The following is a 112,802-nucleotide window of genomic DNA, read 5'->3' on the forward strand; positions in this document are numbered from 1 at the left end:
CGCCAAGCGTAATGCCAATAGTCGAAAGCCAGGAGACAAAGCGACCGAAGCGGTCCGCGGCGCGCCCACGCATGTAACGTAAGCCTATGAAGAGTGCGACAGGTTGATACATGAAATCCGTCTGTTTGCTGATAGCAGACCCACGAGTATATAAGCGAATCCGCTAAGCGTAAATGACTGAAACCGTAAGATTCGGTAATCATTTTTCCGAAAAATTCAGATAAATCATCATGCTACTGACTGAACTTCCGCCATACAGCCTCCACCTTTTCCGAAAATCGTCCTGATACAGACTGTTACCCGTTACATCGGGGTTTCATTTTACAACAATCGACCTTTCGTTTATGGCAACAAGGTCGTCACGCACAATGAAACAAAAAGCATTATGGATTAACCAGATAAAAGGGCTGTGCATCTGCCTGGTGGTGATTTACCACTCGGTGATCACCTTTTATCCTCACCTGGACGGGCTACAGCATCCGTTATCGGGCCTGCTCGCCAAATGCTGGGTCTACTTTAATCTTTACCTCGCCCCGTTCCGTATGCCGGTGTTTTTCTTCATCTCCGGCTATTTGATTCGTCGATATATTGACGAGGTGAACTGGCGCACCAGTCTCGACAAGCGGATCTGGAGCATTGTCTGGGTGCTGGCCCTGTGGGGCGTCCTGCAATGGCAGGCGCTGACCCATCTGAATGCCTGGCTCGCCCCCGAGCGTGAACTGGCGACAGCATCCAATGCGGCCTACGCCGATTCCGTTTCAGGGTTTGTACTGGGAATGCTCACGGCCAGCACCAGCCTGTGGTACTTGTACGCCTTAGTGGTCTACTTCACGCTCTGTAAACTGCTGAGCCGCTGGAAACTGCCGATGCTGGGGCTTCTGGCGCTGGCAAGCATCGCCATTAACTTCCTGCCTTTACCATGGTGGGGAATGAACAGCGTGGTGCGCAACATGATCTACTACAGCCTCGGCGCATGGTACGGCGCGCAGTTGATGACGTGGATGAAAGGGATGAATTTGCGCCGCAGCTGGCTGGTACTTATCGCCTCTGGCGCGGTGTCGGTAGTGCTGTGGTTCGCTAATGTTCCTCTGCCGCTCTCACTGCTGTCGATCGTGGTCATCATGAAGCTCTTTTACAGCTTCGAGCAGCGTTATGCCGTTCATCCCAATAATCTGCTGAACGTCATCGGTTCAAACACCATCGCGATTTATACCACTCACCGCATTTTAATTGAGGCGTTTAGCCTGCTCCTGATTCGCGAAATGAATGCGGCGTACTGGCCGATCTGGGCGGAGTTAACGCTGATTCTGGTCTATCCGTTCGTCAGCCTGCTCGTCTGCACGCTGGTTGGACTGGGCGCACGTAAGCTCTCGACCGCCCTCTTTGGCGACCTTTTCTTCTCCCCTCCCGCGCGTCTTACGCCACAGCTCGCCAGCCGCTAACCTACCCTGCCCCCATCCGGGGGCACTTTTCCTCTTGTGCGGTTACGATTTGCTTATGCATAACGATCGAGGATAATAAAGACATTGCGTATCAGTGATATGCCCCAATACTGTTGGTATATCCCCAAGAGACCCTGACATAGCCATGCCTGAACACTATCGTTTTTCCTTGCCTGTAAAAGCAGGTGACCAACGCCAGCTGGGCGAACTGACAGGCGCGGCCTGCGCCACGCTGGTGGCGGAAATTGCCGAGCGCCATCCGGGGCCGGTGGTGCTGGTTGCCCCGGACATGCAAAACGCCCTGCGCCTGCACGACGAAATTCGTCAGTTCACCGACAGTCTGGTATTCAGCCTGGCCGACTGGGAAACGCTTCCCTACGACAGTTTCTCTCCGCACCAGGAGATCATCTCCTCACGCCTGTCGACGCTGTATCAGCTCCCCACCATGCAGCGCGGCGTGCTGATTGTGCCGGTGAATACCCTGATGCAGCGCGTCTGTCCGCACAGCTATTTGCACGGCCATGCGCTGGTGATGAAAAAAGGCCAGCGCCTGTCGCGCGATGCCCTGCGCGTGCAGCTTGACGGAGCCGGTTACCGTCATGTCGATCAGGTGATGGAGCACGGCGAATACGCGACGCGCGGTGCGCTGCTGGATCTCTATCCGATGGGCAGCGACCAGCCGTATCGTCTGGATTTCTTCGATGATGAGATCGACAGCCTGCGCGTGTTCGATGCCGACACCCAGCGCACGCTGGAGGAAGTGGACTCCATTAATCTGCTGCCCGCCCATGAGTTCCCGACGGATAAAACCGCCATCGAACTGTTCCGCAGCCAGTGGCGCGACAGGTTCGACGTGAAACGTGATGCCGAACATATCTACCAGCAGGTCAGCAAAGGCACCCTTCCGGCCGGGATCGAGTACTGGCAGCCCCTGTTCTTTAACGAACCGCTGCCGGCGCTGTTCAGCTACTTCCCGGCCAATACGCTGATTGTTAACACCGGGGATATCGACGCCAGCGCCAGCCGCTTTGAAAGCGAAACGCGCGCCCGCTTTGAAAACCGGGGCGTTGACCCGATGCGTCCGCTGCTGCCGCCGGAAATGTTGTGGCTGCGTACCGACGAGCTCAACGCCGAGCTAAAACGCTGGCCGCGTATGCAGCTCAAAACCGATTCGCTTGCCGATAAGGCGGCGAACACCAATCTCGCGTTCCGGACGCTGCCCGATCTGGCCGTCCAGGCGCAGCAGAAATCCCCGCTCGATAACCTGCGCAAGTTTCTTGATTCCTTCACCGGGCCAGTGGTGTTCTCCGTTGAGAGTGAGGGTCGTCGTGAAGCGCTGGGCGAACTACTAGGACGGATCAAAGTTGCGCCGAAGCGCATTCATCGCCTGAGCGAAGCGACCGGAAATGGTCGTTACCTGATGATCGGCTCCGCCGAGCACGGATTTATTGATACGCTCAATAACCTGGCCTTGATTTGTGAAAGCGACCTGCTGGGCGAGCGCGTGGCGCGCCGTCGTCAGGACAGCCGTCGCACCATCAACCCGGACACCCTGATCCGCAACCTGGCCGAACTGCACCCCGGTCAGCCGATCGTTCACCTGGAACACGGTGTGGGTCGCTATCAGGGAATGACCACCCTCGAAGCAGGCGGCATCAAAGGTGAATACCTGATGCTGACCTACGCGAACGACGCCAAACTGTACGTGCCAGTGTCGTCCCTGCACCTTATCAGCCGCTACGCCGGTGGCGCGGAAGATAACGCGCCGCTGCATAAGCTGGGCGGCGACGCCTGGTCACGCGCGCGGCAGAAGGCGGCGGAAAAAGTGCGCGACGTGGCCGCCGAGCTGCTGGACATTTACGCCCAGCGTGCGGCCAAAGAGGGTTATGCGTTTAAGCATGATAAAGAGCAGTACCAGCTGTTCTGCGACAGCTTCCCGTTTGAAACTACGCCGGATCAGGCTCAGGCCATAAATGCCGTGCTGAGCGACATGTGCCAGCCGCTGGCAATGGATCGCTTAGTCTGCGGCGACGTGGGCTTCGGTAAAACCGAGGTAGCAATGCGTGCCGCTTTCCTGGCGGTGGAAAACAACAAGCAGGTGGCGGTGCTGGTGCCGACTACCCTCCTCGCCCAGCAGCACTTCGACAACTTCCGCGACCGCTTCGCCAACTGGCCGGTACGCATTGAGATGCTGTCGCGTTTCCGCAGCGCCAAAGAGCAGACACAAATCCTGGAACAGGCAAGCGAAGGCAAAATTGACATTCTGATCGGCACCCACAAGCTGCTGCAAAGCGACGTGAAGTGGAAAGATCTGGGGCTGCTGATCGTCGATGAAGAGCACCGCTTTGGGGTGCGCCACAAAGAGCGCATCAAAGCGATGCGCGCCGACGTCGACATTCTGACCCTGACCGCCACGCCGATCCCGCGCACCCTGAATATGGCGATGAGCGGCATGCGCGATCTGTCGATTATTGCCACCCCGCCGGCGCGCCGTCTGGCGGTGAAAACCTTTGTTCGCGAGTACGACAATCTGGTGGTTCGCGAGGCGATCCTGCGTGAAGTGCTGCGCGGCGGCCAGGTATATTACCTGTATAACGACGTTGAAAACATTCAGAAAGCCGCCGACAGGCTGGCAGAGCTGGTGCCGGAAGCGCGCATCGCCATTGGTCACGGCCAGATGCGCGAGCGCGAGCTGGAGCGGGTGATGAACGACTTCCACCATCAGCGTTTCAACGTGCTGGTATGTACCACCATCATTGAGACCGGGATCGACATTCCGACGGCGAACACCATCATCATCGAACGCGCGGATCACTTCGGCCTGGCCCAGCTGCATCAGCTGCGCGGGCGCGTCGGGCGTTCGCACCATCAGGCCTACGCGTGGCTGCTGACGCCGCATCCGAAGGCGATGACCACCGACGCGCAAAAGCGTCTGGAAGCTATCGCCTCGCTGGAAGATCTGGGTGCTGGTTTTGCGCTGGCGACGCACGACCTGGAGATCCGCGGCGCCGGTGAGTTGTTGGGTGAAGACCAGAGCGGCTCCATGGAAACCATCGGTTTCTCTCTGTATATGGAGCTGCTGGAAAATGCCGTCGACGCGCTTAAAGCCGGACGTGAACCGTCTCTGGAAGATCTCACCAGCCAGCAGACCGAAGTGGAACTGCGCATGCCTTCCCTGTTGCCGGATGATTTTATTCCTGACGTGAATACCCGTCTGTCGTTCTACAAACGCATTGCCAGCGCGAAAAGCGAAGGCGAGCTGGAAGAGATTAAAGTCGAACTGATTGACCGTTTTGGGATATTGCCCGATGCGGCGCGCAACCTGCTGGATATTGCCCGCCTGCGTCAGCAGGCGCAAAAGCTGGGCATTCGTAAGCTTGAAGGCAACGAGAAAGGCGGCGTAATTGAGTTTGCCGAGAAGAACCACGTCGATCCGATGTGGCTGATTGGCCTTCTGCAAAAACAGCCGCAGCATTTCCGTCTTGATGGCCCGACGCGTCTGAAATTTACTCAGGATCTGACGGAACGTAAAATCCGCATGGACTGGGTGCGTAACTTTATGCGTCAGTTGGAAGAGAACGCCATCGCATAACGGTTTCCCCCGCCAGCGCCCGGCTGGTGGGGGACAATTTACAAACTCTTTGCACTTCGCCCGATCTTCCCGACCATACATTCGCCATAATTATCATTAACGCCTTATAAAACAATAACCTTATCATTTGTATGGATTATGATAATGATGATTTCTTCGCGTTTTACCCGCTGGTTAACTCTGGTTGCGCTGGCCGCGACGGTTGCCGTCGCGCTCCCTGCTCGCGCCAATACCTGGCCTCTTCCGCCCGTCGGCAGCAACGTCGTAGGTGAAAACCGCTTTCACGTGGTTGAAAACGATGGCGGTTCGCTGGAAGCGATTGCTAAAAAATATAACGTCGGGTTCCTGGCGCTGTTGCAGGCCAACCCGGGCGTAGATCCCTATGTGCCCCGGGCGGGCAGCGTACTGACGATTCCGCTGCAAACCATCCTGCCGGACGCGCCGCGTCAGGGCATTGTAATTAACCTCGCCGAACTGCGTCTGTATTACTACCCGCCGGGCAAGAACGAAGTTACCGTTTACCCTATCGGTATTGGTCAACTGGGGGGCGATACGCTGACCCCTACCATGGTCACCACCGTCTCTGATAAGCGCGCTAATCCAACCTGGACCCCGACGGCAAACATTCGCGCCCGTTATAAAGCTCAAGGTATCGACCTGCCTGCCGTGGTGCCTGCTGGCCCGGATAACCCGATGGGGCACCATGCAATTCGCCTGGCGGCCTACGGTGGGGTTTATCTTCTGCACGGAACGAATGCGGATTTTGGTATCGGGATGCGCGTCAGCTCCGGCTGCATTCGCCTGCGCGATGACGACATCAAAACGCTCTACCGCGTGATCGCCCCTGGCACGAAAGTGAATATCATCAATACGCCGATTAAAGTGTCTGAAGAGCCGGGTGGCGTCCGTCTGGTTGAGATCCACCAGCCGCTATCGAAAAACATTAATGACGATCCGCAGACGCTGCCGATTAATCTGAATGCCTCGATGGTGAGCTTTAAAACGAATGCAAACACCGATGGCGCAGTGATGGAGCGGGCGATGGAAGCGCGCTCGGGGATGCCAACCGATGTCACGCGGCATCATGAGGTTGCTCAGCAGTCAATGTAGAACGGTAATAACGACAAACGCCCTGCATTAGCAGGGCGTTTTTTTTGCAGTGGCATAACGGAGGGTTGCGTTACGCTTATTTGTAGATAACTGCGGTACCGTGCAGGGTGTTAGGACCGGTCACAGAGGTGATGCGGAATGATTTCGCACCCATTTCGTCAGCTTTTTGTGCCAGCTGATCTTCCAGAGAGCCGAGGTTAGTCCCGGCAGTGGCAGAGATGGTACCGACTTTCTGCTGGTCTGCTGGAGTGGATTGCACTTCAACAGCAGCGAAGCTTGCGAAAGAGAGTGAACTCAGAACGGCGGCAGCGATGAGGGTTTTAACGTTTTTCATGATTTTATACCTTTGGGCAGATGATGTAGTGGTCGTTAGTTATTTAGTTAACGATCGATAGGTAAATGATAGATGTGATCCAGGTCACACGTCAACCCATTTTTATAATGGTCGTTAAATTAATTTCATTTTCCTTATATTTCATAAAGATAAAATTAAATTATTTTTAAGAAATCACCGCTGGTCGTCGCAGACGTTTATTTTTATAATGACTATTCAACAAAACAACAGAGGACCAACGGCACATGACAACCGATGTCACGCGTTGCGCAAAGAAAAGCCGTGGCCGACCAAAAGTGTTCGACAGGGATGCGGCGCTCGATAAGGCCATGACGCTCTTCTGGCAGCATGGGTATGAAGCCACGTCGCTCTCCGACCTGGTGGAAGCAACGGGCGCGAAAGCCCCTACCCTGTACGCAGAGTTCACCAACAAAGAAGGCTTATTCCGGGCCGTTCTGGACAGATACATCTCGCGCTTCGCGGCAAAACACGAAGCCCAGCTATTCTGTGAAGAAAAAACGGTTGAGCAGGCATTGCAGGATTATTTCTGCGCAGTCGCAACCTGCTTTACCAGTAAAGACACGCCCGCGGGCTGTTTTATGATCAACACCTCCGCGACCCTCGCGGCATCGTCGAAAGAGATTGCCAACACGGTCAAATCGCGCCATGCGATGCAGGAGGAGACGCTCAGCACGTTTCTGGCTCAACGCCAGCAGCGCGGTGAAATTCCGGCGCATTGCCGTCCGCAGGAGCTGGCCCAGTATCTGAGCTGTATTCTACAGGGGATGTCCATCAGCGCCCGTGAAGGCGCGACGCTGGAAAAACTGCAGGGGATTACGCAAACAACGCTGCGCCTGTGGCCTGAACTTCTTAAACTCTGACGCAAAAAAAAGCTCCTCAGCCTGAGCGCATGAGGAGCTAAGTTCAGAGAACATCTTTTTTACACTTTGTTATTCAGTATCAGCTGACCATTGCTGTCGAGAGGGATCTGCGTACCAGGATCTTTATCCATGCGGATTTTGCCCTGCTGATCGCCAATTTTGTAGGTTACGTCGTAGCCCAACATTTTTTCAGACTTGTCATACACGGTTTTACAGCGCTGCTGCGTTGTGGTGTAGGTATCATTTTCCTGCATCGCGCCCTGCACCTGGTTACCGGCATAACCGCCACCCAGCGCACCAACTACCGTCGCGACATCCTTACCACGGCCACCACCAAACTGATGACCAATCACCCCACCAGCAACCGCGCCCAGCACGGAGCCAGCGATACGGTTTTCATCCTGAACCGGACGACGATGGGTGACAGAAACATTACGGCACTCCTGACGAGGCGTCTTGACCGTCTCTTTGATCGGTGTAGCGGTAACCACCTGCGCATACTGCGGGCCACGATCAAGTACGTTCAGACTGGCAACGGCAGCCACACCTAACGCAGCTGCGACGCCAATCCCTATACCCGCCAACATTGATTTATTCACGGGACTTCCTCCTTTGTTGCAATTGGTAGCAATTTTGCAGCACAATAAACGCTTCGCCAATAAGATAAAGGATCAAAAAACCGGGGGATGAGCTGGGATAGCGTCTGTTTAAGAGAACTCTTAAGCGTCAGGAGCGAAATGCACAGCATGATGTGCTAAGAATTCCCTCCGGAGAGCCCGGAGGGAGGGAGAAATTAGTGCAGCTTCAGGCGTGGGCGGATAACGCGGTTGATGCGGCCGACCAGCATCATCAGGCCGGTTTTGAAGTAGCCGTGCAGCGCAATCTGGTGCATACGGTACAGAGAAATGTACACGAAGCGGGCGATGCGCCCTTCCACCATCATAGAGCCGCGCATCAGGTTGCCCATCAGGCTGCCCACGGTGGAAAAGTTTGAGAGCGATACCAGAGAGCCGTGGTCTTTGTAGACATAGGCTTTCATCGGTTTGCCTTTCATCTGCGCCAGGATGTTATGCAGCACGAGGCTTGCCATCTGGTGCGCGGCCTGAGCGCGAGGAGGCACAAACCCGCCTTCCGGACGCGCGCAGGAGGCACAGTCGCCGATAGCGAAGATGTCCGGATCGCGCGTGGTTTGCAGCGTCGGCTCTGTCACCAGCTGGTTAATGCGGTTTGTCTCCAGCCCACCGATATCTTTCATGAAATCAGGCGCTTTGATCCCCGCAGCCCAGACCATCAGGTCGGCCTGGATGTATTCGCCGTCTTTGGTATGCAGTCCGCCCTCATCCGCGCTGGTCACCATGGTCTGGGTCAGCACGCGCACGCCCAGTTTGGTCAGCTCGTTGTGCGCCGCTCCGGAAATACGCGGCGGCAGCGCAGGCAGAATACGTTCACCTGCTTCCACCAGCGTCACATTCAGCGCTTCATTAGTCAGCCCTTTGTAGCCATAGCTGTGCAGCTGTTTGACCGCATTGTGCAACTCCGCCGATAATTCAACGCCCGTTGCGCCACCGCCCACGATAGCAATGTTAACCTTGCCGTTAGCACCCATGTTGTTGGTGTACTTCAGGAACAGGTTAAGCATCTCCTGATGGAAACGACGCGCCTGATGCGGGTTATCCAGGAAGATGCAGTGCTCTTTTACGCCTGGGGTGTTGAAATCATTGGACGTACTGCCCAGGGCCATCACCAGCGTGTCATATGCCAGCTTGCGCTCAGGAACCAGCAGCTCGCCTTTATCATCACGCAGCTCAGCCAGCGTGATGGTTTTGTTTTCACGGTTGATGTCCACCACCGAACCCAGCTGGAACTGGAAGTGGTGGTTACGCGCATGTGCCAGATAGCTGAGCGCATCCACGCCCTCATCCAGCGACCCGGTCGCCACTTCGTGCAGTAACGGCTTCCACAGATGGCTGTGGTTACGATCCACCAGCGTGATTTTGGCTTTCTTACCGCGACCCAGTTTCTTACCCAGCTGCGTCGCCAGCTCCAGCCCGCCAGCACCACCGCCGACAATCACTATCTTTTTCAATGGCGTAGTCAACGTGACCCCCTCAAATTATTAACCAATTGTTAATTAAAAGTTATATAAATAACCCTTAATTAACAACAGGTTACTGCGCTGAAACCATTCAGATTCATTGAGAATAGCACGTCAGGCGCATTGGTCATACCAAAATTGATATGCATCAAGTTTTGATGGTTTAAAAGTAGACAACTCTGACAAAAAAGAGGCCCGGCACGCTTTCACGTACCGGGCCTTTGTCAGGTTCAGGGAGTTCAGCCCAGCGTTTTAAAGGCCTTAATACGCTGCAAGTGCGGGGAAATATTTTTGAACTTGTGGGTCTGCTCTTCGTCCCAGACAATTTCGTAGTAATGATGCAGAAGTTCGGCAGCGCGGGAGCTGTCCAGCGCTTCATCGTTGCGGGAGAGGATCGCCAGACACCGGTCGCGGTTCTTTTCGCGGAAATTGCTCACGCATTTTGTTGCGATATCGGCGTACTCTTCCGGACGGTCAATCTTGCCTTCCATGTTTTCGTTTGGAAACAGGTTAGGATTAAAAATGACCTGACGGATATCGCACAAAAAACCGATGCGCTCTGCCCAGTATCCCCCCAACCCCACGCCGCAGATCAGCGGACGATCGTCGATATTGAGCTGCAACATTTTGTCCACTTCTTTAAGCAGATGCTGCATGTCATGTTTCGGATGACGCGTGCTGTAACTGATCAGCCGGACATCCGGATCGATAAACTGCAATTGCAGCACTTTCTCATGATTACCAGGACTGTTTGAGTCAAAACCGTGTAAATAAATGATCATCGTCTCACCACGCTACGCCTTCCGGGATGAATTAAAGGGCTGCTTTATGTGCCTGCCAGCGCTCGTTCAGGGCTTCAAGCCGGGCGTTTACCGATTTCCAGCGCGCCGAGTCCATCAGCTCCTGACGACTAAATGAACCTTTATGATACAATTGTGTAACACGTTCAGCATTGATCGGCGACAGGTTATCCAGCACGCTCACCGCCCCTTTACGATTATTGCAGACGAGGATCATATCGCAACCTGCATCCAGCGAAGCCTGCCCACGTTCGGCATAGCTTCCCATGATCGCCGCCCCTTCCATGGATAAATCGTCAGAGAAAATAACGCCATTGAAGCCCAACTCCTGACGCAGCACGGTTTTAAGCCAGTGCGGAGAGCCGCTGGCCGGACGCGGATCAACGTCACTGTAGATGACGTGCGCAGGCATAATAGCGTCCAGCTTGTTATCGGTAATCAGCGAGCGGAAAACAGACATATCTTTAGCGCGAATGTCTGCTTCCGGGCGCGGATCGCGCGGGGTTTCTTTATGGGAATCCGCCGTCACCGCCCCGTGGCCAGGGAAATGTTTGCCGGTGGTTTTCATGCCCGCATCGTGCATACCGTCAATGAAGCGCGTCGCCATTGCCAGCGCGATACGTGGATCGTCATGATACGAACGCTCACCTATTGCCGCACTAATGTGTCCTACGTCCAGCACCGGGGCGAAGCTGATATCGATATCCATGGCGATCATCTCGCTGGCCATCAGCCAGCCTGCTTCCTGCGCCAGTTGACCGCCCTCTTCAGCACCCAGCAGCGCAGCAAAAGATTGTGCGGCGGGTAAACGCGTAAACCCTTCGCGGAAACGCTGCACGCGTCCACCTTCCTGGTCGACGGCCACCACCAAGCGATTGCGTGACGCCGCGCGGATCTGGCGAACCAGCTCGCGCAACTGCGCCGGATCGTGATAATTGCGGGTGAAAAGAATCAGCCCCCCTACCAGCGGGTGCGCCAGAATTTCGCGCTCTTCCGCATCCAGCTCAAACCCTTCAACATCCAACATTACTGGACCCACACCAACCTCTCTTATCCTTTCGTTTGTAACTGACGCCAGGCATCATTTGCCAGCGCAATAAATTGTTCGTCATCTGTCTGCTGAAGGCGCATTTCAAACCATCCCGCCATCAGCATCAGCACCCACGGACGCCAGCGCGCGACCTGCCGCGCAAGGGTGAGTACATTTATGTTGGCGTTTCGGGCATAGGCGGTTATCAGCTGCACGCGCGAAGCCTCATCAGGCATCCAGACCGCAGCGAGTTCAAGCGCCACGTCACCGTCCCCGGCATATTCCCAGTCGATAAGTTTCTCGCCCGCCGTGGTATGAACGATATTCCCCGCATGGACATCCATATGCAGCGGCGCCAGACGTAACGCCTTCGGCTCTCCCGCTTTACGCAGCCGCTTAAGCTGCGCCAGCCAGAAGGGCGTGCGTCGTCCAGGCGCAGCCTGCTGCCAATAGCTATCCAGTAATGGAAGTAACGTCACCTGCCAGCCCAGACGCGGCTGTCGATGCAGATGATACAGCATGGCTGCCAGCGTGGGCGTATCGGGAAGCTCGCTTTTGATCTCACCCGCAATAAACGCCACCGCCATCCAGTCCCTGATAAAGAGATGAGGTTTCGGGGCAAGGTCGGCGGGAAGGCGCTTCAGGGCGCGGAACTGGCGACGAAAATGGGCGGCAGGCGCGGCGGCATCGTGATGCTGACGTAAAACCAGCCGATGGTCGCCACGCTCAATAATGCAACTCGCGCCGCCAAGCCCGACGGGGGCTTGCGGCGCGATAACACGGTACTGGGGGAAATAACGCGTCAGGACATCATGACGCGTGCGCTTATTGTTGCGTAACGGCACCTTTACCTGACCAGATAATTTCGCCGGTTTGAACCAGCATTAACTGCATCTGCAACGACGGCGTGTTCACGTTGCCTGTCGCGTTAGAATAAAGGACATACTGCGCGCCAACGTTGCGGGCGATACCAATCGCTTTACTGCGCGAACCCAGGCTGTCCTGAGGCGACAGACCAAGCTGTTGCTTGGCGACCGCGAGCTGCTGGGCTGAGACCAGCGTAAATTTACCGTTGTTTGCCAGCGCGTTGCGCAGGGTTTCCGTCGCTTCTCCCGCATTCAGGGAACCGTTTGTACGGTTGTTCACGCTGTCCACCAGCAGCACACTGCCAGGCGTAACGCCCTGTGCCTGCAACATTTTGCCCACCATCGGCTGCATCGCGCCGTTCCAGTCATAGTGCCGCACTCGCGGCGCAGGCTGCGCGGTATCGTCCGGATGTTCGATCGGGCCAGGCTGCGCCGGAATAGTCGGTACAGACGGCACGGTTGGAACAGGTTGCGCCGGTGTTGTTGGCTGTTCCGTTCCCGGCTTCGCCTGATCCACCGGTGCAGGTTCTTCCGTTCGCGTCACACAGCCTGCCAGAAAGAGTGCGAACGCACTCAGGAGCGCATAACGGCTCATTGTTTTAATCAAGGTTCACTCCTTACAAATAAAGATAAAGTCTCACCTTATGTGCACCCAGATAGCTGGCGCTGCCGTAGAGCGTGACCGACGATCTTGCCGGGACCGTCACGCTACGCGGCGCCTCAAGCGGGTGCATCTCAAGACCTCTCACGTCATACCAGTAGAAGCGATAATGCACCGTCACTGGCTCTTGCCTTTCGTTATAGAGCGTAGAGGAGGCAGAAGACTGGATTTCGCTTATGGTCAACGAAGGATTTTCCGCCGTGATGCCCGCAGCAAGCACTGAGGACTCCATCACCAGCGTCTGTTCTTCACTGACCGGGATGGCGGGACGCGCGCTGCACCCAACCATAACCAGCGTCACGATCAGCGCTGCAATACGCCCAGTTAACATATTAAAGACCTTTATGTGCCAGCATCGGTCCCAGTGGACGTCCACCCAGAAGATGCATATGAATATGATAGACTTCCTGGCCGCCATGGCGATTACAGTTCATGATCAAACGGTATCCATCTTCAGCAATCCCTTCCTGCTCAGCAATTTTCGCGGCCACCGTAAGCATACGGCCCAGCGCAACTTCATGCTCGGTTTTAACGTCATTGACGGTCGGAATCAGAATATTGGGAATAATAAGGATGTGCGTCGGCGCCTGGGGAGAAATGTCGCGGAAAGCCGTGACCAGTTCATCCTGATAGACAATATCCGACGGAATTTCGCGGCGGATAATTTTACTGAAAATCGTTTCTTCAGCCATGACCTTTTCCTTTTAAGTTTAATCTGGCGTCGTGCGTCCGTTGTTAACACACATTGTCTGTTTTACTGTGTGACACAACACAAGAGTATGAGCGAGTTTCTCCTGTCCTTTCAACCTTCTCCCGTGATTTCTTTCCTGATTATCGCCCATCTGGCTGAAGAGGCATCGCTTTAGGACATTTCTTTTCTGAAACCTGATTTCAGTTCATCCCGAAACATCTGTTTACAGCGTTAATCACAATGCGTATATTTCGCATTTGCATTTTCATGCGCATTTTTAACATAGAAAACGACGTCAGCCCGTGCTAGCGGGACTGTCGCGCACTACCTTCACCATTCACTAAGGGTTTGATGATGTCTTTCATTAATCACACCAGGGATGGGCAACGTCAGCCTGCCGCAACACCTTCGTTGCTGGCCGCCTGCATTGCTATGGCATTGACGCCAACCACCGCTTTCGCTGCTTCAACAGCCGAAGATACCGTCGTCGTTGATGGGGGTTTTGATAACACACAGGATCTTTCTGCCAGCCAGGATCAGGATTACAGCGTAAAAACCACCACCACCGGCACCAAATTGTTGCTGGTTCCCCGCGACATCCCACAGTCCGTCAGCGTTATCAGCCAACAACGTATGGCTGACCAGAATCTGCAATCCATCGGCCAGGTGCTGACGAACACCACGGGCATCACGGCGCAGGTGCAGGACAGCGATCGTACCGTATTTTACTCACGCGGATTTTTCGTCAGCAACTACGCCTATGACGACCTTCCAACGTCCATCAGTGAAGTGTGGAACTTTGGTGATACCGCCGCCGATACCGCAATTTATGACCGCATTGAAGTGGTCCGCGGCGCCACAGGCCTGATGTCCGGGACGGGCAACCCGGCGGCGTACGTTAATATGGTGCGCAAGCATGCGGACAGCCAGGAATTTAAAGGCAACGTCTCCGCCAGCTATGGCAGCTGGGACAAGCAGCGTTACGTGCTGGATCTCCAGGCGCCGCTGGTGGAATCAGGTAAGGTACGGGGTCGTCTGATCACGGGTTATCAGGACAACGACAGCTTCGTGGATAACTACCACTACCGGAAGAAATTCCTCTACGGCGTGATGGATGCAGATGTTACCGACAGCACGACCCTCTCTGTAGGGTATGAGTATCAGGAAAGCCATACCGCTGACCCAACCTGGGGCGGGCTGCCGACCTGGTACAGCGACGGAAGTAAGACCAACTACAATCGCAGCCAGACCGTCGCGCCTGACTGGGCCTATTCAGATAAAGACAGCACCCGCATCTTCGCTAACCTGACCCAGCGTTTCGATAATGGCTGGGAAGCGCACATCAACGGCATGCATGCTGAAACCAACTTTGACTCTAAGCTGATGTATATGTCCGGTTATCCGGATAAAGAGACCGGCGCTGGCCTGGTGGGTTACGGCGGCTGGAACCGCGGGGAACGTAAACAGGATGCGGTCGATGCCTTCCTGCGCGGCGGCTTCGATCTCTTTGGCCGTCAGCACGAGATGATGTTCGGCGGCAGCTTTAGCCGTCAGCGTAACCATTACGACAACACCATGCCGGATGCAGTATACGGCATGGTTGATGTCGGCAACTTTAAGAACTGGAACGGGAACATTGCCGATCCGCAGTGGACGCCGTGGAAACTCTACAGCAAGGATGATATTCGCCAGTCTTCAGCCTATTCCTCTGCGCGTTTCTCACTCGCCGATCCGTTGCACCTGATCCTGGGGGCGCGTTACACCCAATACAACATTCGCTATAACCCCGCTGGTTCGCCGAATACACGTCTGGAAAGCACCAAAGATGATGTCACGCCGTATGCCGGCCTGGTGTATGACATCAATGAGGACTGGTCGACCTACGTCAGCTATACCTCTATCTTCCAGCCGCAGGATAAGCGCAATGCCAGTGGACGTTATCTCGACCCTACCACGGGTAAAAGCTACGAAGCCGGGGTGAAGGCAGACTGGTTTAATACCCGCCTCACCACCTCGCTGGCGATTTTCCGCATTGAGCAGGATAACGTGGCCAGCAACACGTATACCTACATGCCGAGCGGTGAGTCGATTTATGAATCGCTGGACGGGGTGGTCAGCAAAGGGGTCGAGTTTGAGCTCAACGGTGCACTGACCGATAACTGGCAGCTGACCTTTGGCGCGACGCGTTACATTGCAGAAGATAAGAATGGCAACGCTGTCAGCTCCGATCAGCCGCGCACAACCATGAAGTTGTTCACTCGTTATCAACTGCCAATGCTGCCGGAACTGACCGTGGGCGGTGGCGTAAACTGGCAGAACAAAGTGTGGACGGACGTGGAAGGCGGTCCGGCAGGACGTTCCCGCGCGGAGCAAGGCAGCTATGGGCTGGTGAACCTGTTCAGTCGCTATCAGGTCACCAAAGACTTTGCTGTTCAGGCTAACGTCAACAACCTCTTCGACAAAGAGTATTACGACTACGTCGGATCGTATGTAGTGTATGGCGCGCCACTGAACGTTTCGGTTAGCGCGAGCTACGACTTCTGAGTATTAAGCCCGGTGGCGCTGCGCTTACCGGGGCTACCCATCACGTAGGCCGGGTAAGGCGCAGCCGCCACCCGGCCCCCCAAACCGAGTAATAAAAAAGGCAGCCATTCGGCTGCCTTAGTCTCCCCAGATCACAGCTTAGTTGTTGCGGATGTACTCATCCATTTCGGTTTTCAGGTTATCGGATTTCGTTCCGAAGATTGCCTGAACACCAGAACCTGCAACAACGACGCCTGCTGCGCCCAGTTTTTTCAGACCCGGCTGGTCGACTTTCGCAACGTCGGCAACGCTCACACGCAGACGAGTGATACACGCGTCCAGGTTAGTGATGTTCTCTTTACCGCCGAAAGCAGCAACCAGAGCAGGTGCCATTTCGCTGGTCACACCGGCTTTGCTGTCTTCCGTTGCATCTTCACGACCCGGTGTTTTCAGGTCCAGTGCTTTGATCAGCACGCGGAAGACGGTGTAGTACACCACTGCGTAGCCAGCACCCACGATTGGGAACAGCCACAGCTTGCTGCTGTTACCGGACAGAACGATGAAGTCGATCAGGCCGTGAGAGAATGACGTACCGTCACGCATACCCAGCAGGATACAGATTGGGAATGCCAGACCTGCCAGTACCGCGTGGATGATGTACAGGATCGGCGCAACGAACATGAAGGAGAACTCGATCGGCTCGGTGATACCGGTCAGGAACGAGGTCAGCGCTGCGGAGATCATGATACCGCCCACTTTTGCACGGTTCTCTGGTTTAGCAGAGTGCCAGATAGCAATTGCAGCGGCCGGCAGACCGTACATTTTGAACAGGAAGCCACCAGACAGTTTACCTGCCGTTGGGTCGCCCGCCATGTAGCGTGGGATGTCGCCGTGGAACACCTGACCTGCTGCGTTGGTGTATTCACCAATCTGCATCTGGAATGGAACGTTCCAGATGTGGTGCAGACCAAATGGTACCAGGCAGCGCTCAATGAAGCCGTAGATACCGAATGCCACAACCGGGTTCTGGTAAGCTGCCCACTGAGAGAAGGTCTGGATTGCCGTACCGATTGGTGGCCAGATGAAGGACAGGACCACACCGGTGAAAATCGCGGCCAGACCAGAAATGATCGGCACAAAACGTTTACCCGCGAAGAAGCCCAGATACTCAGGCAGCTTGATGCGATAGAAGCGGTTAAACATATACGCTGCAATCGCACCGGAGATGATACCACCGAGAACACCGGTGTCCGCCAGGTGCTTAGCGGCAATCTCTTCAGCAGGTAAATGCAGTACCAGCGGCGCAACCACAGCCATGGTTTTCACCATGATGCCGTAAGCAACAACGGACGCCAGAGCGGAAACACCGTCGTTATTGGTGAAGCCCAGAGCAACACCGATAGCGAAGATCAGCGGCATGTTAGCAAAAACAGAACCGCCTGCTTCGGCCATCACGTGGGAAACTACGGCTGGCAGCCAGCTGAAGTTTGCAGAACCGACACCCAGCAGGATACCTGCGATAGGCAGTACGGATACTGGCAGCATCAGCGATTTACCGACCTTTTGCAGGTTAGCAAATGCATTCTTAAACATAATTGAGAGTGCTCCTGAGTATTTGTGCTTTTTTTTACGTTTTCACGCATTGGCCCGGGGGGAGTACCGCGCCGTGGACAGGACATCTAAGCGCCCTTTATTTATTACACAGAGTAAAATAATTCCCTCTGAGTTTGTTTGACGGCTATCACGTTTCAGTTCAAGACGGCCAAAAAACTTGCAGATATTTACATAAAGCATGTCTGGATGTGTCTAAAAACGCCATCACCGCCCTGAATGAGGCGGTGAACTTTACTCGCTTTACTTATTAATTACGAGCCTAAAAATAACAGGTGTATCAGACAGATTGCAGGCGGGCGGGGTCAATATGGAACAGGCTGGCGAAGTTTTCCGTTGTCACGCGAGCCAGTTCTTCAATACTGACACCTTTCAGAACGGCCATATACTCAGCGACATCCCGGGTCATCGCTGGCTGGTTCTCTTTGCCACGATGAGGCACCGGCGCCAGGTACGGGGAATCGGTTTCCACCAGAATACGATCCAGCGGAACATAGCGCGCCGCATCACGCAGTTGCTCAGCATTACGGAACGTGACAATCCCCGAGAACGAGATATAAAAGCCCAAATCAAGCAGCTTACCCGCCGTTTCTCTGTCTTCTGTGAAACAGTGTAGTACGCCACCGCAATCCGTCACCTTTTCTTCCCGCAGGATACCCAGCGTGTCGGCGCGCGCATCTCGGGTGTGAACGATAACCGGCTTATTCAGTTCCCGGCCAATGCGGATGTGGTTACGGAAGGATTCCTGCTGGCGAGGTTTCGTTTCCGGAGTGTAGAAATAGTCCAGGCCGGTCTCGCCCATCGCCACTACGCCCTCTTCTGCGGCAAGACGGCGTAAATCCTCAACGTCGTACGCTTCATCCTGATTCAGCGGATGCACGCCGCAGGAGAAGACGACATTATCGCGCTCGCCTACCAGTTCACGCATGGAGCGGTAACCCGGCAACGTGGTTGCCACGGCCAGGCAAAATTTCACATCGCGCGCGGCGGCTTTCGCCAGCACGTCGTCCACATTTTTATGCAGGGATTGATAATCCAGGCCATCGAGATGGCAGTGTGAGTCGACTAAAAACATAATGTCTCTCTCAGAGGTGGGAAACCGGCGGTATGACGCCCGGTTGTAGGTAGTGTTCGATACGCAGTAACTGGTCAGTCAGTAAAAGCTCGCGATTGAGACCGGTTACCGTCAAAAGTTGTTCACGACTCTGGCAGATATCATGAAGGATAGCGTGCAGCGACTGCCCTGACAGGCGATTCGCCAGCGTGGTGACCAGCGCCCACACGTCAGGGTTAGTCAGAAGCGTAGCCCCCTGCTGAATTTTGAGCGCATCCAGCAGTAGTGCGGCCAGCCAGTGCAGCCGTTCCGGAGCCTGATCGCTGTTCAGCGCTGGCAGCACGCTCAGCCAGTCATGGCTGTCGAGGGCTGATTCAACCGCACGACACAGCGTTTCACGCTGGGACCACACTTCGGGCTGTAATAAGGCCAGCGCAGCCGCAGGCGCACCGCTGCACAGGCGCAACGCTGAGAGCGCCGCGTCTTGTGACACCGTCACTTCCCGCTCAAGCCAGGCGAGTGCCCAGGATTCCTGAGGGACAGCAAGGTGGTGAAGACGGCAGCGACTGCGCAGCGTCGCCAGCAAGCGTTCCGGCTCGCGGCAGGAGAGGAAAAACCAGGTGTTTTCTGGCGGCTCTTCCAGGGTTTTTAACAGCGCGTTGGCTGCGGCTTCCGTGAGCAGCGCGGCATCTTTCAGCCACACCACTTTCGCCCCCCCCAGACGCGCATATTCGTACAGTTTCTCACTGACCTCACGCACCGCGTCGATACCGAGCGTATTTTTGCCCTTCTCAGGTTCGAGGGTGTAATAGTCAGGATGCGTGCCCGCCTGCATGAGCTGGCAACCCCGACACTTACCACAGCTTTTATGTCCTTCCGGCTTTTGGCACATCAGAAAGCGGGTTATGGCATAAATCAACGCATCATCACCCATTCCCGGCAGCGCCTGGATCAGTAACGCATGATGCCCCCGACCAACCTGATAGCTGCCGATCAGCTGTTCAAAGTGTGGGCGCAACCATGGATACCATTTCATGCCTGCTGCTCCTGTAGCCACTGCGTAACGGTCTGCTGAATATCACATGTAACGTCTTCAAGGGATTTCGTCGCATCGATGGTACGAATGGTCTTGTCCTGCCCGGCCAGTTCCAGATAACGCGCACGGGTGCGGTTAAAGAAATCAAAAGACTCCTGTTCGATGCGGTCCAGTTCGCCGCGGGCACGGGCGCGCTTAAGGCCCACCTCAGGGGTCACGTCCAGATACAGCGTCAGGTCAGGACGGAAATCGCCCAGAACCGCGTCGCGAAGCGTAGCCAGCATGGCCTGATCGATACCCCGGCCACCGCCCTGATACGCCTGGGTTGAGAGATCGTGGCGATCGCCAATCACCCATTTGCCTTCTGCCAGAGCGGGTTTGATCACCGTCTCCACCAGCTGAACGCGCGCCGCATAGAACATCAGCACTTCCGCTTTGTCGGTAATAACTTCATCGCCAACGGATTTGATATCCAGAACCAGGCTGCGCAGTTTTTCCGCCAGCTGCGTACCGCCCGGCTCGCGGGTGAAGACCATGTCGGCGACGCCAAGCGATTTCAGCGTATCCACCACCACGTTACGGGCGGTGGTTTTGCCCGCCCCTTCGAGTCCCTCAATGACAATGTATTTACTGCGCATTTTTTTCCTTAAGTGCCTTCAGATAGTCCTGAACGGAGCGATTGTGACTGGCCAGGTTGGTATTGAACGTATGCCCCCCTTTTCCGTCAGCCACAAAATAGAGATACGGCGTTTTGGCCGGGTGCGCGGCGGCCTTCAACGATGCTTCACTCGGCGTCGCAATCGGTCCAGGCGGCAGGCCGCTAATCACGTAGGTATTATACGCCGTTGGCGTTTCCAGATCTTTTCTGGAAATCCTGCCGTTGTAGTTTTCGCCCATGCCGTAGATGACGGTAGGATCGGTTTGCAAACGCATGCCGATGCGCAGACGGTTAATAAACACCGAGGCAACCTGGTCACGTTCGGCAGCAACGGCCGTCTCTTTCTCGATGATCGAGGCCATCGTCATGAACTGGTTTTGATCTTGATAAGGCAGGCCCTCTGCTCGCCCTTTCCACGCAGCGTCTACCGCCGCGACCATTTTGTTGTGCGCGCGCTTCAGAATTGCCACATCCGTCGTGCCTGCCGTATACATCCACGTATCGGGCCAGAACCAGCCTTCCACCCACTCGGGATGTTCGAATTTTAAGGCGTCTGCCACGGTCTGGTAGCGGTCATCTTTCAGCGTATGCTTGATGTACGGCGCGTCACGCAGTTGCCTGAGATAATCGCTCAGACGCATACCTTCCACAAAACGCAATGGAAACTGGGCTTCTTTACCACTCTCCAGCAGTTTCAGCATCTCGCGCACGGTCATGCCAGGGGTGAAACGATAGGTACCGGCCTTGAAATGGGACAGGTCCGGCTGAATACGCAGCAGCCACTGGAATACGCGTGGACGATTGATAATTTTGTCGTCATACAGCTGCTGACCAAGCGCCTGCCGCCCGGTCCCCGCTTTCAGGGTAAAAATCGTCTCGTCTTTAATCAGGATCTGACTTTCAGCCAGCTGACGGACTTTCCACACTCCCGCTCCGCCAGCGATTCCGAACGCAACGATAAGAAGGAGGACAAAGCGTAACATTTTCTTCATGACTACCTGGTTTGCTCACATAACGGGGCCAGAAACTGGAACAGCTCGCGGGATGACCAGCACTTGCGGTCATAAGCGCGAACGGGGACAACGGGCATCAGCGCATTGCAGATAACAACTTCTTCGGCAGCCAGCAGCGCCTCTTCCTTAGCGTTAACTTCGACAACGCGAAAGCCTGCGCGTGCCAGCTGTTGCAAACAAAACTGCCGCATAATGCCGTTGACTCCGGCCTGCTCCAGCGAAGGCGTGAATACGTCACTGCCCTTCCGCCAGAGTAAATTAGCCGCACAGCATTCCGTAATGTACCCTTCGCTGTCAAGAACCAGCGCCTCCCCGGCCTCCGTCTGCTCAAGATGAGTACGAATAAGCACCTGTTCAAGACGGTTAAGATGTTTTATGCCAGCGAGCATCGGGTTTCGCCCCAGACGTACCGGGCTAAGCGCCAGGACTACGCCCTCTTCACGCCAGTGCGCGTAATGGGAAGGATAATCTGAAACGGAAAGGATCCGCGCAGGATGCTGGCAGGCAGAACCGCTATAGCCCCGACCACCGCTGCCGCGGCTGATAATGACTTTCAGGACGCCGCTTGCTTTCTCTGACGCCAGCCGACGCATTTCACTTTCAAGAATGTCCCACTGCGAGAAGGGGATCAGTAATGCTTCGCAGGCTTTTTGTAAACGAAGGATATGGGCCCCGAGCAGGCACACGCCACCGTCGAGAATACGCGCGGTCGTGAAACAGCCATCGCCAAACTGGGTCGCCCTGTCGCTTGCCGGCAGCATTTCTTGCTCAAGGCCATTAATTAAAAACATAGTGGCTCCTTATGCATGGAGGCTCAGTCTGGCAGGATGTGGTTAGCCGGACAAGGGGATATCACCTAATAAAAAAGGCCCGGCAAGCGGACCTTTATTATCGTCAGCGACTAACCAGACTCAGACCTTTTTGAAGATCAGAGAACCGTTAGTCCCACCGAAGCCGAAGGAGTTACACAGGGTGTACTCCATACCGCTAACCTGGCGCGCTTCGTGGGGAACGAAGTCCAGATCGCAACCTTCATCTGGATTATCCAGGTTGATGGTTGGCGGTACAGCCTGATCGCGCAGCGCGAGAATAGAGTAGATTGATTCTACTGCACCCGCCGCACCCAGGAGGTGACCGGTCATGGATTTCGTGGAGCTCACCAGTACACGGCTGGCAGATTCGCCGAAGATAGACTTAACCGCCTGCGCTTCTGCTTTATCGCCCGCAGGGGTAGATGTCCCGTGCGCGTTAACGTAGCCAATCTGTGCCGGCGTAATGCCCGCATCACGGATGGCGTTTTCCATCGCCAGCGCAGCACCTGCGCCGTTCTCTGGAGGAGACGTCATGTGGTAAGCATCGCTGCTCATGCCAAAGCCAACAACTTCAGCATAAATTTTCGCGCCACGTTTTTTCGCGTGTTCGTACTCTTCCAGTACGATCATGCCTGCACCGTCACCCAGCACGAAACCATCACGGTCTTTATCCCACGGACGGCTCGCCGCCTGAGGATTATCGTTTCGGGTAGAGAGCGCACGCGCTGCACCGAAGCCACCGACGCCCAGCGGGGTACTGGCTTTTTCAGCACCGCCCGCAACCATAGCATCTGCATCGCCGTACGCGATGATACGCGCGGCCTGGCCGATGTTATGCACGCCAGACGTACAGGCTGTCGCGATTGAGATGCTTGGGCCACGCAGGCCGAACATAATGGTCAGGTGACCTGCCACCATGTTTACAATCGTAGACGGAACGAAGAACGGGCTGATTTTACGCGGGCCGCCATTCACCAGAGATGTATGGTTTTCCTCGATCAGGCCAAGACCGCCAATCCCGGAGCCGATAGCAGCGCCGATACGGGTAGCGTTCTCTTCCGTAATCTCAAGGCCAGAATCCTGCATGGCCTGAACGCCAGCGACAATTCCATATTGAATGAAGGCATCCATCTTGCGCTGTTCTTTGCGCGAGATGATCTCTTCACAGTTAAAATCCTTTACTAAGCCAGCAAATTTCGTTGCATAGGCGCTAGTATCGAAATGGTCGATTAGGCTGATGCCGCTCTGACCGGCAAGGAGAGCTTTCCAGGTGGACTCTACGGTATTGCCGACAGGAGACAACATGCCAAGTCCGGTCACAACTACACGACGCTTAGACACGTTTGTCCTCCAGGGAGGGATAAAAAAAGAGATTCGTGGGACTACAAAAGATAAAACTCAGGCGGTCGAATGACCGCCTGGAGATGTTCACTTACGCCTGGTGACCGTTGATGTAATCAATGGCAGCCTGAACGGTGGTGATTTTCTCAGCTTCTTCGTCCGGAATCTCAGTATCAAACTCTTCTTCCAGAGCCATTACCAGCTCAACGGTGTCAAGAGAATCTGCGCCCAGGTCTTCAACAAAGGAAGCGGAGTTCACAACTTCTTCCTGCTTAACGCCCAGCTGTTCGCCGATAATTTTCTTAACGCGTTCTTCGATAGTGCTCATACTCTTAAATTTCCTATCAAAACTCGCTTTCGCGATGGTTTTCGTAGTGTATAAAATGTTGAAAAATTTGCAACTAAATCCCGGCAGGTCTTACCACGATTTTACGTTATTTTGAGGCCATTTGCCCAAATAACGCAAATATTTTCGATCGTGATTAAACCATGTACATCCCGCCGTTGACGTGGAGGGTTTCACCAGTGATGTAACCCGCTTCGTCAGAGGCTAAAAATGCAACCGCGCTGGCGATTTCTTTAGGGTCGCCAAGACGACCCGCTGGAACTGCCGCCAGCGTACCCGCACGCTGATCATCAGTCAGCGCACGCGTCATGTCCGTTTCAATAAAGCCCGGAGCAACAACGTTTACAGTAATTCCGCGGGACGCGACTTCGCGCGCCAGCGACTTACTGAAACCGATCAGACCTGCTTTCGCCGCAGCGTAGTTAGCCTGACCAGCATTTCCCATGGTACCAACCACAGAACCTACAGTGATAATACGTCCATGACGCTTTTTCATCATAGCGCGCATTACCGCTTTTGACAGACGGAATACCGATGACAGGTTGGTTTCGATAATATCGTTCCACTCATCATCTTTCATTCGCATCAACAGGTTGTCGCGAGTGATCCCGGCATTATTGACCAGAATATCCACTTCGCCAAACTCTGCGCGAATATTTTCCAGAACAGATTCGATAGATGCTGGTTCAGTCACATTCAGTACCAGACCTTTGCCGTTCGCACCCAGATACTCGCTGATGGCCTGTGCGCCATTCTCGCTGGTCGCAGTCCCGATCACCGTCGCGCCGCGCGCAACCAGTGTTTCAGCAATAGCACGCCCGATACCGCGGCTTGCGCCGGTCACCAGGGCAATTTTTCCTTCAAAACTCATGGTATTCCTCTTTTATTGCGAGAGTGCCGCTTTCATTGCTTCCGGCTCGTTAATCGCCGAGGCAGTCAGGGTGTCTACAATACGTTTTGTCAGACCGGTAAGTACCTTACCTGGACCGACTTCATACAGATGTTCAACGCCCTGAGACGCCATAAATTCAACGGTTTTGGTCCACTGAACTGGGCTGTAGAGCTGGCGAACCAGCGCGTTACGGATAGCCTCCGGCGCGGTTTCGCACTTCACATCGACGTTATTCACAACGGAAATCGTCGGTGCGTTAAAGGTCATTTTTTCCAGCTCAACCGCCAGTTTATCGGCAGCGGGCTTCATCAGCGCACAGTGAGACGGCACGCTCACCGGCAGCGGCAGTGCACGTTTTGCACCCGCAGCTTTACAGGCAGCGCCTGCACGCTCAACCGCTTCTTTATGACCCGCGATAACTACCTGGCCTGGCGAGTTAAAGTTTACCGGAGAAACGACCTGACCTTCAGCAGATTCTTCACAGGCTTTAGCAATAGAAGCATCATCCAGACCGATGATGGCAGACATGCCGCCCGTGCCTTCTGGCACCGCTTCCTGCATAAACTTACCACGCAATTCAACCAGACGGACCGCGTCAGCGAAGGCAATCACCCCTGCGCAGACCAGCGCAGAGTATTCACCCAGGCTATGACCCGCCATCAGCGCCGGCGTTTTGCCGCCCTGCTGCTGCCATACGCGCCACAATGCGACGGAGGCTGCCAGCAGTGCCGGTTGAGTCTGCCAGGTTTTGTTCAGCTCTTCAGCTGGGCCCTGCTGGGTCAGCGCCCACAGATCATAACCCAGCGCGTCAGAAGCTTCACGGAAAGTCTCTTCAATAACCGGATAGTTTGCTGCCATTTCAGACAACATCCCAACAGTTTGTGAGCCCTGTCCCGGGAACACAAAAGCAAATTGCGTCATTTTTTAATCCTTATCCTAGAAACGAACCAGCGCGGAACCCCAGGTGAACCCGCCACCAAAGGCTTCAAGCAAGACCAGTTGGCCCCGTTTAATTCGTCCATCGCGTACCGCTTCGTCAAATGCGCACGGTACCGATGCCGCAGAGGTGTTGCCGTGGCGATCAAGCGTCACCACAACGTTATCCATAGACATGCCCAACTTCTTCGCCGTCGCGCTGATAATACGCAGGTTAGCCTGATGCGGTACCAGCCAGTCGAGTGCGGCGCGATCCAGATTGTTCGCTTCCAGCGTCTCATCAACAATGTGAGCGAGTTCGGTCACGGCCACCTTGAACACTTCATTACCCGCCATTGTCAGGTAAATCGAACTGTCCGGATTAACGCGATCGGCGTTAGGCAGCGTTAACAGCTCGCCGTAGCGACCGTCAGCGTGCAGGTGCGTGGAGATGATGCCTGGTTCTTCGGACTGCCCCAGCAGCACCGCGCCCGCGCCATCGCCAAAAATAATGATTGTGCCGCGATCGGTTGGATCGCAGGTACGCGCCAGCACATCAGCACCGATCACCAACGCATATTTTACGGCACCCGATTTAACATACTGATCGGCGATGCTCAGCGCATAGGTGAAACCCGCGCACGCCGCTGCAACATCAAATGCCGGGCAGCCTTTGATGCCGAGCATGTTCTGCACCTGGCACGCTGCGCTTGGGAAGGCATGCGTGGCAGATGTTGTCGCCACCACAATAAGCCCGATCTGTTCTTTATCAATGCCAGCCATCTCAAGCGCTCGCTGAGCGGCTTCGTAGCCCATGGTGGACACAGTTTCGTCTGGCGCGGCGATACGACGTTCACGGATACCTGTGCGCGTGACAATCCACTCGTCAGACGTATCTACCATTTTTTCAAGATCGGCGTTGGTACGCACTTGTTTTGGCAGGTAGCTGCCGGTACCTAAAATCTTCGTATACATGTACGCTCAGTCACTTTTAGCTAATACAGATCCCAGGCGAGCGGCAATCCTCTGAGGGACTTGTCGCTGCACCGCCTGCACTGCCTGTTCAATCGCGACGGTAAATGCTCGCTGATTGGCGGCGCCATGACTCTTAATCACGATGCCGCGCAATCCTAACAGACAGGCGCCATTATACTGGTCGGGGTTGAGGTGACTGAATCGCCGCGTCAGGCTTTTTTGTAACCAACGCTTTAATAAAATCAGCCACCAGGACCTTTTTTTACCTTCTCCCTGCGATTTCAGCAGAGAAAGGAACATTCGTACGACCCCTTCCATGGTCTTCAACGTCACGTTTCCGGTGAAGCCATCACACACTAATACATCCGTTTTGCCCGTCAGCAACTCATTGGCTTCGAGATAACCAATATAGTTGATGGAGGGAACCTGTTTGAGTATTTCCGCAGCGTCGCGGATACTGTCCAGGCCTTTGGTCTCTTCTTCACCAATATTCAATAACGCAACGCGGGGATTGGTAATCCCGACCACGTCTTCTGCCAGCACCGACCCCATCACGGCAAACTGAGCCAGCATTGTACTATCACAATCTACGTTAGCGCCCAGATCGAGCACCACCGTTTTGCCCTTCTGCTGATGCGGTAACACCGTCACCAGCGCCGGACGCTCAATGCCCTCAATCGGCTTGAGCAATAATTTCGACAGCCCCATCAGCGCGCCAGTATTTCCCGCGCTGACGCAAGCCTGCGCTCGCCCTTCTTTCACCAGCTCCAGCGCCATGCGCATAGAGCTGCCGCGGCTATTACGAATAGCCTGCGATGGCCGGGCATCACTGGCAATAACTGACTGCGCAGGAATAATCTGCAGACGCGAACGTTGTTCAAAGTCAGCTTTTGCAAGTAATGGCGTGATTGTGTCGGGATTACCGACTAAAAGAAGTGTGAGTTGCGAATTAGAATTCAGTGCCTGCAATGCTGCAGGCACTGTCACGGTAGGGCCAAAATCTCCCCCCATGACATCTAACGCCAGGGTTAGACGTGTCAAGGTATCGTCGCAGCCTGGTTCGGTAAACTCCCCGTTTTCACGGGGAAGTTCCTCACTAAGCCTAATCACGCTGACGCGTGATTACTTAGTGATAACCTTGCGGCCGCGGTAGAAACCGTCAGCGGTGATGTGGTGACGCAGGTGTTTCTCACCAGAAGTCTTGTCTACAGACAGGCTGGTAACTGCGGTCAGCGCGTCATGGGAACGACGCATGCCACGTTTGGAACGGGTTGGTTTATTCTGTTGTACGGCCATGGACCTTACTCCTCAATTACTTACGCTTTAAGCTGGCTAATACGGCAAATGGATTTGGTTTTTGCGCTTCATCAGGCAGTTCCCCAAAGACCATGTCCGCCTCGGACACTTCACAGTGTTCAGAATCATGCACCGGAACGACTGGCAGGGAGAGGATGACTTCATCTTCAACCAGCGCCAGAAGATCGATTTCACCGAATTCGTTAACCTCAATCGGTTCATACGCTTCCGGGAGTGCTTCAGCCTGTTCGTCAGAACGAACCGGACTGAAACAATACGTTGTGTGAACATGCTGTACAAACGGTTTCCCGCAGCGCTGACATTCGAGCGTTAACGTCACCTTTGCATCACCGGTTAAAACGGCGAGGCGCTGGTTGTCGATAGCGAACGACATGGAGCACTCTACATCACTGTCCACACTGACTACAGATTCGGCAATACGCTCAGCCTGATCGGAAGAATAGATTCCTTCGTAATCGAGGCGTTTTTGAGCCGTACGAACCGGATCAAGAGTCAGGGGTAATTTTACCTTTTGCATAGGGCGCGCATATTAACTTTGTAACGTCATAGAGTCAAAGAAAAAGGCAACCAGAGCTGCCTTTTGCCAATTATTCGCACACATTGCGGCCTGTAGTTTAAAATGGCTGGCATCGATACGCTATATCTGGTGATAAAAATATGCCAAATCTCGTCCTTGCTTCCACTTCACCTTATCGCCGAATGCTGCTGGAAAAGCTCGGGATCCCGTTTGAATGCGCCGCGCCGGAGGTGGATGAAACGCCACAGCCGGGCGAGTCACCGCGTCATCTGGTGACCCGTCTCGCGAAAGAGAAAGCACAGTCGCTGGCCGTACGTTACCCCGCTCATCTGATTATAGGCTCCGATCAGGTTTGTGTGCTGGGCGGCGAAATCACCGGTAAACCGCATACGGAAGAAAACGCCTGCCAGCAGCTTTTGCGTGCGCGAGGCAGTATCGTGACCTTTTATACCGGCCTGGCGCTTTATAATTCCGCCTCCGGTCATCTGCAAACCGAGTGCGAGCCATTTGATGTGCACTTCCGTCATCTCAGTGAGGAGGAGATTATGGATTACGTGCGTCGGGAACGTCCTCTGAACTGCGCAGGGAGTTTCAAAAGTGAAGGACTGGGAATTGCACTGTTCGACAAGCTGGACGGGCGGGATCCCAACACGCTGGTGGGGTTGCCGCTGATTGCGCTGTGCCAGATGTTAAGGCGAGAAGAGTGTAATCCGCTGACGATGTGATTTTTGCCCAGCGGCGCTTCGCTTGCATGGGCCTACGGATTTCGTAGGCCGGGTAAGCGCAGCGCCACCCGGCACATAATCAGCCGCGCAGAACTTTCAGGCAGCGTTTCAACTGCTCATCCAGCGGCGCTTCAATACGGATAACTTCACCGGTATTAGGATGGGTAAACTTCAGCGCTGCCGCATGCAGGAACAGACGCGACAGCCCCGTACCCGCCAACTGCTTATCAAACTCGCGATCGCCATAGCGATCGTCGAACGCAATCGGATGGCCTGCAAACTGGGTATGGACGCGAATCTGGTGAGTACGCCCCGTCACCGGACTACAGCGCACCAGCGTGGCGAATTCGTAGCGCTCTTCTACTTTAAATCGCGTCTCAGACGGTTTCCCTTCCTGATTTACACGAACAATGCGCTCACCGCTTTGCAGAATATTTTTCAGCAGCGGCGCCTGCACCACTTTCACGTGGGACTGCCACTGGCCGCGCACCAGCGCCAGATAATCTTTCTGCATCCCTTTTTCGCGCAGCTGTTCATGCAGGGAACGCAGTGCAGAACGTTTTTTCGCCACCAGCAGCACGCCTGAGGTATCACGGTCAAGACGGTGAACCAGTTCGAGGAAACGCGCTTCCGGGCGCAGCGCACGTAAACCTTCGATCACGCCGAAGCTCAGACCGCTCCCCCCGTGTACCGCCGTTCCGGACGGTTTATTCAGCACCAGAATGTGGTCGTCCTCATAAAGGATAACGTCACTCAGGGCCGCGACTTTTTGCAGCTTCGGAGAAACGACCTCTTCTTCACGCTCTGCAACACGTACCGGTGGAATGCGGACTTCATCGCCCGCCTCGAGCTTGTACTCGGGCTTCACACGTTTTTTGTTCACCCGCACCTCACCCTTACGCAAGATGCGATAAATCATACTTTTTGGCACACCCTTCAATTGGGTGCGCAAAAAATTATCGATACGTTGCCCCGCCTCGTCGTCGGCGATGGCAACCATTTTTACGGCTGGAGTCTCTGTTTTCATGGTTGGCGATTCTAAATAGCGTCTGACATTAGCGCCACTCATTTTTCTATGCTTATATTTACTTTTATCCGGACCACTCCCCTTTCGCGCAATCGATTTGGTGGTTATTAAACCAATCACCCCGTTGAAGTGAAGAAACTGTGAGTAACCGGGTGATAATTGGTAAAAGTCATCTTGCTATAACCCGGCGAGCAGTGGAATAATGAATCCGTTTTCCGCGTTAAATCCGGGTTTTGTAAGGATGTCGACGGAATGACCAATTTTGTCTGACCGATCATCCACGCAGCAATGGCGTAAGACGTATTGATCTTTCAGGCAGTTAGCGGGCTGCGGGTTGCAGTACTTCCCGGTATAAGGATTGTTCTCTGGAGAGTTTTCCCAGGCAATTCCCCTGATAATTGCGCTGTGTTTCCCTATGAAATACAGGCAACCGACACTCTGCGCCTCTTAAGCGAGCGACAACCGTGAGGTTGGCGACGTGAATAGACACGAGGCCATCGGTTCATACCCCGGAAAGCGTCACCTTGCCCGCAGCTTTGTCGTCAATGTAAGAATAACGAGTAAGTTACGATGAAAAGAATGTTAATCAACGCAACTCAGCAAGAAGAGTTGCGTGTCGCCCTTGTGGATGGGCAGCGCCTGTACGATCTGGATATCGAAAGTCCTGGACACGAACAGAAAAAAGCGAACATTTACAAAGGCAAAATCACCCGCATTGAACCAAGCCTTGAAGCTGCATTTGTCGATTACGGTGCTGAGCGTCACGGTTTCCTTCCTCTCAAAGAAATCGCCCGCGAATATTTTCCTGCAAACTACAACTCCCATGGCCGTCCGAACATCAAAGATGTTCTGCGTGAAGGTCAGGAAGTTATCGTCCAGATCGATAAAGAAGAGCGTGGCAACAAAGGCGCCGCGCTGACCACCTTTATCAGTCTGGCAGGAAGCTATCTGGTATTGATGCCAAACAACCCGCGTGCGGGTGGCATCTCTCGCCGTATCGAAGGCGATGACCGTACCGAGCTGAAAGAAGCACTGGCAAGTCTTGAACTGCCAGACGGCATGGGCCTTATCGTGCGCACCGCAGGCGTTGGCAAATCTGCCGAAGCGTTGCAGTGGGACCTGAGCTTCCGCCTGAAACACTGGGAAGCCATCAAGAAAGCGGCAGAAAGCCGTGCTGCGCCGTTCCTGATCCACCAGGAAAGCAACGTCATCGTGCGTGCCTTCCGTGATTATCTGCGTCAGGACATCGGTGAAATTCTGATTGATAACCCGAAAGTGCTTGAGCTGGCTCGCCAGCACATCGCCGCACTGGGTCGCCCGGATTTCACCAGCAAAATTAAACTGTACACCGGTGAAATCCCGCTGTTCAGCCATTATCAGATTGAATCCCAGATCGAGTCTGCCTTCCAGCGTGAAGTGCGTCTGCCGTCCGGCGGTTCTATCGTTATCGATACCACCGAAGCGTTGACCGCCATCGACATCAACTCCGCGCGAGCAACCCGCGGCGGCGACATCGAAGAGACCGCCTTCAATACCAACCTTGAAGCCGCTGATGAAATCGCCCGCCAGCTCCGCCTGCGCGACCTGGGTGGTCTGATCGTTATCGACTTCATCGACATGACCCCGGTTCGCCATCAGCGTGCGGTTGAAAACCGTCTGCGTGAAGCGGTGCGCCAGGATCGCGCGCGTATCCAGATCAGCCATATTTCTCGCTTTGGCCTGCTGGAGATGTCCCGTCAGCGCCTCAGCCCGTCTCTGGGTGAGTCCAGCCATCACGTCTGCCCGCGCTGTTCCGGTACAGGTACCGTTCGTGACAATGAATCTCTCTCCCTCTCTATTCTGCGTCTGATTGAAGAAGAAGCGCTGAAAGAGAACACCAAAGAGGTTCACGCTATTGTTCCGGTGCCGATTGCCTCCTACCTGCTGAACGAAAAACGTGCAGCGGTGAGCGCAATCGAAGCGCGTCAGGGCGGCGTTCGCTGCATCATCGTGCCAAACGACGAGATGCAAACCCCGCACTATCACGTGCTGCGCGTGCGCAAAGGCGAAGAGACAAGCACCCTCAGCTACCTGCTGCCGAAGCTGCATGAAGAAGAAATGGCGCTGCCGTCTGATGAAGAGCCTGCCGAGCGTAAACTGCCTGAGCAGCCAGCTTTAGCGACCTTTATCATGCCGGAAGCACCGCCAGAAGCGACGCTGGAAAAACCAGCGGAAAAACCTGCTGTGCAGAAAGTGGCTCCTGCCGCGCCAAAAGCGCAGCCTGAGCAGCCTGGTCTCCTGAGCCGCATCATCGGTGCGCTGAAAAAAATGTTTGCCGCCGAAGAAGTTCAGCCTGAGGAGCCGAAAGAAGCGCCAAAAGAAGCGAAACCAGAGCGTCAGCAGGACCGTCGTAAGCGTCAGAACAACCGTCGCGACCGCAACGACCGTGGCGATCGTAATGAGCGCCGTGATAATCGTTCCGATAACAACGAAGGTCGTGAACAGCGCGAGGACAACCGTCGCAACCGTCGCGAGAAGCAACAGCAGAACGTTGAAGATCGTGAGATTCGCCAGCAGGCGGGCGATGAGTCCGAGAAGAGCAAACAGCGTGACGAGCAGCAGCCTCGCCGCGAGCGTAACCGTCGTCGTAACGATGACAAACGCCAGGCTCAGCAGGAAGTCAAAAACCTGAATCGCGAAGCGCCTGTAGAACAGCAGGACACTGAGCAGGAAGAGCGTACTCAGGTTATGCCGCGTCGTAAGCAGCGCCAGCTGACCCAGAAAGTACGTGTGGGTGTTGTTCAGGCCGAAGAAAACGACGTTATCGCGGTTGAAGCGGCTGAAAGCACAACGGGCACTCAGGTTGCGAAAGTTGACCTGCCAGCCGTAGTGGAAAATCAGGTTGAGCAGGACGAAAGCAGCGAAAACCGTGATAACGCAGGTATGCCGCGTCGCTCCCGCCGTTCTCCACGCCATCTGCGCGTGAGCGGTCAGCGTCGCCGTCGTTATCGTGACGAGCGTTACCCGACCCAGTCTCCAATGCCAATGACCGTGGCGTGCGCGTCACCTGAGATGGCCTCCGGTAAAGTCTGGATCCGTTATCCGGTTGCACGTCCGGAGCAGGCTGTTGAAGAACAGGCTGTTACCGAAGAGGTGATTGCACCGGTCGTCGCGGTGGAAGACGTCGTGACTGAAGCGGCAACCGTGGTCGAACCGCAGGTTGTTGAAACAGCGCCGCCGCAGGCTGTGGAAGTGGAAACGACCCATCCTGAAGTGATTGCTGCGCCGGTTGATGCCGCACCGCAGATCATTGCCGAAGAAGATACCGTGGTGGCTGAAGAAGTCGCGGAAGACGCTAAGCCTGTATCCGCAGCAGAAGAGCCCGCAGACGTTGCCGTCGAAACGGTGACGGAAGAGGTTGTTCAGGACGTCGAGATTCAGGTTGAACCTGTTGTCGAAGAGGTCAAAGCGCCTGAAGTGAAATCTGAGCCGGTTGAGATCGTTGAAGCTGTAGCGCCTGCTCACATTGCTACCGCGCCAATGACTCGTGCCCCGGCACCTGAGTACGTGCCTGAAGCACCACGCCATAGTGACTGGGTTCGTCCGGAATTCAACTTCGAAGGTAAAGGTGCTGCCGGTGGTCACAGTGCGACGCACATGGCTACTGCCCCAGCTACTCGTCCTCAGCCTGTTGAATAACGCACGCTAAGACTGAAAGCCGACCTTCGGGTCGGCTTTTTTATGGCTGTTGCAGGGGCTTTCTCATACCGGTGACCTCCGGCATTATCTGCCGCATCAGCTCCAGAAAACGCCGCAAGCGCGCCGGATAATAGCGTGACCAGGGATAAACCAGATGTACCGGTAGCGCTGCTGGCTGCCACTCTGGCAGTAAATGCACCAGTCGCCCTTCCCGAATATCATCCTGTACCGTCCAGCTGGATACCACCGCCACGCCTAGCCCGGTGAGTGCCGTATTGCGCGCTACATACAGGCTGTCGGTACTCAGGCGTGGCGTAATGGTAACTCTCGCCGGGGTGGGTGTTGCCTCGTGGAAGAGTTCCACATGGCGTTGATAAAAAGAGCTGATTGCAATCCAGGGGAGATGTTGCAGATCGTCCGGCGTGTTAACCGCGGGAAAACGGGCCAGGAGTGCCGGTGACGCTACCACCGAGCGCGGCACTTCAGCCAGTAGCACAGACACGGTTGCCGGATCGACTTCCACGCCCACCCGAATAGCACAGTCAAGGTTGTCGCCGAGGAAATCAACCGAGCGATCGTTAAGCATCCACTCAACAGAAAGCTGGGGATAGCGCTGCAAAAATTGGGTTAACGGTTTTAGTAGCTGATCCTGGCCAAACGCGTGAGGCGCGCGCACCCTCAGCACCCCGACCGGTTCATCTTCCGTCTGCCCCACCTCGTCTTCCAGCGCCAGCCAGCTGTCAATTACCCGTCGGGCATGCTGATAGCAACGTTCACCGTCATCGGTAAGCCGTGTGGTATGGGTTGTGCGCAGTATCAGGCGCACGCCCAGCATGGTTTCAAGTGACTGCAACCGTCGGCTCACCGTGGCCTGGGTTGTTGCCAGCTGACGTGCCGCCGCAGAAAGGGACCCCGCCTCCACAATGCGAACAAAGGTTCGCATCAGTTCTACACGATCTATACGCTCAGTCCGTTTCATATCATTTGCACCTATACGCTACACGTATAAGCGTTTTACCACCGCGCCCGCTACCGTCGCAAGGCGTACTGATAAAAAATAGCCGCACACGACGAATGAGGAACATCTTATGAACACAACCACCACCCGGGCCGTAAGCCGCTGGGTAATCTTAATGCTGGCGCTCGGTGCGGGCTTCAGCGTGGCATCCATCTATTATGCCCAGCCTCTGCTGCCGCTGATGGGCTCAGACCTGCACCTGAGCATCGAAGGCATGGGCATGGTCCCGACGCTCACCCAGGCGGGTTATGCCTTAGGTATCCTGTTTCTGCTCCCGCTCGGCGATCGTTATGACCGCAGAACGTTGATCCTGATAAAAAGTGCAGCTCTGGCGCTTTTCCTGCTGAGTTGTAGCCTGACCGGACAACTGCACTCCCTACTGCTCACCAGCCTGCTGATTGGCATGGCCGCCACCATGGCGCAGGATATTGTCCCGGCCGCAGCGATCCTCGCGCCGGAAGGCAAACAGGGAAAAACAGTCGGCACGGTGATGACCGGCCTGCTGCTGGGGATTTTGCTCTCCAGAACCGTGAGCGGCGTGGTGGGTGAAGCCTTTGGCTGGCGAGTGATGTATCAGCTGGCCGCCGCAAGCATTGCCTTTATCGGCGTGGTGATGTGGGCCGTACTTCCCCGCTTCGCCGTTCATTCCACGCTGAGCTACCCGGCACTGATGCGCTCCATGGAACACCTCTGGCGTCGCTACCCGGCGCTGCGTCGGGCTGCGCTGGCTCAGGGTTTTCTGTCGATTGCTTTTAGTGCGTTCTGGTCGACGCTGGCGGTCATGCTGCTGGAACGGTATCACCTTGGCAGCGCCGTGGCGGGTGGTTTTGGTATTGCCGGAGCCGCAGGCGCGCTGGCCGCACCGCTGGCAGGCGGTCTGGCCGATAAGCTGGGCGCCGGTAAAGTGACCCAACTGGGTGCCGCGCTGGTGACCCTCTCGTTTGCTCTGATGTTCCTGATACCAGCCCTGGGTGTACACGGCCAGTTGCTCCTGATTGCCCTCTCCGCGGTCGGTTTCGATCTCGGTTTGCAGTCCAGCCTCGTGGCGCACCAGAACCTGGTCTACAGCCTTGAGCCGCAGGCCCGTGGGCGCCTTAACGCCCTGCTGTTTACCGTCATTTTCATCGGAATGGCGCTGGGTTCGGCATTAGGCAGCAATATCTATACGCTGGCAGGCTGGACGGGCGTGGTAGCACTGGCAACCCTGTGTGGTGCCATTGCGCTGGCTATCAGAGTGATTGAAAGCGCCCGGGTGGTGTCCGCTCAGGCAGAAAGTGTGTAAAAAAAATGCCCAACCCGGACGGGTTGGGCAGTCAAAACATGCCCAGTTTCAAGACATGTCAAACAGGTCAGAGTCTTATCTGTTCATCTGGAACAAAGACATACCCTGCATATCGCTAAAGGCTTTATACGAGGCCTGCAACGCCGCCTGCTGCATGGTGTAGGACGAAATCACCGAGTTCCAGTCTACGTCAACCAGGTTACTCATCTGCTGGGTCTGACCCAGCGCGCGGTCTTCACCCAGAGCGTCCAGCTTGCCCAGCTCATCCAGCTTGATGCCGAGGTCCGCGCGAACGGTTAACACGTTGTTGAGGGAGTTGCTCAGGCCACGGTTGGCTTTATCAATAGCCGCCGTAAATGCTTCAGCCTTCGTTTCGTCATCGCCAATCGGCTTATTCAGCGCTTCAATTGCGGAGTCGAGGATCTTGAACAAATTCGTTTCCGGCGCACTACCATCTGGCTCTGGCTTCGCATTGCTGGTGAAGCTATCGAAAACTTCAGTGCCCGTATGGCTGATTTGCATCGTGCGCGCAGAGTCAACCTGCTGGCTGATTGGCGTTCCGCCACCCTTATAATCACCCGTAGCCTGGTCGAAAGCCGCCGCTTCGGTTTTGTAACCGGAAAAAATATAGCGACCGTTACCGTCCGTGCTGTTAGCCAGGTTCATGAGCTGATCGCGAATACCTTGCAGGTTCGTTGCCAGCGAAGCGCGGTCATCGTCACTTAACGTACCGTTGCCTGCATTGACAATCTTTTCCTGAGCAGCCTGGATAGCGGTTGTCACTTGCGATAACACGTTTTCTTCCAGCGAGACTTTCGTCGTAGCGAAGGAGCGCGCCAGCGCATACTGGCTATTTTGCGTTTGGGCCTGAGAGAGCACAACGGCCTGCGAAGCGGCAATCGGATCGTCAGACGGACGGTTGATACGCTTCCCCGTAGACATCTGCTCGCCGTAGCTGAGCCAGAGACTTTGGGAGTTCGTCACGCCGCGCATGCTTTGCTCATACATCATTTGAGTACTAATACGCATTTTTTATGCCTCAGCCTTAGCGGATATTGATCAATGCATCAAACAGCGTGCTCGCCGTTTGCAGCACCTGCGCATTCGCCAGATAGTACTGCTGATAGCGTTGCAGGTTGCCATACTCTTCATCCAGGTTAACCCCGGAGATTGACTGCTGTTGTTTGGTCAGCTGCGTAACAACGTTAACTTTGGTTTCGCTGCTGGTTTTCAGCGACGCCGTGGTGCTGCCCACCGTACTGACCAGCGCGGCATAAGCATCGTTAAAGGTTTTGTTCCCCCCCACCAGCTTGGCGCTCTGCAAATCCAGCAGCTTTTGGCCATTGGTATTGTCGCTTTCGCCGCTTCCTTTCGCGGAAGCCATCGCCAGTTTGGATTCGTCGCTGATCGCAACGTCCATATTCACGATAACGTCATTCACCGGCTTCACGATAAAGCTGTCTTTATTATTGGCCGAGCCGCTAATGTTGACGTTGAGGCCATCAAACGAAAGATTACCGCTGGTATCCGGCATAGCCGTGAAGCTGGTGTTGTCTGACAGACGCGTGATTGTCCAGTCAGTACCGTTATACTCAACTTTGTAGTTTGTCGCCTGGACCTTGGTACTGTCCGTCATCGTTGCCGTCACGGACGCGCTTCCGGTGTTCTTACCGTTACTCAGCACTGCCGGGGAGCCAAAATCAAACAGCTTGCCGCCTGCGTCCCCGTTGGCATCAAAGCCCGCCTGGTGCTGGGTATTCATGGCATCCGCAAACGCCAGCGCCATCTGGTTAAGCGTATTTCGCGCCTGATCCAGATCCTGAGAACGGAACGTTAACAGCCCCCCAAGCGACCCCGTGGTGATCTGTTTTTCCGAGATCTCCACGTTGCCCGCTGCGGCATCCACATACGCAATCGTTGTACGTGCAGGGTCCGCGCTGGATTTCACCGCAGCCAGCTGGCTGGCGTTGCTGCCCTGTACCAGGGTGTAGCCGTTGGCGATAGAGATGTTGTAGGTGCCGCTGTCCTGTACGGTCACGTCCACACCGACAATTTTGTTCAGCTCACTCACCAGCTGATCGCGCTGATCGAGCAGTTCGTTCGGGGATGCGCCCGCCCCTACGCCAGTCAGCCGGGAAATCTGATCGTTAAGGTTGGCAATCTGCTTCGCATAGTTATTGATCTGATCGACGCTGGTAGAAATCGCCGTATTGACCTGCGCATCCTGATCGCGGAGATATTGATCGTTAGTTTTGAACTGGTTTACCAGACCATCTGCCTTCCCGAGTACCGTCTGGCGTGCAGCCGGATCTTCTGCGTTACTCACCAGCGTTTGCAGGCTTTTAAAGAAATCCTGGAGGTTGGCAGAAAGCGAGTTCGTGGTATCCGACAGCACGTCGTCAATTTTCGACATCTGCTGGTAGCGCGTGGTCAGGCCGCTGCTCTGGTTCTGCGCCGCGCGCAGCTGGTTGGTAATAAACGCATCATATTCACGCTGAACGCCGGAGACATAGACCCCGTTACCCACCCAGCCGCCGCCGGTCAGGGTGCTGTTTGATGCGCCCAGAATGGTAGTCTGGCGGGTATAACCTGCCACGTTGTAGCTTGAAATATTATTACTGACGGTATTGAGTGCCGACTGCGCAGCACTGAGGCCACTCATGGCGCTGTTAATCAAACTGGACATGGGGGTTCCTTTTATACGTTCAGACACGAGTCCTGATGAAGGTTATCGGCAACCTCCACCGGGACTTGAGAACTTTCAGAACAGATTTTCGAGATCTGTGCTATACGCTTTGCTGACCTTCTCAGACATGGATTTCAGCTGCTGGATCATGCTGGTCAGCTTGCGTGCATAGTTTGGATCGGTCGCGTAGCCGGCATTCTGCAATGCCTGAGCGCCCTGCTCTGGCGTGGTGGCCTGGGTCACGGCGGTGTAGCGCGGATTCCGGCTCAACAGCCCGACATAATCCGACAACGCTTCCAGATACGAGCTGTAGACGCGGAATTTGGCTTTCACCTTCACTGCCGCACCGTTCTCATATTCGGTGGTGGTAATTTCCGTGGTCGGCCCCTTCCAGCTGGAGGTGGCCTTCACGCCAAAGATGTTGAAGCTCGGCTCGCCGTTCTCCCTGCGGATCTGGCGTTGCCCCCAGCCCGACTCCAGCGCCGCCTGCGCCAGAATCAGATGGTGTGGCACGCCGCTTTCTTCACTGGCAAGACGCGCCGGCAGGGAGAGCTGCGCCAGGAAGTCTTGGCTGTCGCCGGAGAGCGGCTCGTCACGCGTTTCTGTCGGCTTCGGCATCGCCTTACGCACCATCTGCGTCAGCGCCTGATTTTGATAACTGGTCACCTTTTCCAGATCAAACTTCAGCGGCACCTGCGGCGGAGCCTCTTCAGGTGGCAGCCCCTGAGCGGCTGCGGTCTGTTTCACAATCATGTCCGCCAGGCCGAGCCCCTTTCCGGCGGTCATTTGCTGGGCAATCTGCTGATCGTACATGCTGGTGTAAAGCCGTGTGGAATCGCTGCTGAACATGCCATCTTTCGGCAGGGTTTCACGCATGCTTTTCAACATCATCTGCACGAACATGCCTTCCACCTGACGGGCAACCGGGCGGATATTCGCCGCCGGATCCTTGCCCGCTTTGGTTTTCAGCTCGTTGAGCGACTGGGCATCCCAGGCGGCACTGGTCAACAGTTTGCTATCGGTCAGCATTTAGATGATTTCCAGTTTAGCGCGCAGGCAGCCTGCACTTTGCATGGATTGCAGAATGGACATCAGATCCATTGGCGTTGCACCCAGCGCGTTCAGGGCACGCACCACGCTGTTCAGGTTGGCGCTGGAGCGCACGCTCTGCAACGATCCGCCGCTCTGTCGTAAATCAATCTGCGTTTGCGGGGTCACTACCGTCTGACCGCCACCAAACGGGGTATCCGGCTGGCTGACGTTGGCCGAGCGGTTAACCGTGACGGAGAGATTGCCCTGCGCCACGGCGCAGCTGTCCAGCGTCACTTCGCGGTTCATCACCACCGATCCGGTACGGGAGTTGATAATGACTTTTGCATCCTGCACCGACACGTTCACTTCCATATTCTGGATATCGGCCAGCATCCGCACCTGGTTGCTGCTACCGGTTGACGTGCGGATCTGCACGGTACGGGCATCCAGCGCGGTGGCGCTGCCGTAACCCCGGCTGCGGTTGATGGTGTCAGCAATCTGCTGCGCCATCGTGAAGTCTTCGTTATTCAGTTGCAGGTTAATGGTGTTGCCGGTGCCGAACTGGGTCGGCAGCTCACGTTCGATGATCGCGCCGTTAGTAATACGTCCCCCGTTCAGCTGGTTCACCTGCACGCTGCTGCCGCCCGCCGACGCACCTGCCCCGCCAACCAGAATGTTGCCCTGCGCCAGAGCATACACCTGGCTGTCGACGCCTTTCAGCGGCGTCATCAACAACGTACCGCCGCGCAGGCTTTTGGCGTTACCCATCGACGAGACAACCACGTCGATGGTTTGCCCCTGACGCGCAAAGGCCGGATAAGACGCGGTCACCATCACCGCCGCCACGTTTTTCAGCTGCATGTTGGTCCCCGCCGGTACGGTAATACCGAGCTGAGAGAGCATGTTGTTCAGGCTCTGGGTGGTGAACGGCGTCTGGGTCGTCTGGTCACCCGTCCCATCCAGCCCCACCACCAGGCCGTAGCCAATCAGGGAGTTTTCGCGCACGCCCTGCACGCTGGTGAGATCGCGAATGCGATCGGCCTGCGCAACGGTAGCGACCAGCGACAGCGCCACGGCGAAGAGAAATTTATACATAGGTCACCTCGCTTACATCGGCGATAAGTTAAGGAAGAAGCGTTGCAGCCAGCCCATATTTTGCGCTTCGTTGATGTAGCCGTTGCCGACGTACTCAATGCGCGCATCCGCCACCTGTGTGGACGGTACGGTGTTGGTGCCGCTGATGGTGCGAGGGTTAACCACACCGGAGAAGCGAATGAATTCCGTACCCTGGTTAATGGCGATCTGTTTTTCGCCCACCACGTGCAGGTTGCCGTTCACCAGAACCTGGTCAACCGTTACCGTCAGCGTTCCGCTGAAGGTATTGCTGGCGTTCGCGCCACCTTTACCGTTAAAGGTGTTGCCGCCGGAGGCTTCCACATCCGCACGGGCGTTGCCGAACAGCCCTTGCAGATAGCGCGGTACGGTGTCGAAGCCAAAATTGGTTTTGCCGTCGCGGCTGGCGTTCGCCGACGAGCTCTTGCTCGCGCTGACGTTTTCCTGCAACACAATGGTCAGCGTATCGCCGACGTTACGCGGACGACGGTCTTCAAACAGCGGCTGATAACCGTAGTTAATCGGCTGCGCGGTCTGGAAAATAGAGCCGTTCACCACCGGCGAGGGGCCGGGAACGGGTTGGGCGGTTGTCGCACCCTGTACCAATGGTTTAGACGGGATCCAGGCACACCCGCTGAGGGTGACAGCCAGAACAGTCAGGATCGGATAACGAAACGCCGCGTTTTTTTGCATTGCCTTCATCTTCGAAAACAGGGAGCCGGTGCGACGTTTACCGCACCGGGCTACACCTTAGAGTTGCGTCAGTTTTTGCAGCATCTGGTCGGTCGTCGACACTGCTTTACTGTTAATTTCATAGGCGCGCTGGACCTGGATCATATTCACCAGTTCTTCCGCCACGTTAACGTTCGAGGTTTCCACATACCCCTGGTACAGCAGCCCCGCACCGTTCAGGCCGGGGGTACTTTCATTTGGCGTGCCGGAAGACTGCGTTTCGGTGTAGAGGTTCTCACCGATGCTTTCCAGTCCGGTATCGTTCATGAAGGTCGTCAGGTTGAGCTGACCAACCTGAACCGGCGCGGCCTGACCTTGCTGAGTGACGCTGACGATACCGTCACGGCCAATGGTGATGCTCAGCGCGTTCGCCGGGATGGTGATCGCAGGCTGAACCTGGAAGCCGCCCGCCGTCACCAGCTGACCATTCTGATCCACCTGGAACGAACCATCGCGGGTATAGGCGGAGGTCCCGTCAGGCAGTTGCACCTGGAAGAAACCCTGACCTTTGATGGCAACGTCTTTGCTGTTGTTGGTCTGGGACAAGTTGCCCTGGCTGTGCAGACGCTCGGTGGCGACCGGGCGTACGCCGGTACCAATTTGCAGACCGGACGGCAGCGTGGTTTGCTCAGAAGACTGCGCCCCTGGCTGACGAATCGTTTGATAAAGCAAATCTTCGAAAACCGCACGCTGGCGCTTGAAACCATTGGTGCTGACGTTTGCCAGGTTGTTGGCAATTACATCCATATTGGTTTGCTGTGCGTCCAGACCGGTTTTCGCGATCCATAAAGAACTGATCATAGGGAGTCCTGTTAACTCATAGCCAGAAGTTGGTTAGCCTTGCCTGCGTTTTCATCGACGCTGCTGATGATTTTCATCTGCATTTCGAAGCGGCGGGCGCTGGCGATCATGTCGGTCATGGCTTCGACCGGTTTGACGTTACTGCCTTCCAGCACGCCGGACATCACGCGGATGGTCGGGTCGGCCTGTAACGTGGCGCCACGCGTGGCCTGCGCAGCCTGGGTCAGACGGAACATTCCGTCATCACCACGCTGCACTTCATTGCCTTCCGCTTTCACCAGCTTCAGACGACCGACAGGCGCAACGGTGTTCGCCGGGTCGCCCGGATTCAACGCCGAGATCGTCCCGTCTGCCGCAATGGTCAGCTCTGACCCTTCCGGCACCGTCAGCGGACCGGCTTCGCCCATCACCGGATGCCCCTGAATCGTCAACTGTCCGGTGGCGCTCACCTGAATGTTACCGTTGCGGGTATACCCTTCTGCGCCGTCAGCCGTTTGCACCGCCAGCCAGCCGTCCTGCTGAAGGGCAACGTCCAGCGGACGCGCGGTGTAATCCATCTGGCCTGGCGTCATGTCGGCGCCCGGCGTGGAGGCGGTGACCAGCGTACGCGTGGGCAATGACAGCCCTTCTACCGGCACCGCACGCAGTGCGTTGAGCTGTGCACGAAAACCAGGCGTGGAGGCGTTCGCCAGGTTGCTGGCGGTAACAGCCTGCTGATTGAGCGTCTGGCTTGCAGCCCCCATCGCTGTATATATTGCGTGATCCATTGCGCTTTCCCGTCAGCCGCTTAACGCAGGTTAACCAGCGTGTTGAGGATCTGATCCTGGGTTTTGATGGTCTGCGCGTTGGACTGGTAGTTACGTTGCGCGACAATCATGTTCACCAGCTCTTTACTCAGATCGACGTTGGAGGCTTCCAGCGCGCCGTTGGTCAGCGTGCCGAAGTTACCGGAACCCGCGGTACCCAGCAGGGCAACACCGGAAGACTGCGTGGCAGACCAGACGTTATCCCCTTCGGACTTCAGGCCTTCGTTGTTGGCAAAGTTTGCCAGCACGATCTGGCCCAGCACCTGGGTCTGTTCGTTGGAGTAGTTACCGACAACGGTACCGTCATCGTTGATCTGGTAGCTCACCAGATCGCCCGGCTTATAGCCGTTCTGGCTCGTCGCCACGATGTTGTTCGCACCGGTGTTTTGCTGCATGGAGTTGGCGAAACTCATGTCAAACGTGGCTGGCGTCGCGCCCGGAACGGTGCCCGTTGTGATCTTGATATCATCGCCACCCGTCAGCACACCACTCTCGTTAAAGGTCAGCGTGGTTGCCAGTTTCGCTGCATCTCCCGCTACGCTGCCGTCCTGCGAATACACTTTCCAGGAGTTAGCTGGCGTCTCGTTTTTGACATAAAACAGGTTCATGTTGTGCGCATTACCCTGGCTGTCAAACACCGTCACGGTGCCTTTCTTGTTGTAAGAGTCAGGGTTGGCCGGGTCGAATGCGACGGTTGGCGCGGTATCGGTGGAGTTCAGGTTGATCTGCTGAGAGGCCGTGGTGGTGGACTTCGCCGCCATCAGCGTCGTTGGGATGGTGATCGCCTGCGGATTCGCACCGGTTTGCACCGTCGGCGGCGTGCCGGCAACCGGATAACCGGTTAACTGTAGCCCCTGCATGTTCACCAGGTTACGGTTTTCATCCAGCTTAAACTGGCCGTTGCGGCTGTAGAACACGGAACCGTTGGCATCCACCATACGGAAGAAACCGTTCTGGCTGATGGCGACATCCAGACCACGACCGGTGTTGGTGGTCGTCCCGTCGGTGAAGTCCTGGGTGATACCCGCAACCTTCACGCCCAGGCCCACTTTAGAGCCTGCAAACATATCTGCAAAAGACGCAGAACCGGATTTAAAACCATAGGTCGCGGAGTTGGCGATGTTGTTGCCAATGACGTCCAGGTTGGTGGCCGCAGCATTCAGGCCGCTGACCGCTTGAGAAAAGGCCATGACTTACTCCTGATAAGTATGAAGGCTTAGATAATCTGCCGAACTTCGTCGAGTGTGGTGGTACCGGAGGTACCCAAATCCAGTTTGTTGCCATCGCTACCTTTGATGACGCCCTGAACCAGGGCAAACTGTAGCGGCTGAGCCACCAGCTGCGTGGTGCCGTTGCTGGCGCTAATCGCAACCTGATACGAGCCGTTAGGCGCTTTAGTGCCGTCGGTCAGGCTGCCATCCCAGGTAAAGGTATGAACGCCCGCTTTAAGCTCGCCAATCTCAATCGTGCGCACCACGTTGCCGCTGGCGTCTTTGATGGTGGCGGTGACTTTGTCGGCCGGTTGCTGCAACTCAACGCCAAACGGCGTCGTGGTGGTGGTGGACGTGCCATCGGTGGTGCTGGTGCCCGCCAGAATCGTGGTCCCCGGGATCATCACCCCGTGACCGATCAGGTTGGCGGCCTGCAAGGACTGGCTGTTATCGATTTGACCGGAGACCGAGCCGAGCGTGGTATTCAGTTTCTCAATGCCGCTGACGGTACTGATCTGCGCAAGCTGCGTGGTCAGTTCGTTATTCTGCATCGGATTGGTCGGGTCCTGATTTTTCAGCTGTGCCACCAGCAGGGTCAGAAAGCTGCTCTGTAAATCGGAGGCATTGCTCCCGGTGAGGGAGCTGGAACCGATTGCACTACTGGTGCTGTTGACGCCGGTATTTGTCGGGTCATTCACGTTTACGGCGATGGACATGCGTGTCTCCTTTACTGGCCGAGAGTGAGTGTTTTGAGCATCATGCTCTTCACGGTATTAAGCACTTCGACGTTTGCCTGGTAGCTGCGTGACGCGGACATGGAGTTCACCATCTCCCCGACCACATCCACGTTCGGCATTTTCACGTAGCCGCTGGCATCCGCGAGCGGGTTGCCTGGCTCGTAAACCAGCTTGTCGGGCGCCTGGCTCTCAACCACGTCCGCCACTTTCACGCCGCCCGTTGCCGCACCCGGTGCAGCATCAACCTGGAAGACGACCTGTTTAGCGCGATACGGTTGTCCGTCAGGTCCGGTCACGCTGTCGGCGTTGGCCAGGTTACTGGCTGCCACGTTCAGTCGTTTGGACTGCGCCGTTAATGCCGAACCGGCGATATCAAAAATATTCAGCAAGGCCATTTACTAATTGCCCCCCTGCAGGACGGTCATCATGCCTTTGATTTGCCCGCCGAGTAGCGTCAGGCCTGTCTGGTATTGCAGGCTGTTATCGGCAAACTGTGTGCGCTCCCGGTCCATGTCGACGGTATTGCCGTCAAGCGAGGGCTGATCGGGGACACGATAAAGTAAGTCAGTTGTTGGCGCGGTCATCGCCTGAGCGGGAATATGCCGTGAGGATGTCAGGGCAAGTGAGACACCCGTCCCTTCGGCACGTCCACGCTCCATCACTTTTTTGAGTTCACTGGAAAAATCAATATCGCGCGCCTGATACCCGGGGGTGTCCGCGTTGGCGATATTGGCGGCTAAAATTTCCTGCCGCTGGGCGCGTAAGTTGAGCGCTTCCTGCTGAAAACGTAACGCGGCGTCGAGTTTATCGAGCATGTCTCCTCCGCTGATGAGAAAATTTCAGTTCACAGCTTAAATCTCACCCCGTCTCCCCTATCGACGGAATAAGCGCAAAATGCGTCGCTATTTGTTGCGTTGATGGAAAACCACTGCGGGTAGAATTTGCTTAATTCTGGACATGGTGGAACGTGCGATGCGGACTTTTAAACGTGGCCTTGCGGCGACCCTGCTGCTTTTGAGCCCTCTTGTGCAGGCTGAGGGGTTAGAGAACCAGCTCAATGCATTCTTTGCGCAGAAGCTGGCCGGTTTCAGCGATGACGTACGCGTGACCGTACGCACCCCGCCTAACCTTTACCCTTCCTGCGAAGCCCCGTCATTTAGCGTGACCGGCAGCACCCGCTTATGGGGCAACGTGAATGTGCTGGCGCGTTGCGCCAACGAAAAACGTTATTTACAGGTTGCGGTTCAGGCGACAGGCAATTATGTTGTCGCCGCCGTTCCCATTCCCCGGGGCAGCCTGCTGCAACCAGACAGCGTAACGCTGAAGCGAGGCCGTCTGGATCAGCTTCCACCGCGGACGATGCTGGATATCAACCAGGCTCAGGAGGCGGTCAGCCTGCGCGATGTCGCTCCTGGACAGGCGATACAGCTATCCATGCTGCGCCAGGCGTGGCGGGTGAAGGCGGGACAACAGGTGATGGTGGTCGCCAATGGCGAAGGCTTTAGTATCAACAGTGAAGGAAAAGCGCTGAATAATGCCGCAGTGGCGCAAAATGCCCGGGTCAGAATGTCCTCAGGCCAGGTGGTCAGCGGCACGGTCGGTCCTGATGGGAATATTCTGATTAACCTGTAATCTTTTTAAAGATTTCGCGGCCACTGCCGATAAATATTCAACAAATGATGATGTCAGGCGCAAACGCCGCGAACCCTCGATGAGGACAACACTATGAGCATTGATCGTACATCAGCCCTGAAGCCGGTTAGCACTGTACAACCTCGCGAAACGAATGAGGCTGCCCCGCAAAAAACGCGTCTGGAAAAAACCTCGACGGCTAACAGCACCAGCGTCACGCTGAGCGATGCGCAGTCGAAGCTGATGCAGCCAGGCAGCAGCGATATCAACATGGAACGAGTTGAAGCGCTGAAAACGGCTATCCGTAACGGCGAACTGAAAATGGATACCAGCAAAATCGCTGATGCGCTGATTCAGGACGCACAGAGTTTCCTCCAGAGTAACTAACCGTATGAGTCGACTGTCAGAAATACTGGATCAGATGACGGTGGTCCTGAACGACCTGAAAACGGTGATGGACGCAGAACAGCACCACCTCTCTTCTGGTCAAATCAACGGCAGCGCGTTGCAACGCATTACTGAAGATAAAAGCTCGCTGCTGGCGACCCTGGATTATCTGGAAAAACAGCGACGCGCTGAGCAAGACACGAAACGCAGCGCCAATGATGAGATCAACGAACGCTGGCAGACCATTACAGAAAAAACCCAGCATCTTCGCGATCTCAACCAGCATAACGGCTGGCTGCTGGAAGGTCAGATTATCCGTAATCAGCAGGCGCTTGAGGTGTTAAAGCCCTATAAAGAGCCGGGGCTGTACGGTGCGGATGGTCAAACGGCCACGGCACGTATCACGGGCGGGAAAAAGATTTCGATTTGACGCACTAGCGGCATGTCATGAAGCGGGGAGCACCTTCTGGTGACTCCCCTTTTGGCGTTTATACCGTGCGGCGGGTAAACTCTTTTACCTTGAAGCCAAGCACCGCCAGCGTGGCAAAGTACGCCACCACCCCGACCACCACCACGGCCATCAGACGCATCAGGCGGTAAGGCATGGTGCCCTGCGCCCACTCAGGCATGACATACAACATGCCAACCAGCGCGGCCGCCATCACTACTACCGCGATCGCCAGACGCAGCAAGAAGCTTGCCCAGCCCGGCTGCGGGGTGAAGATATCCTGCTTACGCAGCTGCCAGTACAGCAGCCCGGCGTTGAGACAGGCCGCCAGACCAATCGACAGTGACAGACCCGCGTGTTTCAGCGGACCAATAAACGCCAGGTTCATCAGCTGCGTCATGATCAGCGTCACAATGGCAATCTTAACCGGCGTTTTGATGTCCTGACGTGAATAGAAGCCGGGCGCAAGCACCTTCACGACAATCAGCCCCATCAGCCCCACTGAGTAGGCTACCAGTGCACGCTGGGTCATGGCGGCATCAAAGGCGGTGAATTTTCCATACTGGAACAACGACACCGTCAGCGGTTTCGCCAGGATCCCCAGCGCCACCGCGCTTGGCAGCGCCAGCAGAAAACAGAGACGCAGACCCCAGTCCATCAGGCGGCAGTATTCATCGTGGTTGCCGCTGGCGAAACTTTTCGACAGCGACGGCAGCAGAATAGTCCCCAGCGCCACGCCCAGCACCCCGGATGGAAACTCCATCAGCCGGTCGGCGTAGTACATCCAGGACACCGAGCCCGACACCAGGAAAGAGGCGAAGATGGTATTGATGATGAGCGAGATCTGGCTGACGGACACGCCGAGTATTGCCGGTCCCATCTGTTTGATAACGCGCATTGCGCCCGCATCTTTGAAATTAATGCGCGGCAGAACCAGCATGCCGATCTTTTTCAGGTGCGGAAGCTGGTAAGCAAGCTGTAACACCCCGCCGACGGTCACGGCCCAGGCCAACGCCAGCACCGGTGGGTTAAAATGCGGCGCGGCGAACAGCGCAAAGCCAATCATGCTGACGTTAAGGAACGTGGGGGCAAAGGCCGGCACGGAGAAGCGGTTCCAGGTATTCAGGATGGCACCCACCAGCGACGCCAGCGAAATCAGCAGAATATAGGGGAAGGTTATCCGCAGCAGTTGCGTCGTCAGGGCAAATTTATCCGCCGTGTCGGCAAAGCCCGGCGCCGTTACCATGATTACCCAGGGCGCTGCCAGCATCCCCAGTACGGTCACGATCGCCAGCGCCAGCGTCAGTAAACCGGAAACGTAAGCCACAAAGACGCGGGTGGCATCTTCGCCCTGCTTGCTTTTATATTCCGCGAGGATCGGGACAAATGCCTGTGAGAAAGCCCCTTCGGCAAAAATACGGCGCAGCAGGTTCGGCAGCTTGAACGCAACGAAAAAGGCGTCAGTCGCCATCCCTGCGCCAAAAACCCTTGCCACAATGGCATCGCGAGCAAAGCCAAGCACGCGGGAAAACATGGTCATCGAGCTGACGGCCGCCAGCGATTTTAATAAGTTCATTAACGTGAAGTTCCACAACCCTACGGATTTCCAGGACGGATAAGCGAAAGCGCCACCCGGCAAAGCCAACAAGCGGCGCTTAGTCTAACCGGATTTCAACGAATTACTATCGGCAGATGTTACAGCGAGTTATTCCGACATCGCTTCGCGCCAGAGTCGTTCCACGATGCGCTGCGCCAGAATGGCCTGCTCCCCGGACGTTTCAGGAACCGTCTGATTCTGCACGCAGGTAATGAAGTGACGCGCGCAGCCCACAAAGCCACGCTGCTCCAGGGTGCTCTGCCAGCCGGGAACGGGTAACGCGAGCACGCCATTGCCCTTCTCTTCCCGCCACTCTCGCATATCGGTGACGTCATACAGCGCGCCATCCGTAACGGCCTGCACGGACTCGCGTTGGCTGCCCGCACGACGATGCATGCTGGTCGTCACCTGTAAATGCTCAACGGCAAAATGATGTTCGGCGTAAACCATTTCACCCTGCTCGTTGGTCAGCAGCGTGCCGCTTTGCAGCTGGGCTTTTCCGTTACTCAGCCACAGGGCCGTATCCACGACGTGGAGATAATCATCCAGCAGCGTGAACCGCAGATCGTTCGGCCCTACGCTGTCGGTACGGTGCTTATCCATACGCAGAGAGGCAAACGAGCCGGACTGCGCTTTAAGCTTCTGATAGAGCGGCGCAAAACGGCGGTTGAAGCCGACCATCAGCGTCAGCTTTTTACGCGCGGCCAGCTCAATCAGTCGTTCAGCATCCTGCACATTTTCCGCCAGCGGCTTATCAACGCAGACGTGAACGCCTGCGTTCAGCAACTCGCTCACCACCTGGAAGTGCGTCGCGGTTGAGGTATGCACAAATACCGCATCACATTCACGGGCTAAATCCTGGAGTGAGCCAGCATAAGGGATGCGCCAGGTTTTGCAGATGCGCTCTGCTTTCTCGCGGGTGGGCGACCACGCCCCTTGCAGCGTCCAGTCTGACGCGGCGCCTAAAACGGGCAGCCATGCTTTTTGCGCAATCCCGCCCAGCCCCACCACTCCAATGCGTAATGTAGTCACGGTTAATCTCCCAGGTGTGCGAGTAAAGCATCCAGACGCTGCTTCAGCCCGGCAACCTCGTCTTCCAGGGCTGCCACGCGCGCGATCAGGCTGTCGTTTGATGCTGGCGTGTCGGAATCGACGGCCAGCGTAGAGGACTCCACGTCGCCGCTAAACAGGTGCATGTAGCGGCTTTCACGCTTGCCCGGCTCGCGGGCCAGACGCACCACGTAAGGACCGTCCTCGCTTGAGGCTAATCCCTCCAGCGTCTGTTCAACGTCCTGCATATCCTGAAACTCATGCATGCGGGAGGCGCGTGTTCGCAGTTCACCCGGCGTCTGCGCCCCGCGCAGCAGCAGCGTGGTGATAACCGCCACTTCTGCGGCGCTGAGTTTTAAATCGCCAAATTCGGAATTACAAAAGCGCTGTTCATATTTAGTGACGCGATTACCGAAGCCGCTGACGGTGCGCAGGTAGTGGCGCTTCACCAGCTCATCAAGGATATCCTGCACCTCGTACTCGCCAAGGTTCATCACCGGCTCACGGTTCGTCTTTTGGTTGCAGGCCATCGTGACCGCATTCACGGAAAGAGGATACTGTTCCGGCGTCGTAACCTGCTTTTCCAGCAGGCAGCCAATCACGCGCGCTTCGGCGCCATTTAACTGATATTTCATCTTTTCTCCTTAACGACCCGCGGTCCACTCCTGCGTGGTGAGCGCGGTGAGGACATGGTCCCGCCACTCGCCGTCAATCAGCAGATAATCTTTGGCATAGCCCTCTTTCTCAAACCCCAGGCGGGCCAGCAGATCGCCGCTGCGCTTATTGTGCGGCATGTAGTTCGCCATAATGCGATGGATATGTTGCGTGCGCTGCATGTAGCGAATCGCCGCCGTCAGCGCCTCAAACATGAGCCCCTGCCCCTGCCATTTCTGGCCGATGGAATACCCGAGATAGCAGGCGTGAAACGACCCGCGTACTACGTTTGAAAAATTGGCAATGCCAACGATCTCTTTCTCTTCCGGATCGAGAAGCGCGAAATAAAACGCACTTCCCTGTTTGTGAAATTCCGCAATCATACTGAGGCGCGCCTGCCAGCCAGAGGGGTAGCAATGGCTCTCGTCCCGAACGGGTTCCCAGGGTTTTAAAAACTGGCGATTCTCGGCGTAATAATCCGCCAGACGCCAGGCATCACGCTCATGCACCAGACGAACGACCAGCCTGTCCGTCGTCAGACGCACTTTTGGCACATTACTGCGATAGCCAAACATCGATACCACTCCTTCCCGTCGCTTCTGCTCTGCCTGTTAGCTTTACTATACCTGCGCCTGTGCCTTCTGTGAAAACAGTGACATACCATTTTTATCGCTTTTCACATTTTTCGATGAGAACTCTCTATCAAAGCACCTTTTTGATAAAAAAATATTGTCGCCAGCAGGTATGTGAAAAAGCGCGGCGACACCGCAGAATATTAGCGTGCTCACCTTTTATTTTCCCTGGAGGGAAAATGTCCCGCGTATCACAGGCCAGGAGCCTGGGTAAATATTTCCTGCTCGTCGATAACATGCTGGTCGTGCTCGGCTTTTTTGTCGTTTTTCCACTTATATCGATTCGTTTTGTCGATCAAATGGGCTGGGCGGCGCTAATGGTCGGGTTCGCGCTGGGCTTACGCCAGTTTGTACAACAGGGTCTTGGCGTGTTTGGCGGGGCAATAGCCGACCGCTTTGGTGCGAAACCGATGATCGTCACCGGCATGCTGTTACGTGCGGCGGGATTCGCCACCATGGCAATCGCTCATGACCCCTGGCTGCTGTGGTTCTCCTGTTTCCTTTCCGGGATTGGCGGCACCCTTTTCGACCCACCGCGTACCGCGCTGGTAGTCAAGCTGATCCGTCCGCAACACCGGGGGCGCTTCTTCTCGATTTTAATGATGCAGGACAGCGCTGGCGCGGTGGTGGGCGCCCTGCTGGGAAGCTGGCTGCTGCAATACGATTTCCGCCTGGTCTGCGCCACCGGCGCGGTGCTGTTTATTCTCTGCGCGCTGTTTAACGGTCTGTTTCTGCCCGCATGGAAGCTGTCGACGGTAAAAGCGCCGGTGCGGGAAGGGCTTGACCGCGTGCTGAGCGATAAACGCTTCGTCACCTATGTTTTAACGTTGACCGGCTACTACATGCTCGCCGTGCAGGTCATGCTGATGCTGCCGATTATGGTTAACGATATTGCCGGCACGCCGGCGGCGGTAAAATGGATGTATGCCATTGAGGCCTGCCTTTCTCTGACTCTGCTCTATCCGATTGCCCGGTGGAGCGAGCGCCGTTTCCGGCTTGAGCACCGTCTGATGGCCGGGCTGTTGCTGATGACGCTGAGCATGATGCCCATCGGCCTGGTGAGTTCACTCCAGCAGCTGTTTATGCTGATTTGCACCTTCTATATTGGCTCAATCATTGCCGAGCCGGCCCGTGAAACCCTGAGCGCGTCACTTGCCGACGCCCGGGCCCGTGGCAGCTACATGGGCTTCAGCCGTCTCGGACTGGCGCTTGGCGGCGCGCTGGGTTACACCGGTGGCGGCTGGCTGTTTGATGCCGGAAAAGCGCTCCATCAGCCGGAGCTGCCGTGGGTCATGCTCGGTATGGTCGGCTTTATGACGCTGATTGCCCTCTGGTGGCAGTTCAGTGATAAACGCAGCACCCGCGGGATGCTGGAGCCTGGCGCCTGACCTTCTGGGGGAGGATATTTACCTCCCTTCACTATCAGTTTTTTCTGCTGGTTTCTCCAGGATCACCCTGACATACTGGCGTATCAGGACAGATGCGCCGATTTTATGTTGAGGAACACCATGAAAAAGATCGTTATTGCCGCTGCGTTAATTGTCAGTGGGCTGCTGGTGGGATGTAACCAGCTTACGCAGTACACCGTCAGTGAGCAGGAAATTAATCAGGCGCTGGAAAAACATAATAACTTTTCAAAAGATATCGGCGTGCCCGGCCTTGCGGATGCACATATCGTCCTGACGAATCTCGCCAGCCAGATTGGGCGCGAGGAGCCTAACAAAGTCACCCTGTCCGGCGATGCCAGCCTGGACATGACCTCGCTCTTCGGCAATCAGAAAGCGGATATCAAACTGAAGCTCAAGGCGCTGCCGGTCTTTAATAAAGAGAAAGGGGCAATTTTCCTGCAAGAGATGGAAATCGTCGATGCGGTCGTCACGCCGGATAAAATGAAACCGGTGCTGCAAACGCTGATGCCTTATCTCAACCAGTCGTTACAGAACTATTTCAACCAGCAGCCCGCCTACGTTCTGAGCGAAGACAAGAGTAAGGGCGAATCTCTGGCGAAAAAATATGCCAAAGGGATAGAGGTGAAACCGGGTGAAATCATCATTCCTTTCACCGACTAAATACTCCGGGCGCTCAGGCGCCCGTTTTTTTTAACGGAATAGTGTGCAAACGAAAACGTTTCCGCTTATGATTTGTGTCCGGCAAAAACAGCCATCTTATGACTGATCCCTTTCAAGCCGGAGCTTCCATGACTGTACAATCCCAGGTTCTCAAAATCCGCCGCCCAGACGACTGGCATATCCATCTTCGTGATGGCGACATGCTGAAAACCGTCGTGCCGTATACCAGCGAAATTTATGGCCGTGCGATTGTTATGCCTAACCTGGTTCCGCCAGTCACCACCGTCGAGGCCGCGATCGCCTATCGCCAGCGTATCCTTGACGCCGTTCCGGCCGGGCACGATTTTACTCCGTTGATGACCTGCTACCTGACGGACTCGCTGGATCCCAATGAGGTTGAGCGCGGATTTAACGAAGGTGTGTTCACCGCCGCGAAGCTCTACCCGGCAAACGCCACCACCAACTCCAGCCATGGGGTGACGAGCATCGACGCCATCATGCCCGTTCTGGAGCGAATGCAAAAACTGGGAATGCCACTGCTGGTGCACGGGGAAGTGACCCACGCTGACATTGATATTTTCGATCGCGAAGCGCGTTTTATCGAAACGGTCATGGAGCCGCTGCGCCAGCGTCTTCCTGGGCTGAAGGTAGTGTTTGAACACATTACGACCAAAGATGCCGCAGAGTATGTCCGGGATGGAAACGAATTGATTGCCGCCACCATCACCCCGCAGCACCTGATGTTTAACCGTAACCACATGCTGGTGGGTGGCGTTCGCCCACATCTGTATTGTCTGCCGATCCTCAAGCGCAATATCCACCAGCAGGCGCTACGTGAGCTGGTCGCCAGCGGCTTCCCGCGCGCGTTCCTCGGCACGGATTCCGCCCCGCATGCCCGTCATCGAAAAGAGGCGAGCTGCGGTTGTGCAGGCTGCTTTAACGCCCCGACCGCCCTGGCAAGTTACGCAACCGTCTTTGACGAGATGAACGCGTTAGGCCATTTCGAAGCCTTCTGCTCCCTTAACGGCCCGCGTTTCTACGGTCTGCCGGTTAATGACACGTTCATTGAGCTGGAGCGCAAAGAAAGCCAGGTTGAAGCGTCGATTGCGCTCACCGACGATACGCTGATCCCCTTCCTGGCAGGTGAAACCGTAAGCTGGACGGTAAAAAGCTAAAAAATTGTCATCCCCCTGTTGTCAAACCGCCAACATAACTGTATAAATAAACAGTATATTACACAGGGGGCATTTATGCGTATTGAAGTCACCATTGCCAAAACCACCGTCCTGCCTGCTGGCGCACTCGACGCTCTGGCGGGTGAGCTATCCCGACGTATTAACAGCACTTTTCCTGAAAACGATGGCGCCATAACGGTACGTTATGCGACAGCAAACCATCTTTCCGTCATTGGCGGCGCGAAAGAAGACAAAGACCGCATCAGCGAAATTTTGCAGGAAACATGGGAAAGCGCCGACGACTGGTTTATCACTGATTAAAATTTGCTCCCTCATTGTGTTTTTTTGCCGGGTCGCCCCGGCTTTTTTTCGTTTCGTCTCCTGAAAGTTCAAAATATTTCAGTATCTTCTTAGAAAATCGTGAACAAGATGACGTTTTATTGTTCGAACAATCCTAAAAAGCAGAAAAATGTGTTGCTACCCGTTTATTTTTTCCTGCGGAACCCTTATTAATTGATATACTGAAAAAGCTTTCAGAAAAACATGCATTGAACCTCAAAGTCGTTGTCTTCTAACACGCATTAAGGGGGTTATAATGGAAAAGAATAATGAAGTCATCCAGACCCATCCACTCGTTGGCTGGGATATCAGCACCGTAGACAGCTACGATGCGCTGATGCTGCGTTTGCACTACCAGACCCCGAATCAGCTAAACCGTGACGAAGCGGAAGTTGGACAGACGCTGTGGCTTACAACAGACGTCGCCCGTCAGTTTATTTCTATTTTGGAAGCAGGCATCGCAAAAATAGAATCTGGCGACTACCAGGAAAATGAGTATAAACGGCATTGACCTTATGCCCCTTTTCCCTCAACAGGCACCCTCGCGGTGCCTTATTTATTTCGCTCTTGTATAAGCCCACATAGTTAATTACTCTGCTAACAAAGCGTTAGTAAAGAGAAGCCTATGAAATACGATTTGATCATTATCGGAAGCGGCTCCGTTGGATCTGCAGCCGGTTATTACGCTACGCAGGCGGGTCTGAATGTGCTGATGATTGACGCCCACCTACCCCCTCATTCTGAAGGAAGCCATCACGGCGATACCCGTCTCATCCGTCACGCTTACGGCGAAGGTGAGCGCTATGTACCGCTGGTGCTTCGGGCTCAGACGCTGTGGGATGAGCTGGCCGCACTCACCGAAGAACGCATTTTTGAGCGCACCGGGGTTATTAATCTGGGGCCCGCCAACTCCACGTTTCTGGCGAATGTCGAGGAGAGCGCGAAAGCCTACCGTCTGGACGTTGAGCGTCTGGATGCGAACGACATAATGGCGCGCTGGCCGGAAATTTCTGTCCCTGAAGACTACATTGGATTGTTTGAAGCCAATTCCGGGGTACTGCACAGCGAAACGGCCATTAAGACCTGGATTGATCTCGCCGCCAAAGCGGGCTGCGCACAGTTGTTTAACTGTCCGGTCACGGGTATCACCCACCATGCCGGGGGTTCAACCGTCACCACGTCTGAAGGTGAATATACCGCCACGCGCTTGCTGGTGAGTGCGGGAACGTGGGTGACGAAACTGCTGCCGGATCTGCCCATCCAGCCGGTACGCAAAGTCTTCTCCTGGTTCCAGTCTGACGGGCGTTACAGCAGCCAGAACAAATTCCCGGCGTTCACGGGCGAGTTACCTAATGGCGACCAGTACTACGGTTTCCCCTCGGAAAAAGACGCGCTCAAGATTGGCAAACATAACGGCGGACAGGTAATTTCCTCTGCGGAAGAACGCAAGCCGTACGGAGCCTATCCGCAGGATGGTTCCGAAGCCTTCACGTTCCTGCGTAATATTCTGCCGGGCGTAGGCGGGTTGCTTTATGGCGCAGCGTGCACCTACGACAATACGCCAGATGAAGACTTCATCATCGACACCTTGCCTGGGCACGACAACACCCTGATCGTAACCGGGCTCAGCGGTCACGGGTTTAAATTTGCCTCTGTGTTAGGTGAAATCGCCGCCCAGTTTGCTCAGGGGATTGCGCCTTCGTTTGATCTCAAACCCTTCGCGCTCTCGCGCTTTAGCCGATAATACCGCTACAGGCTCCGAATAACCGGAGCCTGATTTGCGAGAGGATCATGATGCGCAGACTGGTGAATTACCTTATCAATAACATCCGCGAGCATTTCATGCTCTACATTGTCCTTTGGTCGCTGCTGGCGATTGTTGACGTCATCTTTATTGTATTCTTCTGAAAACCATCACTGACGTTTATTGACACTCCTTTAAACTTATTTAACTTATAGTTTTTATAAAAAGTCATCTCAAATTTATTGAACGAAGCGATTGAAATACATTGCGGAAACATATTCAAATTCGCTGAAATAAAATAACTAAATAACATTATTCCTTTTTTTTCAGTTGCATTATTTAATTAATCCGGCCATTTTTATTGCTCAGTCATTTGAGAACGGAAATTCATATGCAATGGCGTAACTCCTCCAGCCGCTACGGAATAATATCCATGTGTTTACACTGGCTATTTGCACTTGCTGTCTATGCCATGTTTGGTCTCGGCCTCTGGATGGTGACATTAAGCTATTATGACGGTTGGTATCATCAGGCCCCCGAATTGCACAAAAGCATTGGGGTTCTGCTGATGATGGGTCTGGTTTTTCGCGTGATCTGGCGACATCTCTCTCCGCCCCCTCCAGCCCCCAAAAGCCATGGACGTCTTACCCGCATAAGCGCTGTTGGCGCACATATCGCACTCTATGCCCTGCTGTTCGCCATTCTGATCAGCGGTTATCTCATTTCGACCGCAGACGGCAAACCGATCAGCGTGTTTGGGCTCTTTGACGTCCCTGCCACGCTGGCTGACGCCGGTTCACAGGCTGACACCGCAGGTGTGGTTCATCTGTGGCTGGCATGGAGCGTGGTGATCCTGTCTGTTCTGCATGGCCTTGCGGCCCTGAAACACCACTTTATCGATAAAGACGATACGCTGAAGCGCATGCTTGGCCGTTCGTCAGTTGACTCTGGAGCATAAAATGAAAAAACGCCTGTTGGGTATCGCATTAGGTTCGCTGTTATTTACCACCGGTTCGGCCATTGCCGCCGACTATAAAATTGATAAAGAAGGCCAGCATGCCTTCGTCAATTTCCGTATTCAGCATCTGGGTTACAGCTGGTTATATGGTACGTTCAATGATTTCGATGGCACATTTAGTTTCGACGAGAAAAACCCTGCTGCCGATAAAGTAAACGTCACCATTAATACTAACAGCGTCGACACTAATCACGCCGAGCGTGATAAACATCTGCGCAGCGCTGAATTCCTGAACGTAGGCAAATTCCCGCAAGCTACTTTCGCGTCGACAGAAGTGAAGAAAGACGGTGATAAGCTCGCTATTACCGGTAATCTTACGCTGAACGGCGTAACAAAACCGGTAACACTGGATGCGAAATTAATCGGCCAAGGCGACGATCCGTGGGGCGGAAAACGTGCTGGCTTTGAAGCCGCCGGCAAAATTCATCTGAAAGATTTTAATATCACCACAGATTTAGGACCGGCATCGCAGGATGTAGAGCTGATTATTTCGGTGGAAGGCGTTCAGCAGAAGTCATAAAACAGGCCCGGCAGGCTTTTACGCCGCCGGGCAATGTTTTACTCCGGGTCTGGAATACCCAGTTTGGTATTCAGTCGGCCCCGGGATTTATTAAAGATCTTATTCCCGTTCTCGCGCCCGGCACGGCGACGACGTTGCTCTTCTTCAGGCAGGATACTCTCTTCACTGCACAGCTCGCTACAGCAGCCATTAAACTTCTCGGCACATGCAGGACACTGAATAAACAGAAGATGACAACCGTCGTTTTTGCAGTTGGTATGCGTGTCGCACGGCGTACCGCACTGGTGGCAGTGAGCGATTACGTCCTCTGAAATTCGCTCGCCCATACGCTCATCAAACACAAAGTTTTTACCGATAAAACGCACCGGTAACCCCTGCTCGCGGGCGCGGCGGGCATATTCAATGATCCCACCCTCAATATGCCAGACTTTATTAAAACCGTTGTGTTTCATCCAGGCACTGGCTTTTTCGCAGCGGATCCCACCGGTGCAATACATAACGATCTTTTTGTCTTTATGCTCCTGCATCATCTCAACCGCTTTCGGCAGCTGTTCGCGGAAAGTGTCGGCAGGAATTTCCATCGCATTCTCGAAGTGGCCCACTTCATATTCGTAGTGGTTACGCATATCGATGAACACTGCATCCGGATCGTCGAGCATCGCGTTCACTTCAGCGGCCTTTAGGTACTCCCCCACATTAGCGGCATTAAAGTTCGGATCGTCGATGCCATCCGCCACAATACGCTCACGCACCTTCATGCGCAGCACCCAGAACGATTTGCCGTCATCATCCAGCGCAATGTTCAGGCGTAAGCCGTTAAGCGCCGGATCAAAACCATAAAGGAGATCGCGGAAGGCGCTGACTTTGCTTTCCGGCACGCTGATCTGCGCGTTAATACCCTCACGCGCCAGATAGACGCGACCAAACACGTTCAGGGCGGTGAAAGCCTGGTAAAGCGCATCGCGGGTCGCCTGTGGATCGTTGATGGTAAAATATTTATAGAAAGAGATCGTTGTGCGCGGTTCGGTTTCGGCCAACATACGCGCTTTCAACATCTCATTCGAAACGCGGTTGTGTAACACTGGCATGGTGTACAAGTCCTGCAATCGTTGAGAAATAAAAATCGGTCGGCATGATATAGCAAACAAAGACAATTTACATCCACACAATTTACGCTACATTTCAGTCAACCTGATTAATCAGACTTAACACTTGCATATTCTTTCATGTTTCGATGACAGACATTTTGGCTATGCCTCAAAAAATGAGACAATAGCCCTTCAGGACGTTAGAACACAGGACAGACATGACCCAGTTACCGAAATTTACTGCCGCGCTTTTACACCCACGCTATTGGTTAACATGGTCAGGCATTGGCTTGTTGTGGCTAATTGTACAGCTGCCTTATCCCGTAATTTTCCGCATGGGTAAAGGACTGGGCCGCATTGCTCAACAATTTATGAAGCGTCGCGCCAGGATCGCGTATCGAAATCTTGAGCTTTGCTTTCCTCAGATGAGCGAATCTGAGCGTCACGACATGGTGGTTAAAAACTTCGAATCTGTCGGCATGGGACTGATGGAGACCGGTATGGCCTGGTTCTGGTCGGATAAGCGCATGGCGCGCTGGACGGAAGTGGCCGGAACCGGCATGGATCCGGTGCATAATCTCCAGGCCAACCAGACTGGCGTCCTTCTGATTGGCGTTCATTTCCTGACGCTCGAAATTGGCGCACGCATGTTCGGCATGCAGGCGCCGGGTATTGGCGTTTATCGTCCCAACGATAATCCGGTGATCGATTTGATCCAGACCAACGGACGCATGCGCTCGAATAAAAGCATGATCGACCGCAAAGACCTTAAAGGGATGATCCGCGCCCTCAAATCAGGTGAAGTGGTCTGGTATGCCCCGGATCATGACTACGGCCCGCAATCCAGCGTGTTTGTCCCGTTCTTTGCGGTGGAAGAGGCCGCGACGACCACCGGGACCTGGATGCTGGCGCGGATGTCCAAAGCCGCTATCGTGCCGTTTGTGCCGCGCCGTAAGCCGGACGGTTCAGGCTATCAGCTCATCATGCTGGAGCCTGAACTCGCTCCGCCGCTCGACGACGCGGAAACTACCGCGCGCTGGATGAACGGCATTGTGGAGAAATGCATTATGCTCGCTCCCGAGCAGTACATGTGGCTGCATCGCCGCTTCAAAACCCGGCCTCAGGGCGTCCCTTCTCGTTATTAATCTGCATGCGGTCTTCCGGGCCGCAAGCTGTTTTAGCTTTAAAAGCTCCCCGTCATTGCGGCAATCATACCCCAGGCGCATAATTAGCAGGCTTATTACCTCACTGGTCACGGTGCCCTGCACCTCATTATGCGGATAGTTATGTCCTCCACAGATGCTCCCATAAACTGGAAACGCAACCTGACGGTTGCATGGCTGGGTTGTTTTCTTACTGGCGCCGCCTTTAGCCTGGTAATGCCCTTCCTGCCCCTCTACGTTGAACAGCTCGGCGTCACCGGCCATAGCGCACTGAATATGTGGTCCGGCCTGGTGTTCAGCATTACGTTCCTGTTCTCCGCCATTGCGTCGCCTTTCTGGGGTGGGCTTGCGGATCGCAAAGGCCGCAAAATTATGCTGCTGCGCTCCGCGCTCGGCATGGCGATCATAATGCTGTTGATGGGGGTGGCGCAGAATGTCTGGCAGTTTCTGATATTACGCGCGCTTCTGGGTCTGCTCGGGGGATTTATCCCCAATGCCAACGCCCTGATCGCAACCCAAATCCCACGCCATAAAAGCGGCTGGGCATTAGGTACGCTCTCCACTGGCGGCGTAAGCGGCGCACTGCTGGGTCCGCTGGCGGGCGGGCTGCTGGCCGACCACTACGGACTACGGCCGGTATTCTTCATTACCGCCAGCGTGCTGTTCCTCTGCTTCCTCGTGACGCTTATCTGCATCCGCGAGAATTTCACGCCGGTAGCCAAAAAAGAGATGCTGCACGCCCGGGATGTGCTGGCCTCGCTGAAAAACCCAAAGCTGGTGCTGAGCCTGTTTGTGACCACCATGATTATTCAGGTGGCCACCGGTTCAATCGCGCCTATTCTGACGCTCTATGTCCGCGATCTGGCGGGCAACGTCAGCAACATTGCTTTTATTAGCGGCCTGATCGCCTCTGTTCCCGGCGTGGCCGCGTTGCTGAGCGCGCCACGGCTCGGCAAGCTGGGCGATCGCATCGGCCCGGAGAAAATTCTGATCTGCGCCCTGATCCTCTCCGTCCTGCTGCTGATCCCCATGTCGATGGTGCAGTCTCCCTGGCAGCTCGGCGTGTTGCGCTTTCTGCTGGGCGCAGCGGACGGCGCGTTGCTTCCGGCGGTGCAGACGCTGCTGGTCTATAACTCCACCAACCAGATTGCCGGGCGTATTTTCAGCTACAACCAGTCGTTTCGCGATCTGGGTAACGTCACCGGGCCGCTGGTCGGCGCGGGGGTTTCGGCCAGTTTCGGTTTCCGGGCGGTCTTTATCGTGACGGCAGGCGTCGTGCTGTTCAACGCTGTTTATTCGTGGCTCAGCTTATCCCGGGCGCTACGCCCGGCGCGCATAACACAACATCGTGACGGCTAATTTACGCATTCATACTTGCAAAATCATATAATCAGCTATTCTTTCCCTGAATACCTTCACGAAAAACAGGGAGACACCAATGACCATGTACGCCACGCTGGAAGAAGCTATCGATGCCGCTCGCGAAGAATTCCTCGCCGATAATCCCGGCATTGAGGAAGAAGATGCTGACGTGCAACAACTCAATATCCAAAAATACGTCCTTCAGGACGGCGATATTATGTGGCAGGCCGAATTCTTTGCTGATGAAGGTGAGGACGGAGAATGTCTGCCGATACTGAGTGGTGAAGGTGCGCAGGCGGTATTCGACGGCGACTATGACGAAATTGAGTTACGTCAGGAGTGGCTGGAAGAAAATACGCTGCATGAATGGGATGAAGGTGAGTTTCAGCTCGAACCGCCGCTGGATACCGAAGAAGGTCAGGCCGCAGCGGACGAATGGGACGAGCGATAAGCTCTCGTTACTCGTAAGGGCCGTGGCTGGCATCGATGGGCAGCAGTAGCGTGTCGAAAATCAGCGAAAACGGCAGATCGAGCACGGTGAGATAGCGCCATGCGGAATCGCGGACATCCCACTGTACGCCGGGGTAGTACTGATTCCCGTGGCCCTGTCCGGGAATGGTGCGGCTGATGATGCTGCCGCAGCCGCTGAGCAGGCATGCCATCATGACGACGATGATTACTTTCATTTCTGACCTCTAAAAAAATACCGGCCTCACAGCCGGTATTTTATTTGGCAGGTGGCGCTTCGCTTACCCGCCCTACTTAACAACTTACTTCGTCTTCAGTGCCAGCGGATTCAGCTTCACGTCCTTGTAGTAGTTCACCCACGAAGAGTATCTCTCCGGAGAAGTCCACACGCGGTAGTGAAGCCGTGCCATCGTCACCGGATCGCTCAACAGCACCAGACGACGGTCGCGGTTAAGCTTTTCTGGCGTCTCGTTCAGCGCCTGCTCAACGTGGCGATCGCGGGCGATCTCCAGCACCTGGCTGGCGCGGTGACGCGCAGTCGCCATCGCGGTTGCGAGCGCGTTGAATGACGGGTTAAACACGGCGTGCATAAAGCCATCATCCAGCGTGCGTTTGCGGTTCTGCTCCAGATAGGTATCGGTATCCACCAGCACCTGCGGCGGAGAATACTCTTCCGGGATCAGGAATAGCTTCCAGCGTTTGGTACGCAGGCCCACCGTAGAACGGCTGGAGATCACCGACACAAATGGCGACAGGATCAGCGAGAAGACGATTGGCGCCAGCCAGAACAGGAAACGCAGATCCAGCCAGGCCATACCAACGGCCCACACCAGGCCCAGCAGCAGCTGAGAGCCGTGGCGCATAAAGGCTTCACTCCATGGCGTAGAGTCATCGTCACGCTGCGGTGAATTCCACACCACTTCCCATCCCAGGAACGCGCTCACCACGAATACCGTGTGGAACAGCATACGCACCGGTGCCAGCAGGACCGAGAACAGCACTTCCAGCAGCAGTGAAAGGGTTACGCGGCAGAAACCACCGTACTCCTTCGAACCTTTACACCAGATCAGAATGATACTGAGCAGCTTAGGCAGGAACAGCAGCACCATGGTCGACGCGAACAGCGCAATCGCCAGCTCCGGACGCCACTGCGGCCACACCGGGAACAGCTGGCGCGGTTGCAGGAAGTACTGCGGCTCCGTCAGGGCATGCACAACCTGCAACGCGGTCGAGAGTGCCAGGAACATAAACCACAGCGGCGCAGACAGATAGGACATGACGCCCGTCAGGAACACCGCACGGTGAACAGGGTGCATCCCCTTCACCAGGAACAGGCGGAAGTTCATCAGGTTACCGTGACACCAGCGGCGGTCACGCTTGAGCTCATCCAGCAGGTTCGGCGGCAGCTCTTCATACGAGCCCGGCAGATCGTAGGCAATCCAGACGCCCCACCCTGCGCGACGCATCAGCGCGGCTTCCACAAAGTCATGCGACAGAATGGACCCGGCAAACGATCCTTCACCCGGCAGCGGCGCCAGGGCGCAGTGCTCGATGAATGGCTTCACGCGGATAATAGCGTTGTGGCCCCAGTAGTGAGATTCACCCAGCTGCCAGAAGTGCAGACCGGCAGTAAACAGCGGCCCGTAGACGCGGGTCGCAAACTGCTGGCAGCGCGCATATAGCGTGTCCATACCGGACGCTTTTGGCGAGGACTGAATAATACCCGCGTTCGGATTGGCTTCCATCAGACGGACCAGCCCGCTCAGGCAGTCGCCGCTCATCACGGAGTCCGCATCCAGTACCACCATGTAGCTGTACTGGTTACCCCAGCGACGACAGAAGTCATCGATGTTCCCGCTCTTACGCTTAACACGACGACGACGACGACGGTAGAAGATCTGCCCTTCGCCCTGCACTTCAGCAATCAGCTCCATCCAGGCTTTTTGCTCTGCCACGCAGATATCCGGGTTGTAGCTGTCGCTCAGGATGTAGACGTCGAAATGCGCCGCGTTACCGGTCGCCTTTACGGACTCCCAGGTGGCACGCAGCCCGGCGAATACGCGGTCAACATCTTCGTTACAGATAGGCATGATCAGCGCGGTACGGTGCTCAGGATTGAGGGGTTCATCCCCGACCGTCGACGCGGAAATGCTGTATTTGTCACGCCCCATCAGCAGTTGCAGGAAGCCCATCAGCGCCGTCCAGAACCCGGCGGAGACCCAACAGAACAGCACGGCAAACAGCAGAAGGATGCCGCTCTGTAAAATATACGGCAGCAGCTGCATGAAGGAGACCCAGATATCCTGGCCAATCATGTCAGCAGGGTTAATCAATGCCCAGCCTTGGTACGGCAGAATAGTTTTCATGTACCAGGTGGCGACAACCGTCTGTGCCAGCGTCAGCAGCAGCAGAATGTAACGACGAATCGTTCCCACGGTACGCCATTTCTGCTCGGACGCCTGTTGTTCTTTGGTCAGACGTGACAGATAGCGCGGCGTCACGTCACGCCCACGCAGGCGATCCCAGAAGCGACCCACCGGGTTGGTGCGCCACGGATCGGGGAACATAGAGGAACGCGTGGCCTTCGGCATCGCCTGTAGCTGGTCACGCCCTTCGTCATCCTTGATTAACTGCCCTTCTGCCAGCGAGTCTGGCCATGCCTGCTCCAGACGTGCCTTCACTGACCCCAGCGGCGTATCATCATCACGGGAAAAGTGACGATGTTCACCATCCAGCGCGGTGTGAACCGCGCGGATGTCGCTCGCAGGGAGTGCCGCTTTTTCAATGTCCGTTAGCGGCATGGCATCAATATATTCAGATGTATTATTCATTGGCAGGTAGCTGATAGCTCCAGGTTTCACTCAGCGGCTTATCGTTACTGACCAGCGCGGCGCGCATTTCAGTGGTCTGTTTCGGATCTTTCACCTTCACGCGCAGGGTCAAACGCCACCCTTTGGTGACCGGATTGTAACGCACAGCGTTCTCAACGATTTCACCGTTATCGCCAATGCTGGCCTGTGCCGTCACGGCAGTATCCGGCGCCAGTTTTTTCATATCCTGCCCGGTGAAGTCCACGATAAATGCCAGCGTGCCATCCGGCTGACGAATCAGGTTGGACTGCTTCACGTCCCCCGTAGAACGACGCGTCTGCATCACATACGCATTATCCGGTGCGTGCAGTTTGTCTTCGTCACGGCTGAAGGTGATCGCATACTTGAAGTTCATCTCTTTACCGGCTTCAGGCAGCTGATCCGGTGTCCAGTACGCCACGATGTTATCGTTGGTTTCATCATTGGTTGGAATTTCAACCAGCTCAACCTTGCCTTTACCCCAGTCGCCTTTCGGTGTAACCCAGGCGCTTGGGCGCAGATCGTAGCGGTCGTCCAGATCTTCAAAGCGGGAGAACTGACGGCCACGTTGCAGCAGACCAAAGCCCTGCGGGTTTTCCATCGCAAAGCTGCTGACGGCGAGGTGTTTCGGGTTGTTCAGCGGACGCCAGATCCACTCGCCGTTACCAGTATGAATGGAAAGGCCATTAGAATCATGCAGTTGAGGGCGGAAGTTAGTCGCCGGAGACGGCTGATTCGGCCCGAACAGGAACATGCTGGTCAGCGGCGCGACGCCCAGTTTGCCCACTTTATCGCGCAGGTAAACTTTAGACTGCACGTCAACCACCGTGTCACGCCCTGGCATGATCACGAAGCGATAAGCGCCTGTCGCACGAGGGGAGTCCAGCAGCGCATAAATTGTCAGACGTTTGTCGGTTGGTTTTGGACGTTCGATCCAGAACTCGCGAAAACGTGGAAATTCTTCACCTGATGGCAGCGCGGTATCAATTGCCAGACCGCGCGCAGAAAGCCCGTATACCTGCCCCGCGCCAATCACGCGGAAGTAGCTGGCGCCAAGCATGCTGACGATTTCGTCGTTTTTATCTTTGCTGTTAATCGGGTAAAGCACCTTGAAGCCTGCGAAGCCGAGGTCTTTCACCGTGTCTTTATCGTGTTGCACATCGCCAAAATTGAAATAATCCGGGCTGTACTTGATTTTACGTACCGCGGTCGCCGTCACTTCATTGATGGCAACCGGCGTGTCGAAGTACATACCCTGGTGGTAAAATTCAAGCTTGAACGGGGTTTTAATATTGTTCCAGTACGCTTTATCGTGATTGAACTGGATCTGCTGATAGTCCGCGTATTTCATGTCGCGGAAAACGGAGGGCAGGTTACTTTTTGGCGCTTCGTAGCTCTTGCCCGCCATCGATTTAGCCTGTTTTGCGACATCATCGATGTTAAAGGCCAGTGCAGATGAGGTATACAGTGACAACAGCACTGCTACACCCAACCAACGCATTTTCATCATTTGTGGTTTATGTTTCATAATAAGTAAGCACTTCCCCCTTTGTGTGCTTATATCGATCCGATCCATTTTAATGGAAACTCAGGCAATCCGACAACATTATCACTGCTTTGTTCAGCTCGCTGGCTCATGGATTAAGCAAATGAAAGAACCCGCTTTTCACTTTGCGTGCTTATCCTGGAGACAGGGTGTCGGTCTTGGTGTAGGGTTGGCTCCGAATGTAACCATTATGAGCCTTAGGGATAAGGCGAAAAGTCTGAGAATGCGCAAAGTTATATGAGCACAACCCCTGTACAACGTGAATATTTCCTCGACTCGATCCGCGCATGGCTCATGCTATTGGGGATCCCTTTTCATATTTCACTGATCTATTCCAGCCACACCTGGCATGTGAACAGCCAGATGCCCTCCTGGTGGCTGACGCTGTTCAATGATTTTATCCATGCCTTCCGCATGCAGGTGTTTTTCGTCATTTCAGGCTATTTCTCTTACATGCTCTTCTTGCGCTATCCCCTCAAGCGGTGGTGGAAAGTGCGCGTGGAGCGCGTGGGCATACCAATGTTGACGGCCATTCCGCTGCTGACGCTGCCGCAGTTCATCATGTTGCAGCATGTTAAAGGCAAGGCGGAAAACTGGCCTAATCTCTCGTTCTATGAGAAATACAACACCCTGGTCTGGGAGCTGATTTCCCACCTCTGGTTCCTGCTGGTACTGGTGGTGCTAACCACGGTGAGTTTGCTGCTCTTCAGTCAACTGCGCCAGCGCGCGAGCGCCGCAACCTCGACCTTCTTCGCCAACATCACCCTGGGCAAGCTGTCGCTGCTGTTTCTTGCGCTGGGGGTCGCGTATGCCGCCGTCAGGCGTACGCTACTCATTGTCTACCCTCCCATTCTGAGCGATGGGCTGTTTAATTTCGTGGTGATGCAGACCCTGTTCTACATTCCCTTCTTCCTGATTGGGGCGCTGGCATTTATTCATCCCCGGCTTAAAGCGCTGTTTACCACCCCCTCCCCCTGGTGTGCGGTGGGTGCTGCGCTGGCCTTTGCCGCCTATCTTCTCAATCAGCGCTTTGGCAGCGGGGACGCGTGGATGTATGAGACAGAGAGCGTGATAACGATGCTGATGGGCCTGTGGATGGTTAACGTGGTGTTCGCCCTTGGCCATCGTCTGCTGAATTTTAAATCAAGTCGCGTCACCTATTTCGTTAATGCTTCACTGTTTATCTACCTGGTCCACCATCCGCTGACGCTGTTTTTCGGGGCGTACATTACGCCGCATATCAAATCGAATGCGCTGGGCTTCTTCACCGGTCTGGTCTTTGTGGTTGGCATTGCCATCGTGTTGTATGAAATCCACCTGCGGATCCCGCTTTTGCGTTTCCTGTTCTCAGGCAAACCTCAGGTTAAAGCGGGATAAAAAAACGGCGCCTCCAGAGCGCCGTTTTTGCTTTTCAGACATCAAAATGCCTGGCTGCGCGCGGTCAAAAGCCGCTGATACAGGTCGGCGGTGTGCTCATCGAAACAGACAAAAATGACTTTTTCCGGCATGGGTTTGAGGGAAAGGTAGTGATAAACGGTATTCACGGCGATCGTAGCTGCCGCTTCCTTTGGATAACCGTAAACCCCGGTGCTAATGGCGGGGAATGCCATGGTCTTATAGCCGTTATCTGCCGCAAGCCGCAGGCAGTTACGATAAGCCTGCTCCAGAATCTCAGCCTCATGGCTGTCGCCACCGTGCCAGACGGGTCCAACGGTATGGATCACCGCTTTGGCCGGGAGATCGCCCGCAAGCGTAATAACAGCATGCCCCGGCGGGCACTCTCCCTGCTGCTGGCGCACGGTTTTGCATGCTTCAAGGAGCTGAGGGCCCGCGGCCCGGTGAATGGCACCATCCACCCCGCCCCCACCCAAGAGGGAGGAATTGGCTGCGTTGACGATCACGTCAACGTGCACCGTCGTGATATCGCCATGAATAACGTCGATTTGCGGTCTCATAAACACCCTCTGCAACCCGCCTTTTTCATCAGTGTATCGCAGAGGGAGAAGGAGAAAAACTGTCGCGAAAAAAACGGCGGTTAACGGTAATCCACCTGAACGACCGCAAGCGTTTTCTTTTCATTCAGGTATTTCATGGTGACAGCGGCCAGCGCTGAGTGAGGATGATGGCCCCGGAGCGCCTCGTCATAACTGATGGTATGCGTTTTCATACGGTTATTTTCCGGGCAGGAAATCGCAAACTGCCGATGCCGGGGCGTGACTTCGCACGGGTCAGCGACCACCGCGCCACGAAAATGAATCACCCCACCATTCTCTATAGTTGCTGAATAAGCCGGAGAAAAAAAAGAGGACAGGATCAGTCCCAGACCAGAAATAATACACGCTGCGGATTTGAACATTATTTGTACTCCTCAATGAAATTCGTCCTTGAGGGGTAAAAACGCTCCGTTATGACGTATCAATTTAAGCAACCCGTTTGCTGGGTTCTTGATATCAGCATAGCTTACCTGTGCAGCGCCGCCACTTTATTAAATCATTGATTTTATGAATGATTAAAGCGTACTTGCCGGTGCGTTCCACTGCTGTGATAAATGAAGCGATTTTCCATCGGAAACGGTGACGATTATTTTTACCGCATCCCCTGAGCGAATATTTAAACTGATTCGCGTTAAATCAATCGGCTGATTAGCGGGTATAAAAAGAGTATTTTTCTGCCGCGATGTACTTTGTCCCCCCTGCCCCTGTCGGACAGATAGCACCTCAACCTGACATTCGCAGGCGTCTGCCAGCGTGACCTGAGGAATAAGGGTTGTCACATTTGCCTGCTGTGAGGTGCTGAACGTTATCTGGCTGGCAAGCGCGGCAAGGAGAATGAAGGTGCTCATGAGATCCTCCCGAAAAAAACAGGGCGCATGCCCTGTTTTTTGGTACAAAAATGAATCAGTACTGGTGTGCGGTCGCGTTGTTGCCGAAGCCAACCTGGTGCACAGTCACCGTTGAGCCGGACGCTGTCTGGTCTACCGCCGCGCCGTTGCCGCCGCCGAACTGTTTCACGTTGATAACAGAATCTTTGCTATTCCACTGGTCGATGGTGGCGCTGTTACCAAAGCCTTTTTGCAGCAGATCGATAGAACTGTCATCAGAGCCCTGGCCAACGTCTGCGCCGTTACCGCCACCATGCTGGGTAATGGTCAATTCAGAATCTCGGGCGTCCGTCTGCAAAGCAAGCGCGGAGTTACCGCCGCCGTACTGGTAAATGCTCAGGGTTGAGTCAGGGCCGTTATTGCCGCCACCCCAGCCACCACCGTGACCGCCGCCAAATTGTGGTACCGCACCTGCGAAAGCACTGCCAGAAACTACGATTGCTGCAATAACTGCCACTTTGAAAAGTTTCATGGTAAACCCCCATCGGATTGATTAAGGCGTCACACATCGCTAGCGTTGAATAACGCGAATAGCCATTTGCGACTGTCTCTGTACTACAACTGCTGTTTTCTGCGTACCATACTGCGTTATATTCGCCCTGTTACCCGAGCCTTTCTGGATAATCATGGCGGTGTTGCCAAAAGCGCCCTGCTTAATACTCGCATCGTTGCCGTTGCCGGTCTGATCGATATAAGCAAGGTTATACGTCCCTGACTGATCAACATTCGCGCGGTTATTCCCGCCCTCCTGGGAAATAACGGACAGCAATTTAGAACCGCCCTGGCGTACATCAGCATTATTTCCTGAACCCTGTTGACCAATAATGGCTGCCTGATTGTATGAAGCTTTACTTAATTCATTTATCGCAAAATTATATTCAGAACTGGCTAAATCTGAATCACCTGCGATTACAAACCCAGGCGCACCCAGTAATGTAAACATCATAAACAACGTTTTGTTTTTCATGCTGTCACCCTGGACCTGGCTATAAAAAAGGTATTCCTTACTCCGTTAACGCGATTCGTTTTGTTAACGCCGCGTTACGGAAAAGAGTATGTCTGCCGAAACATGTTTAATATCTCACCCGTGCGCCTTATTTTTATATTCCCCTTCACCTCAAAGTCGTAAATCTCGCCTGAAACGACGGGATACTCGCCTAAAGCAGAAACCAAAAATGTCTTCCTGCGCTTGTACAACAGCGAGACAGGCTGTCCAACCTGTACCGGCTTCTTCAGACAAAAACGACAATGCCCTTTGTCACGCGCGTGACACGAAGCAAGTTTTCTTAAGAAAAAATTCCGGCTAAGGGAAGTCTTATGTTTTTAGCAGAGTTCATACTTTTTACCGGCTGGCTTACAATAATAAAAAACCAGATAATACAACTCATTATAATATACCGTATGGTTTTTAAAATCTGTGCACGTTTATACACCTGTACAACTTTCCCCTTATCTTAAAATCTATTAGCCCTGCAAAATACACAAATAAATATTGAATTTTACATTTTGTTACAGGATTAACACTTGCTTTAAAGTTTGCAATAGCTAGATTGAAAACAGCAGTACGTTATTTGTTTTTAATTTTACCGCCTCCTTTGGAGGAAGGTTTTTTAACTACACACAGCAGTGCCACACCTGCAGTACTTCTGGTGCCCTTTTCAATAATACGAGGGCAACTGCCGGGTGTCATAAATAACGTGGGGTTTCATCATGTTTAATGAAGTCCATAGCTTACCCGGTCATACATTATTGTTGATCACAAAACCTTCCTTACAAGCGACAGCGTTATTGCAGCATTTAAAACAATGCCTGTCACTTAACGGGAAACTTCATAACATTCAACGTTCTTTTGATGATATCGCTCCTGGCAGCATCATTCTTCTCGATATGATGGAAGCGGATAAAAAACTGATCCATTACTGGCAGGATAATTTAAGCAGGAAAAACAATAATATCCGCGTGTTGTTATTGAATACGCCTGATGAGTATCCTTTCCGCGAAATTGAGAGCTGGCCGCATATTAACGGCGTGTTTTACGTTACAGAAGAAGAAAACCGTGTCGTGGAGGGTTTGCAGGGCATATTGCGGGGGGAGTGTTATTTCTCGCAAAAACTGGCCAGCTACCTCATTACCCACTCCGGAAATTATCGCTATAACAGTTCGGAATCGGCCCTTCTGACGCACCGTGAGAAAGAGATCCTGAACAAACTGCGTATTGGTGCTTCAAATATTGAAATCGCCCGTTCGTTATTTATCAGCGAAAATACGGTTAAGACGCATCTTTATAATCTTTTCAAAAAGATAGCTGTTAAAAATCGCACGCAGGCGGTGTCGTGGGCAAACGATAACCTCAGGCGTTAATAGCATGAAACGCACCCTAAGTTGGATTGCCGCCGCAGGCATTATGCTTGCTGCCGGAAACCTTCAGGCTGTTGAGGTGGAAGTTCCTGGACTGTTGACCGACCACACTGTCACCTCTGTCGGACACGATTTTTATCGTGCCTTCAGCGATAAGTGGGAAAGCGATTATCCGGGTAATTTAACCATCAACGAACGGCCCAGTGCGCGGTGGGGAAGCTGGATCACAATAACCGCTAATCAGGACGTTATTTACCAGACTTTTTTATTCCCAACGAAAAGAGACTTCGATCAGAACGTCGCTTTCGCACTGGCACAAACCGAAGAAGCTATTAACCGCCTACAGTTAGATAAAGCCCTTTTGAGCACAGGCGATTTAGCAAAAGATGAGTTCTAGCAACGACACCTATTTCGGAGGCTGTAATGCGTCTCGCACACACAGTGATTTCGTTAATGCTCATTGCGCCGTTGAGTTGGGCCGGAAATATGACATTCCAGTTCCGCAACCCTAATTTTGGCGGCAACCCGAATAACGGAGCCTTTATGCTTAACCAGGCGCAGGCTCAAAACTCCTATAAAGACCCCAGCTATGACGATGATTTCGGTATCGAGACCCCGTCAGCTCTGGATAATTTTACTCAGGCCATCCAGTCGCAAATATTAGGTGGCTTATTAACCAACATTAATACCGGAAAACCCGGCCGGATGGTCACTAATGACTTTATCGTCGATATTGCCAATAAAGACGGGCAGCTTCAGTTAAATGTGACGGACCGAAAAACCGGTAAGACGTCGACAATCCAGGTTTCCGGTTTGCAGACCAGTTCAACTGATTTCTAAACACCCCCGAAATAAGGACAATTATTATGCAGCGCTTTTTTATTTTAGTTGCAGTGTGCTTATTAAGCGGTTGTTTAACTGCCCCGCCAAAAGAAGCCGCTAAACCCACCCTAATGCCCCGTGCCCAGAGCTATCGGGACCTGACGCATCTGCCGGGCCCTACCGGGAAGATATTCGTCTCGGTCTATAACATTCAGGATGAGACGGGCCAGTTCAAACCGTATCCGGCCAGTAACTTCTCCACGGCCGTACCGCAGAGCGCCACCGCGATGCTGGTTACCGCCCTGAAAGATTCGCGCTGGTTTATCCCGCTGGAACGCCAGGGGCTGCAAAACCTGCTTAACGAACGAAAGATCATTCGTGCTGCACAGGAGAATGGTACCGTTGGCGTCAATAACCGCATGCCGCTACAGTCTCTCACCGCAGCCAATATCATGGTGGAAGGCTCGATTATCGGCTACGAAAGTAACGTGAAATCGGGCGGCGCGGGTGCCCGTTACTTTGGTATCGGGGCCGACACGCAGTATCAGCTGGATCAGATTGCCGTCAACCTGCGCGTGGTTAACGTAAGCACGGGTGAAATTTTATCCTCCGTGACCACCAGTAAAACGATTCTCTCATATGAAGTGCAGGCGGGGGTATTCCGCTTTATCGACTACCAGCGTTTGCTGGAGGCTGAAATTGGCTATACCTCTAACGAGCCGGTCATGCTGTGTCTGATGTCGGCCATCGAAACCGGGGTGATTTTCCTGATTAATGACGGCATCGATCGCGGCTTGTGGGATCTTCAGAATAAAAGTGACGTGAGTAATGCGGTGCTGGTGAAATACCGTGAGATGACGGTTCCGCCGGAGTCATGATTGGCGGCGTATAAAAAGGCGAGATTTTCGTCTCGCCTTTTTTTTATTTACCTACCACAGGAACGTTCTGGCTCTTCTCGCGTCGGGCTGCAAGCCAGAGACCGCTGTTCTTCATAGCGTAGCCAAACAGTAATCCCAGCATGAGCGAAGGGACCACCAGCTTCCAGTCCCCCTGGCCTGCAAAGGTCGCGCAGGCACCCATGAACGTGCCGGGCACAAAGGACAACAGCAGATGTTTTGCCTGAACGCACATCAGGAAAGCCACAATACCAGTCATGACGTACCCCAGGATTTCCACATGCGGCGCCAGCGCGCTGCCCTTCATAATGATCAGCGCCCAGACCACGCCACTCAGTAACGTGCTGCCTGAAATAAAGAGCCCTTTAAAACCACCCTGCGGACAGGCGAAATAGGCCGTGCAGCCAAGAAAACCGGCCCAGCTCAACAAACCGAGAGATACCGCCACCCAACCCCAGAGGCCGGAGAGGATGCCAGTCGTGATTGCAATACAAAGTAATATGTTCATGGTGCGCATCTTAGCAGATGCGCACCCTAGAAATGAGATCAGAAGCACGTTACGTGCAAGTTGAAATGTATCGTTGCAGGATTTTTGTGATTTAAATCACTCTTCACTCTCTTCTTCCAGCTCATCCCACATGGCAGCGATAGCGTCACGCGTCAGCGGAGCCAGCGTTCTCCAGAACGGAGAGGTGGCGTGGGCTTCAACTTTGCCCAGGAAGGTTCCGACCCACGGCAGCAGATACGTTTCGAACAGGGTTTCAATAGCCTCATTCTCATCATCACCTGCTTTATCTTCAATCCATGAGGCCGCCAGCAACAGGGTACCGATATGATCGGCAGGCATATCCGTCAACGGCATGCCGCGTTCTGAAAGAAACGCCCGAACTTCCGCTTCGGTCGCACCTTCCTGCCAGGCAGAACGATACGGCGACACGCGACACTCTTCCCCCACGAACAGCGCGTTGTAATCCGTTGAAATCTGCTGCATATCGCAATTTTTTTGCAAGCGTTCCAGCAACACATCCTGTTCCAGCGGCCAGCTCTGCGCCAGTTTACCTTCACGAATCAGGGTAAACAGCGGAACCAGCAGCGGATCCTGCGGCTGGCGGTAATATAAGGTGCCCAGCACGCGGCAAAGGATGGAAAACTCATTCATGTTTTTATTCCGTTATTAATTAAAGTTCGGCAAATTCATCAATCGGCGCCATGCCGCGCGACTCAAGGAAGTCGAGCATACGACGCGGCGTGACGTTCAGGATCTGTTCTTCCGGGAAATTCACGTCCCGCAATATTTTCAGGCACTCGCTAAAATCACCCAGCGTGAAGGCCGTGTGTGAATCAGAGCCCAGCGCCACCATTCCGCCTGCGTCACGCACGGCCGCCGCAACGTCGCGGCAGTTGGCCTCACTGCCCTTACGCGAATGCACGAACGAGGAGTTGTTGATCTCCAGCGCCACGCGGTGCTTCGCTGCGGCCTGTGCCACGGCCTGAATATCGATCGGGTATTTCGGATTTCCCGGGTGGCTGATAATGTGCACATTGCCGCTGGCAATGGTGGCAATCATCGCCGCGGTGTTGGTCTCTTTATCCTGGGGCGCAAAGACCGGCTCGTGGAAGCCGGCGAGGATCAGATCTAACGAGGTCAGCATCGGGCCGGTGCAGTCAATTTCACCGTCGGTATTTTTGATGTTCGCTTCGATGCCTCGCAGTATCCCGATACCGTCAACCAGACGTGGCCAGATACGCATATTCACAAAATGCCAGTAGTGCGGCGCATCCGCCATATCCGGACCGTGATCGGTTATCGCAAACAGCTTGATGCCTTTCAGCTTCGCCTGAGCGATATAATCATGGAGGTTACTGTAAGCGTGAGTACTGGCGACGGTGTGCATATGCAGGTCAACGGGATACATCTTTCTCTCCTCTGCGGTTTTTCCAAAGGATAGCAGTTATCAGCGGCGAATATTAGCAAAAACCCGGCGAACGCCGGGTTTCTCTCAGTAGCCTCGCTGTCTGTCGACCTGTCCGGTCACCGCGTTGCCCTTCTCTATTTCGCTGATGGTATGCGAGATATACGCCACGGCCTCCGCCGGGCGCGTCACGGCCGCAATATGGGGCGTCATCGCCACGCGCGGATGTGCCCAAAGCGGGCTGTCTGTCGGCAGCGGTTCGCGGCTATACACATCCAGCATTGCGCCTTTCAGTTTACCGCTATCCAGCGCTTTCAGCAGATCGTCTTCCACAACGTGTACCCCGCGCGCCAGGTTCATTAAGTAGCTATCTTCTGCCAACTGGTTGAGGAGCGTGCCATTGATAATGCCGACCGTTTCCGCCGTATTCGGCAGCAGGTTAATGAGAACGCGTGTCCCTTTCAGGAACGCCGGGAGTTCGTCCGTTCCGGCAAAGCTCTCGACGCCCGGATAATCCTTACGGCTCCGGCTCCAGCAGCGCAGTGGGAAGCCCCACGGGGCGAGCGCTTCGGCGACTTTCGAACCCAGCACACCCGCCCCGAGGATGCCGATGATGAAATCTTCACGCTGATAATCCGGGAGAGGTTCCCAGTGGGATTGCTGTTTAAACGCCTGATAATCGTCGAAGCGGCGGAACCAGTGCAGCACCTGGCTTACGGCGTATTCCTGCATCTGCTCCCCCATACCGGTATCTTCCAGACGAAACAGGGGAATATCTTCCGGCAGCATTTCAGGGTGAGCCTTCAGCTTACTGAGAATGGAATCCACCCCCGCACCAAGAGCAAACACCGCCTTCAAACGGCGTCCCTGAAGCATTTCGACCGGGGGATGCCAGACCAGCGCGTAGTCGGCATGTTCATTATCGCCCTGTTTCCATCCGCGAACGCGTGCGCCAGGCAGTGCCGCCGTGAGCGCCTTAATCCAGTAAGCCGTATCAAAAGTGGGGTGATAGAAGATAATATCCATAGTCATTGCCTTTTAGTGCGCTGTTTTATTTTCATTTTCAACTGGCTTGTCAGCATAACAAATTTCTCGCTAAACCGCGTTGCTGATAAAAGAGGCGCTTTTCGCACATTTCGAAATCAGGTTGCCTGAAGTTTGTCTAAACACGCTAAATTACTGAAAAAGTGGGTTGACGGCAGTACGGCTTTTCCTTACATTAGCGCCCGTCCCGACAACAACGGGATGACAATATGGTGAGGTGTCCGAGTGGCTGAAGGAGCACGCCTGGAAAGTGTGTATACGGCAACGTATCGGGGGTTCGAATCCCCCCCTCACCGCCATATTCAAGACGAGAGCTCGTACGAAAGTACGGGCTTTTTTCTTATATATTCTCCGCAAGGGGGGGATGAGAACCCCCGACCGGGGTTCGACAACTGGCGCAGCCATTTGGACAGACTGTGAGCGTAGCGAACAGGCTGCCCGCAGGGCGAGCGAAGCGAGTCAATCCCCCCCTCACCCTAACCCTCTCCCCGGAGGGGAGAGGGGATAGTTAGGTGCTCGCATTCAGTTGTCCCCTGGAAACGTTACTCCTCCACCATCCGTGCATACTCTTCGGTGAGAAAATCCACCAGCGTCCTGACCGACGGCAGTAAACCGCGCCGGGAAGGATACACCGCATGGATCACTTCCCGTCTGGGTTCCCAGGCATTCAGCACCCGAACAAGCTCACCTGAAGCCAGCTGATCCTTCACCATCAAAATGGGCAACTGTACCACGCCCACGCCCGCCATCGCTGCCTCCCGCAGCGCCAGCATATCGGTAGTCACCAGGCGCGGCGTGAAGTGAATGTCTGCTTTCGCCCCCTCCGGCCCGCTCAGCTCCCATTTATGCAGGTGTTTACCAGCGCCCATACTTAAACCCGGCCATTCGCTGAGTTCAGAGGGCATCGCCGGGTTGCCCATCCGTTCAATCAGTGTCGGCCCGGCAACCAGACAGTGTCCCCTGTCCGCCAGCACCCTTAATACCAAATCGCTGTCATCAAACGGGCGCGGACGAACGCGGATCGCCACATCCACCCCCTCCCCCACCAGATCGACCCGGCGGTTGGTGGCTTCAAGCTGGAGGTTAATTCCCGGATAGCGCGCCATAAACCTCGCCAGCATGGGCCCCACGTGAACGTGCAGTAGGGTTACGGGGCAAGTGATCCTGACCATACCGCGCGGCTCAGCCTGTAAAGCAGCCACCGCCTCCTCCGCAGCTTCAGCCTCCACCAGCATGGCTTTACAGTGCTGAAAGAACGTCTGCCCCACTTCAGTCACCGCAAACTGCCGCGTAGTACGTTGTATCAACCGAACACCCAGGCGTTCTTCCAGCTGCGCAATCCGACGGCTCAGTTTCGACTTTGGCTGATCGAGCGCCCGCCCCGCCGCCGCAAAGCCGCCATGCTCCACCACCTTCACAAACCATACGAAATCATTGAGATCCTGCATACGCCCCCATTGTTCCATTTACGGAACAGTGAATGTCATTTTTGCTATCTACCGGGATATTAACCCTGAATATAAGCTAATTACATCAACAGGACATCAGGAGTTAATCATGAAAAACGTAACAGGCGTGTATACCGCACCTCGTCCGCACTGGGTCGGTGATGGTTTTCCGGTTCGTTCGATGTTTTCTTACCAGACGCACGGCGAACCGCTGAGCCCGTTCCTGCTGCTTGACTACGCCGGACCACATACCTTCCCGGCGGATGGCGCAAAACGCGGCGTGGGCGAGCATCCTCATCGCGGTTTTGAAACGGTGACCATCGTCTACTCAGGCGAAGTTGAGCACCGTGATTCCACCGGCAGAGGCGGCGTTATTGGTCCAGGCGATGTGCAGTGGATGACGGCAGGCGCAGGCATTTTGCACGAGGAGTTCCACTCCAGCGCGTTCTCGCAGAAAGGCGGTGAACTGAAAATGATGCAGCTGTGGGTCAACCTGCCCGCCAAAGACAAAATGGCGACGCCTGGCTACCAGAGCATCACTCAGGCGGATATCCCGGTGGTCACCCTGCCGGATAACAGCGGAACAATGCGCGTGATTGCTGGCCGCTTTGGAGAGGTAACCGGCCCGGCGCATACCTTCTCACCGCTTAACGTATGGGATCTCGCGCTGCACCAGGGCAGCCACCTGACGCTCAATCAGCCCGAAGGCTGGAGCACGGCGCTGGTTGTTGTTGAGGGCAGCGTGACAGTGAACGGCACCACGCCTGCGGGTGAGGCGCAGCTGGTCGTGCTGAGTCAGAGCGGCGACAAGCTGCATCTCGAAGCCAGCAGCGATGCCAAAGTGTTGCTGATGGCCGGGGAGCCACTGAATGAACCCATCGTGGGCTATGGCCCGTTTGTGATGAACAGTAAAACCGAAATCGCCGAAGCTATTCGCGATTTCAACTCCGGCCGCTTTGGCCAAATCTAAACGTAATAAAGGAGCGCATTATGTCTACCCCTGCAAACTTCAACGGTGCACGTCCCGTTATTGACGTCAATGATGCCGTTATGCTGCTTATCGATCACCAGAGCGGATTGTTCCAGACTGTTGGAGACATGCCAATGCCTGAGCTGCGCGCTCGTGCAGCAGCGCTGGCAAAGATCGCCTCGCTGGCGAAGATCCCGGTGATCACCACGGCGTCGGTTCCACAGGGACCGAACGGCCCGCTTATCCCGGAGATCCACGCCAATGCGCCGCACGCACAGTATGTGGCACGCAAGGGTGAGATCAACGCCTGGGATAATCCTGAGTTCGTGGCGGCGGTGAAAGCCACCGGACGCAAAACGCTGATTATCGCGGGGACGATTACCAGCGTTTGCATGGCCTTCCCGTCCATCAGCGCGGTGGCGGACGGATATAAAGTGTTTGCGGTGATTGATGCCTCCGGCACCTACAGCAAAATGGCGCAAGAGATCACCCTGGCGCGCGTGGTGCAGGCAGGCGTGGTACCGATGGACACAGCGGCAGTGGCCTCAGAGATCCAGCGCACGTGGAACCGTGAAGATGCGGGAGAATGGGCAGAGGTGTACACACACATCTTCCCTGCCTACCAGCTGCTGATCGAAAGTTACAGCAAAGCGCAGGACGTTGTGAAAAACAGCGAAGTGCTCGATTCGCAGCGTTGATCCTGCGCGGTGCGCCATAAGCTGATTAAGGCTTAACCGAACAGGCACGAATGCAGAAAATCTGCTTGACCGCTTTCGCGCAACTCCCTATAGTAGCGCCCCGTTGCCCCCCAAGCGGTCAGGCAGCAAAACAATATGGTGAGGTGTCCGAGTGGCTGAAGGAGCACGCCTGGAAAGTGTGTATACGGCAACGTATCGGGGGTTCGAATCCCCCCCTCACCGCCATATTTAAGATGAGAGCTCGTACGAAAGTACGGGCTTTTTTCTTTTATATTCTCCGAAAAGGGGGGGATGAGAACCCCCGACTGGGGTTCGACAACTGGCGGCAGCCAGTTGGACAGACTGAGAGCATAGCGAACAGGCTGCCCGCAGGGCGAGCGAAGCGAGTCAATCCCCCCCTCACCGCCATATTTTAAGAAGAGCTCGCATGAAAATGCGGGCTTTTTTTTCGCATGTTGCACGTCTGCGGGGGGATGAGAACCCCCGACCGGGGTTCGACAACTGGCGCAGCCAGTTGGACAGACTGATAGCGAAGCGAGTCAATCCCCGCCGGTGCGGGTGATACCGCCTCACCCATAAAAAAAGCCCGCGCATAAGCACGGGCCCGTTTTAAACTATTCCTCAGTTATTCAACTTCCCCGCCGGCTGCTTTCCTTCAGGAGAAGAAACCTGCCCCGGCAATCCCCCCTCTTCATCTCTGCGCTCCCCCAGCCAGTAATCCGCATTTTTAATCCCAAGCCGAACCGGATCAAACTGTGGATCAATTCCCTGCGCATTCTGGGTTTCATAATCCTTCAGGCTGGCAAAGGCTTTTTTATGCAAGAGGACAATGGCAATAATGTTGAGCCAGGCCATCAGCCCTACCCCGATATCCCCTAATCCCCATGCCAGATCCGCGGTGCGGATTGTGCCATATACCGTGGAAGCCATCAGACATAATTTAAGCAGGAATGTCAGCCACGGACGGTGAATTTTACGGTTGATGTAGGCGATATTGGTTTCAGCGATATAGTAATAGGCAATGATGGTGGTGAAGGCAAAGAAGAATAGCGCGATGGCGACAAAGTAATTACCAAAGCCCGGCATCATACTTTCCATCGCTGTCTGCACATAGCCAGGACCCGCCGCCACGCCTGCAATACCGGTATAAAGGGCTGCGCCGTCGACGCCCTGAACATTATAAAGCCCGGTGATCAACAGCATAAACCCGGTCGCGGAGCAGACAAACAGCGTGTCGATATATACGGAGAACGCCTGAACCAGCCCTTGTTTCACCGGATGACTTACGGCTGCTGCCGAGGAGGCATGTGGCCCGGTGCCCTGCGCCGCCTCGTTGGAATAGACACCGCGTTTAACGCCCCACATGATAGCCTGGCCCAGAATAGCGCCAAATCCCGCTTCAAGGCCAAAAGCACTTTTCCAGATCAGCAGGATAACAGCAGGCAGTTTTTCAATATTGATCGCGATAATAACGCAGGCAACAATAATATAGCCGAGCGCCATAAACGGAACGACCATACTGCTAAAGCTGGCGATCCTTTTTACACCACCGAAAATAATGAAGCTTAACAGTACAGCCAGTATTGCCGCCGTAACGTTTGGGTTAAGACCGAAGGCAATATCCAGGCTGGCGGCAATTGAGTTTGCCTGTACGCCCGGAAGTAATAAACCGCAGGAGAAAATGGTCACAATAGCAAATAACCATGCGTACCACTTCACCCCCAACCCTTTTTCAATATAAAAGGCAGGTCCCCCACGATATTCGCCGTTAATTTTTTCTTTATAAACCTGACCTAACGTGGATTCAACAAAAGCAGAGCTGGCGCCTAAAAATGCCACTACCCACATCCAGAAAAGCGCACCGGGGCCACCAAAGGTAATGGCGGTCGCCACACCGGCGATATTCCCTGTCCCTACGCGGCCCGCCAGCGTCATCGTCAACGCCTGAAACGATGATACGCCGGCATCGGTAGCCCCGCCCTGAAACATCAGGGTAATCATATGTTTTATATGACGTAATTGCAGAAAACGACTACGCAGTGAGAAATAGAGACCGACACCCAGACATAAAAATATTAACGCAGGGCTCCAGATAACACCATTAATTGCACTAACCAGTTCGTTCATGTATGACCCTCAGCGTGATGTTCCAGAGGAAACGATCCCCTGGTGTGTTTCTTCTTAGAATTTAATTTGAACAAGTACGAAACATAGATAATTACCCAAAAGACACCAACTTAATTTTTACTGCTTAGTCATGTTCTGTGACAACATTCACGTTTAATTTTCACCTAACAATTAGCGCGATCATTATATTCACAGGTATTTTGTGGGTATTGTAAATACATATCACATTTTTTCTAACTGTATAAAAAGCGTTCACAGCAAATTAACAGTAATATTATTATTACCGCAAAACGGTGCGTAAATCCCGTTGAATGCTATAGGAAATAAATATGATTTAAAAAAAGCCATGCGAACAGAGGGAATAAAAGAAGCTTCCCGGCATGACGCCGGGAAGAAATGACTTAAAATGCGAAATGATCTTAGTCGGAGTATACTTCCAGCGTTCGTTGACACAGCGCTGAGCGGACGCAGTCCTCTTTTGTGAAGCGGACCACCCCTATCATCTCATCTTCTTCAAAACGTGACATGGCATCGCTCAGGCCGGACTTCACGCCCGACGGCAGGTCACACTGGGTAATATCGCCGTTGACGATAACCGTCACGTTCTCCCCGAGGCGCGTTAAAAACATCTTCATTTGCGCAGCGGTCACGTTCTGAGCCTCGTCAAGAATAACGACCGCATTTTCAAATGTACGTCCGCGCATATAGGCGAACGGCGCGATTTCCACCTTGCCAATCTCTGGTCGCAGGCAGTACTGCATAAAGGAAGCGCCCAACCGCTTCACCAGCACGTCATAGACGGGCCTGAAGTACGGGGCAAACTTCTCAGAAATATCGCCAGGCAGGAAGCCCAGATCTTCATCCGCTTGCAGTACCGGACGGGTAACGATGATCCTTTCCACGTCCTTATGAATCAGCGCCTCCGCCGCTTTGGCGGCACTGATCCAGGTTTTCCCGCATCCGGCTTCCCCGGTTGCAAAGATGAGCTGTTTACTCTCGATAGCATTCAGGTAGTGCGCCTGAGCTTCATTCCGCGCCACTATTGGCGATGCATCGCGGCTGTCCCGCGCCATGCCAATGGATTCTACGCCGCTCATCTGCACAAGCGAGGTGACCGATTCTTCTTCACGCTGTTTATGGCTACGTGAATCCCGTCTCAGCACACGTTTTGCTTCGCGACGAGCTTTGATCACTGCTTTCTGTCTTCCCATGGATAGCACCTTGAGTTGTTGGTATTCATCACACGCGCCAGCATCGGCACGATTATGCGCACGAACATCAGAGGGTTGGCTTCCTTGTAAGCCATTGCTTGCATTACCGGATGACGATACAGAACGGCTACGCGCACCGTTATGCACGTCGGTAGAAATCGTATTTAGAGGTGGAGGGGAGAATTTTGTGGTGAGGAAATCGCTGCCGGAGTCTGAGCCTCCGCGCCGGGTGCTGCGGTTGATGTGTTTACCTTGTCCAGTACAGGACGCAACCATTCGCGATCTCCATAGTGAGTCAATATCACTGCCGGGAACTACCGCTGTCTTATCTTAAGTACATCAGGAATTATCATAAATGCAACATTTATTTTACCTAGATGCAACCTTTAAGACTGCTCCTGCAGCGGAATCAGTCTCATATATGAATATTACAGAAATATAACAACAAGATAGTCATATGGAAATATAATGTCCCCGCGAACTGTCGCAGGGACGATTATCAGGCTTCTATCAGACCCTGAGCGAGCCAGGTCTTCGCGTCACGCGCGCCGGGCAGGGCAAAGAAATAGCCGCCGCCGATGGGCTTGATGTACTCCTCCAGCGCTTCGCCGTTGAGCCGCTTCTGCACGGTGAGGAACCCTTTCTCCAGATCGTGCTGATAGCAGACAAACAGCAGTCCCATATCAAGCTGACCGGAATTGGTCACCCCCAACGAGTAGCTGTAGCCCCTGCGCATCATCAGGCTGGACTGGGTCTCTTTGGTGCGAGGATTGGCGAGACGAATATGGCTGTCCAGCGCGATAACATCTCCGTTCGGATCGCGGGCGTAGTCGGGTTCATCGTGCTCGTGCTTCATGCCGAGCGGTGCGCCGGTTTGCTTATCGCGGCCGAAGATCGTCTGCTGCTCTTTCAGCGGCGTGCGGTCCCAGAACTCCACGTGGAACTGAATGATACGCACCGCCTGATAGCTGCCACCCACCGCCCAGGCCGGTTCGCCCTGATCCGCCGTCACCCAGACCACGTTTTTCATCAACACGGTATTGCTGCTGTCCGGGTTGGCGGTACCGTCTTTGAAGCCCAGCAGGTTGACTGGCGTCTCTTTCCCTTTACTGCGCGCGGCGTGGTCAGAGATAAAACCTTCCCGCTTCCAGCGCACGCTGAGCAGATCCGGGGTGTGCTTGATGATATCGCGCAGGGCGTGGATCACCGTATCCTGGGTATTGGCGCAGATCTGCAACAGCAGATCGCCGTGGCACAGCGCCGCGTCGAGAGAGTCATTCGGGAATCGCGTCATTTTTTGCAGCGCTTTCGGCTTCTGCTTCGCCAGACCGTAGCGATCATCAAACAGCGATTCCCCCACCGACACGGTGATGGTCAGATTATCGGGAGCGATAAACGCCCCGAGGATCCCGGAATCCATCGGCGGCAGGCGCGGATTCGGTGTTTCCGGTGCCGGACCGCCCGCCGTAAGGAAGGCAATGCGCGTGGTCAACAGCCTGAACAGACGCTCAAGGTCAGCCTTATCACTCGCCAGCGAATCGAAAGCCACCAGCATCATCGAGGCCTGCTGCGGCGTCAGGATTCCTGCCTGGTGCTCACCATAAAATGGCTGCGTTTCCATACGCGCATCCGGGGAGAGCGTGCCGGGGGCGCTTTGTGGTTTTGCCGCATGCGCCACCGGACAGCCGCCCGCCAGGGCAAACGCGCCGCCCAGCGCCCCTACCCCTTTTAACAACCGACGTCGGGAAGGTTCCGCCACGTCGTACTCATCATGCTTATTCATCGCTTAGTCCAGACCCAGAACGCCACGCAGCAGGGAGAGATCTTCCGCCAGCGTCGTAATCGGGCCTTTCAGCGCGTTACGGTCAGCATCGGTCAGCTTGTCGTAGGTTTCGAACCCGTCTTTGGTACGGTATTTCGCCAGGATGGCGTCAACTTTCTTAAAGTTGGCATCCACTTTCGCCAGCAGTTCGCCGTTCTCTTTTTGCAGCTGAGGCCGCAGCAGATCGACAATTTTCTGTGCGCCGTCGACGTTTGCCTGGAAGTCCCACAGGTCGGTGTGGCTGTAGCGATCTTCTTCGCCGCTGATTTTGCTCGCGGCCACTTCTTCAATCAGACCCGCAGCACCACCCACCACTTTCGACGGCGGGAAGGCCAGCTCGCTGATGCGTTTTTGCAGCTCCAGCACGTCGCTGTTGAGCTGATCGGCGTATTTCTCCATCCCTTTGGTGGAGCTATCGCCAAACAGGGCTTTTTCCAGGCGGTGGAAGCCGGTGAATTTCGGATCGGCGGCCTTCTGCTCGTAGTCATCTTCGCGGGCGTCAATGCTGCCATCGAGGTCAGAGAACAGCTCGGCAATCGGCTCGATGCGCTCGTAGTGCTGACGTGTAGGCGCATACAGAGATTTCGCTTTTTCGATATCGCCCGCTTTCACCGCGTCGGTAAAGGCTTTGGTGCCTGCCACCAGGTCAGCCGTCTCTTTGGTGACGTAGGCTTTATAGGCGGTAATGGCGTCGCCGAGGCTCAGCAGCGCGGTGCCTTTGGCCGCGTCCGCCGTCGCTGCGCCTTTGACGATCAGCTTACCTTTCGGGTTAGTCAGCAGGCCGCAGGTCATGTCATATTCCCCCGGCTGAAGATTAGCGGTCATTTTCTGGCTGAAGCCAGGCGCGATATTTTCACGCTCTTCTACCACCATCACACCTTTCAGGATCTCCCACTCCAGCGCCTTCTGGCTGTGGTTCTGAATAATAAACTGGGTTTTACCGCTGTTAACCGTGATGGTCATCGGCTCGCACTGTTTATCGTTGACGGTGACTTTTACCTGCGGAATATCTGCTGCCTGAGCGGCGAAGGCAGACGCGAACAGCGCTGCCACACCAACCTGTAACGCGCTACGACGGAATTGAATAGCCATGTCTCTTCCCTTTAAAGTATGTTGTAACTAAACAAAGCGCTTCACGGCGCAGTACGCGACGGCTGAGCGCTGGGGCGCGATGGCATGAAGAACAGCACCAGCGCCGGAATAAGATAGATAAAGTACATCGCCACCTCGCTGACGCTCGGCGTTTCCTGATAACCGAAGATACCTTCAAGGAGCGTGCCGGTCAGTGAGTGGGTGGAGAGAACGTTACTAAGATCAAACGCCACGTCCTGGAAGTGGTTCCACAGGCCCGCTTCATGGAAGGCGCGGATCGCCCCTGCCGCCAGCCCCGCGGCCACCAGCAAAATAAACAGGCTGGTCCACTTGAAGAACGCGCCCAGGTTAAGACGAATGCCGCCCCAGTAGAGCAGGAAGCCAAGCACAACCGCCGTGGCCAGCCCAAGCATCGCGCCCAGCGGCGGCCAGATGCCCACGTCCTGCTGAAAAGCCGCGAGCAGGAAGAACACTGACTCCAGGCCTTCACGCGCCACGGCGAAAAAAACCATCATGATCAGCGCCCAGCCGTGTTGGTTGCCTTTTTGCAGGGCGTTATCCACCGCCTGCTCCAGCTGTACCTTCACGTTACGGGAGACCTTGCGCATCCAGAATACCATCCAGGTGAGGATCACCACCGCTATTACGGCAACAATGCCTTCAAAAAGCTCTTGCTCTTTCTGAGGAAATTCACCGGTGGTTTCGTTGATAAGAATACCCAGCCCCAGGCAAAGCGCCGCGGCCAGGAAGACGCCAACCCACATCACGCCGATCCAGCGTCCACGCTGGGTGCGCTTCAGATAACTGGCGATAAGGCTAACAATCAGGGCCGCTTCAAGGCCTTCACGTAACATAATGAGAAAAGGAACAAACATGCAGACACCTTAAATGTTTATCGCGGTCAACTGATGCAAAGAAAGGTAAATTCTTGTGATAGTGATTATCATTACGGCTACAAGAAAAACAAGCGAAATATGTGGAGTTTTGATGACCAGATGTAAACGCATTGCGGAATAATAATTGCCTGAGTAACCGTTGCGTTTATAAGGTATAACGAAAATGCCCATTTACGGTTAACCGGGGCTGTGGCTAAATGTCCGCCTCGAAAACCAACTGAAAATAAACCATGTTTAAAATTGTCCATTTCCTGCTGGCGCTGGTGATTATTCTTGCGCTTGCCTGGCTGGTGAGTTTCGACCGCCGAAAAATTCGCATTCGTTTCGTTTTACAGCTGATCGTGATTGAAATCGCGCTGGCATTCTTTTTTCTGCATGCAGAAAGCGGCCTGTTCATTATTAAACATGTCTCCGGTTTCTTTGAATCACTGCTTAAATTCGCTGCCGAAGGGACGAATTTTGTCTTTGGCGGGATGGGTGAAAAAGGGCTGGCGTTCATTTTCCTTGGCGTGCTCTGCCCCATTATTTTTATCTCGGCGCTGATTGGTATTCTGCAGCACTGGCGTATTCTGCCGCTCTTTATTCGGGTTATCGGGACGCTGCTGTCAAAACTGAACGGCATGGGCAAGCTGGAATCCTTTAACGCGGTGAGCTCACTGATACTCGGTCAGTCTGAAAACTTCATTGCCTACAAGGGCGTGTTGGGCGATCTCTCCTCACGCCGCCTGTTTACGATGGCTGCAACGGCGATGTCGACGGTTTCGCTGTCGATTGTCGGTGCCTATATGACCATGCTCGACGCCAGATTTGTCGTCGCGGCACTGATCCTGAACATGTTCAGCACCTTTATTATCCTTTCGGTCATTAACCCGGCCCGCCCGGAAGCCGAACCCGATATCAAACTGGAAAAGCTGCATGAATCCCAGAGCTTCTTTGAAATGCTGGGCGAATATATTCTGGCCGGGTTTAAGGTGGCGATGATTATTCTGGCGATGCTGATTGGCTTTATCGCCCTTATTAGCGCCGTTAATGCCCTCTTCTCCAGCGTATTTGGCCTGAGCTTCCAGCAGATTCTGGGTTACGTGTTTTATCCGCTGGCGTGGCTTATTGGTATTCCGCTGAGCGATGCCTTAAGCGCGGGCAGTATTATGGCAACCAAACTGGTGGCGAATGAATTTGTGGCGATGATCGAGCTGCAAAAAATAGCCCATCAAATGTCCCCGCGCGGTCTGGGTATTTTGTCCGTGTTCCTGGTGTCGTTCGCTAACTTCGCCTCGATTGGCATTGTAGCGGGGGCAATAAAAGGCCTGAACGAGCAACAGGGTAACGTGGTGTCGCGGTTTGGTCTGCGCCTGGTATACGGTGCGACGCTGGTGAGCCTGCTGTCGGCGAGCTTTGCGGGGTTGGTGCTCTGATGCAATGCCGGGTGGCGCTTCGCTTACCCGGCCTACAAAACAACAGCGGCGGGAATTCCCGCCGTTCTCATTAAAACTGCACGCACACCGGCTGGTCGACCCGCATTACCGATTCCTGCGCGAAACGAGACTTATAGATCCCGCGCAACGCTTCGATGTTCTTCTCGCTCTGCGCGTCTTTACCATGGATGAGCATTAACGCTTTGCTGGGTTCACGCGCCACTTTTCCGTCGTTGCCCAGCCACTGACCGCGGGCATCAAACACCGTTAAGCCATCGCGAAAGCGCGGCGTCACGTCCTGGTCGACAAACTGCTGCCATTCGTTGCCTGTAATTTGCGCCCCGGCAGGACGGTTTAAGCCGAAATAGAGCGTGGTTTGCTGCATCTGATTTTCTGCTTTGCAGGTTTCCACCGCCGCATGCTGCGCGGGTGCGTTACAGCCCGCCAGCATCACGAATGCTGCCACCATTAGCCCTGTTTTAATTCTCATTGATGAAGACTCACGTAGGTGAAAGGACTATCCCCTCTCCCCACCGGGGAGAGGGTTAGGGTGAGAAGGAAATTACTCAGCCTGGAGCTTAGACGGCGGCGCTGAGTGGTAATGCGCATCCGCTTCCGCAAAGCGCTTCTGCATAGATGCAGACGGCGCTTTACCCAGCAGGCTAAACACCACAATACCGAGGCTGCCGAAGATGAAACCCGGGATAATTTCGTACAGGCCCAGCCACGCGAACTGTTTCCAGACGATAACGGTAACCGCACCGATGATCATCCCCGCCAGCGCGCCGTTGCGGGTCATGCGTGACCACAGAACGGAGAATAGCACCACCGGACCAAATGCGGCGCCAAAGCCCGCCCACGCGTAGCTCACCAGCCCCAGCACGCGGTTTTCCGGGTTAGCCGCCAGCGCAATCGCCACCAGCGCCACCAGCAGCACCATAAAACGCCCTACCCACACTAACTCTTTCTGGCTCGCGCCCTTACGCAGGAACGCTTTGTAGAGGTCTTCGGTGATGGCACTGGAGCACACCAGCAGCTGACAGCTCAGGGTGGACATGACTGCCGCCAGGATCGCGGAGAGCAGGATACCGGCAATCCACGGGTTGAACAGGATCTGCGCCAGCTCGATGAACACGCGCTCGGCGTTCTGGTTCACCGCGCCCGCCTGCGCCGGATTGTTGTTGAAGTAGGCGATACCGAAGAAACCGACCGCGCACGCCCCCGCCAGACACAGGATCATCCACGTCATGCTGATGCGACGCGCGTGAACGATGGTGTGGTGAGAATCCGCCGCCATAAAGCGCGCCAGAATGTGCGGCTGACCGAAGTAGCCCAGGCCCCAGCCCATCAGGGAGACGATGGCCACGAAGTTCAGCCCTTTCAGCATATCGACGTTTTCGATGCTCTTCTGCTTGATCACTTCCAGCGATTCACCAAAGCCGCCGACGGTAAAAATCACAATTATCGGGGTCAGGATCAGGGCGAAAATCATCAGACTCGCCTGCACGGTATCGGTCCAGCTTACCGCCAGGAATCCGCCCACGAAGGTATAGAGGATGGTCGCGGCCGCACCGGCCCACAGCGCCGTTTCATAGCTCATGCCGAAGGTGCTTTCGAACAGACGCGCGCCCGCCACAATGCCGGAGGCACAGTAGATGGTGAAGAACAGCAGGATCACCACCGCAGAGATAATACGCAATATGCGGCTGTTATCTTCAAAGCGTCCGGTGAAGTAATCCGGCAGCGTCAGGGCGTTGTTGTTGGCTTCGGTATGCACACGCAGACGGCCTGCTACCAGCTTCCAGTTAATCCACGCGCCAACGGTCAGGCCGATGGCGATCCAGCTTTCGGAGATACCGGAGATGAAAATCGCGCCCGGCAGCCCCATCAGCAGCCAGCCGCTCATGTCGGATGCGCCCGCTGAGAGTGCGGTGACCATCGGGCCCAAGCTGCGCCCGCCGAGGATGTAGTCGTCAAAGTTTTTAGTGGAACGCCATGCCAAAAACCCTATCAGGATCATGCCAAAAATATAAACGAGAAATGTCACCAGCATCGGTGTGCTAATAGCCATTCAAATTCTCCAAAATGTCGAGCGACAGCCGTCCGGGCTGCCTTGTTATGTCATCACCGGAACGTAGTGATGTGTGTATGTGTTTCCGTTGGGCGCGCTATCCTGCCGTATACGCATCCCACTGACAAACGATTTAACACTGCATTTACATGAATTTCATCCCTGGTTTTATACGTCTTTCCTATAGGTTGCACTCGCTCACGCTTTTATGGGTTGCACCTTTAAAAAGTGTTAAGCACCGCATAAAAACTGGGCTCAGAAACCGCCGCGCGTTCTTTTTCACAGCTAACTAATCGTTAACAATCCATTCATTTTCCAGCTTGCAGACCAGGTCACATTTAACACGGTTGCACAAAGTTGCAACATGGTGGATATTTCACGCTATCAACAGAACGCTATTACAGAACAACAGGAGTTTTGGCATGGGGATGACCACCATGGGGGTTAAGCTGGATGACGCTACCCGCGAACGGATTAAAACCGCTGCGACCCGTATCGACCGCACGCCGCACTGGTTAATCAAGCAGGCGATTTTTAACTATCTGGAAAGACTGGAGAGTGAAGAAGGTCTGCCGGAGCTGCCTGCACTGCTGGCGGGCGCTGCGAACGAAGGCGAAGAGGCCGCGACGGCCGCTGATGAGAACCACCAGCCGTTCCTGGAATTTGCCGAGCAGATCCTGCCGCAGTCCGTCAGCCGCGCCGCCATTACCGGCGCCTATCGCCGTGCCGAAACCGACGCCGTGCCGATGCTGCTAGAGCAGGCGCGCCTGCCGGAAGCCGTTGCCGCTCAGGCGCACAGCCTGGCGTATCAGCTCGCCGACAAGCTGCGTAATCAGAAAACCGCCAGCGGACGCGCCGGTATGGTGCAGGGTCTGTTGCAGGAGTTCTCCCTCTCCTCGCAGGAAGGCGTGGCGCTGATGTGTCTGGCGGAAGCGCTGCTGCGTATCCCAGATAAAGCCACCCGCGATGCCCTGATCCGCGACAAAATCAGCAACGGCAACTGGCACTCCCACATTGGCCGCAGCCCGTCCCTGTTTGTGAACGCCGCCACCTGGGGCCTGCTGTTTACTGGCAAGCTGGTCTCCACCCATAACGAAGCCAACCTGTCGCGCTCCCTGAACCGTATTATCGGCAAGAGCGGCGAGCCGCTGATCCGCAAGGGCGTGGACATGGCGATGCGCCTGATGGGCGAGCAGTTCGTCACCGGGGAAACCATTGCCGAAGCGCTGGCGAACGCCCGCAAGCTGGAAGACAAAGGCTTCCGCTACTCCTACGACATGCTGGGCGAAGCGGCGCTGACCGCCGCCGACGCGCAGGCCTACATGGTCTCTTACCAGCAGGCGATCCACGCCATCGGTAAAGCGTCCAACGGTCGCGGTATTTATGAAGGGCCAGGCATCTCTATCAAGCTTTCCGCCCTGCACCCGCGCTACAGCCGCGCGCAGTACGACCGGGTGATGGAAGAACTCTACCCGCGCCTGAAGTCCCTGACCCTGCTGGCGCGCCAGTATGACATCGGCATCAACATCGACGCCGAAGAGGCGGATCGTCTGGAGATCTCCCTCGATCTGCTGGAAAAACTGTGCTTCGAGCCGGAGCTGGCGGGCTGGAACGGGATTGGTTTCGTTATCCAGGCCTACCAGAAACGCTGCCCGTTCGTCATTGACTACCTGATTGACCTGGCCAGCCGCAGCCGTCGCCGCCTGATGATCCGTCTGGTGAAGGGTGCCTACTGGGACAGCGAAATCAAACGCGCCCAGATGGAAGGACTGGAAGGCTATCCGGTCTATACCCGCAAGGTCTACACCGACGTCTCTTACCTCGCCTGCGCGAAAAAACTGCTCGGCGTGCCGAACCTGATTTATCCGCAGTTCGCCACCCACAACGCCCACACCCTGGCGGCGATCTACAGCCTGGCGGGTCAGAACTACTATCCGGGCCAGTACGAGTTCCAGTGTCTGCACGGCATGGGTGAACCGCTGTACGAGCAGGTGACCGGTAAAGTGGCCGACGGCAAGCTGAACCGTCCGTGCCGTATTTATGCCCCGGTAGGTACTCACGAAACCCTGCTGGCCTACCTGGTGCGTCGTCTGCTGGAGAACGGGGCGAACACCTCCTTCGTTAACCGCATCGCCGACACCACCCTGCCGCTGGACGAACTGGTGGCCGATCCGGTACAGGCCGTAGAGAAGATGGCGGCGCAGGAAGGCCAGATTGGTCTTCCACATCCGAAGATTGCCCTGCCGCGCGAGCTGTATGGTGCAGGCCGCGTCAACTCGGCGGGTCTGGATCTCGCCAACGAACACCGTCTGGCGTCGCTCTCTTCTGCCCTGCTTAACAGCGCATTGCAGAAGTGGCAGGCCAAACCGATCCTTGAGCAGTCCGTTGAAGACGGTGAAATGCAGCCGGTGATCAACCCGGCAGAGCCGAAGGATATCGTCGGCTACGTGCGCGAAGCCACAGAAGCGGAAGTGGATCAGGCTTTGGAGAGCGCGGTGAACAACGCGCCAATCTGGTTTGCCACCCCGCCGCAGGAGCGTGCCGCCATTCTGGAACGCGCGGCGGTGCTGATGGAAGATCAGATGCAGCAGCTTATCGGCATTCTGGTGCGTGAAGCGGGTAAAACCTTCAGCAACGCCATCGCCGAAGTGCGTGAGGCGGTCGACTTCCTGCACTACTACGCCGGTCAGGTGCGTGATGATTTCGACAACGAAACGCACCGTCCGCTCGGCCCGGTGGTCTGTATCAGCCCGTGGAACTTCCCGCTGGCAATCTTCACCGGCCAGATTGCCGCGGCCCTTGCCGCAGGCAACAGCGTGCTGGCAAAACCGGCAGAGCAGACTCCGCTGATTGCCGCTCAGGGCATCAACATTCTGCTGGAAGCGGGCGTACCGGCGGGCGTGGTGCAGCTGTTGCCGGGGCGCGGTGAAACGGTGGGTGCCAAACTGACCTCCGATAACCGCGTGCGCGGCGTGATGTTTACCGGTTCGACCGAAGTAGCCTCCCTGCTGCAACGCAACATCGCCACCCGTCTGGATGCGCAGGGCCGTCCAACGCCGCTGATCGCTGAAACCGGCGGCATGAACGCCATGATCGTGGACTCCTCCGCGCTCACTGAGCAGGTCGTCGTTGACGTGCTGGCCTCTGCCTTCGACAGCGCGGGTCAACGCTGTTCCGCCCTGCGCGTGCTGTGCTTACAGGATGACGTGGCTGACCACACGCTGAAGATGTTGCGCGGTGCGATGGCGGAATGCCGCATGGGCAACCCGGGCCGCCTCACCACCGATATCGGGCCGGTGATCGACGCGGAAGCCAAAGCCAACATCGAAAACCACATTCAGACCATGCGTACCAAAGGCCGTCCGGTGTTCCAGGCGGTGCGTGAGAACAGTGAAGATGCCCGCGAGTGGCAGACCGGCACCTTCGTGCCGCCAACGCTGATTGAGCTGGCAAGCTTCGACGAGCTGAAAAAAGAGGTCTTCGGCCCGGTACTGCACGTTGTGCGCTACAACCGTAACAACCTCAACGAGCTGATCGATCAGATCAACGCCTCGGGTTACGGCCTGACGCTCGGCGTGCATACCCGTATCGACGAAACCATTGCCCAGGTGACCGGCAATGCTAAAGTCGGCAACCTGTACGTCAACCGTAATATGGTCGGCGCAGTCGTGGGCGTGCAGCCGTTCGGCGGCGAAGGCCTCTCCGGCACCGGCCCGAAAGCGGGCGGTCCGCTCTATCTGTACCGCCTGCTGGCAAACCGTCCGGAAAATGCGCTGGGCGTGACGCTGGCGCGTCAGGACGCGGACTATCCGGTGGATGCGCAGGTGAAAGCCGTGCTGACCCAGCCGCTGGAGGCGCTGATTAAGTGGGCAGAAAACCGCCCTGAACTGCGTGCAATTGCGCAGCAGTACGGCGAGCTGGCGCAGGCCGGTACCCAGCGCCTGCTGCCGGGTCCAACCGGTGAGCGCAACACCTGGACGCTGATGCCGCGCGAGCGTGTGCTGTGCATGGCGGATGACGAGCAGGATGCGCTGGTGCAGCTGGCAGCCGCTACAGCAACGGGCTGTGAGGTGCTGTGGCCGGAAGATGCGCTGCATCGCGACCTCGCCAAACAGTTGCCAAAAGCGGTCTCGGCTCGCATTCGCTTTGCGAAGGCCGATGCCCTGCTGACCCAGCCGTTTGACGCGGTGATCTACCACGGTGATTCCGACCAGCTGCGCGAACTGTGTGAGCAGGTTGCGGCCCGCAGCGGTGCCATCGTTTCCGTGCAGGGCTTTGCGCGCGGGGAAACCAACCTGCTGCTGGAGCGTCTGTACGTGGAGCGCTCGCTCAGCGTCAACACCGCGGCGGCAGGCGGTAACGCCAGCCTGATGACAATCGGTTAATCGTGTAAACTTTCCCCGGTGACGCTACGCTTACCGGGGCTACAAAATCACCGTAGGCCGGATAAGCGCAGCGCATCCGGCTTTTTTACACGGAGGGAATGATGAAAAGAGTATTTCTCGCAGGCGCAGCACTGCTGCTCAGCGCCAGTGCGCTTGCCGACGAGTGCGACAAAGCGACCACCCAGCTTGAACTGAACACCTGTAGCGCGCAGCAGTACCAGGCCGCCGATAAAAAGCTCAACGAGACCTATCAGGCCGCCATCAAACGTGCGGCTGCGCCTCAGCGCGATCTGCTGAAAAAGGCGCAGCAGGCGTGGATCAGCCTGCGCGACGCGGACTGTGCGTTTATCGGTTCGGGTACGGAAGGCGGGAGCGTTCAGCCAATGATTGTGAACCAGTGTCTGGCGGAAAAAACCGTGGAGCGCGAAGCGTTTCTGGCCACGCTGATGCAGTGTGAAGAGGGCGACTTAAGCTGTCCCCTCCCGCCGGGCTGACGCGGCACTGAACTATTCCCTCTCCCACAGGGCTGAGGGTTCCCCACAAATTAATGCGAGCACTGAGCAATCCCCTCGCCCCTCCGGGGAGAGGGTTAGGGTGAGGGGAACATACGGCGGTGGTGGTCATTCCGTTCACTTTATGTTCCTTGCTACTCTGTAACGACGTGACCGGTGAACGTGCCAGGGTGGCTCAGTCGCCACCACCCTGGCGACCCGGGCTCCCGGCGGTAAATCGCCGCTTCGCGGTGCCCTCGGCTTATTCCTTCCGGCTTATCGGGTACGGGCGGAGGCAACGTCCCTGTAAAGCCGCCCTCTCGGCGCATCCCTGCGCCTCGCCCCGGCCGGAAGGCAAACGCCTCAGCGATTTACAGCCGGACCAGGGCATCGCTGACAGCCCTCAGTCATTTAGAAAGCAACTTTATTGCTTCTGCATAAAAAAATTACTGGGGATCCCTCAGCCCACAGGGAGAGGGTTAGGGTGAGGGAAATTAGCGCACACGGATCCCTTCGATAATCATCCGCTGCACGTTTTCCAGGGTGCTCTGGAAAAACGCCTCGTCCTGGAGCGTTTTACCGGTTACCGCCTCGACCTGGGCCGCGAAGTCAGCGTAGTGCTGGGTTGAGGCCCAAATCATGAAAATCAGATGCTGCGGATCGACGGGCGCCAGTTTTCCGCTGGCGACCCATCCGGCAATAATGGCCGATTTTTCGTCCACCAGCTGCTTTAGATCTCCCGTCAGCTCCGCCTGCAACAGCGGCGCGCCCTGTAACATCTCCAGACAAAACAGCCTCGATGCCTGGGGATAATCACGCGATACCTCCAGCTTCAGGCGTATGTACTCCTCTATCGCAACCAGCGGGGCCAGCTCTTCGCGAAATGCTTTAAGCGGTGCGAGCCAGATATCCAGGATCTGCTGCATCACCGCCACATATAGCGCCTCTTTCGACGGGTAGTAGTAGAGCAGATTGGTCTTGGACACCCCGGCCTGCTCCGCCACCTGCTCAAGGCGTGTACCGTGAATACCAAACTGCGAAAATGTCTCCAGCGCGGCGCTGAGGATCGCCTGTTTCTTGGCGCTCACCGCCTGCGAACGTTTACCGGGTGTTTTCACTGCGCCTTGTGTCATTTTCGCTCTCCATTTTCTGTCCTGCGCTCAGCATAGCAAAACCCCCGTCTCGCCACGACCTTCTGCACCCTCAGCGCGCATGAGTGCCTGTTTTCTGTGCAATGATTTTGACCACTTAGTCCACATTTTCGCTGTTAAATTTAACAACCACCGGTTAACATCCTAATAACAAAGTATTTTTCAAAACTGGCACTCCCTTTGCAAAAACGTCGTGACACCTGCGACGTAATGAAGAGAGGTTCGTGATGAAAATTGGCGTATTTGTACCGATCGGCAACAACGGCTGGCTTATCTCGACCACGGCCCCGCAATACATGCCGACCTTTGAGCTGAATAAAGCCATCGTGCAGAAAGCGGAGCATTACCACTTCGACTTTGCGCTCTCGATGATCAAGCTGCGCGGTTTCGGCGGTAAGACCGAATTCTGGGACCACAACCTGGAGTCCTTTACCCTGATGGCGGGCCTGGCGGCGGTAACCTCGCGCATCCAGATTTACGCCACCGCCGCCACCCTTACCCTTCCCCCGGCAATCGTGGCGCGGATGGCCTCCACCATCGACTCCATCTCCGGCGGGCGCTTTGGCGTCAACCTGGTCACCGGCTGGCAAAAGCCGGAGTACGAGCAGATGGGGATCTGGCCGGGGGACGATTACTTCTCCCGTCGCTACGACTACCTGACTGAATACGTGCAGGTGCTGCGCGATCTGTGGGGCACCGGCAAAAGCGATTTCAAAGGCGACTTCTTCACCATGAACGACTGCCGCGTCAGCCCCCAGCCGTCGGTGCCGATGAAGGTGATTTGCGCCGGGCAGAGCGACGCGGGGATGGAATTCTCCGCCAAATACGCCGACTTCAACTTCTGCTTCGGCAAAGGCGTTAACACCCCTGCCGCCTTCGCGCCCACCGCGGCACGCATGAAAGCGGCCGCCGACAAAATCGGGCGCGACGTGGGCTCCTACGTGCTGTTTATGGTGATTGCCGACGAAACCGACGACGCCGCGCGCGCCAAATGGGAACGATACAAGGACGGCGCCGACGAGGAAGCCCTGAGCTGGCTGACCGAGCAGAGCCAGAAGGATACCCGCTCCGGCGCGGACACCAACGTTCGCCAGATGGCCGACCCGACGTCTGCCGTCAATATCAACATGGGCACCCTGGTTGGCTCGTATGCCAGCGTCGCCAGAATGCTCGACGAAGTGGCTGCCGTGCCCGGCGCCGAAGGCGTGCTGCTGACCTTCGATGATTTTCTCACCGGCGTGGAAACCTTCGGCGAGCGTATTCAGCCGCTGATGCAGTGCCGCGCCCACATCCCTGCCGTGACGAAGGAGGTGGCGTAATGACGACCCTCAACGCTCGCCCGGAGGCCATCACCTTTGACGCGCAGCAGAGCGCGCTGATCGTGGTGGATATGCAAAACGCCTATGCCAGTAAAGGCGGGTATCTGGATCTGGCCGGGTTCGACGTCTCGGCCACGCAGCCGGTGATTGAGAATATCAAAACCGCCGTGAGCGCCGCGCGTGCTGCGGGCATGCTGATCGTCTGGTTCCAGAATGGCTGGGACGACCAGTACGTCGAAGCTGGCGGTCCCGGCTCACCCAACTTTCACAAATCCAACGCCCTGAAAACCATGCGCCAACGGCCTGAACTCCAGGGCACGCTGCTGGCGAAAGGCGGCTGGGATTATCAGCTGGTGGATGAGCTGGTACCGGAAGCTGGCGATATCGTACTACCGAAACCGCGCTACAGCGGCTTTTTCAATACCCCGCTCGACAGCCTGCTGCGCAGCCGGGGCATTCGTCATCTGGTCTTTACGGGCATTGCCACCAACGTCTGCGTGGAGTCCACCCTGCGCGACGGCTTCTTCCTCGAGTATTTTGGCGTGGTGCTGGAAGACGCTACCCATCAGGCCGGGCCGGATTTTGCCCAGAAAGCCGCCCTGTTCAATATCGAAACCTTTTTTGGCTGGGTCAGTAACGTCGCCGATTTCTGCGACGCGCTGGATCCCCCGCTCGCCCGCATCGCCTGAGGAGAACCGCTATGCCGAAATCCGTGATTATTCCGCCGGGCACCAGCACCCCGATAGCCCCGTTTGTCCCCGGAACCCTCGCCGACGGCGTGGTGTATGTCTCAGGCACGCTGCCGTTTGATAAAGACAACAACGTGGTGTTTATCGATGACCCAAAGGCGCAAACCCGCCACGTGCTGGAGACGATCAAAACCGTGATCGAAACGGCGGGTGGCACGATGGAGGACGTGACCTTCAACAGCATCTTTATCACCGACTGGAAAAACTACGCCGCGATTAACGAGATCTACGCGGAGTTTTTCCCCGGCGATAAACCGGCGCGATTTTGCATCCAGTGCGGGCTGGTAAAGCCTGAAGCGCTGGTTGAAATTGCCACCGTTGCGCACATCGCGAAGTGAGGCCGCCATGAAACTGTCCATTTCCCCGCCCCCCTTTGCGGGCGCGCCCGTGGTGGTGCTGATTGCCGGGCTCGGCGGCAGCGGCAGCTACTGGCTGCCTCAGCTCGCCGTGCTGGGGCAGGAGTATCAGGTGGTGTGCTACGACCAGCGGGGCACGGGGAATAACCCGGATACCCTGCCGGAAGACTACACCCTCGCACACATGGCCGACGAGCTCGCACTGGCGTTAGCCGGGGCCGGGATCGCCCGTTACTGCGTGGTCGGCCACGCGCTGGGGGCGCTGGTCGGCCTGCGGCTGGCTATCGATAAGCCTGACGCCCTCACCGCGCTGGTTTGTGTCAACGGCTGGCTGACCCTCAATGCCCATACCCGACGCTGTTTTGACGTTCGCGAACGTCTGCTGCATGCGGGCGGGGCTCAGGCGTGGGTAGAGGCACAGCCGCTGTTTCTTTACCCGGCAGACTGGATGGCTGCCCGCGCTCCGCGGCTGGAGGCCGAGGAAGCGCTGGCGCTGGCCCATTTCCAGGGCAAAGCCAATCTGCTGCGCAGGCTGCATGCGCTGAAACAGGCCGATTTCAGCCGCCACGCTGCACGCGTTCGCTGCCCCGTGCAGATTATTTGTTCCACCGACGATCTGCTGGTGCCGTCCGTCTGCTCCGCGGAACTGCACGCCGCCCTCCCGCACGCCCGCAAAACGGTCATGCGCCAGGGCGGGCATGCCTGCAACGTGACCGCGCCGGACATCTTTAACACGCTGCTGCTGAACGGGCTTGCCAGCCTGCTGCACAGCCCTGAACCCGCTTTGTAAGGAGCCTGAATGAGCGAAGCCATCACGCCCGCCGCGCTGGAAACGCTGTTTACCGGCGCACGTACCCATAACGGCTGGCTGGATATACCGGTCAGTGACGAGACGCTGCGCGAGATTTATGACCTGATGAAATGGGGGCCGACGTCCGCCAACTGCTCCCCGGCGCGCATTGTCTTTGTGCGAAGCCCGGAAGGAAAAGAGAAGCTGCGCCCGGCGCTCTCCAGCGGCAACCTTGAGAAAACGCTCACCGCCCCGGTCACGGCAATTGTCGCCTGGGACAGCGAGTTTTATGAGCGCCTGCCTGTACTATTCCCGCACGGCGATGCCAGAAGCTGGTTTACCTCCAGCCCCGCACTGGCGGAAGAGACCGCCTTTCGCAACAGTTCGATGCAGGCCGCGTACCTGATCTTCGCCTGCCGCGCGCTCGGGCTCGACACCGGGCCGATGTCCGGCTTTGACCGGGAAAAAGTGGACGCGGCCTTTTTCACGGGCACGCTGCTTAAAAGCAATCTGCTGATTAACATCGGTTATGGCGATATGAGCAAAGTCTATGGGCGCTTACCGCGTCTGACCTTCGAAGACGCCTGCGGGCTGGCGTAAGGAGCCATCATGACGACACCCGATCAACAAACCTTCCGTGATGCCATGGCCTGCGTCGGTGCGGCGGTCAATATCATCACCACCGACGGCCCTGCGGGAATGGCGGGCTTTACCGCCAGCGCGGTATGCAGCGTGACCGATTCCCCGCCCACTCTGCTGGTTTGCCTCAACCGTGGCGCGTCCGTCTGGCCGATTTTCAGCGAGAACCGCACCCTGTGCGTTAACACGCTGAGTGCCGGACAGGAGCCATTATCCAACCTGTTTGGCGGTAAAACGCCGATGGCGGAACGCTTTGCCGCTGCCCGCTGGCAGACAGGCGACACGGGCTGTCCACGTCTGGAAAATGCCCTGGCCTCGTTCGACTGCCGCATCAGCCAGGTGGTTAGCGTCGGCACCCACGACATTCTGTTTTGCGACATCGTATCCATCGTTCGCCACCCGGCACCGCAAGGGCTGGTGTGGTTCGACCGCGGCTATCACGCACTTATGCGACCCGCCTGTTAATCCGCATTCAGGAGACAGAACATGTTCGGACTTCCTCACTGGCAGTTGAAATCGACCTCTACAGAAGCAGGCGTGGTCGCGCCGGATGAAAGGCTCCCGCTCGGGCAGACAATGGTGATGGGCGTGCAGCATGCGGTCGCGATGTTTGGTGCGACGGTGCTGATGCCCATGCTGATGGGGCTGGATCCTAACCTCGCCATTTTGATGTCGGGTATGGGTACCCTGCTGTTCTTTTTTGTCACCGGCGGGCGCGTGCCCAGCTATCTGGGCTCCAGCGCCGCCTTTGTGGGAGTCGTTATTGCAGCGACCGGGTTTAACGGTCAGGGCATTAACCCCAACCTGAGCGTGGCCCTCGGCGGCATTATCGCCTGTGGGCTGGTCTACACCCTGACCGGTCTGGTGGTGATGAAAGTCGGCACGCGCTGGATCGAGCGGATGATGCCCCCCGTCGTCACCGGGGCGGTGGTGATGGCGATAGGCCTGAACCTCGCGCCGATTGCGGTGAAGAGCGTATCCGGCTCGCCGTTTGAAAGCTGGATGGCGGTGATTACGGTGCTGTGCATCGGCGTGGTGGCGGTCTTTACGCGCGGGATGATCCAGCGGCTGCTGATCCTGGTCGGGCTGATTGCGGCCTGTCTGATCTACGCGCTGCTGGCGAACGTGTTTGGTCTCGGCAAGCCGGTTGATTTCACACTGATTCACCAGGCCGCCTGGTTCGGCATGCCGCAGGTGACCTCACCCACCTTTAACGCTCAGGCGATGATGCTCATCGCGCCTGTCGCGGTGATTCTGGTGGCTGAAAACCTGGGCCACCTGAAAGCCGTAGCGGGAATGACCGGGCGCAATATGGACCCGTATATGGGGCGGGCATTTGTGGGAGACGGTCTGGCGACCATGCTCTCCGGCTCGGTCGGCGGCAGCGGCGTGACGACCTACGCGGAAAACATCGGCGTGATGGCAGTGACCAAAGTCTACTCGACGCTGGTCTTCGTGGCGGCGGCGGTGATGGCGATACTGCTCGGCTTTTCCCCAAAATTCGGCGCATTGATCCACACCATCCCGGCACCCGTGATTGGCGGCGCCTCGATTGTTGTATTTGGTCTGATTGCCGTCGCGGGGGCACGCATCTGGGTGCAGAATCATGTTGATCTGAGCCAGAACGGTAACCTGATCATGGTGGCGGTCACGCTGGTGCTGGGCGCAGGCGACTTCGCCCTGACGCTGGGCGGGTTTACGGTGGGCGGGATTGGCACGGCGACCTTCGGCGCGATCCTGCTCAACGCCCTGCTTAGCCGCCGCAAAGGGGATGAAGCGCAAGCGGAAGCCATCACCCCCTGAACCTGAAATAGCCGGGTGACGCTACGCTTACCCGGCCTACATGCCAATTGTAGGCCCGTGCAAGCGAAGCGCCGCCGGGCAAAACGGGCAGCGTGCGCGTTGTTAGCTATCTGCCCCTTGTTCAGTGCCGAACCCGGCAGTCGCCTTACGTCGTTTTTTTAACTTTAACTCGCTCACCAGCACCCCGGCGACAATAAACGCCGCGCCCACCAGCGCCAGCAGCGGCAGACGCTCCCCGGCGATTCGCCCGAAAATACCCGCCCACACCGGTTCACCGGTATAGATGACCGTCGCCCGTGTCGGAGATACGCTGCGCTGCGCCCAGTTCATGGTGACCTGAATAATAGCGCTAAAAATGCCCAGCCCCAGCGCCACGACGATAAGCCCGGTAGACATCGGCGGGAGGGACTCCCCTGCCGGCACCATCGTCGCGAACGCCACCAGCGACGCGGTGGCAAGCTGCACGACCGTCACCCGCTTGACGTCCACTTTTCCTGCCCAGGCGCTAATCAAAATAATTTCTGCCGCAATGGCAACGGCCCCCACCAGCGTGATGATCTCTCCCGGCCCCAGCGCCAGCAGATTATTTCCCGGCCCGGCTAATAAAATGAGGCCGATGAACGCCAGCATGATACCAATGCACGACATCAGGCCCGGTATTCTGCCCAGGCACAGCCACTGCAACAGCGGCACCAGCGGTACGTACATGGCGGTGATGAAGGCGGATTTACTGCTGGAGATAGACTGGAGCCCCCACGTCTGCAGGCTATAGCCCATGGCAATCGCCACGCCAATAGCGACACCCGCTTTAAGCTCTCTCAGGGTCAACCCGCGCAGGGTTTTCAGCGAAATAAGCGCCACGGCAACCGCCGCGGTTGCAAAACGCAGCCCTACAAAGAAAAACGGATCGCTCATCGTGACCGCGTACTGAACGGCAAGAAAGGTTCCGCCCCAGAACATGGTGATCAAAATCAGGATGGCTTCCTGAGGCTTAATGGAGAAAGTAAAACGGGAAACGGACATGGGACACCAGCACGAAGAATCAATCCTGTAGTGTGCGATGCCTTTGATTACAGTTCAATGTAGCAGACATAAAAAAACCGCCGGGAAACCCGGCGGCAGAGAGTTAACCCGGCGTACTACTTGTTGCTGCCGTGGCTATTTTTACCCCCTTTTTTGCCAGCCTCTGATGCGCGCTGAGGGTCGTTTTTAAAATTGCCCCCGCTAGACTGGCCACCTTTACGACCTGCTTCTGATGCTCTTTCACGGTCTTCAGCGAAATTACCTGAACCACCACGATGGTTTGCCATCTCTAACCTCCAGAGTGTGAAACATTAGACATCATATTGCATTCAGTAAAAGAGGATTCTTTCACCTCGCGGCTCAAGGACAGTGCCTTTATCTGTGCCGCGTGAAACTAAGCTTAGTGTAATGCGGCTATCCGGCAAGCGAGAGGTAATATTCTGCAACATGATCTCAGCCTTTCGTATGAAATATTGAGGAGGTTATCCATAAGCCATTCTTATATTTTGAAAAAACAGCGCTGCTAAAGTTGTTTCATTTTGCTACAAAGCACGTAACGAAAAGATATTGTTATATATCAAATAAATGCCGTTCATTTTTGCAGTCTGGCCGTGATGTCATATCTTTAAAGTAACGCAGCGATCCGCTGTAAGAAAAACCAACGAGGAGTGATGCAAAATGGCAAAAGTTCTGGTGCTCTATTATTCCATGTATGGACACATTGAAACCATGGCTCACGCAGTTGCAGAAGGCGCAAACAGAGTAGACGGCGTTGAGGTTGTGGTTAAACGCGTACCGGAAACCATGCAGGCGGAAGCCTTCGCCAAAGCCGGGGGAAAAACACAAAACGCCCAGGTCGCCACCCCGCAGGAGCTCGCGGACTATGATGCCATTATCTTCGGCACCCCGACCCGCTTCGGCAATATGTCCGGCCAGATGCGCACCTTCCTCGACCAGACGGGCGGGCTCTGGGCCTCCGGCGCGTTATACGGCAAGCTGGCCAGCGTGTTCAGCTCTACCGGCACAGGCGGCGGCCAGGAGCAGACGATCACCTCAACCTGGACTACCCTTGCACATCATGGGATGGTGATTGTGCCGATTGGCTACGGCGCGCAGGAACTGTTCGATGTTTCCCAGGTTCGTGGCGGGACACCGTATGGCGCGACAACCATTGCCGGTGGGGATGGTTCACGTCAGCCAAGCAATGAAGAACTTTCGATCGCCCGCTATCAGGGTGAATACGTCGCGGGTCTTGCCAAAAAACTGAACGGCTAACCCAACAGGAGGACAAGTATGCCAACTCAAGAATCCAAAGCTCACCACGTGGGCGAATGGGCAAGTTTACGCAATACCTCTCCGGAGATTGCAGAAGCCATCTTTGAAGTCGCCAGGTATGACGAAAAGCTGGCTGAGCAGATTTGGGAAGAAGGCAACGATGAAGTGCTGGTTCGCGCTTTCGAAAAAACCGACAAAGACTCGCTGTTCTGGGGCGAGCAAACCATCGAACGTAAAAACGTCTGAATGTTCCCCCCGCCCGCGCGGGGGGTTTTCTTCTATTTCGCCGCGTTGTTCATCACCGCATTGAATCTATCGATCGGACAGAAGCCGTTGCCATCTACCGGACAGCCCTTCAGCTCCAGCGTCACGCGCTGCGCAGGAGATTGCAGCGACAGCACGCTGGCATTACGCAACTGCTCAGAACTCTGGTAGACATACTCAATTTTCATCAGCTCCTGGTTAGTGTTTTTGTCATGCCAGCGCTGGAAGACAATTTTACCGCCAATCGGGGTTCGTTCCTGCTGGTCGTGCAGCTGATACGGCCTGAAATCCAGCGCGGTCAGCAGCGAGGCAATGTTGGAGTCGTGCCCCACCAGCAGGGTAATTTTTGGCGCTTTGGCCTGTTCGGTCACCAGCGCTTTATCAATGTACTTCACCAACGGTTTAGCCACGTTCTGCGCCACGTCCGTCGAGGTAAACAGCGAGTCCTGGTAGCCGTTTTTCAGCTTCGACAGCACGCGCCACTGCTGATCGGTTTTGATTTCCCCCCATGCCACCTGGTCTGCCGGGAATCCTTCGTAATACTGTAGGGTGAACGCATCCACCAGCGAGTTACCCACTTTCAGCGGCCCGGAGACGCCCGGCTCTTTTTCATAATCGGCGCTGAACGTATCTTTCGCCTCCGTCAGGGAACAGACTTTTTTCTCCTTGCAGGACGGCGAGTCGCTATAGTTTGTCAGCAGCTCCAGCAGTTTGTAGCTTTCATCCAGCTGCATTTTCTGCCGTTCTGTCTCCATTGCTTTCAGCGCTTTCTCACGAAACTCAGGGGAATTATCGGTAATGACCGGATTGAAGGTGGGGTCCATAGTGCCCATTTTTTCCTGATGATGCACAGGCACATCGCACCCCGGGAACGCGCCGGTGATAAAGAACTGCGCGGTCGCCACGGTGCGCTGGAGGCTGTTGGCGTAGGCATAGACGGTATCCGCTGGTGGGCATTCACCCGTCTTCACCATCCCCTGCTCTGCCAGCCACTCGCGTATATAGTGACCCATATACACTTCCAGTACGCCCCCTTTGGTGGTGAGCTGTCCACCCGGGACGTCCCACTCCGGCCACTGCTTCGGCGTGGACTGCTCCAGCACGCTGCCGTTATTGGCGAGCGGCGCACGCAGGTTGTGGCGGCTCATGATGAGTACCTGTTCCAGCTGATAGCCGTCCGGTGTGTCCTGCGCCTGTGCGCCAAAGGTCACGGCAAGGGTACCTGCCACGGCAACTGCAAGTAGTGCTTTTCTCATCCCTAATTCCTCACACGTTTTTTTAATGTCGCATTGAGTGTGACAGATTCGTGACAGGTTTTTCGGGAAGCATTTCTCAAACTGATGAATACGTGACTCGCTGATTCAGAGGCTGATGCCGGTGACGATACCGACATACAGCGCCGCCCATGCGCAGGCTGAAAGCAGGCTGATGGCGTAAACCTTTATCGCGCTCAGCCTGAGCATGCCCGCCGCCAGCGGCACGATATAGCGCAGTACCGCCAGGAAACGCGAGGTGAACAACACCAGCAGGCCATTTTTATGCAGCTGGTGCTGTACCCGCAAAAACTTCCCGGCATGTTTTGCCGTGAAGCGTGACACTCGCCGGGTATGCCCCATCAGCTGGCCGATATGGTAATTCAGCACCGATCCTGCCGTAGCGCCCATCACCACCGCCAGCCACGTCAGCGCCGGATGCATACTCGACTGGCTGACGGCAATCCCCGCCAGCAGCATGACCGATGCGGGCGGGAGCACGGAAGAGATCAGTACCGTTGATTTACTCAGTGCCATAACAACGAGCAACGCGAAGAGATGCGTTGGATAATGCGCAAAATGATCCAGCAGCGTGTCCAGCCATGCCATTTTACTCTCCCCGGTAACATCAGAATTCCCCATTAGAAGTGAAAATAGTTAAATAAAACGTCAACATTCATTCAATAATATTCATTTAAACCATACTTAAACATTATTTAAATTCCTCAGCAGCCATTTTAAATCAGCGTATTATCCCTCACGTTTTACAACGATCTCGTTATGGCGAGGCTCCTGTACAAATACACGTTATCGCTCTGGTGGGTTCGAGAGAACCGGCACAGGGTAAAACAGGCACTGTCGAATCAAGGCTTTGCCAGTATAACTTCCCTTACGGGATACGGTGTACAGTGCTGAACCCAGGACGTGGGGATCTCCTTTCCGACATGCCCTGTCTTGCTCGCCCCTGAGAGATTTTATTATTCAAAGGGAAGTTACAATGTCTTACGCTATTCACAACCAAAATCTGGCTTTTAACGACAGCGCCATCGCACAATATATGAATACCGATTTTATTGTTATTGATATTTCATTATGCGTGGCTCTGGCACGCGAGCAATTCTTTGAAAAATTAAAAGATGATGATATTCCGTCACATATTTTTATCGAAGACAACGGTCGCCTCGCGGGTTTGATTGCCGTACGTAAATTATTGCAGGCCACGGATACCGTACAGCCCGTTAAAGGTCTGATGATATCGGATTTTATCCAGCTTAAACCGGAAGATGAGCGGGCGGATGTCGCCGGGTTGCTGGCGCACGCAGGTGCGGATGTCGTACCGGTGGTGACCCACGGCAAGCTGGTGGGCTGCCTTACCGAGCGTGAAATCGCCCATCTGCTGGAAGATGACGTTACTGAAGATGCCCAGCTTCAGGGGGCAACGCTGCCGCTGGAGAAGCCCTATCTGGAAACCAGCGCCTTTAGCCTGTGGAAGAAACGCTCCGTCTGGCTGCTGCTGCTGTTTGTCGCGGAAGCGTATACCAGCTCGGTGATCCAGCATTTTGAAGAGGCGCTGGAATCCGCCATTGCGCTGGCGTTCTTTATTCCGCTGCTGATTGGCACCGGCGGAAACAGCGGGACGCAGATTACCTCGACGCTGGTGCGCGCCATGGCGCTGGGTGAAGTCCACCTTCGCGACGTGGGTCGCGTGTTGCGCAAAGAGATGAGCACCTCGTTAATGATTGCCGCCACGCTAGGCCTGACGGGCTGCGTTCGTGCCTGGATGATGGGCATTGGGATGGAAATCACGCTTATCGTCAGCCTGACGCTGGTCTGCATTACGCTGTGGAGCGCCATTGTCTCATCGGTGATCCCGATGGTATTGAAACGCTGCAAAATCGACCCGGCGGTCGTTTCCGCGCCGTTTATCGCCACGCTGATCGACGGTACCGGGCTCATTATCTACTTCAAAATCGCACAGTATACGCTGGGGCTGGAATAACGAAAAAACCCTGCGATATTGCTATCGCAGGGTTTTCGAATTTGGCGGAAGCGTAGAGATTCGAACTCTAGAACCCTTTCGGGTCGCCGGTTTTCAAGACCGGTGCCTTCAACCGCTCGGCCACGCTTCCAAAGTGAGGCGCACTATAAACATCTCTGAGCATGATGTAAAGCAGGAAATTGCATTACGTTGAGCTTCTTGCGTCATTCCCTTCCGCTCCGATCACTTCTTCGTCATCGGCTGGCTAAAATGTAAACATTTATTTTTACATCACATAAACTTATTAGAATGAAAGTTTGTGATCTAGACTCTTTTTCATACACCGCAGCTTATCCGTGCAACATTACCACCTCAATATGCCCTTGTAAGACCCTATTCACGCAGGTCACTGCGATAAGAGATTTTCCATGAAATTATTCGATACCGATAACTACAGACTTATTCTCTGGCGTAAATTTCTGCCGTGGCTGATCCAGAACGGTGCGCAAAAAAACAACCCGCATGACTATTTTCTGGTGTACTTAAAAGATGCCGACAATACGCGTTATATTCTGAAGAAGCACGAAAGCAGCAACGTTGTGCTCTGCCCGATGCATAAAAGCGAAGATGTCAGTATGAGCGTGGAAGATATCAGCGAAATGCAGGCTGAAATCATTCACTATAAGCGCAATGGGTTTCAGGCTTACAAAGGCATTATCCCGTTTGCCTTTGACCATTATACGAAAATCATCACCTTAAAAACGGCCCTGGCTCGTCTGAAAGGGCGCTGTATTTCTGGCCTGAAATCTGATTCAGAAACCATCAGCCGGGACCGTTACAACTTGCTCAGGCTGCTGGTGACCGACTACGTCAACCAGCGCCCTTCGCGCGTTTCGTCTGGTTTCACCCAGCGGGAAGTGATCGCCATGCTTTACGGCACACTTTGGTATAAACATATCAAAAATGAGTCGTTTAGCAGAAAAATCGCGCTGTTACTTGAGTCGCTCGTGATCACGGGCGATCTCAGCGAAGAGGGTAAGGTGTACTACGTGCAGGGCCAGGCTATTACCACCATGGTCGAGTATGAAAAAGAGGACCAGCGGGTAACGCATCAGCAAAAAATGCAGAAAAAAATTACGCGTTTTATGTTTGCGATAACGCTATCTACGCTGCTGATTATTCTGGTTCTGCTGTCGATGGCCGGGGTCGTCGACCTCGCCGCTGTCTGGCAGAAAATACTACAGATTAAGCCTCTCAGATTTTTAATGAATTTTATCTAATACCCTGCCCATTAATTATGAATTTTATTTTTATCAGCGATAACTATTACCTTTGCCACGGTGTCTCAAGCTCACTGACATCTACCCATTTGATTCGCGATGAGGAGGATATTCACCATCTTTATGAGGTCGATCCTGAGCTAGATTTTATCATTGCGATTGAACAGGATAAGTTACGCAATAAAACCATTCAGCAGGTCAAAAAAGTCAAGCGTGATTACATTGTCCTGATGCATGAGATAGAAGCCAACAGCGCGGTGAGAATTGATAATATTATCTATTCGTCGATGCATTTTACTGCTCACCCTTTTCAGCAGCTGATGCGCTTTTATCGGGCGCTCAGGACACACTCCTTTACCCGACGCGAATATGACGTGCTAAAGCTTTTCCATATGGAAAATCATGAAATCGCGAAAAAGCTGCAACTGTCACAAAAAACGACCAGCACCTACCGCGTGAGGATCCTCGAGAAATTGAATATGCGTTCAAAAAACATTCTGGCGATGACCCGTATAAAATCGGCGATTGTCGATCAGAAACTGTGATCTTTTGCCTTACCTCGAGAAAACCGGGGCCTCAGGTTTCGCCCTGAGGGGGTTTGGCGGGCTCGGTATACCAGTTCTCTTTGGCAACCATTACGCTGCCCTCTGGCTGCATAACAAAATTCGGAGACATGATCTGCACGTTAAATTCGTTAAACACATCCTGTATCTGGCTATGCAGTTCATTGCGGGCAACCGCGAGGGACTGGTCGGGCAGCAGACGAACCTGCAACTCGTAGGCGATATACCAGTCCATTAACCCTAACTGGCGCACCAGCGGCGGCTCAGAAAGATCAATCCCTTTTGCCCGTTTCGCGGCCAGCTCCAGCATGGCATGCACCTGGCGCCATGGGGTGTCATAACCAATAGTGACGCTGACCGTCAGATTGAGGCTGCCATCAGGCTGTAGCGCGCTAAGGTTGGTGATCTTACCGCTCACCACCACCGCATTGGGCACGGTAACGACATAATTTTCCCGGGTAATAATTTTGGTCGCCAGCATGCCTATTTCACTGACCTTACCTTCGTTATCCGCCACCCGAATGACATCGCCTTTACGCAGTGCGCGGGAGTAAATCAGGACCAGACCGCTCATGGCATGGTTCATCACCCCTGCCGAACCCAGCGTTAACATCAGGCCGAAGAAGACGCTAATACCTTTAAACGCCAGTGAGTTTGCGCCGGGGAGAAACGGCCAGGCAGCGGAGAGAGCAAATAGCCAGACGGCGACGGAAATGAGCTTACGGGTTGCCCCCACGGTTTCCGGATGTACGCCGGGAAGTTGCAGACGACCAGCCTCCACCTGATTCAGCACCATCCTCAGCAGCTTCAGAATAAAAGCGGTAATGAGGAAAATGATCAGAACAATCGTCAGCCCCGGCAAAGCCGAGACAATCGCCAGGACAATTTGCTGCACCACGCGAAGCGACCAGTCTCCCAGCGACGTGCCCCACACCCGCGTCCACGGAAACAGACTGAATGCCCAGCTCAGCCAGACGTAAAAGCCGATTAAACCCAGCAGGAACATCAGCAAGGCGTAAAGCCGAATCTCAATGGCGCCAATGTACCGCCGCCAGCTTTGCGGCACCCGGCTGCGATTCTCCACAATACGCAGACGGTAGACGCGTCGAAACCAGCGCCAGGATCGCCAGGCGCCATAGCAGAGCAGCAAAAGCGCCAGCAGGCCAGCGGCAGCTTTTACCGTCGACAGCGCCAGCCAGCCGGTATCGTATTGATCGCGCAGCGCCATTCTCTGCGCTTCCATGCGCGCCAGCACGCGCTGCGCGGCCTGATCGAGGGTGAGATCGTCCCCTTCGTCCAAATCCCCTTCCGTCAGCAGCATCACGGGCTTACCGTTCATCACGATCAGCCGCCCCTGCTGGTTATAGCGGGTCACGGGGACGATAGTGAGCGGCTCACGCACGTCCGCCTCGGTAAAATTGCGCAGGGTGTTGCGGATGCGTAAAACGCGCTCCTCCGGCGTGGTCAGGCCAAATTTCGCCTGAAGCATGACGATCGGCTGATGAAAAATATAGACCGTCCGGGCGCGCTCCTGCTCAGAAGGCGCCTGGCGGGGCTCAGCGGCATACGATGAGAAGGCGCTCAGGGAGGCAAAACAGAACGCAAACGCGAGCAGGATCTTTTTCATCCTCACTACCCCAGATCAGAAATCTTGTTGTTTTTCAGGCAACCCGCGAATGCCAGGTGGGTATGTTGAGAATAGTCCAGCCTTTCGTTTCTGCAACAAGCGACGGTGAGCGTGTTGCTCTCAATCACAATATATGTATTATGTTATAACATAACAATTTGGGATTATGTTCTATGTTACTTAAAAAAGGGTTATTTCTGGCTTTATTGCTCTCCACGGCGCCTGCCGCTTTCTCAGCAACCTCCTGGCCCCTCACGATTGAAAATTGCGGCGTAAAGCAGACCTTTGCGCAGGCTCCTCAGCGCGTCGTGACCGTGGGACAGCATGAAACAGAATTACTGCTCGCACTGGGGCTGGAGAAAAAGATCGCCGCAACGTCGGTCTGGTTCGGCAAGCTCCCGGATCCGCTGGCAGATGCCGGGAAAAATATCCCCCGGCTTGCAGATAATTCCCCCTCATTTGAAGCCGTGGTGGGACAGAAACCTGAGCTCGTTCTCGCGCAGTATCACTGGCACATTGGTCCGCAGGGAGAAGTGGGCACCCGTGAGCAGTTTGCCTCGATGGGGATTAATACGTGGATCTCTCCTGCCGACTGCACGGATAAAGCGGTGACGGAAAAGTCAAACGCAGACGGAGCACGCAGCGCGCCGTTTTCGCTGGCCGAAATCACACGGGAAGTGACAGATCTGGCGACGATATTTGATGTTTCCGCGCGAGGTGAGCAGCTTAATCATACGCTGACGGAACGTATCAAAAAGGCCAAGGCGCGCGTCTCAGCGAAACCGCTTCGCGTCGTATTCTGGTTCTCAAGTAGCCGTCTGAATGGCGATCCCTGGGTGGCGGGGAATTACGGCGCGCCTGGCTGGATCAGCCGCACGCTGGGGTTGAAGAACATTATTGACTCTCATGACGAATGGCCGGCTGTAACGTGGGAACATATTGCCCAGTCGCAGCCGGACGTGATTGTTATCGCCGGGATGTCCCGCAGGCTCTACCCTGCCGATGACGTTGAGGTAAAAAAAGCATTCTTGCGTAATGACCCGGTGACGAAGAACATGCCTGCGGTCAGGAACAACCACATTATTGTGGTG

The 112,802-nt window shown here is 55.1% G+C and carries 114 protein-coding genes, 3 tRNA genes, 2 other RNA genes and 1 riboswitch (2 of these 120 running past the window's edge); of the genes, 50 read left to right on the forward strand and 69 right to left on the reverse strand.

Annotated elements, in window-relative coordinates; genetic code table 11:
* Positions 1 to 112 carry the 5' end (the start) of a lipoprotein-releasing ABC transporter permease subunit LolC gene (gene lolC, locus AC4OVS_RS13875; protein WP_017384712.1) on the reverse strand. It extends 1,088 nt beyond the left edge of the window, so the window shows 112 of its 1,200 coding nt (coding positions 1–112); the start codon lies at positions 110 to 112; its stop codon lies beyond the left edge, outside the window.
* Positions 113 to 368: 256 nt separating this feature from the next.
* On the opposite strand from lolC, the gene AC4OVS_RS13880 reads away from it, so the two are divergent.
* The 3 genes from AC4OVS_RS13880 (at position 369) to ldtC (ending at position 6,144) form a co-directional block, all read left to right on the forward strand.
* A complete protein-coding gene (locus AC4OVS_RS13880; protein ID WP_022647756.1) occupies positions 369 to 1,442 on the forward strand; it encodes an acyltransferase family protein in 1,074 nt (357 codons plus the stop codon).
* Positions 1,443 to 1,587: 145 nt separating this feature from the next.
* Positions 1,588 to 5,034, forward strand: coding sequence for a transcription-repair coupling factor (mfd, locus tag AC4OVS_RS13885; protein WP_032624473.1), 3,447 nt, complete (start codon positions 1,588 to 1,590; stop codon positions 5,032 to 5,034).
* A 144-nt stretch (positions 5,035 to 5,178) separates the two neighbouring features.
* Positions 5,179 to 6,144, forward strand: coding sequence for a L,D-transpeptidase LdtC (ldtC, locus tag AC4OVS_RS13890; protein ID WP_491922504.1), 966 nt, complete (start codon positions 5,179 to 5,181; stop codon positions 6,142 to 6,144).
* Positions 6,145 to 6,220: 76 nt separating this feature from the next.
* On the opposite strand, the gene bhsA is transcribed toward ldtC, so the two are convergent.
* A complete protein-coding gene (gene bhsA / locus AC4OVS_RS13895; protein WP_006809234.1) occupies positions 6,221 to 6,478 on the reverse strand; it encodes a multiple stress resistance protein BhsA in 258 nt (85 codons plus the stop codon).
* A gap of 245 nt (positions 6,479 to 6,723) precedes the next feature.
* On the opposite strand from bhsA, the gene comR reads away from it, so the two are divergent.
* Positions 6,724 to 7,359, forward strand: a complete 636-nt coding sequence (gene comR, locus AC4OVS_RS13900; RefSeq protein ID WP_022647753.1) for a TetR family copper-responsive transcriptional repressor ComR — start codon at positions 6,724 to 6,726, stop codon at positions 7,357 to 7,359.
* Positions 7,360 to 7,418: 59 nt separating this feature from the next.
* Here comR and AC4OVS_RS13905 read toward each other — a convergent pair whose 3' ends face one another.
* The 8 genes from AC4OVS_RS13905 to hinT all read right to left on the reverse strand — a co-directional run bounded on the left by AC4OVS_RS13905 (position 7,419) and on the right by hinT (position 13,503).
* A complete protein-coding gene (locus tag AC4OVS_RS13905) occupies positions 7,419 to 7,958 on the reverse strand; it encodes a glycine zipper 2TM domain-containing protein (RefSeq protein ID WP_491922505.1) in 540 nt (179 codons plus the stop codon).
* Positions 7,959 to 8,152: 194 nt separating this feature from the next.
* Positions 8,153 to 9,457: an NAD(P)/FAD-dependent oxidoreductase gene (locus AC4OVS_RS13910; RefSeq protein ID WP_017693633.1), complete on the reverse strand. Its 1,305-nt coding sequence runs from the start codon at positions 9,455 to 9,457 to the stop codon at positions 8,153 to 8,155.
* A 236-nt stretch (positions 9,458 to 9,693) separates the two neighbouring features.
* Positions 9,694 to 10,236 carry an alpha/beta hydrolase YcfP gene (ycfP, locus tag AC4OVS_RS13915; RefSeq protein ID WP_022647750.1) on the reverse strand — a complete coding sequence of 181 codons (543 nt, stop codon included), beginning with the start codon at positions 10,234 to 10,236 and terminating at the stop codon, positions 9,694 to 9,696.
* Between the two features lie 31 nt (positions 10,237 to 10,267).
* Positions 10,268 to 11,293: a beta-N-acetylhexosaminidase gene (gene nagZ, locus AC4OVS_RS13920; protein ID WP_491922506.1), complete on the reverse strand. Its 1,026-nt coding sequence runs from the start codon at positions 11,291 to 11,293 to the stop codon at positions 10,268 to 10,270.
* Between the two features lie 11 nt (positions 11,294 to 11,304).
* Entirely contained in the window at positions 11,305 to 12,129 is an 825-nt protein-coding gene (gene thiK / locus AC4OVS_RS13925; RefSeq protein ID WP_023305871.1) for a thiamine kinase, read from the reverse strand.
* Positions 12,110 to 12,754, reverse strand: coding sequence for a penicillin-binding protein activator LpoB (gene lpoB, locus AC4OVS_RS13930; protein ID WP_085929697.1), 645 nt, complete (start codon positions 12,752 to 12,754; stop codon positions 12,110 to 12,112). The genes thiK and lpoB overlap by 20 nt, the downstream gene beginning before the upstream one ends.
* 13 nt (positions 12,755 to 12,767) lie before the next feature.
* Positions 12,768 to 13,142, reverse strand: a complete 375-nt coding sequence (locus AC4OVS_RS13935) for a YcfL family putative periplasmic lipoprotein (RefSeq protein ID WP_022647747.1) — start codon at positions 13,140 to 13,142, stop codon at positions 12,768 to 12,770.
* Position 13,143: 1 nt separating this feature from the next.
* Entirely contained in the window at positions 13,144 to 13,503 is a 360-nt protein-coding gene (hinT, locus tag AC4OVS_RS13940; protein WP_006809243.1) for a purine nucleoside phosphoramidase, read from the reverse strand.
* A 353-nt stretch (positions 13,504 to 13,856) separates the two neighbouring features.
* Between hinT and fhuE the strand changes: the two genes are divergently transcribed.
* Positions 13,857 to 16,046: a ferric-rhodotorulic acid/ferric-coprogen receptor FhuE gene (gene fhuE / locus AC4OVS_RS13945; protein WP_032622149.1), complete on the forward strand. Its 2,190-nt coding sequence runs from the start codon at positions 13,857 to 13,859 to the stop codon at positions 16,044 to 16,046.
* A gap of 138 nt (positions 16,047 to 16,184) precedes the next feature.
* Here fhuE and ptsG read toward each other — a convergent pair whose 3' ends face one another.
* From ptsG to yceD, 14 genes are all read right to left on the reverse strand, one after another.
* Positions 16,185 to 17,618 carry a PTS glucose transporter subunit IIBC gene (gene ptsG / locus AC4OVS_RS13950; protein ID WP_006809245.1) on the reverse strand — a complete coding sequence of 478 codons (1,434 nt, stop codon included), beginning with the start codon at positions 17,616 to 17,618 and terminating at the stop codon, positions 16,185 to 16,187.
* Between the two features lie 298 nt (positions 17,619 to 17,916).
* Complete coding sequence (locus tag AC4OVS_RS13955; protein ID WP_023299800.1) at positions 17,917 to 18,711, reverse strand: metal-dependent hydrolase; 795 nt, start codon at positions 18,709 to 18,711, stop codon at positions 17,917 to 17,919.
* 10 nt (positions 18,712 to 18,721) lie between these two features.
* Positions 18,722 to 19,726, reverse strand: coding sequence for a DNA polymerase III subunit delta' (gene holB / locus AC4OVS_RS13960; RefSeq protein WP_491922507.1), 1,005 nt, complete (start codon positions 19,724 to 19,726; stop codon positions 18,722 to 18,724).
* Complete coding sequence (tmk, locus tag AC4OVS_RS13965; protein WP_491922508.1) at positions 19,723 to 20,364, reverse strand: dTMP kinase; 642 nt, start codon at positions 20,362 to 20,364, stop codon at positions 19,723 to 19,725. Before tmk ends, holB begins: the two co-directional genes overlap by 4 nt.
* Positions 20,354 to 21,376, reverse strand: a complete 1,023-nt coding sequence (yceG, locus tag AC4OVS_RS13970; protein WP_491922509.1) for a cell division protein YceG — start codon at positions 21,374 to 21,376, stop codon at positions 20,354 to 20,356. Before yceG ends, tmk begins: the two co-directional genes overlap by 11 nt.
* A gap of 2 nt (positions 21,377 to 21,378) precedes the next feature.
* Complete coding sequence (pabC, locus tag AC4OVS_RS13975; protein ID WP_023299796.1) at positions 21,379 to 22,188, reverse strand: aminodeoxychorismate lyase; 810 nt, start codon at positions 22,186 to 22,188, stop codon at positions 21,379 to 21,381.
* Positions 22,189 to 22,308: 120 nt separating this feature from the next.
* Positions 22,309 to 23,550, reverse strand: a complete 1,242-nt coding sequence (gene fabF, locus AC4OVS_RS13980; protein ID WP_022647740.1) for a beta-ketoacyl-ACP synthase II — start codon at positions 23,548 to 23,550, stop codon at positions 22,309 to 22,311.
* Positions 23,551 to 23,641: 91 nt separating this feature from the next.
* Positions 23,642 to 23,878, reverse strand: coding sequence for an acyl carrier protein (gene acpP / locus AC4OVS_RS13985; protein WP_003857954.1), 237 nt, complete (start codon positions 23,876 to 23,878; stop codon positions 23,642 to 23,644).
* A gap of 154 nt (positions 23,879 to 24,032) precedes the next feature.
* Positions 24,033 to 24,767 (reverse strand): 3-oxoacyl-ACP reductase FabG, encoded by a 735-nt coding sequence (fabG, locus tag AC4OVS_RS13990; protein WP_022647739.1) that lies wholly within the window; start codon positions 24,765 to 24,767, stop codon positions 24,033 to 24,035.
* A gap of 12 nt (positions 24,768 to 24,779) precedes the next feature.
* The gene (gene fabD / locus AC4OVS_RS13995; protein WP_022647738.1) at positions 24,780 to 25,709 is read right to left on the reverse strand and encodes an ACP S-malonyltransferase; all 930 of its coding nucleotides are present in this window, start codon (positions 25,707 to 25,709) and stop codon (positions 24,780 to 24,782) included.
* Between the two features lie 15 nt (positions 25,710 to 25,724).
* On the reverse strand, positions 25,725 to 26,678 hold the full coding sequence (locus tag AC4OVS_RS14000; protein ID WP_003857960.1) for a beta-ketoacyl-ACP synthase III: 954 nt from the start codon (positions 26,676 to 26,678) through the stop codon (positions 25,725 to 25,727).
* Between the two features lie 6 nt (positions 26,679 to 26,684).
* Entirely contained in the window at positions 26,685 to 27,719 is a 1,035-nt protein-coding gene (plsX, locus tag AC4OVS_RS14005) for a phosphate acyltransferase PlsX (protein ID WP_152811225.1), read from the reverse strand.
* Between the two features lie 81 nt (positions 27,720 to 27,800).
* On the reverse strand, positions 27,801 to 27,974 hold the full coding sequence (gene rpmF, locus AC4OVS_RS14010) for a 50S ribosomal protein L32 (protein ID WP_003857964.1): 174 nt from the start codon (positions 27,972 to 27,974) through the stop codon (positions 27,801 to 27,803).
* A gap of 16 nt (positions 27,975 to 27,990) precedes the next feature.
* Positions 27,991 to 28,512 carry a 23S rRNA accumulation protein YceD gene (gene yceD, locus AC4OVS_RS14015; protein ID WP_491922510.1) on the reverse strand — a complete coding sequence of 174 codons (522 nt, stop codon included), beginning with the start codon at positions 28,510 to 28,512 and terminating at the stop codon, positions 27,991 to 27,993.
* A 140-nt stretch (positions 28,513 to 28,652) separates the two neighbouring features.
* Here yceD and AC4OVS_RS14020 point away from each other — a divergent pair, with 140 nt between their 5' ends.
* On the forward strand, positions 28,653 to 29,237 hold the full coding sequence (locus AC4OVS_RS14020) for a Maf family protein (protein WP_032624478.1): 585 nt from the start codon (positions 28,653 to 28,655) through the stop codon (positions 29,235 to 29,237).
* 79 nt (positions 29,238 to 29,316) lie between these two features.
* On the opposite strand, the gene rluC is transcribed toward AC4OVS_RS14020, so the two are convergent.
* Positions 29,317 to 30,264 carry a 23S rRNA pseudouridine(955/2504/2580) synthase RluC gene (gene rluC / locus AC4OVS_RS14025; RefSeq protein ID WP_003857970.1) on the reverse strand — a complete coding sequence of 316 codons (948 nt, stop codon included), beginning with the start codon at positions 30,262 to 30,264 and terminating at the stop codon, positions 29,317 to 29,319.
* A gap of 570 nt (positions 30,265 to 30,834) precedes the next feature.
* Between rluC and rne the strand changes: the two genes are divergently transcribed.
* Complete coding sequence (rne, locus tag AC4OVS_RS14030) at positions 30,835 to 33,942, forward strand: ribonuclease E (RefSeq protein WP_023305866.1); 3,108 nt, start codon at positions 30,835 to 30,837, stop codon at positions 33,940 to 33,942.
* 40 nt (positions 33,943 to 33,982) lie between these two features.
* On the opposite strand, the gene AC4OVS_RS14035 is transcribed toward rne, so the two are convergent.
* Positions 33,983 to 34,921, reverse strand: coding sequence for a LysR family transcriptional regulator (locus AC4OVS_RS14035; protein WP_303756393.1), 939 nt, complete (start codon positions 34,919 to 34,921; stop codon positions 33,983 to 33,985).
* A gap of 109 nt (positions 34,922 to 35,030) precedes the next feature.
* Here AC4OVS_RS14035 and AC4OVS_RS14040 point away from each other — a divergent pair, with 109 nt between their 5' ends.
* Positions 35,031 to 36,242 (forward strand): MFS transporter, encoded by a 1,212-nt coding sequence (locus tag AC4OVS_RS14040; RefSeq protein WP_333027342.1) that lies wholly within the window; start codon positions 35,031 to 35,033, stop codon positions 36,240 to 36,242.
* Between the two features lie 75 nt (positions 36,243 to 36,317).
* On the opposite strand, the gene flgL is transcribed toward AC4OVS_RS14040, so the two are convergent.
* The 11 genes from flgL to flgB form a co-directional block, all read right to left on the reverse strand.
* On the reverse strand, positions 36,318 to 37,271 hold the full coding sequence (gene flgL / locus AC4OVS_RS14045; RefSeq protein WP_063841141.1) for a flagellar hook-associated protein FlgL: 954 nt from the start codon (positions 37,269 to 37,271) through the stop codon (positions 36,318 to 36,320).
* Between the two features lie 16 nt (positions 37,272 to 37,287).
* Positions 37,288 to 38,928: a flagellar hook-associated protein FlgK gene (flgK, locus tag AC4OVS_RS14050; protein ID WP_045307939.1), complete on the reverse strand. Its 1,641-nt coding sequence runs from the start codon at positions 38,926 to 38,928 to the stop codon at positions 37,288 to 37,290.
* Between the two features lie 75 nt (positions 38,929 to 39,003).
* Entirely contained in the window at positions 39,004 to 39,957 is a 954-nt protein-coding gene (flgJ, locus tag AC4OVS_RS14055) for a flagellar assembly peptidoglycan hydrolase FlgJ (protein ID WP_063152019.1), read from the reverse strand.
* On the reverse strand, positions 39,958 to 41,055 hold the full coding sequence (locus AC4OVS_RS14060) for a flagellar basal body P-ring protein FlgI (RefSeq protein WP_022647728.1): 1,098 nt from the start codon (positions 41,053 to 41,055) through the stop codon (positions 39,958 to 39,960).
* A gap of 12 nt (positions 41,056 to 41,067) precedes the next feature.
* Positions 41,068 to 41,766 carry a flagellar basal body L-ring protein FlgH gene (gene flgH / locus AC4OVS_RS14065; RefSeq protein WP_023299788.1) on the reverse strand — a complete coding sequence of 233 codons (699 nt, stop codon included), beginning with the start codon at positions 41,764 to 41,766 and terminating at the stop codon, positions 41,068 to 41,070.
* A 57-nt stretch (positions 41,767 to 41,823) separates the two neighbouring features.
* A complete protein-coding gene (gene flgG / locus AC4OVS_RS14070; RefSeq protein WP_000625853.1) occupies positions 41,824 to 42,606 on the reverse strand; it encodes a flagellar basal-body rod protein FlgG in 783 nt (260 codons plus the stop codon).
* Positions 42,607 to 42,617: 11 nt separating this feature from the next.
* Positions 42,618 to 43,373 carry a flagellar basal body rod protein FlgF gene (locus AC4OVS_RS14075; RefSeq protein WP_022647727.1) on the reverse strand — a complete coding sequence of 252 codons (756 nt, stop codon included), beginning with the start codon at positions 43,371 to 43,373 and terminating at the stop codon, positions 42,618 to 42,620.
* Between the two features lie 20 nt (positions 43,374 to 43,393).
* The gene (flgE, locus tag AC4OVS_RS14080; protein ID WP_023299786.1) at positions 43,394 to 44,602 is read right to left on the reverse strand and encodes a flagellar hook protein FlgE; all 1,209 of its coding nucleotides are present in this window, start codon (positions 44,600 to 44,602) and stop codon (positions 43,394 to 43,396) included.
* 26 nt (positions 44,603 to 44,628) lie between these two features.
* Positions 44,629 to 45,339 carry a flagellar hook assembly protein FlgD gene (flgD, locus tag AC4OVS_RS14085; protein WP_491922511.1) on the reverse strand — a complete coding sequence of 237 codons (711 nt, stop codon included), beginning with the start codon at positions 45,337 to 45,339 and terminating at the stop codon, positions 44,629 to 44,631.
* A gap of 11 nt (positions 45,340 to 45,350) precedes the next feature.
* Positions 45,351 to 45,755, reverse strand: a complete 405-nt coding sequence (flgC, locus tag AC4OVS_RS14090; RefSeq protein ID WP_003857997.1) for a flagellar basal body rod protein FlgC — start codon at positions 45,753 to 45,755, stop codon at positions 45,351 to 45,353.
* Positions 45,756 to 45,758: 3 nt separating this feature from the next.
* A complete protein-coding gene (flgB, locus tag AC4OVS_RS14095; RefSeq protein ID WP_045622629.1) occupies positions 45,759 to 46,175 on the reverse strand; it encodes a flagellar basal body rod protein FlgB in 417 nt (138 codons plus the stop codon).
* A gap of 157 nt (positions 46,176 to 46,332) precedes the next feature.
* Here flgB and flgA point away from each other — a divergent pair, with 157 nt between their 5' ends.
* The 3 genes from flgA to flgN all read left to right on the forward strand — a co-directional run bounded on the left by flgA (position 46,333) and on the right by flgN (position 47,809).
* Entirely contained in the window at positions 46,333 to 46,992 is a 660-nt protein-coding gene (gene flgA, locus AC4OVS_RS14100; RefSeq protein WP_022647723.1) for a flagellar basal body P-ring formation chaperone FlgA, read from the forward strand.
* Positions 46,993 to 47,085: 93 nt separating this feature from the next.
* On the forward strand, positions 47,086 to 47,379 hold the full coding sequence (gene flgM / locus AC4OVS_RS14105; protein WP_003858002.1) for a flagellar biosynthesis anti-sigma factor FlgM: 294 nt from the start codon (positions 47,086 to 47,088) through the stop codon (positions 47,377 to 47,379).
* Between the two features lie 4 nt (positions 47,380 to 47,383).
* Positions 47,384 to 47,809 carry a flagella biosynthesis chaperone FlgN gene (gene flgN / locus AC4OVS_RS14110; RefSeq protein ID WP_022647721.1) on the forward strand — a complete coding sequence of 142 codons (426 nt, stop codon included), beginning with the start codon at positions 47,384 to 47,386 and terminating at the stop codon, positions 47,807 to 47,809.
* 58 nt (positions 47,810 to 47,867) lie between these two features.
* Here flgN and murJ read toward each other — a convergent pair whose 3' ends face one another.
* The 4 genes from murJ to rimJ all read right to left on the reverse strand — a co-directional run bounded on the left by murJ (position 47,868) and on the right by rimJ (position 51,703).
* Positions 47,868 to 49,403, reverse strand: a complete 1,536-nt coding sequence (gene murJ / locus AC4OVS_RS14115; protein ID WP_017384735.1) for a murein biosynthesis integral membrane protein MurJ — start codon at positions 49,401 to 49,403, stop codon at positions 47,868 to 47,870.
* A 129-nt stretch (positions 49,404 to 49,532) separates the two neighbouring features.
* Positions 49,533 to 50,456: a Gfo/Idh/MocA family protein gene (locus AC4OVS_RS14120; protein ID WP_058647113.1), complete on the reverse strand. Its 924-nt coding sequence runs from the start codon at positions 50,454 to 50,456 to the stop codon at positions 49,533 to 49,535.
* A gap of 2 nt (positions 50,457 to 50,458) precedes the next feature.
* Positions 50,459 to 51,109, reverse strand: coding sequence for a YceH family protein (locus AC4OVS_RS14125; protein WP_192970671.1), 651 nt, complete (start codon positions 51,107 to 51,109; stop codon positions 50,459 to 50,461).
* Between the two features lie 9 nt (positions 51,110 to 51,118).
* Entirely contained in the window at positions 51,119 to 51,703 is a 585-nt protein-coding gene (rimJ, locus tag AC4OVS_RS14130) for a ribosomal protein S5-alanine N-acetyltransferase (protein ID WP_003858007.1), read from the reverse strand.
* 236 nt (positions 51,704 to 51,939) lie between these two features.
* Here rimJ and mdtH point away from each other — a divergent pair, with 236 nt between their 5' ends.
* From mdtH to AC4OVS_RS14175, 9 genes are all read left to right on the forward strand, one after another.
* Positions 51,940 to 53,148, forward strand: a complete 1,209-nt coding sequence (gene mdtH / locus AC4OVS_RS14135) for a multidrug efflux MFS transporter MdtH (protein ID WP_161177295.1) — start codon at positions 51,940 to 51,942, stop codon at positions 53,146 to 53,148.
* Positions 53,149 to 53,268: 120 nt separating this feature from the next.
* Positions 53,269 to 53,829 carry a lipoprotein gene (locus AC4OVS_RS14140; protein ID WP_023305855.1) on the forward strand — a complete coding sequence of 187 codons (561 nt, stop codon included), beginning with the start codon at positions 53,269 to 53,271 and terminating at the stop codon, positions 53,827 to 53,829.
* A gap of 128 nt (positions 53,830 to 53,957) precedes the next feature.
* Positions 53,958 to 55,004 (forward strand): dihydroorotase, encoded by a 1,047-nt coding sequence (pyrC, locus tag AC4OVS_RS14145; RefSeq protein ID WP_022647716.1) that lies wholly within the window; start codon positions 53,958 to 53,960, stop codon positions 55,002 to 55,004.
* Positions 55,005 to 55,079: 75 nt separating this feature from the next.
* Complete coding sequence (dinI, locus tag AC4OVS_RS14150; protein WP_022647715.1) at positions 55,080 to 55,325, forward strand: DNA damage-inducible protein I; 246 nt, start codon at positions 55,080 to 55,082, stop codon at positions 55,323 to 55,325.
* A 274-nt stretch (positions 55,326 to 55,599) separates the two neighbouring features.
* The gene (gene bssS / locus AC4OVS_RS14155; RefSeq protein WP_023299782.1) at positions 55,600 to 55,854 is read left to right on the forward strand and encodes a biofilm formation regulator BssS; all 255 of its coding nucleotides are present in this window, start codon (positions 55,600 to 55,602) and stop codon (positions 55,852 to 55,854) included.
* 114 nt (positions 55,855 to 55,968) lie between these two features.
* Positions 55,969 to 57,087, forward strand: coding sequence for an N-methyl-L-tryptophan oxidase (gene solA, locus AC4OVS_RS14160; protein WP_048966095.1), 1,119 nt, complete (start codon positions 55,969 to 55,971; stop codon positions 57,085 to 57,087).
* A 50-nt stretch (positions 57,088 to 57,137) separates the two neighbouring features.
* Positions 57,138 to 57,251, forward strand: coding sequence for a YceO family protein (locus AC4OVS_RS14165; protein ID WP_022647713.1), 114 nt, complete (start codon positions 57,138 to 57,140; stop codon positions 57,249 to 57,251).
* A 227-nt stretch (positions 57,252 to 57,478) separates the two neighbouring features.
* Complete coding sequence (locus tag AC4OVS_RS14170) at positions 57,479 to 58,045, forward strand: cytochrome b (RefSeq protein WP_022647712.1); 567 nt, start codon at positions 57,479 to 57,481, stop codon at positions 58,043 to 58,045.
* Between the two features lies 1 nt (position 58,046).
* On the forward strand, positions 58,047 to 58,625 hold the full coding sequence (locus tag AC4OVS_RS14175; RefSeq protein WP_022647711.1) for a YceI family protein: 579 nt from the start codon (positions 58,047 to 58,049) through the stop codon (positions 58,623 to 58,625).
* Between the two features lie 38 nt (positions 58,626 to 58,663).
* On the opposite strand, the gene trhO is transcribed toward AC4OVS_RS14175, so the two are convergent.
* Positions 58,664 to 59,713, reverse strand: coding sequence for an oxygen-dependent tRNA uridine(34) hydroxylase TrhO (trhO, locus tag AC4OVS_RS14180; protein WP_023299780.1), 1,050 nt, complete (start codon positions 59,711 to 59,713; stop codon positions 58,664 to 58,666).
* 218 nt (positions 59,714 to 59,931) lie between these two features.
* On the opposite strand from trhO, the gene AC4OVS_RS14185 reads away from it, so the two are divergent.
* The 3 genes from AC4OVS_RS14185 to AC4OVS_RS14195 all read left to right on the forward strand — a co-directional run bounded on the left by AC4OVS_RS14185 (position 59,932) and on the right by AC4OVS_RS14195 (position 62,689).
* Positions 59,932 to 60,858: a Kdo(2)-lipid IV(A) acyltransferase gene (locus tag AC4OVS_RS14185; RefSeq protein ID WP_022647709.1), complete on the forward strand. Its 927-nt coding sequence runs from the start codon at positions 59,932 to 59,934 to the stop codon at positions 60,856 to 60,858.
* Between the two features lie 141 nt (positions 60,859 to 60,999).
* Positions 61,000 to 62,235, forward strand: coding sequence for a multidrug efflux MFS transporter MdtG (gene mdtG, locus AC4OVS_RS14190; RefSeq protein ID WP_022647708.1), 1,236 nt, complete (start codon positions 61,000 to 61,002; stop codon positions 62,233 to 62,235).
* A gap of 79 nt (positions 62,236 to 62,314) precedes the next feature.
* Positions 62,315 to 62,689 carry a MysB family protein gene (locus tag AC4OVS_RS14195; protein WP_003858026.1) on the forward strand — a complete coding sequence of 125 codons (375 nt, stop codon included), beginning with the start codon at positions 62,315 to 62,317 and terminating at the stop codon, positions 62,687 to 62,689.
* A 7-nt stretch (positions 62,690 to 62,696) separates the two neighbouring features.
* Here AC4OVS_RS14195 and AC4OVS_RS14200 read toward each other — a convergent pair whose 3' ends face one another.
* The 3 genes from AC4OVS_RS14200 to mdoG form a co-directional block, all read right to left on the reverse strand.
* Positions 62,697 to 62,924: a YceK/YidQ family lipoprotein gene (locus tag AC4OVS_RS14200; protein WP_003858030.1), complete on the reverse strand. Its 228-nt coding sequence runs from the start codon at positions 62,922 to 62,924 to the stop codon at positions 62,697 to 62,699.
* A gap of 84 nt (positions 62,925 to 63,008) precedes the next feature.
* Positions 63,009 to 65,537, reverse strand: a complete 2,529-nt coding sequence (gene mdoH / locus AC4OVS_RS14205; protein WP_022647707.1) for a glucans biosynthesis glucosyltransferase MdoH — start codon at positions 65,535 to 65,537, stop codon at positions 63,009 to 63,011.
* Complete coding sequence (gene mdoG, locus AC4OVS_RS14210) at positions 65,530 to 67,083, reverse strand: glucans biosynthesis protein MdoG (protein WP_491922512.1); 1,554 nt, start codon at positions 67,081 to 67,083, stop codon at positions 65,530 to 65,532. The genes mdoH and mdoG overlap by 8 nt, the downstream gene beginning before the upstream one ends.
* A 255-nt stretch (positions 67,084 to 67,338) precedes the next feature.
* On the opposite strand from mdoG, the gene mdoC reads away from it, so the two are divergent.
* A complete protein-coding gene (gene mdoC / locus AC4OVS_RS14215; protein WP_491922513.1) occupies positions 67,339 to 68,478 on the forward strand; it encodes a glucans biosynthesis protein MdoC in 1,140 nt (379 codons plus the stop codon).
* 41 nt (positions 68,479 to 68,519) lie between these two features.
* Here mdoC and ymdB read toward each other — a convergent pair whose 3' ends face one another.
* From ymdB to csgB, 5 genes are all read right to left on the reverse strand, one after another.
* Positions 68,520 to 69,056, reverse strand: a complete 537-nt coding sequence (ymdB, locus tag AC4OVS_RS14220; protein ID WP_150314847.1) for an O-acetyl-ADP-ribose deacetylase — start codon at positions 69,054 to 69,056, stop codon at positions 68,520 to 68,522.
* 80 nt (positions 69,057 to 69,136) lie between these two features.
* A complete protein-coding gene (locus AC4OVS_RS14225; protein ID WP_045307928.1) occupies positions 69,137 to 69,457 on the reverse strand; it encodes a YmdA family protein in 321 nt (106 codons plus the stop codon).
* A 153-nt stretch (positions 69,458 to 69,610) separates the two neighbouring features.
* Positions 69,611 to 69,943 (reverse strand): curli assembly chaperone CsgC, encoded by a 333-nt coding sequence (gene csgC, locus AC4OVS_RS14230; protein ID WP_491922514.1) that lies wholly within the window; start codon positions 69,941 to 69,943, stop codon positions 69,611 to 69,613.
* Positions 69,944 to 69,998: 55 nt separating this feature from the next.
* Positions 69,999 to 70,454 (reverse strand): curli major subunit CsgA, encoded by a 456-nt coding sequence (gene csgA, locus AC4OVS_RS14235; protein WP_003858043.1) that lies wholly within the window; start codon positions 70,452 to 70,454, stop codon positions 69,999 to 70,001.
* A 39-nt stretch (positions 70,455 to 70,493) separates the two neighbouring features.
* The gene (gene csgB / locus AC4OVS_RS14240; protein WP_023299774.1) at positions 70,494 to 70,949 is read right to left on the reverse strand and encodes a curli minor subunit CsgB; all 456 of its coding nucleotides are present in this window, start codon (positions 70,947 to 70,949) and stop codon (positions 70,494 to 70,496) included.
* Positions 70,950 to 71,692: 743 nt separating this feature from the next.
* Between csgB and csgD the strand changes: the two genes are divergently transcribed.
* The 4 genes from csgD to csgG are packed head-to-tail and all read left to right on the forward strand — an operon-like array spanning position 71,693 to position 74,040.
* Positions 71,693 to 72,343, forward strand: coding sequence for a biofilm master transcriptional regulator CsgD (gene csgD, locus AC4OVS_RS14245; protein WP_006809293.1), 651 nt, complete (start codon positions 71,693 to 71,695; stop codon positions 72,341 to 72,343).
* Between the two features lie 4 nt (positions 72,344 to 72,347).
* On the forward strand, positions 72,348 to 72,737 hold the full coding sequence (gene csgE / locus AC4OVS_RS14250; protein WP_003858052.1) for a curli production assembly/transport protein CsgE: 390 nt from the start codon (positions 72,348 to 72,350) through the stop codon (positions 72,735 to 72,737).
* A gap of 26 nt (positions 72,738 to 72,763) precedes the next feature.
* The gene (gene csgF, locus AC4OVS_RS14255) at positions 72,764 to 73,180 is read left to right on the forward strand and encodes a curli production assembly/transport protein CsgF (RefSeq protein ID WP_003858054.1); all 417 of its coding nucleotides are present in this window, start codon (positions 72,764 to 72,766) and stop codon (positions 73,178 to 73,180) included.
* A gap of 26 nt (positions 73,181 to 73,206) precedes the next feature.
* Positions 73,207 to 74,040 (forward strand): curli production assembly/transport protein CsgG, encoded by an 834-nt coding sequence (csgG, locus tag AC4OVS_RS14260; RefSeq protein ID WP_491922515.1) that lies wholly within the window; start codon positions 73,207 to 73,209, stop codon positions 74,038 to 74,040.
* A gap of 43 nt (positions 74,041 to 74,083) precedes the next feature.
* Here csgG and AC4OVS_RS14265 read toward each other — a convergent pair whose 3' ends face one another.
* The 4 genes from AC4OVS_RS14265 to ghrA form a co-directional block, all read right to left on the reverse strand.
* Positions 74,084 to 74,566, reverse strand: coding sequence for a DUF1097 domain-containing protein (locus tag AC4OVS_RS14265; RefSeq protein WP_072200882.1), 483 nt, complete (start codon positions 74,564 to 74,566; stop codon positions 74,084 to 74,086).
* A 96-nt stretch (positions 74,567 to 74,662) separates the two neighbouring features.
* On the reverse strand, positions 74,663 to 75,217 hold the full coding sequence (locus tag AC4OVS_RS14270) for a TorD/DmsD family molecular chaperone (protein WP_491922516.1): 555 nt from the start codon (positions 75,215 to 75,217) through the stop codon (positions 74,663 to 74,665).
* Positions 75,218 to 75,236: 19 nt separating this feature from the next.
* The gene (locus AC4OVS_RS14275) at positions 75,237 to 75,974 is read right to left on the reverse strand and encodes a phosphatase (protein ID WP_491922517.1); all 738 of its coding nucleotides are present in this window, start codon (positions 75,972 to 75,974) and stop codon (positions 75,237 to 75,239) included.
* Positions 75,975 to 76,058: 84 nt separating this feature from the next.
* Positions 76,059 to 76,997, reverse strand: coding sequence for a glyoxylate/hydroxypyruvate reductase GhrA (gene ghrA / locus AC4OVS_RS14280; protein WP_491922518.1), 939 nt, complete (start codon positions 76,995 to 76,997; stop codon positions 76,059 to 76,061).
* Positions 76,998 to 77,226: 229 nt separating this feature from the next.
* Between ghrA and AC4OVS_RS14285 the strand changes: the two genes are divergently transcribed.
* Both AC4OVS_RS14285 and AC4OVS_RS14290 read left to right on the forward strand, forming a co-directional pair.
* Positions 77,227 to 77,314 (forward strand) — tRNA-Ser (locus tag AC4OVS_RS14285).
* A gap of 44 nt (positions 77,315 to 77,358) precedes the next feature.
* Positions 77,359 to 77,495, forward strand: a non-coding RNA gene (locus AC4OVS_RS14290) — RtT sRNA.
* A gap of 62 nt (positions 77,496 to 77,557) precedes the next feature.
* Here AC4OVS_RS14290 and AC4OVS_RS14295 read toward each other — a convergent pair.
* Positions 77,558 to 78,463 carry a LysR family transcriptional regulator gene (locus AC4OVS_RS14295; RefSeq protein WP_058646886.1) on the reverse strand — a complete coding sequence of 302 codons (906 nt, stop codon included), beginning with the start codon at positions 78,461 to 78,463 and terminating at the stop codon, positions 77,558 to 77,560.
* 109 nt (positions 78,464 to 78,572) lie between these two features.
* On the opposite strand from AC4OVS_RS14295, the gene AC4OVS_RS14300 reads away from it, so the two are divergent.
* The 4 genes from AC4OVS_RS14300 (at position 78,573) to AC4OVS_RS14315 (ending at position 80,539) form a co-directional block, all read left to right on the forward strand.
* A complete protein-coding gene (locus AC4OVS_RS14300; RefSeq protein WP_022647694.1) occupies positions 78,573 to 79,433 on the forward strand; it encodes a pirin family protein in 861 nt (286 codons plus the stop codon).
* 20 nt (positions 79,434 to 79,453) lie between these two features.
* On the forward strand, positions 79,454 to 80,131 hold the full coding sequence (locus tag AC4OVS_RS14305) for an isochorismatase family protein (RefSeq protein ID WP_003858068.1): 678 nt from the start codon (positions 79,454 to 79,456) through the stop codon (positions 80,129 to 80,131).
* A gap of 137 nt (positions 80,132 to 80,268) precedes the next feature.
* Positions 80,269 to 80,356 (forward strand) — tRNA-Ser (locus AC4OVS_RS14310).
* A gap of 45 nt (positions 80,357 to 80,401) precedes the next feature.
* A non-coding RNA gene (locus AC4OVS_RS14315) (RtT sRNA) lies at positions 80,402 to 80,539 on the forward strand.
* Between the two features lie 213 nt (positions 80,540 to 80,752).
* On the opposite strand, the gene AC4OVS_RS14320 is transcribed toward AC4OVS_RS14315, so the two are convergent.
* The 5 genes from AC4OVS_RS14320 to efeU form a co-directional block, all read right to left on the reverse strand.
* Positions 80,753 to 82,258, reverse strand: a complete 1,506-nt coding sequence (locus tag AC4OVS_RS14320) for an alanine/glycine:cation symporter family protein (protein WP_022647693.1) — start codon at positions 82,256 to 82,258, stop codon at positions 80,753 to 80,755.
* A 419-nt stretch (positions 82,259 to 82,677) separates the two neighbouring features.
* Complete coding sequence (gene phoH, locus AC4OVS_RS14325) at positions 82,678 to 83,469, reverse strand: phosphate starvation-inducible protein PhoH (RefSeq protein WP_017384762.1); 792 nt, start codon at positions 83,467 to 83,469, stop codon at positions 82,678 to 82,680.
* A 499-nt stretch (positions 83,470 to 83,968) separates the two neighbouring features.
* The gene (efeB, locus tag AC4OVS_RS14330; protein WP_023305843.1) at positions 83,969 to 85,252 is read right to left on the reverse strand and encodes an iron uptake transporter deferrochelatase/peroxidase subunit; all 1,284 of its coding nucleotides are present in this window, start codon (positions 85,250 to 85,252) and stop codon (positions 83,969 to 83,971) included.
* Between the two features lie 3 nt (positions 85,253 to 85,255).
* On the reverse strand, positions 85,256 to 86,383 hold the full coding sequence (gene efeO, locus AC4OVS_RS14335) for an iron uptake system protein EfeO (protein ID WP_022647690.1): 1,128 nt from the start codon (positions 86,381 to 86,383) through the stop codon (positions 85,256 to 85,258).
* Positions 86,384 to 86,424: 41 nt separating this feature from the next.
* Entirely contained in the window at positions 86,425 to 87,258 is an 834-nt protein-coding gene (gene efeU / locus AC4OVS_RS14340; RefSeq protein ID WP_032624499.1) for an iron uptake transporter permease EfeU, read from the reverse strand.
* A gap of 251 nt (positions 87,259 to 87,509) precedes the next feature.
* Here efeU and AC4OVS_RS14345 point away from each other — a divergent pair, with 251 nt between their 5' ends.
* Complete coding sequence (locus AC4OVS_RS14345; RefSeq protein ID WP_491922519.1) at positions 87,510 to 88,694, forward strand: NupC/NupG family nucleoside CNT transporter; 1,185 nt, start codon at positions 87,510 to 87,512, stop codon at positions 88,692 to 88,694.
* Positions 88,695 to 88,764: 70 nt separating this feature from the next.
* Here AC4OVS_RS14345 and AC4OVS_RS14350 read toward each other — a convergent pair whose 3' ends face one another.
* Both AC4OVS_RS14350 and putP read right to left on the reverse strand, forming a co-directional pair.
* Complete coding sequence (locus AC4OVS_RS14350) at positions 88,765 to 89,184, reverse strand: DUF3574 domain-containing protein (protein ID WP_023305840.1); 420 nt, start codon at positions 89,182 to 89,184, stop codon at positions 88,765 to 88,767.
* Between the two features lie 72 nt (positions 89,185 to 89,256).
* Positions 89,257 to 90,765 carry a sodium/proline symporter PutP gene (putP, locus tag AC4OVS_RS14355; protein ID WP_022647686.1) on the reverse strand — a complete coding sequence of 503 codons (1,509 nt, stop codon included), beginning with the start codon at positions 90,763 to 90,765 and terminating at the stop codon, positions 89,257 to 89,259.
* Between the two features lie 422 nt (positions 90,766 to 91,187).
* Here putP and putA point away from each other — a divergent pair, with 422 nt between their 5' ends.
* Both putA and AC4OVS_RS14365 read left to right on the forward strand, forming a co-directional pair.
* Entirely contained in the window at positions 91,188 to 95,150 is a 3,963-nt protein-coding gene (gene putA, locus AC4OVS_RS14360; protein ID WP_023299767.1) for a trifunctional transcriptional regulator/proline dehydrogenase/L-glutamate gamma-semialdehyde dehydrogenase, read from the forward strand.
* A gap of 101 nt (positions 95,151 to 95,251) precedes the next feature.
* The gene (locus AC4OVS_RS14365; RefSeq protein WP_069596430.1) at positions 95,252 to 95,644 is read left to right on the forward strand and encodes a lysozyme inhibitor LprI family protein; all 393 of its coding nucleotides are present in this window, start codon (positions 95,252 to 95,254) and stop codon (positions 95,642 to 95,644) included.
* 491 nt (positions 95,645 to 96,135) lie between these two features.
* On the opposite strand, the gene rutR is transcribed toward AC4OVS_RS14365, so the two are convergent.
* A complete protein-coding gene (rutR, locus tag AC4OVS_RS14370) occupies positions 96,136 to 96,774 on the reverse strand; it encodes an HTH-type transcriptional regulator RutR (protein ID WP_022647683.1) in 639 nt (212 codons plus the stop codon).
* A 245-nt stretch (positions 96,775 to 97,019) separates the two neighbouring features.
* On the opposite strand from rutR, the gene rutA reads away from it, so the two are divergent.
* From rutA to rutG, 7 genes are read left to right on the forward strand one after another with little or no spacing between them, the layout of a single operon-like run.
* Positions 97,020 to 98,111, forward strand: a complete 1,092-nt coding sequence (gene rutA / locus AC4OVS_RS14375) for a pyrimidine utilization protein A (protein WP_023305836.1) — start codon at positions 97,020 to 97,022, stop codon at positions 98,109 to 98,111.
* Positions 98,111 to 98,800 (forward strand): pyrimidine utilization protein B, encoded by a 690-nt coding sequence (rutB, locus tag AC4OVS_RS14380; protein WP_023299764.1) that lies wholly within the window; start codon positions 98,111 to 98,113, stop codon positions 98,798 to 98,800. Before rutA ends, rutB begins: the two co-directional genes overlap by 1 nt.
* Positions 98,801 to 98,811: 11 nt before the next feature.
* Entirely contained in the window at positions 98,812 to 99,198 is a 387-nt protein-coding gene (gene rutC / locus AC4OVS_RS14385) for a pyrimidine utilization protein C (protein WP_015570870.1), read from the forward strand.
* A 7-nt stretch (positions 99,199 to 99,205) separates the two neighbouring features.
* Positions 99,206 to 100,006, forward strand: a complete 801-nt coding sequence (gene rutD / locus AC4OVS_RS14390) for a pyrimidine utilization protein D (RefSeq protein ID WP_022647680.1) — start codon at positions 99,206 to 99,208, stop codon at positions 100,004 to 100,006.
* A gap of 9 nt (positions 100,007 to 100,015) precedes the next feature.
* Positions 100,016 to 100,606: a malonic semialdehyde reductase gene (locus AC4OVS_RS14395; protein ID WP_022647679.1), complete on the forward strand. Its 591-nt coding sequence runs from the start codon at positions 100,016 to 100,018 to the stop codon at positions 100,604 to 100,606.
* A gap of 9 nt (positions 100,607 to 100,615) precedes the next feature.
* Positions 100,616 to 101,110, forward strand: a complete 495-nt coding sequence (rutF, locus tag AC4OVS_RS14400) for an NADH-dependent FMN reductase RutF (RefSeq protein WP_023299762.1) — start codon at positions 100,616 to 100,618, stop codon at positions 101,108 to 101,110.
* Positions 101,111 to 101,131: 21 nt separating this feature from the next.
* The gene (rutG, locus tag AC4OVS_RS14405; protein ID WP_108367757.1) at positions 101,132 to 102,448 is read left to right on the forward strand and encodes a pyrimidine utilization transport protein G; all 1,317 of its coding nucleotides are present in this window, start codon (positions 101,132 to 101,134) and stop codon (positions 102,446 to 102,448) included.
* Positions 102,449 to 102,550: 102 nt separating this feature from the next.
* Here the strand turns inward: rutG and AC4OVS_RS14410 are convergent, their stop codons facing one another.
* Together AC4OVS_RS14410 and AC4OVS_RS14415 are read right to left on the reverse strand one after the other, a co-directional pair.
* Positions 102,551 to 103,471: a DMT family transporter gene (locus tag AC4OVS_RS14410; protein ID WP_491922520.1), complete on the reverse strand. Its 921-nt coding sequence runs from the start codon at positions 103,469 to 103,471 to the stop codon at positions 102,551 to 102,553.
* Positions 103,472 to 103,587: 116 nt separating this feature from the next.
* Positions 103,588 to 103,758 carry a con-10 family general stress protein gene (locus AC4OVS_RS14415; protein WP_001273664.1) on the reverse strand — a complete coding sequence of 57 codons (171 nt, stop codon included), beginning with the start codon at positions 103,756 to 103,758 and terminating at the stop codon, positions 103,588 to 103,590.
* 391 nt (positions 103,759 to 104,149) lie between these two features.
* Between AC4OVS_RS14415 and wrbA the strand changes: the two genes are divergently transcribed.
* On the forward strand, positions 104,150 to 104,746 hold the full coding sequence (gene wrbA / locus AC4OVS_RS14420; protein ID WP_022647675.1) for an NAD(P)H:quinone oxidoreductase: 597 nt from the start codon (positions 104,150 to 104,152) through the stop codon (positions 104,744 to 104,746).
* Positions 104,747 to 104,764: 18 nt separating this feature from the next.
* The gene (locus AC4OVS_RS14425; RefSeq protein WP_022647674.1) at positions 104,765 to 104,992 is read left to right on the forward strand and encodes a YccJ family protein; all 228 of its coding nucleotides are present in this window, start codon (positions 104,765 to 104,767) and stop codon (positions 104,990 to 104,992) included.
* A 32-nt stretch (positions 104,993 to 105,024) separates the two neighbouring features.
* On the opposite strand, the gene agp is transcribed toward AC4OVS_RS14425, so the two are convergent.
* Both agp and AC4OVS_RS14435 read right to left on the reverse strand, forming a co-directional pair.
* On the reverse strand, positions 105,025 to 106,266 hold the full coding sequence (gene agp / locus AC4OVS_RS14430; RefSeq protein WP_063146140.1) for a bifunctional glucose-1-phosphatase/inositol phosphatase: 1,242 nt from the start codon (positions 106,264 to 106,266) through the stop codon (positions 105,025 to 105,027).
* 105 nt (positions 106,267 to 106,371) lie between these two features.
* On the reverse strand, positions 106,372 to 106,872 hold the full coding sequence (locus AC4OVS_RS14435; RefSeq protein WP_045308873.1) for a DedA family protein: 501 nt from the start codon (positions 106,870 to 106,872) through the stop codon (positions 106,372 to 106,374).
* Positions 106,873 to 107,030: 158 nt separating this feature from the next.
* A riboswitch (M-box (ykoK) riboswitch) is annotated at positions 107,031 to 107,200 on the forward strand.
* Between the two features lie 60 nt (positions 107,201 to 107,260).
* On the opposite strand from AC4OVS_RS14435, the gene AC4OVS_RS14440 reads away from it, so the two are divergent.
* A complete protein-coding gene (locus AC4OVS_RS14440) occupies positions 107,261 to 108,262 on the forward strand; it encodes a magnesium transporter (RefSeq protein ID WP_063146141.1) in 1,002 nt (333 codons plus the stop codon).
* A gap of 42 nt (positions 108,263 to 108,304) precedes the next feature.
* Here AC4OVS_RS14440 and AC4OVS_RS14445 read toward each other — a convergent pair.
* Positions 108,305 to 108,392: transfer RNA gene (locus AC4OVS_RS14445), tRNA-Ser, on the reverse strand.
* Positions 108,393 to 108,669: 277 nt separating this feature from the next.
* Between AC4OVS_RS14445 and AC4OVS_RS14450 the strand changes: the two genes are divergently transcribed.
* Positions 108,670 to 109,521, forward strand: a complete 852-nt coding sequence (locus tag AC4OVS_RS14450) for a hypothetical protein (protein ID WP_023299756.1) — start codon at positions 108,670 to 108,672, stop codon at positions 109,519 to 109,521.
* Positions 109,522 to 109,538: 17 nt separating this feature from the next.
* The gene (locus AC4OVS_RS14455; RefSeq protein WP_023305829.1) at positions 109,539 to 110,066 is read left to right on the forward strand and encodes a helix-turn-helix domain-containing protein; all 528 of its coding nucleotides are present in this window, start codon (positions 109,539 to 109,541) and stop codon (positions 110,064 to 110,066) included.
* A gap of 31 nt (positions 110,067 to 110,097) precedes the next feature.
* On the opposite strand, the gene AC4OVS_RS14460 is transcribed toward AC4OVS_RS14455, so the two are convergent.
* Complete coding sequence (locus tag AC4OVS_RS14460; protein ID WP_491922521.1) at positions 110,098 to 111,711, reverse strand: mechanosensitive ion channel family protein; 1,614 nt, start codon at positions 111,709 to 111,711, stop codon at positions 110,098 to 110,100.
* Positions 111,712 to 111,884: 173 nt separating this feature from the next.
* Here AC4OVS_RS14460 and AC4OVS_RS14465 point away from each other — a divergent pair, with 173 nt between their 5' ends.
* Positions 111,885 to 112,802, forward strand: the 5' portion of a protein-coding gene (locus AC4OVS_RS14465; protein WP_491922522.1) for an ABC transporter substrate-binding protein. It continues 90 nt past the right edge of the window; 918 of the gene's 1,008 nt are visible here — the first part of the coding sequence; it begins with the start codon at positions 111,885 to 111,887; its stop codon lies beyond the right edge, outside the window.

It is taken from the genome of Enterobacter sp. 4974935 (genome assembly GCF_058661735.1).

Bases quoted from the DNA above. Each gene is read 5' to 3' on its own strand.
- AC4OVS_RS14440 (WP_063146141.1), top strand. From the start codon at position 107,261: ATGTCTTACGCTATTCACAACCAAAATCTGGCTTTTAACGACAGCGCC.
- wrbA (WP_022647675.1), top strand. From the start codon at position 104,150: ATGGCAAAAGTTCTGGTGCTCTATTATTCCATGTATGGACACATTGAA.
- agp (WP_063146140.1), bottom strand. From the start codon at position 106,266: ATGAGAAAAGCACTACTTGCAGTTGCCGTGGCAGGTACCCTTGCCGTG.
- rutA (WP_023305836.1), top strand. From the start codon at position 97,020: ATGAAAATTGGCGTATTTGTACCGATCGGCAACAACGGCTGGCTTATC.
- AC4OVS_RS13955 (WP_023299800.1), bottom strand. From the start codon at position 18,711: ATGTTTTTAGTCGACTCACACTGCCATCTCGATGGCCTGGATTATCAA.
- rutC (WP_015570870.1), top strand. From the start codon at position 98,812: ATGCCGAAATCCGTGATTATTCCGCCGGGCACCAGCACCCCGATAGCC.
- flgA (WP_022647723.1), top strand. From the start codon at position 46,333: ATGCGGACTTTTAAACGTGGCCTTGCGGCGACCCTGCTGCTTTTGAGC.
- AC4OVS_RS14345 (WP_491922519.1), top strand. From the start codon at position 87,510: ATGTTTAAAATTGTCCATTTCCTGCTGGCGCTGGTGATTATTCTTGCG.
- acpP (WP_003857954.1), bottom strand. From the start codon at position 23,878: ATGAGCACTATCGAAGAACGCGTTAAGAAAATTATCGGCGAACAGCTG.
- rutG (WP_108367757.1), top strand. From the start codon at position 101,132: ATGTTCGGACTTCCTCACTGGCAGTTGAAATCGACCTCTACAGAAGCA.
- AC4OVS_RS14305 (WP_003858068.1), top strand. From the start codon at position 79,454: ATGTCTACCCCTGCAAACTTCAACGGTGCACGTCCCGTTATTGACGTC.
- fabG (WP_022647739.1), bottom strand. From the start codon at position 24,767: ATGAGTTTTGAAGGAAAAATTGCCCTGGTGACCGGCGCAAGCCGCGGT.
- flgJ (WP_063152019.1), bottom strand. From the start codon at position 39,957: ATGCTGACCGATAGCAAACTGTTGACCAGTGCCGCCTGGGATGCCCAG.
- csgG (WP_491922515.1), top strand. From the start codon at position 73,207: ATGCAGCGCTTTTTTATTTTAGTTGCAGTGTGCTTATTAAGCGGTTGT.
- AC4OVS_RS14140 (WP_023305855.1), top strand. From the start codon at position 53,269: ATGAAAAAGATCGTTATTGCCGCTGCGTTAATTGTCAGTGGGCTGCTG.
- AC4OVS_RS14460 (WP_491922521.1), bottom strand. From the start codon at position 111,711: ATGAAAAAGATCCTGCTCGCGTTTGCGTTCTGTTTTGCCTCCCTGAGC.
- AC4OVS_RS14125 (WP_192970671.1), bottom strand. From the start codon at position 51,109: ATGAAATATCAGTTAAATGGCGCCGAAGCGCGCGTGATTGGCTGCCTG.
- AC4OVS_RS14270 (WP_491922516.1), bottom strand. From the start codon at position 75,217: ATGAATGAGTTTTCCATCCTTTGCCGCGTGCTGGGCACCTTATATTAC.
- rluC (WP_003857970.1), bottom strand. From the start codon at position 30,264: ATGAAAACAGAGACTCCAGCCGTAAAAATGGTTGCCATCGCCGACGAC.
- bssS (WP_023299782.1), top strand. From the start codon at position 55,600: ATGGAAAAGAATAATGAAGTCATCCAGACCCATCCACTCGTTGGCTGG.
- flgL (WP_063841141.1), bottom strand. From the start codon at position 37,271: ATGCGTATTAGTACTCAAATGATGTATGAGCAAAGCATGCGCGGCGTG.
- bhsA (WP_006809234.1), bottom strand. From the start codon at position 6,478: ATGAAAAACGTTAAAACCCTCATCGCTGCCGCCGTTCTGAGTTCACTC.
- flgB (WP_045622629.1), bottom strand. From the start codon at position 46,175: ATGCTCGATAAACTCGACGCCGCGTTACGTTTTCAGCAGGAAGCGCTC.
- murJ (WP_017384735.1), bottom strand. From the start codon at position 49,403: ATGAACTTATTAAAATCGCTGGCGGCCGTCAGCTCGATGACCATGTTT.
- dinI (WP_022647715.1), top strand. From the start codon at position 55,080: ATGCGTATTGAAGTCACCATTGCCAAAACCACCGTCCTGCCTGCTGGC.
- AC4OVS_RS14425 (WP_022647674.1), top strand. From the start codon at position 104,765: ATGCCAACTCAAGAATCCAAAGCTCACCACGTGGGCGAATGGGCAAGT.
- AC4OVS_RS14225 (WP_045307928.1), bottom strand. From the start codon at position 69,457: ATGTTCAAATCCGCAGCGTGTATTATTTCTGGTCTGGGACTGATCCTG.
- trhO (WP_023299780.1), bottom strand. From the start codon at position 59,713: ATGCCAGTGTTACACAACCGCGTTTCGAATGAGATGTTGAAAGCGCGT.
- ymdB (WP_150314847.1), bottom strand. From the start codon at position 69,056: ATGAGACCGCAAATCGACGTTATTCATGGCGATATCACGACGGTGCAC.
- rimJ (WP_003858007.1), bottom strand. From the start codon at position 51,703: ATGTTTGGCTATCGCAGTAATGTGCCAAAAGTGCGTCTGACGACGGAC.
- rpmF (WP_003857964.1), bottom strand. From the start codon at position 27,974: ATGGCCGTACAACAGAATAAACCAACCCGTTCCAAACGTGGCATGCGT.
- AC4OVS_RS14170 (WP_022647712.1), top strand. From the start codon at position 57,479: ATGCAATGGCGTAACTCCTCCAGCCGCTACGGAATAATATCCATGTGT.
- csgC (WP_491922514.1), bottom strand. From the start codon at position 69,943: ATGAGCACCTTCATTCTCCTTGCCGCGCTTGCCAGCCAGATAACGTTC.
- mdtH (WP_161177295.1), top strand. From the start codon at position 51,940: ATGTCCCGCGTATCACAGGCCAGGAGCCTGGGTAAATATTTCCTGCTC.
- rutR (WP_022647683.1), bottom strand. From the start codon at position 96,774: ATGACACAAGGCGCAGTGAAAACACCCGGTAAACGTTCGCAGGCGGTG.
- AC4OVS_RS14035 (WP_303756393.1), bottom strand. From the start codon at position 34,921: ATGAAACGGACTGAGCGTATAGATCGTGTAGAACTGATGCGAACCTTT.
- AC4OVS_RS14350 (WP_023305840.1), bottom strand. From the start codon at position 89,184: ATGAGAATTAAAACAGGGCTAATGGTGGCAGCATTCGTGATGCTGGCG.
- AC4OVS_RS14295 (WP_058646886.1), bottom strand. From the start codon at position 78,463: ATGCAGGATCTCAATGATTTCGTATGGTTTGTGAAGGTGGTGGAGCAT.
- AC4OVS_RS14175 (WP_022647711.1), top strand. From the start codon at position 58,047: ATGAAAAAACGCCTGTTGGGTATCGCATTAGGTTCGCTGTTATTTACC.
- csgD (WP_006809293.1), top strand. From the start codon at position 71,693: ATGTTTAATGAAGTCCATAGCTTACCCGGTCATACATTATTGTTGATC.
- comR (WP_022647753.1), top strand. From the start codon at position 6,724: ATGACAACCGATGTCACGCGTTGCGCAAAGAAAAGCCGTGGCCGACCA.
- flgC (WP_003857997.1), bottom strand. From the start codon at position 45,755: ATGGCCTTGCTGAATATTTTTGATATCGCCGGTTCGGCATTAACGGCG.
- csgA (WP_003858043.1), bottom strand. From the start codon at position 70,454: ATGAAACTTTTCAAAGTGGCAGTTATTGCAGCAATCGTAGTTTCTGGC.
- AC4OVS_RS14075 (WP_022647727.1), bottom strand. From the start codon at position 43,373: ATGGATCACGCAATATATACAGCGATGGGGGCTGCAAGCCAGACGCTC.
- ptsG (WP_006809245.1), bottom strand. From the start codon at position 17,618: ATGTTTAAGAATGCATTTGCTAACCTGCAAAAGGTCGGTAAATCGCTG.
- pabC (WP_023299796.1), bottom strand. From the start codon at position 22,188: ATGTTTTTAATTAATGGCCTTGAGCAAGAAATGCTGCCGGCAAGCGAC.
- flgG (WP_000625853.1), bottom strand. From the start codon at position 42,606: ATGATCAGTTCTTTATGGATCGCGAAAACCGGTCTGGACGCACAGCAA.
- AC4OVS_RS14435 (WP_045308873.1), bottom strand. From the start codon at position 106,872: ATGGCATGGCTGGACACGCTGCTGGATCATTTTGCGCATTATCCAACG.
- AC4OVS_RS14040 (WP_333027342.1), top strand. From the start codon at position 35,031: ATGAACACAACCACCACCCGGGCCGTAAGCCGCTGGGTAATCTTAATG.
- AC4OVS_RS14455 (WP_023305829.1), top strand. From the start codon at position 109,539: ATGAATTTTATTTTTATCAGCGATAACTATTACCTTTGCCACGGTGTC.
- flgN (WP_022647721.1), top strand. From the start codon at position 47,384: ATGAGTCGACTGTCAGAAATACTGGATCAGATGACGGTGGTCCTGAAC.
- solA (WP_048966095.1), top strand. From the start codon at position 55,969: ATGAAATACGATTTGATCATTATCGGAAGCGGCTCCGTTGGATCTGCA.
- AC4OVS_RS14365 (WP_069596430.1), top strand. From the start codon at position 95,252: ATGAAAAGAGTATTTCTCGCAGGCGCAGCACTGCTGCTCAGCGCCAGT.
- flgE (WP_023299786.1), bottom strand. From the start codon at position 44,602: ATGGCCTTTTCTCAAGCGGTCAGCGGCCTGAATGCTGCGGCCACCAAC.
- AC4OVS_RS14450 (WP_023299756.1), top strand. From the start codon at position 108,670: ATGAAATTATTCGATACCGATAACTACAGACTTATTCTCTGGCGTAAA.
- AC4OVS_RS14415 (WP_001273664.1), bottom strand. From the start codon at position 103,758: ATGGCAAACCATCGTGGTGGTTCAGGTAATTTCGCTGAAGACCGTGAA.
- mdoG (WP_491922512.1), bottom strand. From the start codon at position 67,083: ATGAAACATAAACCACAAATGATGAAAATGCGTTGGTTGGGTGTAGCA.
- putA (WP_023299767.1), top strand. From the start codon at position 91,188: ATGGGGATGACCACCATGGGGGTTAAGCTGGATGACGCTACCCGCGAA.
- rutF (WP_023299762.1), top strand. From the start codon at position 100,616: ATGACGACACCCGATCAACAAACCTTCCGTGATGCCATGGCCTGCGTC.
- yceD (WP_491922510.1), bottom strand. From the start codon at position 28,512: ATGCAAAAGGTAAAATTACCCCTGACTCTTGATCCGGTTCGTACGGCT.
- AC4OVS_RS14395 (WP_022647679.1), top strand. From the start codon at position 100,016: ATGAGCGAAGCCATCACGCCCGCCGCGCTGGAAACGCTGTTTACCGGC.
- rutB (WP_023299764.1), top strand. From the start codon at position 98,111: ATGACGACCCTCAACGCTCGCCCGGAGGCCATCACCTTTGACGCGCAG.
- ycfP (WP_022647750.1), bottom strand. From the start codon at position 10,236: ATGATCATTTATTTACACGGTTTTGACTCAAACAGTCCTGGTAATCAT.
- efeU (WP_032624499.1), bottom strand. From the start codon at position 87,258: ATGTTTGTTCCTTTTCTCATTATGTTACGTGAAGGCCTTGAAGCGGCC.
- AC4OVS_RS14320 (WP_022647693.1), bottom strand. From the start codon at position 82,258: ATGAACGAACTGGTTAGTGCAATTAATGGTGTTATCTGGAGCCCTGCG.
- csgB (WP_023299774.1), bottom strand. From the start codon at position 70,949: ATGAAAAACAAAACGTTGTTTATGATGTTTACATTACTGGGTGCGCCT.
- phoH (WP_017384762.1), bottom strand. From the start codon at position 83,469: ATGGGAAGACAGAAAGCAGTGATCAAAGCTCGTCGCGAAGCAAAACGT.
- csgE (WP_003858052.1), top strand. From the start codon at position 72,348: ATGAAACGCACCCTAAGTTGGATTGCCGCCGCAGGCATTATGCTTGCT.
- AC4OVS_RS14185 (WP_022647709.1), top strand. From the start codon at position 59,932: ATGACCCAGTTACCGAAATTTACTGCCGCGCTTTTACACCCACGCTAT.
- mdoH (WP_022647707.1), bottom strand. From the start codon at position 65,537: ATGAATAATACATCTGAATATATTGATGCCATGCCGCTAACGGACATT.
- hinT (WP_006809243.1), bottom strand. From the start codon at position 13,503: ATGGCTGAAGAAACGATTTTCAGTAAAATTATCCGCCGCGAAATTCCG.
- rutD (WP_022647680.1), top strand. From the start codon at position 99,206: ATGAAACTGTCCATTTCCCCGCCCCCCTTTGCGGGCGCGCCCGTGGTG.
- tmk (WP_491922508.1), bottom strand. From the start codon at position 20,364: ATGCGCAGTAAATACATTGTCATTGAGGGACTCGAAGGGGCGGGCAAA.
- csgF (WP_003858054.1), top strand. From the start codon at position 72,764: ATGCGTCTCGCACACACAGTGATTTCGTTAATGCTCATTGCGCCGTTG.
- AC4OVS_RS14300 (WP_022647694.1), top strand. From the start codon at position 78,573: ATGAAAAACGTAACAGGCGTGTATACCGCACCTCGTCCGCACTGGGTC.
- efeB (WP_023305843.1), bottom strand. From the start codon at position 85,252: ATGAATAAGCATGATGAGTACGACGTGGCGGAACCTTCCCGACGTCGG.
- AC4OVS_RS14265 (WP_072200882.1), bottom strand. From the start codon at position 74,566: ATGAACATATTACTTTGTATTGCAATCACGACTGGCATCCTCTCCGGC.
- flgM (WP_003858002.1), top strand. From the start codon at position 47,086: ATGAGCATTGATCGTACATCAGCCCTGAAGCCGGTTAGCACTGTACAA.
- AC4OVS_RS14200 (WP_003858030.1), bottom strand. From the start codon at position 62,924: ATGAAAGTAATCATCGTCGTCATGATGGCATGCCTGCTCAGCGGCTGC.
- rne (WP_023305866.1), top strand. From the start codon at position 30,835: ATGAAAAGAATGTTAATCAACGCAACTCAGCAAGAAGAGTTGCGTGTC.
- yceG (WP_491922509.1), bottom strand. From the start codon at position 21,376: ATGAAGAAAATGTTACGCTTTGTCCTCCTTCTTATCGTTGCGTTCGGA.
- ldtC (WP_491922504.1), top strand. From the start codon at position 5,179: ATGATGATTTCTTCGCGTTTTACCCGCTGGTTAACTCTGGTTGCGCTG.
- ghrA (WP_491922518.1), bottom strand. From the start codon at position 76,997: ATGGATATTATCTTCTATCACCCCACTTTTGATACGGCTTACTGGATT.
- holB (WP_491922507.1), bottom strand. From the start codon at position 19,726: ATGAAATGGTATCCATGGTTGCGCCCACACTTTGAACAGCTGATCGGC.
- mfd (WP_032624473.1), top strand. From the start codon at position 1,588: ATGCCTGAACACTATCGTTTTTCCTTGCCTGTAAAAGCAGGTGACCAA.
- AC4OVS_RS14000 (WP_003857960.1), bottom strand. From the start codon at position 26,678: ATGTATACGAAGATTTTAGGTACCGGCAGCTACCTGCCAAAACAAGTG.
- pyrC (WP_022647716.1), top strand. From the start codon at position 53,958: ATGACTGTACAATCCCAGGTTCTCAAAATCCGCCGCCCAGACGACTGG.
- AC4OVS_RS14195 (WP_003858026.1), top strand. From the start codon at position 62,315: ATGACCATGTACGCCACGCTGGAAGAAGCTATCGATGCCGCTCGCGAA.
- AC4OVS_RS14060 (WP_022647728.1), bottom strand. From the start codon at position 41,055: ATGTATAAATTTCTCTTCGCCGTGGCGCTGTCGCTGGTCGCTACCGTT.
- mdoC (WP_491922513.1), top strand. From the start codon at position 67,339: ATGAGCACAACCCCTGTACAACGTGAATATTTCCTCGACTCGATCCGC.
- flgD (WP_491922511.1), bottom strand. From the start codon at position 45,339: ATGTCCATCGCCGTAAACGTGAATGACCCGACAAATACCGGCGTCAAC.
- AC4OVS_RS14020 (WP_032624478.1), top strand. From the start codon at position 28,653: ATGCCAAATCTCGTCCTTGCTTCCACTTCACCTTATCGCCGAATGCTG.
- efeO (WP_022647690.1), bottom strand. From the start codon at position 86,383: ATGGCTATTCAATTCCGTCGTAGCGCGTTACAGGTTGGTGTGGCAGCG.
- putP (WP_022647686.1), bottom strand. From the start codon at position 90,765: ATGGCTATTAGCACACCGATGCTGGTGACATTTCTCGTTTATATTTTT.
- mdtG (WP_022647708.1), top strand. From the start codon at position 61,000: ATGTCCTCCACAGATGCTCCCATAAACTGGAAACGCAACCTGACGGTT.
- AC4OVS_RS14275 (WP_491922517.1), bottom strand. From the start codon at position 75,974: ATGTATCCCGTTGACCTGCATATGCACACCGTCGCCAGTACTCACGCT.
- AC4OVS_RS13880 (WP_022647756.1), top strand. From the start codon at position 369: ATGAAACAAAAAGCATTATGGATTAACCAGATAAAAGGGCTGTGCATC.
- fhuE (WP_032622149.1), top strand. From the start codon at position 13,857: ATGTCTTTCATTAATCACACCAGGGATGGGCAACGTCAGCCTGCCGCA.
- AC4OVS_RS14165 (WP_022647713.1), top strand. From the start codon at position 57,138: ATGCGCAGACTGGTGAATTACCTTATCAATAACATCCGCGAGCATTTC.
- flgK (WP_045307939.1), bottom strand. From the start codon at position 38,928: ATGTCCAGTTTGATTAACAGCGCCATGAGTGGCCTCAGTGCTGCGCAG.
- AC4OVS_RS14410 (WP_491922520.1), bottom strand. From the start codon at position 103,471: ATGTCCGTTTCCCGTTTTACTTTCTCCATTAAGCCTCAGGAAGCCATC.
- AC4OVS_RS13935 (WP_022647747.1), bottom strand. From the start codon at position 13,142: ATGTTAACTGGGCGTATTGCAGCGCTGATCGTGACGCTGGTTATGGTT.
- flgH (WP_023299788.1), bottom strand. From the start codon at position 41,766: ATGCAAAAAAACGCGGCGTTTCGTTATCCGATCCTGACTGTTCTGGCT.
- fabD (WP_022647738.1), bottom strand. From the start codon at position 25,709: ATGACGCAATTTGCTTTTGTGTTCCCGGGACAGGGCTCACAAACTGTT.